This is a genomic window from Kitasatospora sp. NPDC034533 (assembly GCF_055575155.1).
The window spans coordinates 114593-213324 of the sequence record NZ_JBVITE010000007.1 but is presented as its reverse complement, the minus strand read 5'-3'; the positions used below and the strand labels follow the sequence as shown (position 1 = coordinate 213324).

Annotated in this window: 92 protein-coding genes and 2 riboswitches (1 of these 94 cut by a window edge); of the genes, 52 read left to right on the top strand and 40 right to left on the bottom strand. The window is 74.0% G+C overall.

The genetic code is table 11. The features are described from left to right. Positions 1–335: hypothetical protein (locus tag ACZ55U_RS08250; protein WP_465523691.1), on the top strand; the 335-nt coding region annotated here is incomplete at its 5' end. A gap of 61 nt (positions 336–396) precedes the next feature. Next, positions 397–1359: a DUF1152 domain-containing protein gene (locus tag ACZ55U_RS08245; RefSeq protein WP_465523689.1), complete on the top strand. Its 963-nt coding sequence runs from the start codon at positions 397–399 to the stop codon at positions 1357–1359. 101 nt (positions 1360–1460) lie between these two features. Here ACZ55U_RS08245 and ACZ55U_RS08240 read toward each other — a convergent pair whose 3' ends face one another. Together ACZ55U_RS08240 and ACZ55U_RS08235 are read right to left on the bottom strand one after the other, a co-directional pair. Then, positions 1461–2024, bottom strand: a complete 564-nt coding sequence (locus ACZ55U_RS08240) for an FHA domain-containing protein (RefSeq protein ID WP_465523687.1) — start codon at positions 2022–2024, stop codon at positions 1461–1463. 171 nt (positions 2025–2195) lie between these two features. Continuing rightward, entirely contained in the window at positions 2196–2744 is a 549-nt protein-coding gene (locus ACZ55U_RS08235; protein ID WP_465523685.1) for a DUF1697 domain-containing protein, read from the bottom strand. A 124-nt stretch (positions 2745–2868) separates the two neighbouring features. On the opposite strand from ACZ55U_RS08235, the gene ACZ55U_RS08230 reads away from it, so the two are divergent. Next, positions 2869–3339: a pyridoxamine 5'-phosphate oxidase family protein gene (locus ACZ55U_RS08230; RefSeq protein ID WP_465523683.1), complete on the top strand. Its 471-nt coding sequence runs from the start codon at positions 2869–2871 to the stop codon at positions 3337–3339. 34 nt (positions 3340–3373) lie between these two features. Here ACZ55U_RS08230 and ACZ55U_RS08225 read toward each other — a convergent pair whose 3' ends face one another. Next, a complete protein-coding gene (locus tag ACZ55U_RS08225) occupies positions 3374–3730 on the bottom strand; it encodes an arsenate reductase family protein (RefSeq protein WP_465523681.1) in 357 nt (118 codons plus the stop codon). Between the two features lie 164 nt (positions 3731–3894). Here ACZ55U_RS08225 and ACZ55U_RS08220 point away from each other — a divergent pair, with 164 nt between their 5' ends. From ACZ55U_RS08220 to ACZ55U_RS08155, 14 genes are all read left to right on the top strand, one after another. Further along, entirely contained in the window at positions 3895–5115 is a 1221-nt protein-coding gene (locus tag ACZ55U_RS08220) for a cytochrome P450 (protein ID WP_465523679.1), read from the top strand. 215 nt (positions 5116–5330) lie between these two features. Next, on the top strand, positions 5331–6431 hold the full coding sequence (locus ACZ55U_RS08215; RefSeq protein WP_465523677.1) for a PP2C family protein-serine/threonine phosphatase: 1101 nt from the start codon (positions 5331–5333) through the stop codon (positions 6429–6431). Between the two features lie 297 nt (positions 6432–6728). Then, positions 6729–7688 (top strand): UDP-glucuronic acid decarboxylase family protein, encoded by a 960-nt coding sequence (locus tag ACZ55U_RS08210; protein ID WP_465523675.1) that lies wholly within the window; start codon positions 6729–6731, stop codon positions 7686–7688. 137 nt (positions 7689–7825) lie between these two features. Beyond that, complete coding sequence (locus tag ACZ55U_RS08205; protein ID WP_465523673.1) at positions 7826–9535, top strand: carbamoyltransferase family protein; 1710 nt, start codon at positions 7826–7828, stop codon at positions 9533–9535. Continuing rightward, complete coding sequence (locus ACZ55U_RS08200; RefSeq protein ID WP_465523671.1) at positions 9532–10590, top strand: glycosyltransferase family 2 protein; 1059 nt, start codon at positions 9532–9534, stop codon at positions 10588–10590. Before ACZ55U_RS08205 ends, ACZ55U_RS08200 begins: the two co-directional genes overlap by 4 nt. Then, the gene (locus ACZ55U_RS08195; RefSeq protein WP_465523669.1) at positions 10587–11354 is read left to right on the top strand and encodes a D-glycero-alpha-D-manno-heptose-1,7-bisphosphate 7-phosphatase; all 768 of its coding nucleotides are present in this window, start codon (positions 10587–10589) and stop codon (positions 11352–11354) included. Before ACZ55U_RS08200 ends, ACZ55U_RS08195 begins: the two co-directional genes overlap by 4 nt. Continuing rightward, positions 11351–12427: a glycosyltransferase family 9 protein gene (locus ACZ55U_RS08190; protein ID WP_465523667.1), complete on the top strand. Its 1077-nt coding sequence runs from the start codon at positions 11351–11353 to the stop codon at positions 12425–12427. Before ACZ55U_RS08195 ends, ACZ55U_RS08190 begins: the two co-directional genes overlap by 4 nt. Continuing rightward, positions 12424–13386, top strand: coding sequence for a glycosyltransferase (locus ACZ55U_RS08185; RefSeq protein ID WP_465523665.1), 963 nt, complete (start codon positions 12424–12426; stop codon positions 13384–13386). The genes ACZ55U_RS08190 and ACZ55U_RS08185 overlap by 4 nt, the downstream gene beginning before the upstream one ends. Further along, a complete protein-coding gene (locus ACZ55U_RS08180; protein ID WP_465523663.1) occupies positions 13386–14654 on the top strand; it encodes a glycosyltransferase in 1269 nt (422 codons plus the stop codon). The genes ACZ55U_RS08185 and ACZ55U_RS08180 overlap by 1 nt, the downstream gene beginning before the upstream one ends. Then, positions 14654–15328 carry a D-sedoheptulose-7-phosphate isomerase gene (locus ACZ55U_RS08175; RefSeq protein WP_465523661.1) on the top strand — a complete coding sequence of 225 codons (675 nt, stop codon included), beginning with the start codon at positions 14654–14656 and terminating at the stop codon, positions 15326–15328. Before ACZ55U_RS08180 ends, ACZ55U_RS08175 begins: the two co-directional genes overlap by 1 nt. Continuing rightward, positions 15325–16719: a D-glycero-beta-D-manno-heptose 1-phosphate adenylyltransferase gene (rfaE2, locus tag ACZ55U_RS08170; RefSeq protein WP_465523659.1), complete on the top strand. Its 1395-nt coding sequence runs from the start codon at positions 15325–15327 to the stop codon at positions 16717–16719. Before ACZ55U_RS08175 ends, rfaE2 begins: the two co-directional genes overlap by 4 nt. Positions 16720–16763: 44 nt before the next feature. After that, a complete protein-coding gene (locus ACZ55U_RS08165) occupies positions 16764–17780 on the top strand; it encodes a glycosyltransferase family 9 protein (RefSeq protein WP_465523657.1) in 1017 nt (338 codons plus the stop codon). Next, positions 17771–18655 carry a glycosyltransferase family 2 protein gene (locus ACZ55U_RS08160; protein ID WP_465523655.1) on the top strand — a complete coding sequence of 295 codons (885 nt, stop codon included), beginning with the start codon at positions 17771–17773 and terminating at the stop codon, positions 18653–18655. The genes ACZ55U_RS08165 and ACZ55U_RS08160 overlap by 10 nt, the downstream gene beginning before the upstream one ends. Continuing rightward, positions 18652–19572 carry a glycosyltransferase family 2 protein gene (locus ACZ55U_RS08155; protein WP_465523653.1) on the top strand — a complete coding sequence of 307 codons (921 nt, stop codon included), beginning with the start codon at positions 18652–18654 and terminating at the stop codon, positions 19570–19572. The genes ACZ55U_RS08160 and ACZ55U_RS08155 overlap by 4 nt, the downstream gene beginning before the upstream one ends. Here ACZ55U_RS08155 and ACZ55U_RS08150 read toward each other — a convergent pair. Next, positions 19560–20777, bottom strand: coding sequence for an MFS transporter (locus ACZ55U_RS08150; RefSeq protein WP_465523709.1), 1218 nt, complete (start codon positions 20775–20777; stop codon positions 19560–19562). The genes ACZ55U_RS08155 and ACZ55U_RS08150 overlap by 13 nt on opposite strands. A gap of 622 nt (positions 20778–21399) precedes the next feature. After that, a complete protein-coding gene (glnA, locus tag ACZ55U_RS08145) occupies positions 21400–22812 on the bottom strand; it encodes a type I glutamate--ammonia ligase (RefSeq protein WP_465523651.1) in 1413 nt (470 codons plus the stop codon). A 275-nt stretch (positions 22813–23087) separates the two neighbouring features. Here glnA and ACZ55U_RS08140 point away from each other — a divergent pair, with 275 nt between their 5' ends. Next, entirely contained in the window at positions 23088–23555 is a 468-nt protein-coding gene (locus tag ACZ55U_RS08140; RefSeq protein ID WP_465523649.1) for an RDD family protein, read from the top strand. A gap of 96 nt (positions 23556–23651) precedes the next feature. On the opposite strand, the gene ACZ55U_RS08135 is transcribed toward ACZ55U_RS08140, so the two are convergent. The 7 genes from ACZ55U_RS08135 to ACZ55U_RS08105 all read right to left on the bottom strand — a co-directional run bounded on the left by ACZ55U_RS08135 (position 23652) and on the right by ACZ55U_RS08105 (position 31418). Further along, positions 23652–24350 carry a DUF4191 domain-containing protein gene (locus ACZ55U_RS08135; RefSeq protein ID WP_465523647.1) on the bottom strand — a complete coding sequence of 233 codons (699 nt, stop codon included), beginning with the start codon at positions 24348–24350 and terminating at the stop codon, positions 23652–23654. A gap of 132 nt (positions 24351–24482) precedes the next feature. Continuing rightward, a complete protein-coding gene (locus ACZ55U_RS08130) occupies positions 24483–24689 on the bottom strand; it encodes an SCO2195 family GlnR-regulated protein (protein ID WP_465523645.1) in 207 nt (68 codons plus the stop codon). A gap of 183 nt (positions 24690–24872) precedes the next feature. After that, on the bottom strand, positions 24873–25826 hold the full coding sequence (gene lipA / locus ACZ55U_RS08125; protein ID WP_465523643.1) for a lipoyl synthase: 954 nt from the start codon (positions 25824–25826) through the stop codon (positions 24873–24875). A 247-nt stretch (positions 25827–26073) separates the two neighbouring features. Next, positions 26074–26871, bottom strand: a complete 798-nt coding sequence (lipB, locus tag ACZ55U_RS08120; protein ID WP_465523641.1) for a lipoyl(octanoyl) transferase LipB — start codon at positions 26869–26871, stop codon at positions 26074–26076. Between the two features lie 227 nt (positions 26872–27098). After that, complete coding sequence (locus ACZ55U_RS08115; protein ID WP_465523639.1) at positions 27099–29036, bottom strand: helix-turn-helix domain-containing protein; 1938 nt, start codon at positions 29034–29036, stop codon at positions 27099–27101. A gap of 66 nt (positions 29037–29102) precedes the next feature. Continuing rightward, complete coding sequence (locus tag ACZ55U_RS08110; protein WP_465523637.1) at positions 29103–30494, bottom strand: MFS transporter; 1392 nt, start codon at positions 30492–30494, stop codon at positions 29103–29105. Positions 30495–30656: 162 nt separating this feature from the next. After that, the gene (locus tag ACZ55U_RS08105) at positions 30657–31418 is read right to left on the bottom strand and encodes a 3-hydroxybutyrate dehydrogenase (protein ID WP_465523635.1); all 762 of its coding nucleotides are present in this window, start codon (positions 31416–31418) and stop codon (positions 30657–30659) included. Positions 31419–31762: 344 nt separating this feature from the next. Here ACZ55U_RS08105 and ACZ55U_RS08100 point away from each other — a divergent pair, with 344 nt between their 5' ends. Further along, positions 31763–33616, top strand: a complete 1854-nt coding sequence (locus ACZ55U_RS08100) for a regulator (protein WP_465523633.1) — start codon at positions 31763–31765, stop codon at positions 33614–33616. 107 nt (positions 33617–33723) lie between these two features. Here ACZ55U_RS08100 and ACZ55U_RS08095 read toward each other — a convergent pair whose 3' ends face one another. Further along, a complete protein-coding gene (locus tag ACZ55U_RS08095) occupies positions 33724–35055 on the bottom strand; it encodes an NAD(P)/FAD-dependent oxidoreductase (protein ID WP_465523631.1) in 1332 nt (443 codons plus the stop codon). 502 nt (positions 35056–35557) lie between these two features. Further along, positions 35558–36463 (bottom strand): TIGR01777 family oxidoreductase, encoded by a 906-nt coding sequence (locus tag ACZ55U_RS08090; RefSeq protein WP_465523629.1) that lies wholly within the window; start codon positions 36461–36463, stop codon positions 35558–35560. A 65-nt stretch (positions 36464–36528) separates the two neighbouring features. On the opposite strand from ACZ55U_RS08090, the gene ACZ55U_RS08085 reads away from it, so the two are divergent. After that, complete coding sequence (locus ACZ55U_RS08085) at positions 36529–37035, top strand: GNAT family N-acetyltransferase (RefSeq protein WP_465523627.1); 507 nt, start codon at positions 36529–36531, stop codon at positions 37033–37035. 160 nt (positions 37036–37195) lie between these two features. Further along, positions 37196–38302 (top strand): DUF2510 domain-containing protein, encoded by a 1107-nt coding sequence (locus tag ACZ55U_RS08080; protein ID WP_465523625.1) that lies wholly within the window; start codon positions 37196–37198, stop codon positions 38300–38302. A 41-nt stretch (positions 38303–38343) separates the two neighbouring features. Here ACZ55U_RS08080 and ACZ55U_RS08075 read toward each other — a convergent pair whose 3' ends face one another. The 7 genes from ACZ55U_RS08075 to cobU all read right to left on the bottom strand — a co-directional run bounded on the left by ACZ55U_RS08075 (position 38344) and on the right by cobU (position 47071). Beyond that, positions 38344–38859, bottom strand: coding sequence for a DUF4240 domain-containing protein (locus tag ACZ55U_RS08075; RefSeq protein ID WP_465523707.1), 516 nt, complete (start codon positions 38857–38859; stop codon positions 38344–38346). Between the two features lie 164 nt (positions 38860–39023). Next, on the bottom strand, positions 39024–40829 hold the full coding sequence (sucB, locus tag ACZ55U_RS08070) for a 2-oxoglutarate dehydrogenase, E2 component, dihydrolipoamide succinyltransferase (RefSeq protein WP_465523623.1): 1806 nt from the start codon (positions 40827–40829) through the stop codon (positions 39024–39026). Positions 40830–40910: 81 nt separating this feature from the next. After that, positions 40911–42317 (bottom strand): dihydrolipoyl dehydrogenase, encoded by a 1407-nt coding sequence (lpdA, locus tag ACZ55U_RS08065; protein WP_465523621.1) that lies wholly within the window; start codon positions 42315–42317, stop codon positions 40911–40913. 395 nt (positions 42318–42712) lie between these two features. Further along, on the bottom strand, positions 42713–44215 hold the full coding sequence (locus tag ACZ55U_RS08060) for a leucyl aminopeptidase (RefSeq protein WP_465523619.1): 1503 nt from the start codon (positions 44213–44215) through the stop codon (positions 42713–42715). A 257-nt stretch (positions 44216–44472) separates the two neighbouring features. Continuing rightward, positions 44473–45264 carry an adenosylcobinamide-GDP ribazoletransferase gene (locus ACZ55U_RS08055; protein WP_465523617.1) on the bottom strand — a complete coding sequence of 264 codons (792 nt, stop codon included), beginning with the start codon at positions 45262–45264 and terminating at the stop codon, positions 44473–44475. 81 nt (positions 45265–45345) lie between these two features. Continuing rightward, on the bottom strand, positions 45346–46470 hold the full coding sequence (locus tag ACZ55U_RS08050) for a nicotinate-nucleotide--dimethylbenzimidazole phosphoribosyltransferase (RefSeq protein WP_465523615.1): 1125 nt from the start codon (positions 46468–46470) through the stop codon (positions 45346–45348). A 31-nt stretch (positions 46471–46501) separates the two neighbouring features. After that, positions 46502–47071 (bottom strand): bifunctional adenosylcobinamide kinase/adenosylcobinamide-phosphate guanylyltransferase, encoded by a 570-nt coding sequence (cobU, locus tag ACZ55U_RS08045; RefSeq protein WP_465523613.1) that lies wholly within the window; start codon positions 47069–47071, stop codon positions 46502–46504. A gap of 96 nt (positions 47072–47167) precedes the next feature. Between cobU and ACZ55U_RS08040 the strand changes: the two genes are divergently transcribed. After that, positions 47168–47368 carry a hypothetical protein gene (locus tag ACZ55U_RS08040; RefSeq protein ID WP_465523611.1) on the top strand — a complete coding sequence of 67 codons (201 nt, stop codon included), beginning with the start codon at positions 47168–47170 and terminating at the stop codon, positions 47366–47368. 76 nt (positions 47369–47444) lie between these two features. Here the strand turns inward: ACZ55U_RS08040 and ACZ55U_RS08035 are convergent, their stop codons facing one another. Further along, positions 47445–48167, bottom strand: coding sequence for a class I SAM-dependent methyltransferase (locus ACZ55U_RS08035; protein ID WP_465523705.1), 723 nt, complete (start codon positions 48165–48167; stop codon positions 47445–47447). Between the two features lie 197 nt (positions 48168–48364). After that, on the bottom strand, positions 48365–48964 hold the full coding sequence (locus ACZ55U_RS08030; protein WP_465523609.1) for a DUF3043 domain-containing protein: 600 nt from the start codon (positions 48962–48964) through the stop codon (positions 48365–48367). A 301-nt stretch (positions 48965–49265) separates the two neighbouring features. Here ACZ55U_RS08030 and ACZ55U_RS08025 point away from each other — a divergent pair, with 301 nt between their 5' ends. Further along, a complete protein-coding gene (locus ACZ55U_RS08025) occupies positions 49266–50072 on the top strand; it encodes a PspA/IM30 family protein (protein WP_380696256.1) in 807 nt (268 codons plus the stop codon). A gap of 37 nt (positions 50073–50109) precedes the next feature. Next, entirely contained in the window at positions 50110–50403 is a 294-nt protein-coding gene (gene pspAA / locus ACZ55U_RS08020; RefSeq protein WP_359826351.1) for a PspA-associated protein PspAA, read from the top strand. Between the two features lie 97 nt (positions 50404–50500). Here pspAA and nadA read toward each other — a convergent pair whose 3' ends face one another. Further along, positions 50501–51685 carry a quinolinate synthase NadA gene (gene nadA / locus ACZ55U_RS08015; RefSeq protein ID WP_465523607.1) on the bottom strand — a complete coding sequence of 395 codons (1185 nt, stop codon included), beginning with the start codon at positions 51683–51685 and terminating at the stop codon, positions 50501–50503. Between the two features lie 220 nt (positions 51686–51905). Here nadA and ACZ55U_RS08010 point away from each other — a divergent pair, with 220 nt between their 5' ends. From ACZ55U_RS08010 to ACZ55U_RS08000, 3 genes are all read left to right on the top strand, one after another. Then, positions 51906–52826, top strand: a complete 921-nt coding sequence (locus tag ACZ55U_RS08010; RefSeq protein WP_465523605.1) for an NADP-dependent oxidoreductase — start codon at positions 51906–51908, stop codon at positions 52824–52826. A gap of 153 nt (positions 52827–52979) precedes the next feature. Beyond that, positions 52980–53444, top strand: coding sequence for an Lrp/AsnC family transcriptional regulator (locus ACZ55U_RS08005; RefSeq protein WP_465523603.1), 465 nt, complete (start codon positions 52980–52982; stop codon positions 53442–53444). Between the two features lie 185 nt (positions 53445–53629). Beyond that, positions 53630–55003 (top strand): pyridoxal phosphate-dependent decarboxylase family protein, encoded by a 1374-nt coding sequence (locus tag ACZ55U_RS08000; RefSeq protein ID WP_465523601.1) that lies wholly within the window; start codon positions 53630–53632, stop codon positions 55001–55003. A 91-nt stretch (positions 55004–55094) separates the two neighbouring features. Here ACZ55U_RS08000 and ACZ55U_RS07995 read toward each other — a convergent pair whose 3' ends face one another. Then, positions 55095–55955, bottom strand: coding sequence for a GNAT family N-acetyltransferase (locus ACZ55U_RS07995; protein ID WP_465523599.1), 861 nt, complete (start codon positions 55953–55955; stop codon positions 55095–55097). 243 nt (positions 55956–56198) lie between these two features. On the opposite strand from ACZ55U_RS07995, the gene erpA reads away from it, so the two are divergent. Next, on the top strand, positions 56199–56552 hold the full coding sequence (gene erpA / locus ACZ55U_RS07990; RefSeq protein ID WP_316520866.1) for an iron-sulfur cluster insertion protein ErpA: 354 nt from the start codon (positions 56199–56201) through the stop codon (positions 56550–56552). Between the two features lie 68 nt (positions 56553–56620). Here the strand turns inward: erpA and ACZ55U_RS07985 are convergent, their stop codons facing one another. Together ACZ55U_RS07985 and ACZ55U_RS07980 are read right to left on the bottom strand one after the other, a co-directional pair. Continuing rightward, positions 56621–57271 (bottom strand): hypothetical protein, encoded by a 651-nt coding sequence (locus ACZ55U_RS07985; RefSeq protein ID WP_465523598.1) that lies wholly within the window; start codon positions 57269–57271, stop codon positions 56621–56623. Positions 57272–57374: 103 nt separating this feature from the next. Then, positions 57375–57581: a hypothetical protein gene (locus tag ACZ55U_RS07980; protein WP_465523596.1), complete on the bottom strand. Its 207-nt coding sequence runs from the start codon at positions 57579–57581 to the stop codon at positions 57375–57377. 275 nt (positions 57582–57856) lie between these two features. On the opposite strand from ACZ55U_RS07980, the gene ACZ55U_RS07975 reads away from it, so the two are divergent. Next, entirely contained in the window at positions 57857–58834 is a 978-nt protein-coding gene (locus ACZ55U_RS07975; RefSeq protein WP_465523594.1) for a carbohydrate kinase family protein, read from the top strand. 10 nt (positions 58835–58844) lie between these two features. On the opposite strand, the gene ACZ55U_RS07970 is transcribed toward ACZ55U_RS07975, so the two are convergent. After that, positions 58845–60239 (bottom strand): aminotransferase class V-fold PLP-dependent enzyme, encoded by a 1395-nt coding sequence (locus tag ACZ55U_RS07970; RefSeq protein ID WP_465523592.1) that lies wholly within the window; start codon positions 60237–60239, stop codon positions 58845–58847. Positions 60240–60608: 369 nt separating this feature from the next. On the opposite strand from ACZ55U_RS07970, the gene ctaC reads away from it, so the two are divergent. The 4 genes from ctaC (at position 60609) to ACZ55U_RS07950 (ending at position 65087) form a co-directional block, all read left to right on the top strand. After that, entirely contained in the window at positions 60609–61463 is an 855-nt protein-coding gene (gene ctaC, locus ACZ55U_RS07965) for an aa3-type cytochrome oxidase subunit II (RefSeq protein WP_465523590.1), read from the top strand. Then, complete coding sequence (gene ctaD / locus ACZ55U_RS07960; protein ID WP_465523588.1) at positions 61460–63235, top strand: aa3-type cytochrome oxidase subunit I; 1776 nt, start codon at positions 61460–61462, stop codon at positions 63233–63235. Before ctaC ends, ctaD begins: the two co-directional genes overlap by 4 nt. Beyond that, positions 63235–63651 (top strand): cytochrome c oxidase subunit 4, encoded by a 417-nt coding sequence (locus tag ACZ55U_RS07955; protein WP_465523586.1) that lies wholly within the window; start codon positions 63235–63237, stop codon positions 63649–63651. Before ctaD ends, ACZ55U_RS07955 begins: the two co-directional genes overlap by 1 nt. 173 nt (positions 63652–63824) lie before the next feature. Beyond that, the gene (locus ACZ55U_RS07950) at positions 63825–65087 is read left to right on the top strand and encodes a L,D-transpeptidase (protein WP_465523584.1); all 1263 of its coding nucleotides are present in this window, start codon (positions 63825–63827) and stop codon (positions 65085–65087) included. 8 nt (positions 65088–65095) lie between these two features. On the opposite strand, the gene ACZ55U_RS07945 is transcribed toward ACZ55U_RS07950, so the two are convergent. The 5 genes from ACZ55U_RS07945 to ctaE all read right to left on the bottom strand — a co-directional run bounded on the left by ACZ55U_RS07945 (position 65096) and on the right by ctaE (position 69919). Further along, entirely contained in the window at positions 65096–65467 is a 372-nt protein-coding gene (locus tag ACZ55U_RS07945) for a GntR family transcriptional regulator (protein WP_465523583.1), read from the bottom strand. Positions 65468–65585: 118 nt separating this feature from the next. Continuing rightward, the gene (gene qcrB / locus ACZ55U_RS07940) at positions 65586–67244 is read right to left on the bottom strand and encodes a cytochrome bc1 complex cytochrome b subunit (protein ID WP_465523581.1); all 1659 of its coding nucleotides are present in this window, start codon (positions 67242–67244) and stop codon (positions 65586–65588) included. Beyond that, positions 67241–68293, bottom strand: coding sequence for a cytochrome bc1 complex Rieske iron-sulfur subunit (gene qcrA / locus ACZ55U_RS07935; protein ID WP_465523579.1), 1053 nt, complete (start codon positions 68291–68293; stop codon positions 67241–67243). The genes qcrB and qcrA overlap by 4 nt, the downstream gene beginning before the upstream one ends. Before the next feature lie 8 nt (positions 68294–68301). Further along, complete coding sequence (qcrC, locus tag ACZ55U_RS07930) at positions 68302–69111, bottom strand: cytochrome bc1 complex diheme cytochrome c subunit (RefSeq protein ID WP_465523577.1); 810 nt, start codon at positions 69109–69111, stop codon at positions 68302–68304. Between the two features lie 187 nt (positions 69112–69298). Next, positions 69299–69919: an aa3-type cytochrome oxidase subunit III gene (gene ctaE, locus ACZ55U_RS07925; RefSeq protein WP_316520843.1), complete on the bottom strand. Its 621-nt coding sequence runs from the start codon at positions 69917–69919 to the stop codon at positions 69299–69301. A 398-nt stretch (positions 69920–70317) separates the two neighbouring features. Here ctaE and ACZ55U_RS07920 point away from each other — a divergent pair, with 398 nt between their 5' ends. From ACZ55U_RS07920 to ACZ55U_RS07910, 3 genes are all read left to right on the top strand, one after another. After that, positions 70318–70743 carry a response regulator gene (locus ACZ55U_RS07920; protein WP_465523575.1) on the top strand — a complete coding sequence of 142 codons (426 nt, stop codon included), beginning with the start codon at positions 70318–70320 and terminating at the stop codon, positions 70741–70743. A gap of 120 nt (positions 70744–70863) precedes the next feature. Beyond that, positions 70864–71940 (top strand): anthranilate phosphoribosyltransferase, encoded by a 1077-nt coding sequence (trpD, locus tag ACZ55U_RS07915; RefSeq protein ID WP_465523573.1) that lies wholly within the window; start codon positions 70864–70866, stop codon positions 71938–71940. A 110-nt stretch (positions 71941–72050) separates the two neighbouring features. After that, a riboswitch (SAM riboswitch) is annotated at positions 72051–72169 on the top strand. Between the two features lie 50 nt (positions 72170–72219). Beyond that, a complete protein-coding gene (locus ACZ55U_RS07910) occupies positions 72220–73635 on the top strand; it encodes an aminotransferase class V-fold PLP-dependent enzyme (protein ID WP_465523571.1) in 1416 nt (471 codons plus the stop codon). Positions 73636–73638: 3 nt separating this feature from the next. On the opposite strand, the gene ACZ55U_RS07905 is transcribed toward ACZ55U_RS07910, so the two are convergent. After that, the gene (locus ACZ55U_RS07905; RefSeq protein WP_380696208.1) at positions 73639–73920 is read right to left on the bottom strand and encodes an Lrp/AsnC ligand binding domain-containing protein; all 282 of its coding nucleotides are present in this window, start codon (positions 73918–73920) and stop codon (positions 73639–73641) included. 41 nt (positions 73921–73961) lie between these two features. Continuing rightward, positions 73962–74732: a rhomboid family intramembrane serine protease gene (locus ACZ55U_RS07900; protein WP_465523569.1), complete on the bottom strand. Its 771-nt coding sequence runs from the start codon at positions 74730–74732 to the stop codon at positions 73962–73964. A 201-nt stretch (positions 74733–74933) separates the two neighbouring features. Here ACZ55U_RS07900 and ACZ55U_RS07895 point away from each other — a divergent pair, with 201 nt between their 5' ends. The 6 genes from ACZ55U_RS07895 to ACZ55U_RS07870 all read left to right on the top strand — a co-directional run bounded on the left by ACZ55U_RS07895 (position 74934) and on the right by ACZ55U_RS07870 (position 82107). Then, positions 74934–75197 (top strand): hypothetical protein, encoded by a 264-nt coding sequence (locus ACZ55U_RS07895; RefSeq protein ID WP_465523567.1) that lies wholly within the window; start codon positions 74934–74936, stop codon positions 75195–75197. A 218-nt stretch (positions 75198–75415) separates the two neighbouring features. Beyond that, complete coding sequence (locus ACZ55U_RS07890; protein ID WP_465523703.1) at positions 75416–76762, top strand: NYN domain-containing protein; 1347 nt, start codon at positions 75416–75418, stop codon at positions 76760–76762. Positions 76763–76978: 216 nt separating this feature from the next. Further along, the gene (locus ACZ55U_RS07885; protein WP_465523565.1) at positions 76979–78016 is read left to right on the top strand and encodes a C40 family peptidase; all 1038 of its coding nucleotides are present in this window, start codon (positions 76979–76981) and stop codon (positions 78014–78016) included. Positions 78017–78354: 338 nt separating this feature from the next. Next, a riboswitch (cyclic di-AMP (ydaO/yuaA leader) is annotated at positions 78355–78508 on the top strand. A 10-nt stretch (positions 78509–78518) separates the two neighbouring features. Further along, positions 78519–79637, top strand: a complete 1119-nt coding sequence (locus ACZ55U_RS07880) for a C40 family peptidase (RefSeq protein ID WP_465523563.1) — start codon at positions 78519–78521, stop codon at positions 79635–79637. A gap of 230 nt (positions 79638–79867) precedes the next feature. After that, entirely contained in the window at positions 79868–80914 is a 1047-nt protein-coding gene (locus ACZ55U_RS07875) for a C40 family peptidase (RefSeq protein ID WP_465523561.1), read from the top strand. 125 nt (positions 80915–81039) lie between these two features. Further along, positions 81040–82107, top strand: coding sequence for a hypothetical protein (locus ACZ55U_RS07870; RefSeq protein WP_465523559.1), 1068 nt, complete (start codon positions 81040–81042; stop codon positions 82105–82107). A 40-nt stretch (positions 82108–82147) separates the two neighbouring features. On the opposite strand, the gene ACZ55U_RS07865 is transcribed toward ACZ55U_RS07870, so the two are convergent. Continuing rightward, positions 82148–83521 (bottom strand): glycosyltransferase 87 family protein, encoded by a 1374-nt coding sequence (locus ACZ55U_RS07865; protein ID WP_465523557.1) that lies wholly within the window; start codon positions 83519–83521, stop codon positions 82148–82150. 213 nt (positions 83522–83734) lie between these two features. Between ACZ55U_RS07865 and ACZ55U_RS07860 the strand changes: the two genes are divergently transcribed. Then, entirely contained in the window at positions 83735–84871 is a 1137-nt protein-coding gene (locus ACZ55U_RS07860) for a glycosyltransferase family 4 protein (protein WP_465523555.1), read from the top strand. 69 nt (positions 84872–84940) lie between these two features. On the opposite strand, the gene ACZ55U_RS07855 is transcribed toward ACZ55U_RS07860, so the two are convergent. Then, positions 84941–86734, bottom strand: coding sequence for an AMP-dependent synthetase/ligase (locus tag ACZ55U_RS07855; RefSeq protein WP_465523553.1), 1794 nt, complete (start codon positions 86732–86734; stop codon positions 84941–84943). 348 nt (positions 86735–87082) lie between these two features. Here ACZ55U_RS07855 and ACZ55U_RS07850 point away from each other — a divergent pair, with 348 nt between their 5' ends. The 5 genes from ACZ55U_RS07850 (at position 87083) to ACZ55U_RS07830 (ending at position 91437) form a co-directional block, all read left to right on the top strand. Beyond that, the gene (locus ACZ55U_RS07850; protein WP_465523551.1) at positions 87083–87544 is read left to right on the top strand and encodes an SRPBCC family protein; all 462 of its coding nucleotides are present in this window, start codon (positions 87083–87085) and stop codon (positions 87542–87544) included. 30 nt (positions 87545–87574) lie between these two features. Continuing rightward, a complete protein-coding gene (locus ACZ55U_RS07845; protein ID WP_465523549.1) occupies positions 87575–88747 on the top strand; it encodes an ArsA family ATPase in 1173 nt (390 codons plus the stop codon). A gap of 147 nt (positions 88748–88894) precedes the next feature. After that, positions 88895–89389 (top strand): DUF5304 family protein, encoded by a 495-nt coding sequence (locus ACZ55U_RS07840; protein ID WP_465523547.1) that lies wholly within the window; start codon positions 88895–88897, stop codon positions 89387–89389. 191 nt (positions 89390–89580) lie between these two features. Beyond that, the gene (locus ACZ55U_RS07835; protein ID WP_465523545.1) at positions 89581–90525 is read left to right on the top strand and encodes an ROK family glucokinase; all 945 of its coding nucleotides are present in this window, start codon (positions 89581–89583) and stop codon (positions 90523–90525) included. A gap of 129 nt (positions 90526–90654) precedes the next feature. Further along, positions 90655–91437, top strand: a complete 783-nt coding sequence (locus ACZ55U_RS07830) for an endonuclease/exonuclease/phosphatase family protein (protein ID WP_465523543.1) — start codon at positions 90655–90657, stop codon at positions 91435–91437. 97 nt (positions 91438–91534) lie between these two features. Here the strand turns inward: ACZ55U_RS07830 and ACZ55U_RS07825 are convergent, their stop codons facing one another. Then, positions 91535–92296, bottom strand: coding sequence for a hypothetical protein (locus ACZ55U_RS07825; protein WP_465523541.1), 762 nt, complete (start codon positions 92294–92296; stop codon positions 91535–91537). 10 nt (positions 92297–92306) lie between these two features. After that, complete coding sequence (locus ACZ55U_RS07820) at positions 92307–93098, bottom strand: alpha/beta hydrolase (protein ID WP_465523539.1); 792 nt, start codon at positions 93096–93098, stop codon at positions 92307–92309. 189 nt (positions 93099–93287) lie between these two features. On the opposite strand from ACZ55U_RS07820, the gene ACZ55U_RS07815 reads away from it, so the two are divergent. Genes ACZ55U_RS07815 through ACZ55U_RS07805 form a run of 3 tightly spaced genes read left to right on the top strand, consistent with a single transcriptional unit; the run spans position 93288 to position 96073 of the window. Then, positions 93288–94106: a lysophospholipid acyltransferase family protein gene (locus tag ACZ55U_RS07815; RefSeq protein WP_465523701.1), complete on the top strand. Its 819-nt coding sequence runs from the start codon at positions 93288–93290 to the stop codon at positions 94104–94106. Positions 94107–94157: 51 nt separating this feature from the next. Continuing rightward, complete coding sequence (macS, locus tag ACZ55U_RS07810; RefSeq protein WP_465523537.1) at positions 94158–95381, top strand: MacS family sensor histidine kinase; 1224 nt, start codon at positions 94158–94160, stop codon at positions 95379–95381. Next, positions 95378–96073: a response regulator gene (locus ACZ55U_RS07805; protein ID WP_465523535.1), complete on the top strand. Its 696-nt coding sequence runs from the start codon at positions 95378–95380 to the stop codon at positions 96071–96073. The genes macS and ACZ55U_RS07805 overlap by 4 nt, the downstream gene beginning before the upstream one ends. An 84-nt stretch (positions 96074–96157) precedes the next feature. Here the strand turns inward: ACZ55U_RS07805 and ACZ55U_RS07800 are convergent, their stop codons facing one another. Further along, positions 96158–98095 carry an anthranilate synthase family protein gene (locus ACZ55U_RS07800; RefSeq protein WP_465523533.1) on the bottom strand — a complete coding sequence of 646 codons (1938 nt, stop codon included), beginning with the start codon at positions 98093–98095 and terminating at the stop codon, positions 96158–96160. A 299-nt stretch (positions 98096–98394) separates the two neighbouring features. Between ACZ55U_RS07800 and ACZ55U_RS07795 the strand changes: the two genes are divergently transcribed. Beyond that, positions 98395–98732, top strand: partial view of a class II 3-deoxy-7-phosphoheptulonate synthase gene (locus tag ACZ55U_RS07795; protein WP_380696168.1) — the beginning only. The gene runs 1012 nt beyond the window's last position; 338 of the gene's 1350 nt are visible here — the first part of the coding sequence; it begins with the start codon at positions 98395–98397; its stop codon lies beyond the right edge, outside the window.

The following is a 98732-nucleotide window of genomic DNA, read 5'->3' as shown; positions in this document are numbered from 1 at the left end:
ACGCCGCCCTTTACCGGATAGCCCTGTGCCGGATGTCCAGCGACCGGCGCACCCGCGACTACGTCGCCCGCCAGAGCGAGGCAGGCCGCACCAAGGAGATCATCCGTCTCCTCAAACGCGCCATCGCCCGCGAGATCTTCCGCTGCCTCACCACGAACGTCGCGGTCCCCGAGACAGCCGACCTGCGACCCACCCGCCAGGCCAAGAACATCACGCTCACCGCCGCAGCCCAGCACTTCGGCGTCTGGCCCGCCACCATCTCCACCCTCGAACGCGGAATCCGACGAGACGACGACCTCGCCAACGCCTACCGAGACTGGCTCACCACCGCTTGACAACCCATAGGAGCATCAAACCCCCGGGCCCCCGGTGCCACCCGACTGCTACCGTCCGCCGGTGACTTCTCTGCTGCAACCACCGCTGATCGCCCGGCTGCTGGCAGCCGAGCGCATCCTGGTCGCCGGTGCCGGCGGCGGGTTCGACGTGTACGCCGGGCTGCCGATCGCCCTCGCCCTGCGGGCCGCGGGCAAGGAGGTGCACCTGGCCAACCTCTCCTTCACCCACCTCTACGGCCTGCCCGCCGAGGTCTGGGCGGAGTCCGGCGTGGCCCGGATCGGACCGGACACCGCCGCCCCCGAGGGCTACTTCCCGGAGCGCACCCTGGCCCGCTGGCTGCACCGGCACCGGATGCCCGACACCGTCTGGGCCTTCCCGACGGTCGGCGTGCGGCCGCTGCGCGCGGCCTACCGCGCGCTGGTCGCCCGCCTGGGCGTGGACGCGATCCTGCTGGTGGACGGCGGCACCGACATCCTGATGCGCGGCGACGAGGCCGGACTCGGCACGCCGGAGGAGGACATGGCGAGCCTGGCCGCGGTGGCCGGGCTGTCCGAGGTGCCCGAGCGGCTGGTGGCCTGCATCGGCTTCGGCGTCGACGCCTACCACGGCGTCAACCACTCGCTGGTGCTGGAGAACCTGGCCGCGATCGACCGGGCCGGCGGCTACCTCGGGGCCTTCTCCGTCCCGCGCGACAGCCGGGAGGGCGTGCTCTACCTGGACGCCGTCGAGCACGCCCGGGCCGCCTTCCCGGAGCACCCCAGCATCGTCAACGGCTCGGTGGCGGCGGCGCTGCGCGGCGAGTTCGGCGACGTCCGCTTCACCGACCGGACCAAGGGCGGGGAGCTCTTAGTCAATCCGCTGATGACGCTCTACTTCGGCGTCACGGTCGAGGCGCTGGCCGCCGAGAACCGGTACCTGGACCGGCTGGAGCGCACCGTGATGACGCGGCAGATCGCCACCGTCATCGCCGAGTTCCAGGACGAGCTGCCCCGGCAGCGGCCGCCCCGGCAGTTCCCGCACTGATCCGGCCCCGCGCCCGGGTCCGGGCCTGCGTCCGGGCCCAGGCTCGGGCCCGGGCTTCCCGGGAGCCGGGACGCTCCGGCCCGGGTCTTCCGGGGCCCGGGTCAGGGCGCGGCGAGCCGGAACTCCAGGTTCCCGAAGCGCACCTGGTCGCCCGGCCGGACCCGTACGCCGCCCGCTATCCGGCGCCCGTTCACATGGGTGCCGTTGGTCGAGCCGAGGTCGTACAGCACCCAGCCGTCCCCCTCGCGCCGCAGCGCGGCGTGCTTGCGCGAGACCGAGGCGTCGTGCAGCCGCAGCCCCGATCCGGGGAGCCGGCCGATCGTCAACTGCCCGGCCCCGGCCTGCGGCAGGCTCAGCCCGGGCAGCCGCTCGGTGCGCCAGGCGCGGTTCAGCCGGTCGCCGAAGGCGGAGGCCCGCCCGACCGCGCGCAGCACGAAGCGCTCGACCGGCCCGCCGGTCGGCAGCCCGGCCACCGCAGCGTCCAACTCGCCGCGGCTGGTGGCCTGGAGGACGATGTCCATCCGGCCGAGGAAGGTGTCGTGCGAGAGCCGCCCGCTGCCCGCGCCCTCCCGCAGCACGCCGAGCGCCCGCTCCCGCTCGGCGTCGGAGGGCCGGACCTCGCCGGTCGGCCGGACCGCGCCGGTGGGCAGCTCAGGGGACGTCATGGACGGATTGTCCGCGCGGCCGAGACCGGCTGGCCAGATCGCGCCGGGTACGGGCGCGGGGTTCGTGCGTCACGGCAGTGCAGACGCCCTGCCCGGCCGGACGGTTCCGGCGCCGCCCCGGCCGGCCTGGGTTCCCGGCGCGCTCACGGGCCGTGGCGTGCTCACGCGCCGTCAGGCCTTGCGGGCGGCGGCCAGGATCTTCTCCGTGGTGTGCAGGAACCGGGCGGTGACCGCCCCCCGGTAGGTCTTGCCGAACAGGTCCTTGGTGACCCACTTGCCGTCCTGGAGGTGGACCACGACGTACGCCGCCCCCGGATCGGCGCCGAGCACCTCGACGTCCCCCTTCGGCGAGCGGTGGGGCAGTGCGAGCCCGTCGGGCAGCGGCTCGGAGAGGAAGGCGACGACCAGCCGGACGTCCGGCGTCACCTCGACGCCCCGGAACGGCTCGGCGGCGAGCAGTTCGGCCACCTCGTCCACCGTCCGCAGCAGGACCGGCACCGGGTACCCGAGTGACCGCTCCAGGTGCTCCTCGATCCGCCCGGTCAGCGCCGCGCGGTCGGGCTCGTCGGTGGTGAAGAAGACGTTGCCGCTCTGGATGTAGGAGCGGACGTTCCCCAGGCCGAGTTCGGCGAAGAGCGCCCGCAGCCGTTCCATCTTCACCGTCCGGCCGGCGACGTTGATGGCCCGCAGGAAGGCGATGTACGTGGTCGTGGTGGTCACCCCGCCAGTCTGGCACCGGGCACCGACACCGGCCCGGCACCCGGCGGCCGCCCGGGGACACCCGGCGACCCCGCCCGGTCGCGGGCACCCGGCGGTTGTCGGTGCCGGGTGCCAGACTGGCGCCATGGCCACCTGGCAGGACTTCGAACACGAGGCCCCCGACCTGGCGCCCCTGGTCCGGGCCCGGTTCGAGGCGAACAAGCACCACGTCCTGGCGACGCTGCGCAAGGACGGATCGCCCCGGGTGAGCGGGACGGAGGTCGACTTCGTCGGCGCCGACCTGTGGCTCGGGTCGATGTACGGCGCGGTCAAGGCGCGTGACCTCCGGCGCGACGCCCGCTTCGCGCTGCACGCGCACCCGGGGGACGAGACCATGGCCGGCGGGGACTCCAAGGTCGCCGGCCGGGCCGTGGAGGTCACCGACGAGACCGAACTCGCCGCCTTCTCCGCCGATCTGCCCGAGCCGCCGCCCACCCCGTTCCACGCCTTCCGGCTGGAGCTGGACCAGGTGGTGCACACCGCCCTGGAGGGCGACCACCTGCTCGTGTACAACTGGCACCCGGGCCGGCCGGTGGAGCGGATCCGGCTCCACTGACCGGCCCGGGGAGCCGCCTGGCGGCAGAACCGCCCTACGGCAGGACGGACTTGAGCGCTTCCGGGGTCCGGGCCACGACGGCGTGCCCGTCGTCCGCGGTGATGATCGGGCGCTGGATCAGGATGGGGTGCTCGGCCATCGCCGCGATCCAGCGGTCCCGGTCGCCCGCCTCCCGGGGCCAGTCCTTCATCCCCAGGTCCTTCGCCACCTGCTCGCCGGTGCGGGTGATGTCCCACGGCTCCAGGTCCAGGCGCTCCAGCACCCGCTCCAGCTCGGCCGCGGTCGGCGGCTCCTCCAGGTAGCGCCGCACGGTGTACTCGACTCCGGCGCCGTCCAGCTCGCCGAGCGCGGTCCGGCACTTGCCGCACCGCGGGTTGATCCAGATCTCCATGCCGGTCACCCTACCGAGCCGCCCCTCGCCGCCCCGGGCGCCGCCGCCCCGGGCGCCGCCGCCCCGGGCGCCGCCGCGCCGCCGGCGCCGATCCGTACGGGAACTCCACCGCACCCGGCGGCGGTTCACCCACCAGGAACCGTGATCTCAGGAGGGGGCACCGGATGGACGGCGCGGCGATCATCGAGCAGCTGATGGGCAAGGAGGGCACGGCCGACCCGTACCCGCTGTACGCCGAGGCCCGCGCGCTGGGCCCGGTGGCCCCCGCCGGCCCGGGCATGTTCCTGGTGAGCGGCTACGCGGCGGTCAACAAGGTGCTGCGCACGCCCGCCTTCGGCGTCGCGACCGCCGAGCTGATGTCCGGCCTCGACCCGCTGTTCGCCGGGCACTCCTCGCTCACCCTGCTCGGCCGCTCGATCCTCCAGCGCAACGCCCCCGACCAGCCCCGGGTCCGCTCGCTGATCGCCTCGGTGTTCACCGCCCGCCGGGTCGCCGCGCTGCGCCCCGCGGTGGAGACGGCGGTCGACCGGCTGCTGGACGGCATGGCCGAGCAGGGCGCCGACGGCTCCGCGGTGGACTTCATGGACGCCCTCGCCTTCCGGCTGCCGGTCGGGGTGATCTGCGAGCTGCTCGGCGTCCCCGACGAGGACCGCTACCGCTTCCGTGGCCTCGCCTCCGACCTGACCGTCGCCCTGGAGTTCATCCAGGACCCGGACGAGCTGACCGCCGCCGACGGGGCCGCCGACGAACTGTCCGACTACTTCACCGAACTGGCCGCCGAACGCCTGGCCCGCCCGCAGGACGACCTGGTCAGCGACCTGGCCCGGATCGCCGCCGACGCGGACGACGAGCGGATCTCCGCCGAGGAACTGCTGGCCAACCTGGTGCTGCTGCTGGTCGCGGGCTTCGAGACCACCACCAACCTGCTCGGCAACGGCCTCGCCCTGCTGTTCCGCCACCCCGAGGCCGCGGCCGGGCTGCGCAGCGGCGCCGTCACCCCGGCCGGCTTCACCGACGAGGTGCTGCGCTTCGACTCCCCGGTCCAGCTCACCGGGCGGTTCGCGCTGGGGGAGGGCCTCGCCGTCGAGGGCCTGCCGATCCCGCCCGGCCACGGGCTGACCCTGCTGATCGGCGCGGCCAACCACGACCCGGCCCGGTACGAGCGCCCCGAGGTGTTCGACCCGACCCGCACCGACAGCCAGCCGCTCAGCTTCGGCGGCGGCCCCCACTTCTGCCTGGGCTCCCAGCTGGCCCGGCTGGAGGCCGAGGTCGCGATGCCCGCCCTGCTCGACCGCTTCCCCCGGCTCGCCCCCGGGGGCGTCCCCACCCGGCGCGACCGCCTGGTGCTGCGCGGTTTCGACACCCTTCCGGTGACCGTCCGCTGACCTGAGGCGACGTTCCGCTGACGAACGGTGCCCGGTCGGGCGCCGTCCCGCGGTTTCCGGGGCCGGAATTGGCTCCTCCGGCCCCGGTGGACCGGGACGTTCGGCCATTCGTGGTCGAGCGGCCCATGGGGGAGCATGGTGGGACCAAACCGGTCAATCCGGACCGATCGCCCGAACCGATCGCCCGGAACGGCCGCCCGCCAGGAGGTCCCACCGTGTCCACAGCGCCCCGCCCCCCGCGCCCGGCGGCGCTGGAGCCCAAGGCGCCGTGGTGGGTTCCCTGGCTGCCGGTGATCCTGCTCGTCCTGGACCTGGTCGCCGAAGCCGTCGTCCCGGACGCCGTCGCCGCCGGGTTCCTGCTGACCGCGCTGCCCGTGGTGACGGCGTTCAGCTACGGCCCGGCGGTGACCGCCGCCACCACGGCCGGCTCCCTGGTGCTCCAGCTCGTCCTGGCGCTGCGCGCCGACCACGTCAACGAGCAGCACCACGTCTGGGTCTACATCGCGACCCTGCTCTCCGGGATCATGGGCACCGCGCTGTCCTGGCAGCGCATCCGGCAGAGCCGCAACCTGCTCCAGGCCCGGACGATCGCCGAGACCCTCCAGCGCACCGTCCTGCGCCCGGTGCCCGAGCGGCCCGGCGGCCTGCGGGTGGCCGGCCTCTACCGCCCCGCCCAGGCCGACGTCCTGGTCGGCGGCGACCTCTACGAGGTGTGCGACACCCGCTTCGGCGTGCGGATGCTGCTCGGCGACGTCCGCGGCAAGGGGCTGGGCGCGGTCCGCACCGTCGCCGACGTCCTCGGCGCGTTCCGGGCGACGGCGCACGACACCCCCGGACTGGTCGACCTCGCCGACCAACTGGACCGCGCGGTGCTGCGCGACGCCGCCGAACGCGGCGACGACGAGCTGTTCGTCACCGCCATCCTGCTCCAGTACCGGCCGGGCTCGGACTGCGTGGAGATCGTCAACCGCGGCCACACCACCCCGCTGCTCCTCGGCGGCGGCGCCATCGCCCCGGTGTCCTGCGCCGACGAGCTCCCCCTCGGCCTCGGCCACCTCGGCCCCTCCGGCGAGCGCAGCAAGACCATCACCGTCGCCCTGCCCCCGGGCCACACCGTCCTGCTCTACACCGACGGCGTCAGCGAGGCCCGCGACACCACCGGCGCCTTCTACCCCCTCGCCCCCCGCCTCGCCACCCTCGGCACCACCGCCCCCGACCGCGTCGTCTCCTTCCTCGCCCAGGACGTCCACACCTACGCCGGCCTCCTCGCCGACGACCTCGCCCTCCTCGCCCTCACTCCGGACGTCCCGCGCTAGGGCCGTCGCTTCCCGGGGGCGACGGCCCCGGCCGTCCGGGCCGAGAACGGGGGCCGTGGTGGGGGCAAGGAACCCGAACGGGTGAGCCGGGAGGGCGCCGCGCCGCGGGCCCCGGTGGGGGAGCGCCCGGCCAGTGCCCGCCCCGCCGGCGCAGCGGCCGGGGCGCCGCGGCACCGCCCGCTCCTGGTCACGGCGGGTGAGGGGCGCCGTCACTCCGGTCGCGCCGCCGCCGTCGAGCGTGAAGGCTGGATCGCGGGCCCCGTTCGGGCGCCCCACACCGGACCCGAGGAGAGATCGATGAGGCCGTCGGCATCGCCCCCTCGCCACGCGGTGGTCACCGGTGGAGCCGGATTCGTCGGCTCCCACCTCTGTTCCGCGCTGCTCGCCGAGGGCTGCGCCGTCACCTGCGTGGACGACTTCTGCACCGGTTCACCGGCCAACCTGGCACACCTCGACCGCCACCCCGCCTTCACCTGCGTGGAGGCGGACGTCGGAGAGTCGCTGGAGATCGATCGGCCCACCGACCTGGTGTTCCACCTCGCCTCGCCCGCCTCCCCCGCGGACTACCTGCGTCTTCCGGTGCACACCCTGGAGGCCGGCAGCCTGGGCACCCGCAACGCCCTCGCGCTGGCGCAGCGCCACGGAGCGAGGTTCCTGCTCGCCTCCACGTCGGAGGTCTACGGCGACCCGTTGCAGCACCCGCAGAGCGAGGGCTACTGGGGCAACGTCAACCCGGTCGGGCCGCGCAGCGTCTACGACGAGGCGAAGCGATTCGCCGAGGCGCTGACCACCGCCGAGGCGGGCGCGCACCAGGCGAACACCGCGATCGTGCGGCTGTTCAACACCTACGGCCCCCGGATGCGCTCCCACGACGGGCGCGCGGTGCCCACGTTCATCCGCCAGGCGCTGGCGGGCGAGCCCCTGACGGTCACCGGTGACGGCACCCAGACCCGCTCGCTCACCTATGTCAGCGACACCGTGGCCGGGATCCTGGCGATGGCCCACTCGGACCTGGCGGGCCCGGTCAACATCGGCAACGACACCGAGTTCACCATGCTCGAACTGGCCCGGCTGGTCATCGAACTGACCGGCTCCTCGTCGGAGATCGAGTTCGTCGCACGGCCGACGGACGATCCGGCGGTGCGGCGGCCCGACCTCACCCTGGCGCGCGGAAAGCTCCGCTGGGAGCCGCGGATCGCCGCCCGGGAGGGCCTGCGACGGACCATCGCCTGGTTCCGCGAGCACCCCGACGCCTGACCCAGCGGCACCCCGACGCCTGACCCGACGGGACACCGACGCCTGACCCAACGGCATCCCGACGCCCGTCCCACCGCGGTCACCCCGCCGCGGCCCGGCCGGCGACGGCATGTTCTTGATCGAAAGGCCAGAACACCATGCGCGTCCTCGGTATCAACGCCCTGTTCCACGACCCCGCCGCCGCCCTGGTCATCGACGGGCGCACCGTCGCGGCCGCCGAGGAGGAGCGGTTCAGCCGCCGGAAGCACGGGAAGCGACCGCTGCCCTTCTCCGCCTGGGAGCTGCCCGAGCAGGCCGCCCGGTGGTGCCTGGAGCAGGCGGGTCTGCGCCCGCAGGACCTGGACCTGGTGGGCTACTCCTTCGATCCGGCGCTGAGCGAACCGGCCGAACGGCTCGGCCTCGACGACCCGTGGGACTGGCTGCGGATCCAGTACGCGCGGGAGGCGCCCGCGTTCCTCGCCGAAGCCCTGCCCGGCCTGGACCCGGCGAAGGTGCGCTTCGTCCCCCACCACCTGGCGCACGCGGCGTCCGCGGCCTTCGCGGTCGACGACGGCACCGGCCCGTCCTCCGTCCTGGTGCTGGACGGCCGCGGTGAAGCGGCCTCCCACCTGTCGGCCCGCCGGGTCGGCGGGCGGCTCGAACCGCTGACCGCCCAGCGGTTGCCGCACTCGCTCGGCCTGGTCTACGAGGAGTTGACGCAGCACCTGGGCTTCCTGCGCTCCTCGGACGAGTACAAGGTGATGGCGATGGCCTCCTACGGCGCGCCGACCCGACTCGCCGAGCTGCGCCGGTACGTCTTCCCGACCGGGGACGGCGGCTTCCACGCCACCGGGGTCCCCTGGTCCGAGCTGGCGCCCGCTCTGCTGCCCGGGCAGGAGTGGAGCAGGGAGCACGCCGACCTGGCGTGCTCCACCCAGCGGGTCCTGGAGGAGGTGCTGCTGGACCTGGTCCGTTGGCTGCACGGCCGGACCCACGACTCCCTGCTCTCGATGGCCGGCGGCGTCGCGCTGAACTGCGTGGCGAACTCCCGGATCGCCGCCGAGGGCCCGTTCGACCGGGTCTGGGTGCAGCCCGCCGCCGGGGACGCGGGCACCGCGCTGGGCGCGGCCCTCTTCCTGGCCGCCGGGCAGGGCGAGCCGGTGGCTCCGATGCCGGGGGCCGACCTCGGGCGGGGCTGGTCCGACTCGGAGATCGAGGAGTGGCTGCGCCGGGCCAAGGTGCCCTACCGGCGCTCCGCGGACATCGCGGCGGAGGTGGCGCGGACGTTGGCCGAGGACGGGATCGTCGCCTGGTTCCAGGGGCGTTCGGAGTTCGGCCCGCGTGCGCTCGGTCACCGCTCGCTGCTGGCGCACCCGGGCCGGGCGGCCAACCTGGAGCGGCTGAACGACGTCAAGGGGCGCGAGCAGTTCCGGCCCGTGGCACCGATGGTGCTCGCCGAGCGGGCGGCCAAGATCTTCGACGGGCCGCTCCCCAGCCCGTACATGCTCTTCGTCCACGAGGTGGCCACCGACTGGCGCGACCGCATCCCCGCCGTCGTGCACGTGGACGGTACGGCGCGGATCCAGACCGTCGACCCCGCCGACGACCCGCTGACCGCCCGGATGCTGGAGGAGTTCGAGCTGCTGACCGGGCTGCCCGTGGTGGTCAACACCAGCCTCAACACGGCGGGGCGCCCCATGGTCGACGACGTGCGCGACGCGCTGGAGTGCTTCGGCTCCTCACCGGTCGACCTGCTCGCGCTGGGCCCCTTCGCCGTGCGGCGCGGCTCGGTGTTCGCCGCCGACGACATCACCGCCGACACCGCCGACGACATCACCGATGACACCACCGGGGAGGCCGGCCGATGAGCGCGCTCCGCTACGCGGTGGTCGTCCCCACCCTCGGCCGACCGAGCCTGACGGCCTGTCTGGCCGCCCTGGCCGGCAGCGCCGGGCCACCGCCGGAACACGTCGTCCTGGTCGACGACCGGCCCCTGAGCGACTGCGCTCCGCTCCCGCTCGACGTACCCGCCGCCCTGGCCGACCGGATCAGCGTCGTCCCCGGCTGCGGCAACGGGCCGGCCGCGGCGCGGAACGCGGGCTGGCGGGCCGTCACCGAACCCTGGGTGGCGTTCCTGGACGACGACACCGTGCCCGGCCCCACCTGGGCGGCGGACCTGGAGCGCGACCTCGCGGCGGTGTCCCCGCGCACGGCCGGGGTGCAGGGCCGGATCGACGTGCCGCTGCCGCCCGGACGCAGGCCGACCGACTGGGAGCGGGCCACCGCCGGGCTCGCCACCGCTCGCTGGATCACCGCCGACATGGCCTACCGCCGCGCGGCACTGGCCGAGGTCGGCGGGTTCGACGAGCGGTTCCGGCGCGCCTTCCGGGAGGACGCCGACCTGGCGCTGCGGCTGCTGGACGCCGGCTGGCACCTGACCAGGGGAGAGCGGACCACCACCCACCCCGTGCGACCCGCCGACGCGTGGGTGTCGCTGCGTCAGCAGGCCGGCAACGCCGACGACGTCCTGATGAACCGGCTCCACGGGCGCGACTGGTGGAGCCGGGCCGGGGCACCGCGCGGGAGGCTGCCCGGCCATCTCGCCACGACCGCCGCCGCCGTGGGCGCGCTGGTCGCCGCGGGGGCCGGACGGTGGCGCGGGGCGGCGGCGCTGGCGGGCTGCTGGCTCCTGGGGACGGCCGAGTTCGCGGCCGCCAGGATCGGCCCGGGGCCGCGCACGCGTGCCGAGGTCAGGGCCATGCTGCTGACCAGCGCGCTGATTCCGCTCGCCGCCTCCCGCCACTGGGTCGGCGGGCAGCTGCGGTACCGCCGGGTCCCCGCCTGGACCGCCCTGGCGCCCCGGCGTTCCGGGCCCGCCGCCCGGACCACCGACGGCCCGATCGCGACGGAGCTCTCCGGATGAGCGCCCACCACGGTCGCGCCGACACGGCGGACGCCGGGACCAGGCCGGCTCCGTGGCTGTACGGGGCCGCGCCACCGCGTGGACCCGTCCCGTCCGGCCGGTGGCCCGCCGCGGTGCTCTTCGACCGGGACGGCACGCTCGTCGAGGACGTCCCCTACAACGGAGACCCCGCCCTGGTCCGCCCGGTGCCGGGGGCGGAACGGGCGCTGGCCGTCCTGCGGGACCTCGGGATCCCCGTGGGCGTGGTGACCAACCAGTCCGGCGTCGCCCGCGGCCTGCTGGACCGGGCGCGGGTGACGGCGGTGTGCGAACGCGTCGAGGAACTACTGGGCCCCTTCGACGTCTGGGCGGTCTGCCCCCACGGCCCGGACGACGGGTGCGGGTGCCGCAAGCCGGCGCCCGGGCTGGTGCTCGCCGCGTGCGACCTGCTGGGCGTGCCGCCCGAGCGGGCGGTGGTCGTCGGGGACATCGGCGCGGACGTCGAGGCGGCCCGGGCGGCCGGCGCGTGCGGCGTGCTGGTTCCCACCCCGGTGACCCTGGCCGACGAGGTCGCCGCGGCGCGGGACAGGGCGGGCGACCTGCTGGGCGCCGTCCGGCTGCTGACCGGCGGCCTCCGGCGCCCGGGCGAACGCTCCCTGGGCGAACGCCCCTTGGACGAACGGCGCCTCACCGGAAGCCCCTTGGGTGAACGCCCCCTCACCGAACGGCGCCTCACCGAGCACCCCTTGGGCGAACGCCCCCTCGGCGAACGGAGCGGCGGATGAGGAGCCTGGTCGTCCGTCTCGACAGCGCCGGAGACGTCCTGCTCGCCGGTCCGGCCGTCCGCGCGGTCGCCCACGGCTCGCGGGAGGTGGTGCTGCTCTGCGGTCCCCAGGGCGCGCCGGCGGGCCGGCTGCTGCCGGGCGTGGACCGCGTGCTGGTGTGGGCCGCGCCGTGGAGCGGCTTCGACCCGCCCCCGGTCCGCCCCGCCGAGATCCGGGCGCTGGTCGCGGACCTGGCCGTCGCCGGGTTCGACCGGGCCCTCGTGCTGACCTCCTTCCACCAGAGCCCCCTGCCGGCCGCCCTGCTGCTGCGGCTCGCGGGTGTGCCGTGGGTCGCCGCCGACTGCGAGGACTACCCCGGGTCGCTGCTGGATCTGCGCCACCGGCGGGCGCAGGGCCGGCACGAGGCGCAGGCCGCCCTGGACCTGGCCACGGCGGCGGGGTACGCGCTGCCGGAGGGGGACGACGGCCGGCTGGGGGTGCTGCCCCCGCCGGACCAGACCGCGCTGACCGGCCCCGGACCGTACGTCGTCGTCCATCCGGGCGCGGCCGTACCGACCCGCGCGGTGGGGGCGGAGCTGGCGGCGGAGACCGTCACGGCGCTCACCGCGGCCGGCCACCGGGTGGTGGTCACCGGAGGGCCCGACGAGAAGTCGCTCACCGCGGCGGCGGCCGGCCCCTACGGGCTGGACCTCGGCGGCCGGACCGATCTGCCCGCGCTGGCGGGCGTACTGGCCGGCGCGAGCGCCGTCGTGGTCGGCAACACCGGCCCGGCGCACCTCGCGGCCGCGGTGGGCACACCGGTCGCCAGCCTGTTCGCCCCCGTGGTGCCGGCCGACCGCTGGCGGCCCTTCGGCGTCCCCCACGTCCTGCTGGGACGGCAGGACGCCGCCTGCGCCGGCACCCGCGCCAGGGTCTGCCCGGTACCGGGCCACCCCTGCCTGGACTCGCTGACCGGGCGTGAGGTCGCCGAGGCCGTCCACGCCCTGCTCGACCGGCCACCGGGCGCCGCCGCGCAGGCCGGCGCCCCCGCCGCGCCGAGCGACCAGCCCGCCCCCGGGAAGGAGATCCCGTGAACATCCTGCTCTGGCACGTCCACGGATCGTGGACCACCGCGTTCGTCCAGGGACCGCACCGCTACCTGGTCCCGGTGACGCCCGACCGCGGCCCGGACGGACTGGGACGGGCCCGGACCTTCGACTGGCCGGCCTCCGTCGAGGAGGTCCCGCCGGAGCGACTGCGCTCCACCCCCGTGGACCTGGTGGTGCTCCAGCGCCCCCACGAGGCGGAACTGGCGGCCCGATGGCTGGGACGGCAGCCGGGGCGCGACGTGCCGGCGGTCTATCTCGAACACAACTGCCCGCACGGCCGAGTGCCGGACACCAGGCACCCGATGGCCGACCGGAGCGACCTGACGATCGTCCACGTGACGGACTTCAACCGGCTCTTCTGGGACTGCGGCCGGACCCGCACCGAGGTGATCGAACACGGCGTCGTGGACCCCGGTCACCGCTACACCGGCGAGGTGCCCGCCGCCGCGGTGGTGGTGAACGAGCCGCTGCGCCGCGGCCGGACCACCGGCACCGACCTCCTGCCGCTCTTCGCCGCGCAGGGACCGCTGGACGTGTTCGGGATGGGCACCGGCGACCTCGCCCGGCACCTCGGGCTGCCGGCCGGCCGCTGCCGCACCGCCGAGCTGCCCCAGTCGCGGCTGCACGAGGAGATGGCCAGGCGCCGCCTCTACCTCCACCCCGTCCGCTGGACCTCGCTGGGACTGTCGCTGCTGGAGGCCATGTACCTGGGCATGCCGGTCGTGGCACTGGCCACCACCGAGGTGACCCGGGCGGTGCCACCCGGCAGCGGGGTGGTGTCGACCAGGCCCGAAGTCCTCGCCGAAGCCTTCCGCCACTACCTCGCGGAGCCCGGGGCGGCGGCGGCCGACGGGGCCCGGGCGCGGCAGGCGGCGCTGGAACGCTACGGCCTGAAGCGGTTCCTGGACGACTGGGACCGCCTGATCGAGGAGGTCACCGGCTGATGCGCACCCTCACGATCTCCCTGGTGTCGGAGCACGCCAGCCCCCTGGCGACCCTGGGCGGCGTCGACGCGGGCGGCCAGAACGTCCACGTCGCGGCGCTGGCCCGGGCCCTGGCCGAGCGCGGCCACACCGTGACGGTCCACACCCGGCGCGACAGCGCCACGCTCCCCGAGCACGTCCCGCTCTGCCCCGGCGTCACCGTGCACCACGTCACCGCGGGCGCCCCCGAACCGCTGCCCAAGGACGCGCTGCTGCCCCACATGGGCGCGTTCGGCGACCAACTCGCCCGGTACTGGGCACGCCACCGGCCCGACGTGGTGCACTCGCACTTCTGGATGTCCGGGATGGCGGCGCTGCGCGGCGCCCGGCGCCACGGCGTCCCCGTGCTCCAGACGTACCACGCGCTGGGCACCGTGAAGCGGCGTTACCAAGCGGACGCCGACACCAGCCCGCCGACCCGGATAGCCATCGAGACGGCACTCGGCCGGTCGGTCGCGACGGTGATCGCCACCTGCCGCGACGAGGTGGCCGAACTCCGGGCGATGGGAGTGCCGGAGGACCGGATCGAGGTGGTGCCCTGCGGGGTGGACCCGCGGCGCTTCAGCCCCCACGGCCCCCGCGCTCCACGGACGGGCCGCCCCCGGCTGCTGGTGGTCGGCCGACTGGTGGCCCGCAAGGGCGTGCACCTCGCGGTGGACGCGCTGCCGCGGCTGCCGGGCGTCGAGCTGCTGGTCGCGGGCGGCCCGCCGGTGGACCGGCTGGACGAGGAGCCGGAGGCCAGGCGCCTGCGGGCACGCGCCGCGGAGCTCGGGGTCGCCGACCGGCTGGTGCTGCTCGGCGGGGTCAGCGGGTCGCGGATGCCCGCCCTGCTGCGCAGCGCCGACCTGGTGCTGTGCCCGGCCCGCTACGAGCCGTTCGGCATCGTGCCGCTGGAGGCGATGGCCTGCGGCGTGCCGGTGGTCGCCACCGCCGTAGGGGGCCACTTCGACACCGTGGTCCACCACCGCACCGGTCTGCTGATCCGCCCCGACTCGACCGACGCGCTCACCGCGGCCGTCGTCACGATGCTGGCGGACCCGGCCGCGCGCGCGGCCTACGGCGCGGCCGGCCGCCGGCGGGTCGAGCACCGCTTCGCCTGGACGAGCGTGGCCGAGAGCACCGAACAGGTGTACCGGGAGGTCCTGGCCCAGCCGGTCTCCGCCATCCGGCGCGGTCGGCGCGCCGACGCGGCGCGGACGCCCGCGCGTACGACGACGGGAGCTTCCTGATGGCCGGCGACTTCTACGACTCCACGCACGACCGCGACCAGGCCGTCGCCCACTGCCGCGCCTTGGAGTCCGCCGTGGCCCGGTTGCGCGGTGATCAGCTGCCGCTGGTCACCGGGTGGGGGGAGGCGCTGGCCGGCCTGTTGCCGGCCGGAGGGCGGCTGCTCGCCGCGGGCAACGGCGGAAGCGCGGCGCAGGCCCAGCACCTGACGGCCGAACTGGTCGGCCGCTACGCGACCGAGCGCCCCGCCTTCTCCGCCATCGCCCTGCACGCGGAGACCTCCAGCCTGACGGCCATCGGCAACGACTACGGGTTCGACGAGGTCTTCGCCCGGCAGGTGGCGGCGCACGGCCGCCCCGGCGACGTCCTGGTGCTGCTCTCCACCTCGGGCCGCAGCCCCAACCTGCTCAGGGCCGCCGAGCTGGCGCGGGCCGGCGGGCTCGGGGTGTGGGCGATGACCGGACCTGCGCCCAATCCGCTCGCCGAGCACGCGGACGAGACCCTGGCCGTGGCCGCGCCGCAGGCACCCACCGTCCAGGAGGTGCACCTGCTCGCCGTGCACGTGCTCTGCGAGGCCTTCGACGCCGCGCTCGCCCGCCGTGCGACGGACCGCGCCGGCGCCGCGCGCCCCGCCCCACAGGCGGAGCGCCGTCCCGGGCCGGTGAGGCGGCCGTGAGCCGGCCGCTCGTCGTGGTCGGCGACGCCCTGCTCGACCGGGACCTGGAGGGTGAGGCCACCCGGCTCGCGCCGGACGCCCCGGTGCCGGTGGTGGACGTGACGGGGGAGCTGACCCGCCCCGGCGGCGCCGCGCTGGCCGCCTGCCTGGCCGCGCGGGGCGGCCGCGAGGTGGTGCTGGTCACCGCACTCGGCCAGGGCGAGGCGGCGGCCGAACTGCGTCGGCGCCTGGCGGGCCGGGTGCGGCTGGCCGAACTCCCGCTCGACGGCGACCTCCCGGTGAAGACCAGGGTCCGCGCGGCCGGACGCCCGCTGCTCCGGTTCGACCGGGGCGGCGGTGTCCCCGGCGCCCCCGGGGAGGCCGCGAGAGTCGCGTTGGGCGCCGCCGGGGCGGTGCTGGTCGCCGACTACGGCCGGGGTACGGCGGACGCGCTGCGACCGCTCCTGACGGTGGCCGCCCGGCGCGTGCCGGTGGTCTGGGACCCGCACCCCCGCGGCGGGCCGCCGGTGCCCGCCGTACGGCTCGCCACCCCCAACGCGGCCGAGGCCCGCGCCCTGACCACCGCGCTGGACGAACGGGCTCCGACCGGCGACACCCTGGCGGACCACAGCAGGCGCGCCGCGATCCTGACCCGGCGCTGGCAGGCCGCCGCCGTGGCCGTCACGCTGGGCCCGCACGGTGCGCTGCTCAGCCGCGGCGCGGACAGCCCCATCCTGCTCCCCGCCCCGCACGAGGCGGCCGGGGACCCGTGCGGAGCCGGCGACTGCTTCGCCGCCGCGGCCCTCGCGGCGCTGGCGGACGGCGCCATCGCCGAAGAGGCGGTGCAGCGAGGGGTGGCGGCGGCCACGGACTTCGTGGCCGCCGGCGGCGCGGGCTCCGCCCGGCTCTGGCAGGACCAGGCCGCCCCGGCCGCGCGACCGCCGGCCGATCCCGCCCGGCTGGCCGAGGCGGTGCGCGCCCGGGGCGGCACGGTGGTGGCCACCGGCGGCTGCTTCGACCTGCTGCACGCCGGCCACGTCAGCCTGCTGGAGTCCGCCCGGCGGCTGGGCGACTGCCTGGTCGTCTGCCTGAACTCCGACCGCTCGGTGCGGCGCCTCAAGGGGCCGGGCCGGCCGATCAACCCCGTCGAGGACCGCGCGACCGTGCTCGCCGGGCTGGGCTGCGTCGACGCGGTCGCGGTCTTCGACGAGGACACCCCGCACGCCGTGCTGCGGCGGCTGCGCCCGCACCTGTGGATCAAGGGCGGTGACTACACCACCGAGTCGCTGCCCGAGGCGACGGTCCTGAGGGAATGGGACGGGCACGCCATGGTCCTGCCCTACCTGGACGGGCGGTCGACCACCTCGCTCGCCCGGCGCGCCGCCGCGACGGCGACCGGAGGCGCCCGATGAACGGGCGACCGGACCCGCCGATGAGCGGACGACCGGACCCGCCGATGAGCGCACGGCCGGACCCGCCCACCGTGCTGGTGCTGCGGGCGCTGGGCCTCGGCGACCTGCTCACCGGCGTTCCCGCGCTGCGGGCCCTGCGCCGGCACTGGCCGGAGCACCGGCTGGTGCTCGCCGCCCCGCGCTCCCTGGCCGCCGCCGCCGCGGCGACCGGCTGCGTCGACCGGCTGCTGGCCACGACGGCCGAGCGGCGCGCGGTGCCCGCCCACCTGCCGTGGCACGCCGCGCCCCCGGACGTCGCCGTCGACCTGCACGGCAACGGGCCACCCAGCCACCGGCTGCTGCGCACCCTCCGCCCCGGCCGTCTGCTCGGCTACGCCCGTGCCGGCACCCCGCCCCTGGCGGGCCCGGTCTGGCGGGCCCACGAGCACGAGCGCGACCGGTGGTGCCGTCTCCTGCGCTGGTACGGCATCGAAGCCGACCCCGACGACCTGCGGATCCACCCGCCCGAGCACCCCTCGCCCGCGCCGGGCGCGGTCCTCCTGCACCCGGGCGCCGACGCGGGGGCCCGCCGGTGGCCGGCCGAACGGTTCGCGGCCCTGGCCCGAGCGCTCCGCGTCCAGGGGCGACGCGTCGTGGTCACCGCGGGAGCCGGTGAGGGCCCGCTGGCCGAGCGGGTGGCCGGGGCCGCCGGGCTCCCGCCGGGCTCCGTCCTCGGCGGCACGGCGGACCTGCCGTTCCCGGAGCTGGCGGCGCTGGTGGCGCGGGCCGCCGCCGTGGTGTCCGGCGACACCGGGCTCGCCCACCTCGCCGTGGCCCTCGGCACGCCGTCGGTGACGCTGTTCGGCCCGGTCTCTCCCGCGCTCTGGGGGCCACCGGCCGACGACCGGCACGTGGCGCTGTGGCACGGCGATCCCGGGGCCGGACCGCGCCCCGGCGACGCGCACGGCACCGAGCCGGACGCCCGGCTGCTGCGGATCGGCGTGCCGGAGGTCGTCGAGGCGCTGCGCCCGCTGACCGCCCCGGACGCCCCCCGGCGGGAGGAGGCCGGTCGATGCCGCTGAACCGGCCCGCGTGCCCGGTCGGGGTCGTCGTCATCACCCGCAACCGGCGCGCCCACCTGCTGCGCACCCTGGAGCGGCTGGCCGCGCTGCCGGAACGGCCGGCGGTGGTCGTGCTCGACAACGGGTCCAGGGACGGCACGGTCGAGGCCGTCCGGCAGCACCACCCCCAGGTCATCCTGGGCGCGCTGCGCCGCAACCTCGGCGCCGTCGCCCGGAACCTGGGCGTGGCCGCGCTCGACACGCCGTACATCGCCTTCTGCGACGACGACTCCTGGTGGCACCCCGGGTCCCTGGCCACCGCCGCCGACCTGTTCGACCGGCACCCCCGGCTGGGGCTGCTCGCGGCGGCGACCGAGGTCGGCGCGAGCCGGCGCCGCGACCCGATCGACGCGCAGCTCGCCACATCGCCGCTCGGCACCGCCCCCGACCTGCCGGGGCCGTCCGTCCTCGGCTTCCTCGCCTGCGCGAGCGTGGTGCGGCGCAGCGCCTTCCTGGAGGTGGGCGGGTTCCACCGGCTGCTGCACTTCGCCGGCGAGGAGACGCTGCTGGCCCTGGACCTGGCCGCGGCCGGCTGGGGCGTCGCCCACTGCGAGCAGGTGGTGGCGCACCACGAGCCGGCCGGGGACCCCCGACCGGGCCGGGTCGCCCGGCTGCACCGCAACGAGCTGCTGACCTGCTGGCTGCGCCGGCCCTGGCGGCAGGTGGCCAGGCAGACCGGCGGGCTGATCCGCTCGGCCGGCAGCGACCGGCAGGCCGCCCGGGCCCTGCTCTCCGCCCTGCCCCGGCTGCCGGCGGCCGTGTCCCAGCGCCGACGGCTCCCGGCCTCGGTGGAGGCGGCGCTCGACTCCCTGGAACGGTCGGGGACGGGAGCATGAGGGACGGAGACGGCGGTGACGACCGGATCGGCGTCGCCGTGATCACCCACAACCGTCGCGCGGAGGTCCTCCACTCGCTCGGCAGGATGGCCGAACTGCCCGAGCGGCCGCGGATCGTCGTGGTGGACAACGGCTCGGCGGACGGCACGGCCGACGCCGTCCGGCGGCACTTCCCGCAGGTGCGACTGCTGTGCCCGGGCCGCAACCTCGGGGCCTGCGGGCGGAACCTGGCGGCGCGCGAGCTGGACTGCCGGTACCTCGCCTTCTGCGACGACGACACCTGGTGGGAGGCGGGCGACCTGAGCCGTGCGGCGGACCTGCTCGACGCCCATCCCTCGGTGGCCACGGTCACCGCCCGGATCCTCGTCGACGAGGCGGCGGGCCCGCCGGCCGAGGACCCCATCGTGGCCGAGCTGCGCGACTCACCCGTTCCGGGGCCGCCCGGACTGCCGGGGCCGGCGCTCGGCTCCTTCCTGGCCGGGGCGACCGTCGTCCGGCTGTCCGCCTTCCGGGCGGCCGGAGGCTTCTCCACCCGGCTCTGGCTCGGCGGCGAGGAGGAACTGCTCGCCGCCGACCTGGCCGCCGCCGGCTGGTGGCTGGTGTTCGCCGAGGAGCTGACCGTGCACCACCGGCCGTCCGTGATCCGCGACCCCACACTGCGCCGACGTCACGGCATCCGCAACACCCTGTGGTTCAGCTGGCTGCGGCGCCCGCTCGGCCGCGCGCTGCTGCGCACGGCGCGCCTGGCCCGCACCGTCCCCAGGGACTCCGTGTCGGCGCGGGCCTTCGCCGAAGCCGCCGCCGGCCTGCCCTGGGTGCTGCGCGAGCGGCGGCCGGTGCCCGCGCGGGTCGAACGCGGGCTGCGGCTGCTGGAACGGCCCCAGCGGGACTCGCGGGCCCGGCGCTACGTGGGCTGAACGACCAGCGCGGTGGGGCGGACGCCCCGCCCGCGGCGCAGCGCGGCGGCGCCGAGCGGCAGCGCGATCAGCAGACCGCCCACCAGGAGCGCGGTGCGGGCCCCCGACAGCTGGATGAACAGGCCGAAGGCGGGCGGGCCCGCCAGCGTCCAGACGGTGCTGAGGCTGCGCCAGGCGCCCAGGACCCGGCCGCGCAGGTGGGCGGGCGGGTCGGTCTGGAGGATGGTCAGCACCGCCGTGTCGCCCAGCGACTCCAGCAGGGCCATCGGCGCCACCAGGACGGCCAGCAGCAGCACGGTCGGTGAGCAGGCCGCCACCGCCTGGAGGACCGCCCCCGCCGCGACCAGCAGCGCCACCAGGCGGACGGAGGGACTGCGCAGCCGCCCCGCCAGCACCGCGCCCACCGTCCCGCCGACCGCCAGCACGGTGGACACGGTGCCGTACGCTCCGGCGCCCCCGTGCAGCGGGCCGGTCACCAGCGCGGCGAGCGTCAGCCCGTAGTTGCGGCCCAGTACGCAGCTCAGCGCACTGATGCCGGCCAGCGCCAGCAGTCGGCGGCGGGAGCAGAAGAAGCGGATGCCGTCCCAGGCGGTGAACTTCTCCGCCGGGGCGTGCGTCGCCGCCGCGCCGACCTGCTCCGGGCCCTGGTCCTGCTGCCCGGCGAGGGGGCGCAGGAACGGGATCACGGCGGTGACCAGCAGGAAGGAGAACCCGTTGGCGACGTAGGCACTGGCGGTGCCGAACTGGGAGACCGCCACGCCCGTCACCGCCACCCCGGCGAGGCGGCCGACGCTGGAGACCACGGAGCCCACGGCGATCGCCGACGGGACGTCCTCGCGGGGCACGAGATCGTTGCCGAGCAGCGCGCAGGCCGGGCCCTCGACGGTGGCGATCAGGCCGGTGAGCACGGCGATCAGCAGCAGGACGGGGACGGTGAGCAGGCCGAGGGCCACCAGCGCCGCCGTGGTGAAGGCCAGCACGGCGAGCGCGCCCTGGCCCGCGGCGGCGGTGACCTTGCGCGGCCACCGGTCCACCGCCGCGCCGCCGGCCAGGCCGAGGAAGAGTCCCGGGGCGGCCTGGAGGGCCACGGACAGGCCGGTGAGCGCGGCGGAGCCGGTGAGGTGCAGCACCAGCAGGTTCTGGACGGTCAGCTGCATCCAGGTGCCGATGTTGGAGACCAGGTTCACGCCGGACCACCACCGCATGTGCCGGTGGCGCAGCGAGCGCCAGACGGCGCGGTCGGCCTTCGCGGCCGGGGCCGGGTCACGGCGTCGGGTGGGGACGGCGGGGAACGGGAGGCGCCGGCGCTCGGGCGCGGCGAGGGGCGAGGCGTTGGGCACGGCGGTGGGGCGTTCTGGTTCGGCAGGCGGGGGGCGGGGCCGTCGTCGTCGCCCCCGGGTCGGCCACGGGCCGTACGGGGGCGGGGAACGAACGAGAGGGGGAGGGGAGTGGTACCCGTCCACCGACCGGGCGAAGATCGCCTCAGGGCCGGCTCTGGCCGGGCCGAACAATCCTCGCAGGCGGCTCGGCACCGGTCCCTGGCAAGCCGCCCGCCGTCGCCCCTACTCGACCCGAACCCGCCTGCGCCACCGGTGAGTTGGGCCGCCTGTTAGCTTCCTCACCCGCGCCGTCAACCACCCCCCGGCCCCCCTCCGCCCGCGCGCCACCGCAGCGCCACGCCGCACCCACCGCCCTCCTGCCGCGACCGGCGGCCCGGGAACGACGCCGAAGCGGGCAACCCCACCGGCGGACCACCGCCCTCCGTAAACGCCTCCGCAGGCCAGCGCCTCGCTGACCTGCGGAAACGAAGAGAGGTCGAAGGCTCTCCTACAGGTCGTAGTAGAGCTCGAACTCGTGCGGGTGGGGGCGCAGCGCGATCGGGGCGATCTCGTTGGTGCGCTTGAAGTCGATCCAGGTCTCGATCAGGTCCGGGGTGAAGACGTTGCCCGCGAGGAGGTACTCGTGGTCGGCTTCGAGGGCCTCCAGGACGGCCGGGAGGGAGGAGGGCACCTGGGGGACGTTGGCGTGCTCCTCGGGGGCGAGCTCGTAGAGGTCCTTGTCGACCGGCTCCAGGGGCTCGATCTTGTTGCGGATGCCGTCGAGGCCGGCCATCAGCATGGCGGAGAAGGCCAGGTAGGGGTTGGAGGACGGGTCCGGGGCGCGGAACTCGATGCGCTTGGCCTTGGCGTTGGAGCCGGTGATCGGGATGCGGATCGCGGCGGAGCGGTTGCGCTGGGAGTAGACCAGGTTGACCGGGGCCTCGAAGCCGGGGACCAGGCGGTGGTAGGAGTTCACCGAGGGGTTGGTGAAGGCCAGCAGCGAGGGCGCGTGGCGCAGCAGGCCGCCGATGTAGTAGCGGGCGGTGTCGGAGAGGCCGGCGTAGCCCTGCTCGTCGTAGAAGAGCGGGGAGCCCTCGGTCCACAGCGACTGGTGGACGTGCATGCCCGAGCCGTTGTCGCCGAAGATCGGCTTCGGCATGAAGGTGGCGGTCTTGCCGTTGCGCCAGGCGACGTTCTTGATGACGTACTTGAACAGCATCAGGTCGTCGGCGGCGTGCAGCAGGGTGTTGAACTTGTAGTTGATCTCGGCCTGGCCGGCGGTGCCGACCTCGTGGTGCTGGCGCTCGATCTGCAGTCCGGCCCGTTCGAGTTCCAGCGACATCTCGGCGCGCAGGTCGGCGAAGTGGTCCACCGGGGAGACGGGGAAGTAACCGCCCTTGTACTTGACCTTGTAGCCGCGCACGTCGCCCTCGGCGGCGCCGCTGTTCCAGGCACCGGCCTCCGAGTCGATGTGGTAGAAGGACGCGTTGGCGCTGGTCTCGAAGCGGACCGAGTCGAAGACGTAGAACTCGGCCTCGGGGCCGAAGTACGCGGTGTCGGCGATGCCGGAGGAGGCGAGGTACGCTTCGGCCTTCTTGGCCACGTTGCGCGGGTCGCGGCTGTACGCCTCGCCGGTGACCGGGTCCTGGATGAAGAAGTTGATGTTGAGGTGCTTCTCGGCCCGGAAGGGGTCGAGCCGGGCCGTGGCCAGGTCCGGGACCAGCGCCATGTCCGACTCGTGGATGGCCTGGAAGCCGCGGATCGACGAGCCGTCGAACATCAGGGTCTCGGACGGGTCGAAGGTCGCTGCGGGTACGGAGAAGTGCTGCAGGACGCCGGGCAGGTCACAGAAGCGGACATCGATGAACTTCACGTCGTTGTCCTGGATGAACTGCTTCACTTCGGCGGCGTTGTTGAACATCCATCCTCCTCGGCTCGCGAATTTGGCTCACCATAGGAATGGGTCGTTTCCGGTCGGTGACCCGCTCGTTTCCTCGATGTTAACCAGGGGCGCCAGGCGGGGTGGCAAAGGTGTACGGGGCGGTGCAAATCGCACTGCCGAGCTGGGCTCCTTCCCTTGAGTGATCTAGACCACGTGGAAACCTCCGGGACGCGGATTCACCCGGCCGGGGGTGATGCCCGGGCCGGAGGGGAGGCGGTGGCGGCGGAGGCCGTCAGCCCGGTTAGTGTGGATTCGTGGACACCAGAGAAGCGTTGGGATCGTGGATCGACGGCCCCAAGGCCGCCGCCGAGAAGATGGGTACCGACTTCGGCTACCGCGGCGAACGCCTCGGGCTGCCCGAGGAGGGCCCCGGCTCGATCGCCGGCCCCGGCCGGCGGATCGGAGCCCTGTTCGTGGACGGCTGGCTGGTCTCGCTGGTCTCGTACGGGCTGCTCGCCCACGGCGACCAGGGCGAGGCCAACCTGTGGACCAGCCCGCTGTTCTTCCTGGTCGCGGCCCTGCTGCTGTCCACCACCGGCACCACGGTCGGCAAGCGGCTGTTCGGCCTCCGGGTCGTCCGGCTGGACGGCGGCCGCGCGACCATCCCGCAGGTCCTGCTGCGCACCCTGCTGCTGTGCCTGGTGGTGCCGCCGCTGGTCTGGGACCGCGACACCCGCGGGCTGCACGACAAGGCGGTCGGCACCGTCGAGGTGCGGATCTGACCGGGCCGGGAACGGCACGGCACCCGACGACACCGAACGGCCCCGCCGCGGAGCTTCCGCGACGGGGCCGTTCTCGTGTCGAAGGGGGAGGGAGGGCTAGCGGGCCTGGCCGCCCTTGGGCATCCGGGCGCCCTTGGGCATCGGGCCCTTGGGGATCGGCGCCTTGGAGAGCAGGTCGCCCAGCGCGCGCAGGCGGTCGTTGGTCTCGGTGACCTGGGCCGCGGTGATGGCGCGGGGCAGGCGCATCAGGTGGATCTGGAGCTTCTTCAGCGGGATCTCGCCCTCGCCGTTGCCCACCACGATGTCGTGCACCGGCACGTCGCCGACCACGCGGGACATCTTCTTCTTCTCGGAGGCCAGCAGCTGGCGGACCCGGTTCGGGTTGCCCTCGCCGATCAGCGCGATGCCGGCCCGGCCCACGGCGCGGTAGACCGCGTCCTGGTTGCGGGTGACCGCGACCGGGGTGCTGTTGGAGCTCCAGCCGCGCCGGATGTTGTCCAGCACCGCCGCGACGGCGCCCGGCTGCCCCTCCATCTGCCCGAACGCGGCGCGCTCGGCCCGGCGCCCGAAGACGATCGCCATGGCCAGCACGGCCACGATGAAGCCCAGGATGCCGAGGTAGACGGGGTGCTCGATCGCGAAGCCGATGGCGAGGAACACGCCGAAGGTCAGCAGGCCGACGCCGGCGATGATCAGGCCGATCTTGGTGTCGACCTTCTTGGTCATGGTGTACGCCAGGCGGATCTGCTTCAGTCGCCCGGTGTTCTCGGATGTTTCCCTCGCCATAACGGTCATGGTACTTGGCGCGGGTGCGGGATATCCAAGCCCGGGTACCCGTTCGCCCCAACCGTGACGCGGGCGTCCGCACACCGTCGCGCACAGCGACGCCGGGACCGCCGGCCGTCGCCCGGAGCGACGCGGACCGCCTCACCGGCGGAGCGGCCGCGCCCCCGCCGTGCCCGTCCCGGCCCCGGCTCCCGCCACGGCGTCGTCGTGCCTGCGGTCCGCCGCGTACTCGCGGTTCTCGCAGACCGCCGCCCAGGCGTTGCGGCGCGCGTGCCGCTGCCCCGGGGCCGACAGGACGCTCTCGGCGAACCGCAGCGCCACCCCCACCGATCGGATCCGCATCCGCATGCCGAACAGCTCCTCTCCTGGCTGGAATGGCCGAGAAGAATCGAACGCCCATCAGGGTCCAGCGTCCCCACCCCGTGTTACCAGTCCGTGACCAGGCAGTCAAAGCGGGGTGAAAACCGGAAGGGCGGAGCCGTGGCTCCGCCCTTCGAATGGCTCAAACGGATCGAACCGGTCGGGAGACCGTCAGACCGAGGCCTGCTCGCGCCGCTCCAGCGCCTGCCGGTACAGCCGGCCGGCCCGGTACGAGGAGCGCACCAGCGGGCCGGACATGACGCCGGCGAAGCCCAGCTCCTCGGCCTCCTCCTGGAGCTCGACGAACTCCTGCGGCTTCACCCAGCGCTCGACCGGGTGGTGGCGCAGCGAGGGGCGCAGGTACTGGGTGATGGTGATCAGCTCGCAGCCTGCGCCGACCAGGTCGGCCAGCGCCTGGCTGACCTCCTCGCGGGTCTCGCCCATGCCCAGGATCAGGTTGGACTTGGTCACCAGCCCGGCCGCGCGGGCCTGGGTGATGACGTCCAGCGAGCGCTCGTAGCGGAACGCGGGGCGGATCCGCTTGAAGATCCGGGGCACCGTCTCGACGTTGTGGGCGAGCACCTCGGGGCGGGAGGAGAACACCTCGGCGAGCTGCTCGGGGACCGCGTTGAAGTCGGGGATGAGCAGCTCGACGCCGGTGCGGCCGCCCTCGCGGCCGGCGGTCATCGCGTGCACCTGGCGCACGGTCTCGGCGTACAGCCAGGCGCCGCCGTCCTCCAGGTCGTCGCGGGCGACGCCGGTGATGGTGGCGTAGTTGAGGTCCATGGTCACGATGGACTCGGCGACCCGGCGCGGCTCGTCGCGGTCGAACTCGGCGGGCTTGCCGGTGTCGATCTGGCAGAAGTCACAGCGGCGGGTGCACTGGTCACCGCCGATGAGGAAGGTCGCCTCGCGGTCCTCCCAGCACTCGAAGATGTTGGGGCAGCCGGCCTCCTGGCAGACCGTGTGCAGCCCCTCCTTCTTCACCAGCGACTGGAGGGCGTTGTACTCCGGGCCCATCTTCGCGCGGGTCTTGATCCACTCGGGCTTCCGCTCGATGGGGGTCTCGCTGTTGCGGACCTCCAGGCGGAGCAGCTTCCTGCCGTCGGGCGCGACAGCGGACACGTGCGACTCCTAGAACTAGACGGGGTACCCCCAGGGTACGCCTGTGGTTGTACGGCCTTCGCCGGGCCTGCCGCCCTGCAATCGCAGGGCAACATGGCTACCGGCCAGTAGATTCCCCGCGGCCGACGGGACTTTCCGGCGGGACCATCCGCAGGACCTCCCGCGCGGGACGCTCCGGACGGGACTTTCCGCGCGGGGAGCTTCCGACGGCCGCCGAAGGGCCGCCGTCGGTCGTTCGGCGGGGCGGTCAGCGGCTGAGCGCCGGCTCCGGCAGCTCGGCGAAGAGCTCCGCCAGGTGCCGTTCGACCAACGGCGCCGCCTCGGCGACGGACAGCTCGCGCCCCAGCTCGCCGGTGAGCGAGGCGACGCCCGCGTCCCGGATGCCGCAGGGCACGATCTTGTCGAACCAGGTCATGTCCGGGTCGCAGTTGAGCGCGAAGCCGTGCATGGTCACCCCCCGGGCGACCCGCACGCCGATCGCGGCGAGCTTGCGGTCGTCGCCGCGCTGGCCGGCGTTGGAGGGCGCGTACTCGGGGCCGGCCAGCCGCGGGTCGATGCCCAGCGGCAGGCCCATCCGCAGGGTCAGCTTGCCGATGTCCACCACCTGCGCCGGGTCCACCACGGCGTCCGGGAGGGACTGGCCCAGTACCCAGACCCCGCTGCGGCCCTCGACCCGGGTGGTCCCGACGCCGAACTCGTCGGCGGTGCGGATCAGCGCCTCCTCCAGCCGGCGGACGTAGGCGATGACGTCGATCGGGTCGGGCAGCTTGACGATCGGGTAGCCGACCAGCTGGCCGGGGCCGTGCCAGGTGATCTCCCCGCCCCGGTTGACCTCGACCACCGGGGTGCCGTCCAGCGGCAGGTCGGCGGGGTTGGTGCGCTTGCCCATGGTGTACACCGACTGGTGCTCCAGGAGCAGGACGGTGTCCGGGATCTCGTCCGCGACCCGCAGCGCGTGCAGCCGCTGCTGCTCCTCCCAGGCCTCCTGGTAGGGCACGGTCCGCTCGCCTATGCCCATGTGCACGAAACGCACGTTCTCGCTCATGCGCCCACCTCGCCGCGCTCGGCGGACGCTCCGCGAGACGCGCCGCCCCCGATCGTTCGCTCGCTAAGCTCGCTCACCGCTGCCGCTCCTTGCCAGGCGTTCGAGACCAACCTCGCCACTGTACGCCCAGCCCGGACCGCCCCCGCCCGGCCCGTGCCCGCCGGCCGTCCGACCCCGCCGGCCGTCCGACCCCGTCGGCCGTCCGACCGCGCCGGGGCCCGTGCTCCTCAGCCGCCCGGCCCCGCCTCGCCCCCGGCGAGCAGCTGGAGCCGCAGCGCGAGCTGGAGCTCCAGCGACCGCTCCGGGTGGTTCCAGTCCCGCCCGAGCAGGGCCTCGACCCGGTCCAGCCGCTGGACCACGGTGTTCACGTGGACGTGCAGCTCGTCCTTGGCCCGGGTCAGGCTGCCGCCGCAGTCGAAGTAGGCGCGCAGGGTGCGGACCAGCTCGGTGCCGCGCCGGGCGTCGTACGCCAGCAGCGGGCCGAGCGTCGCGCCGACGAAGCCGTCCACGTCGTGGCCGTCGCCGAGCAGCACGCCGAGGAAGCCGAGCGCGCGGGCCGAGGCGCCCTCCCCGGCGCGGCCGAGCACCCGCAGCGCCCGGACGCAGCGCAGGCCCTCGGCGTAGGAGGCGGCCAGCGCGGACGGTCCGGCGGCCGGCCGCCCGGCGCCGACGGTGACCGGGAACCCGGCCAGCCGGGCCAGCCGCTCGGCGGCCTGCCGGGCGGTCGCCTCCGGGCCGTCGGTGCCCTCGGCGCCGCCGGCGTCGACGGGCGTCAGCAGCACCACCGTGTCGGCGTGCTCGGCGCTGACGCCGCGGGAGCCGAACAGGTAGCGCCGGGCCGCGCCCGCCAGCCGTCCCCGGTCGTCGTCCTTCCCGTCGGCCGGCTCCGCGACCAGCACCAGGTGCGGCCGGGCGAGGTCGACGCCGAGCCGGCGGCCGCGCGCGGTGAGCCCGGCGGGGTCGCGCTCGGGCGCGGTCAGCAGGTCGGTGAGCAGCTCGCCGCGGACCCGGTTCTCGGTCTCGGCGACCGAGCGGCGCAGCAGCAGGAGCAGCGCGGTGACCACGCTGGCCCGCTCGAACAGCCGCCGGTCGGCGTCGTCGAGGTCGGGCCGGCCGCGCAGCACCATGGTGCCGAGCGCGTCGTGCCCGGCCAGCACCGCGCACACCCACTGCTCGCCGTGCCGTACGGACCGGCCCTCGGCGCGGGAGGCGGCGACCGCCTCGGCCAGTTCGGCGGCGGGTGCGGAGCGTCCGGCCAGCGGCTCGCCCTCGGCGTCCAGGACCGCTATCTCGCCGCCCAGCAGGACCGCGACGGCGGCGGCGACGTCCGGCACCTCGGCGCCGCGCAGCACCAGGTCGGTGAGCCGGTCGTGGGCCTGCTCGGCGCGCTGGACGGCGGCCGAGTGGGCCCGGACCAGTTCGTTGGCGGCGTTCAGCTCGGCGAGCGCGGCCCGGGTGTCGGCCAGCGACTTGGCGGTGTCCAGGGCGATCGCGGCGTGGGCGGCCAGCGAGCAGAGCAGGGCGACCTCGTCGGGGGAGAAGGCGCGGGGGGTGCGGTCGGCGGCGAACAGGACGCCGATGACCTGACCGCCGATCAGCAGCGGTACCCCGATGATCGCCACCAGGCCCTCGTCCAGCACGCCCGCGTCGATCGTGCCGGTGTGGTGGAACCGTTCGTCGGTGCGGTAGTCGGGGGTGGCGTACGGGCGGGCGGTCTGCGCGACCAGCCCGCCCAGGCCGTCGCCGAGGCTGAGCCGCAGCGTCTGGAACAGCGCGGAGACCGAGCCGTCGGTGACCCTCATGTAGGTGTCGCCCGCGGCCTCGTCCGGCAGGGTCAGGTACGCGATGTCGGTGCCGAGCAGCATCCGGGCCCGGCGGACGATCGCCTGGAGCACGCTGTCCAGGTCCCGGGAGGCCGCGAGGTCCCCGGCGGTGTCGAACAGCGCGGTCAACTCGGCTTCGCGGCGCCGGTGCTGACGCAGGGTGCGGTGGACCCGCAGGGCCTGCCAGGTGGCGTCGTCGATCTCGGCGAGGACGGCGGCCGGCGCGCCGCGGCGGCGGGCGTCGGCCAGCACGTCGGCGAAGTCCTCGGTGGCGGCGCCGGAGGCGAGCAGGTCGAGCAGCCGCCGCAGCGCGGGCGCGGCGCTTTCGTGAGGGTGGTTCATGGTGCGTGCTGCCAATCGGCGTCGGTTCCGTCGGTTCCGAGAAAGCGCGATCGTATCGGCTCGTCCTCAGGCGACGGCCGGCTTGCCGATCGCGGCGGCGTCCGGATCCCCGGCCTCGCTCCCGTCCCCGTCCTCGACGGCCGCGAGGTCCTGACCCCTGGTCTCCCGGCCGCAGAGCACCGCCAGCACGGTGATCGCCGCCGCGATGGCGACGTACACCGCGATGGGGGTGGCGCTGCCGTAGTCCTTGAGCAGCGCGGTGGCGATCAGCGGCGCGGGGGCGCCGGCCGCCACCGAGGAGAACTGGGCCCCGATCGAGGCGCCCGAGTAGCGCATCCGGGTCGCGAACAGCTCGGAGAAGAAGGCGGCCTGGGGCGCGTACATCGCGCTGTGGAAGACCAGGCCGACGGTCACGGCGGCGACCAGCGAGCCGAAGGACCTGGTGTCCACCAGCCCGAAGAAGACGAAGGCCCAGACACCCACCCCGACCGCGCCCACCAGGTACACCGGCCTGCGCCCGACCCGGTCGGACAGCGCGCCGAACAGCGGGATCAGCGCGAACTGGATCGCGGAGGCGATCAGGACGGCGTTCAGCGCGGTCTGCTTGGAGAAGTGCGCGTGGGTCACGGCGTAGGTGAGGACGAAGGTCGTCATCACGTAGTAGGAGATGTTCTCCGCCATCCGCGCGCCCATGGCCACCAGCACCTCCCGCCAGTGGTGGCGCACCACCTCGACCAGCGGCGGCCGTTCGGCGGCCCTCCGCTCCGCCTGCCGCTTCCGCTGCGCGGCCAGCGCCTGTTTGAACAGCGGCGACTCGTCCACCGCGAGCCGGATCCACAGGCCGACCCCGACCAGTACCGCCGACAGCAGGAACGGCACCCGCCAGCCCCAGGCCAGGAAGGCGGCGTCCGACTGCACCGCCGTCATCAGCGACAGCACCCCGGCCGCCAGCAGGTTCCCGGCCGGGGCCCCGCCCTGCGGCCAGGACGCCCAGAACCCGCGCCGCCGCTGGTCCCCGTGCTCCGACACCAGCAGTACGGCGCCGCCCCACTCACCGCCGAGCGCGAAGCCCTGCACCAGCCGCAGCACCGTCAGCAGCACCGGCGCCGCGACGCCGATCGAGTCGTAGGTCGGCAGCAGCCCGATCGCCGTGGTGGCCCCGCCCATCAGCAGCAGGCTCACCACCAGCAGCCGCTTGCGCCCGATCCGGTCCCCGAAGTGGCCGAACACCAGCGCTCCGAGCGGCCGCGCCGCGAAGCCGATCGCGTAGGTCAGGAAGGACAGCAGCGTCCCGGTCAGCGGATCGCTGTGCGGGAAGAACAGTTTCCCGAAGACCAGCGCGGCCGCCGTTCCGTACAAGAAGTAGTCGTACCATTCCACGGTTGTTCCGATGAGGCTCGCGGCCACGATGCGTGGCAGTGAGCCTCCGGTGGTTTTCGGAGCGTCTGTGCCGTTCATGGTCACCACTTCCGGGTGGGGGGACGGTGTCGCCACAAGGTAGGAAGCGCTCGACCCCGGGACTATGTGACTGGCTCATATAGCCCCGGGGTCGAATATGGCTGTCTGCCCTATGGGTGCCCGCTCCGTCCACGGAGGGTTCCCGGCCCGCCGCGCCGTCCGTCAGTGCGCCGTCCAGCCGCCGTCGACGGGGAGGCTGGAGCCGGTGATGTAGGAGGCGGCGGGGGAGCAGAGCCAGACGGCCAGCTGGGCGACCTCCTCGGGTTCGATGAGGCGCTTCACGGCGGTGCGGTCGAGCATGATCCGCTCCACCACCTCCTCCTCGGGGATGCCGTGGGCGAGCGCCTGGGCGGCGATCTGCTTCTCCACCAGCGGGGTCCGGACGTAGCCCGGGTTGACGCAGTTGCTGGTGACGCCGTGCGGCGCGCCCTCCAGGGCGACGGTCTTGCTCAGGCCCTCCAGGGCGTGCTTCGCGGTGACGTAGGCGGACTTGAAGGCGCTGGCGCGCAGGCCGTGGACGGAGGAGACGTTGACGACCCGGCCCCACCCCTGCTCGTACATGTGCGGCAGGGTGCGGCGCAGGATGCGGAACGGCGCCTCGACCATGACCCGCTGGATCAGCGCGAAGCGGTCCGGGGGGAACTCGTGCACGGGCGCGACGTGCTGGAGGCCGGCGTTGTTGACGACGATGTCGGCGTCGTCCGGGAGGGCGTCCACGGCCGCGGGGTCGCCGAGGTCGGCGACGACCGCGCGGCCGCCGATCCGCTCGGCGAGCTCCTCGGCCGGGCCGGCCGCGAGGTCCACGACGTAGACCCGGGCGCCGGCCCCGGCGAGGGCCTCGGCGCAGGCCCGGCCGATGCCGGAGGCGGCCCCGGTGACCATGGCCGTGCGGCCGGCGAGCGGGCGGGCAGTAGAGGTGTCCATGGCCGAGAACGGTAGGAATCCGGCGGCCCCGCTCCCATGTGACGGACCGCCACAGCATCCCTCTGAGCTGTGGTGTTCTCCGCCATGACGGTGGCGCGAGGACCGAACGGCGGATCGACCCTCGGAACAGCCGACGGTTCGGTCGCGGACGGCCAAACCCGAGGTGACCCGGCTTCCCCACAATGGGCGCGATTGCTTCACCCGTTCGGTGGATTGCTCGGTCAGATCCACCCATAGCGCCCGAATGCTCGCTACATTCACGCCGATTCCCGACAGGGGGCGCCGCCCCAGGCCGCCGAAGTGCTGGTGAGGCCCGGTGCGACGTCCGAGAGGTGTTGACAGACATGCCCCAACGGCCTGCAACCGACAGCCCGGCGTACGGACCGCTCGACCCGCTCGGCCAGCACCGAGGGCCGGTCGGCCGGACCCTTCCGGACGCCCCCGACGCCCTGACCGCCGACACGCTGACCGACGACGCCCCGGCCGCCGACGACCTGCGGCTGCCGGTGCAGGCCACACCCGACCGGCACGAGGCCCCCGTCGCACCCGCGCCGGCCCCGGCCCGCGGCGCCGGCCACTCCGGCCCGGCCCCGCAGAACGGCCAGCTCGCGGCGCTGATCGAGGAGGCCGGCTTCTCGCACGCCGGCCTCGCCCGCCGGGTCGACCAGCTCGGCCTGGAGCACGGCCTCGACCTGCGCTACGACAAGACCTCGGTCACCCGCTGGCTGCGCGGCCAGCAGCCCCGCGGGGCCACCCCGGCGCTGATCGCCGAGGTCTTCACCCGCCGGCTCGGCCGCCGCCTCACCGCCCAGGACCTCGGCCTGGACGCCTGCGCCCCGGTCTACGCCGGCCTGGAGTTCGCCGAGACGCCGCAGGAGGCGGTGGACATCGTGGCGAGCATGTGGCGCAAGGACAACGGGCCGCAGTCCGAGCTGCGCCGGATCGCCTTCACCCCGGCGGGCCTGGTCGTCCCCAGCCGGGACTGGCTGATCGGCCGCACCGACGAGCGGGTCGCCCGGGACGGCTCCACCCTGGCCCGGCCGGACACCGCCACCGGGCCGCCGTCCGGCAGCGCCACCTCCGCGGCCATCACCGGTGCCCCGGCGCCGGGAGCGCCCGGCGCGTCCGGCGCGGGCCCGGTGCGCGGCCCGGGCGCCCCCGTCGCCCGCAGCACGGCCGGCACCACCGGCACCGCCCCCACCATCGGCCGGGTGCCCGTCCAGAGCCGCCGGCCGCCGCTCGCGGTCGAGCCGCCGTACTCCGACCCGGCCCGGGAGTCCCGTCCCGCCCTGCGGGTCGGCCGCGGCGACATCGCCGCCATCCGCGCCGTCGGCGACCTCTTCCGGGCGCTCGACCACGCCTACGGCGGCGGCCACGCCCGCCAGGCGCTGGTGCGCTACCTGGAGAGCGAGGCCGAGCCGATGCTGCGCGGCCGCTACGGCGAGCAGATCGGCCGGGCCCTGTTCGGCGCGGTCGCCGACCTCACCAGGCTGGCCGGCTGGACGTCCTTCGACATCGCCGCGCACGGCCTGGCCCAGCGCTACTTCGTCCAGGCGCTGCGGCTCTCCCAGGCCGCCGGGGACCGCGCCCTCGGCGGCTACGTGCTGGTGACGATGAGTCAGCAGGCCGTCCACCTGGGCCACGGCCGGGAGGCGGTCCAGCTCGCCCGGGTCGCCCAGCAGGGCGTCGGCACCGCCGTGCCGCCGGTCGTCCAGTCGCTGATGCACGCCGCCGAGGCGCGCGGGCACGGTCTGCTGGGCGACGTCCGCTCCTGCACCACGGCCCTGGTGCGCGCCGAGCGCGCCCTGGCCGCGGCCCGGGCGGGCGACGAACTGCCCTCCTGGGCCCGGTACTTCGACGAGGCCCAGCTCTCCGACGAGTTCGCCCACTGCTACCGCGACCTCCAGCAGTGGCGGACGGCCGCGCAGCACGCCGAGAAGTCGCTGCGGCTGCGCTCGCCCGCCTACGCGCGCAGCCGGATCTTCTGCCGGCTGGTGCTGGCGACCGCCCGGCTCGGCATGGGGGACCTCGACGAGGCCTGCACCATGGCCACCGACGCGCTGCGGGCGGCCGGCGAGATGCGCTCGGCCCGCTCGCTGGAGTACGTCCGGGACTTCCACCGCCGGCTCACCCCGTACCGGGGCAGCCCGGTGGCCCGGGCCTTCGAGGAGTCGGCGCGGCAGGCGGGGGTGATCTGAGGGAACGGGTGCGTGGGGGCCGGCCCCCACGCACCCGGCTCAGCACGGCCGTCCGTCGGCTCCGGGTGCCTTCGGCCGGGCGTCTCGGGGCGCCCGGCAGCGGGCCGTCAGGCGGCTGCCTCGGCCTCCGGGGCGTGGGCCGGCACGCCGAGGTCGCGCAGCACCGCCCGGGCCGCCCGCCGCCCGGAGACCAGCGCGCCCTGGACGGTGCTGGTGTCCCGGTGGTCCCCGGCGACGTACAGCCCGGCCAGCAGCCGCACCGGGCGGCGGGGGTTGTGCGGCGGCGGCATCGCGGGCAGCGCGTCCGGGACGTGCCGCACGCCGAGGAACTGCCAGCCCGCCGTCGAGGTGCCGTACAGCTCGGCCAGCCGCGCCCGGACGGTCGGCTCCAGCCCGGCGGGGCCGCCCAGGTCGAAGGCGCGCCGGCCGAGCACGGTGGTGGCGATCAGCGACTGTCCGGCCGGGGCGTAGGACGGGTGCAGCTCGCTGAGCACCAGGGAGTGCGAGACCAGCGGCGGGTGGCCGTTCGGCCGGTCGCCGTCGAGCAGCAGGACGGCCTCGCCCAGCGGGGCGCGGTCGGCCGCGTGGAAGAACGTCGTGACGGGGTGGAAGTCCGGCAGCCGCAGCCCGGGCAGCAGCTCGGCGGCGGCGCGGGCGTCGGTGGCGACGACGACGGCCTGGGCGCCGATCCTGCCGTGCGCGAGGGTCTCCACGCCGTCCGCGGCGATCGCGGTGACCCGCACCCCCGCGCGGACGGTACCGGCGGGCAGGGCGGCGGCCAGCTGGGCCGGGACCGCCGCGATCCCGCCGGCGGGCAGACAGAGCCGCCCGCGCGCGTACGAGCGCAGCACCAGGTCGGCGACCCGGCTGCTGGTGCCGAGCGCCGGATCGGAGAGCAGGGCGCTGAGCAGCGGGCGCAGGAAGCCGTCGACGGCGCGCGGGGCGAGGCCGTGACCGCCCAGGGCACGGGCGGTGGTGGTCTCCGGGCGTGCCCGGAGCCGGCCGACCGGGGTGCCGGCGAGCCGGCCGAGCCAGCCCCCCAGGCGGGCCTTGTCCAGCGGGCTGCCGAGCGGAGCCCGGGTGGCGGCCTGCCGGGCGACGGCGAGGTGCGGGTCTCCGGCGCGGTACCGCCGGCCGGCGCTGTGCACCAGGACGCCGGGTGCGAGCGGACGCAGGTCGAGGCGTTCGAGGTCGAGCGTGCGGCGGAGTTCGGGGAAGGCGGTGTTCAGCAGGTGACTGCCGTCGTCGAGCCGGAATCCGTCCTGCTCGCGGGTGGCCATCCGGCCGCCGATCCGGTCGGTGCTCTCCAGGAGCTGGACGGTGAGGCCGTGGCCGGTGAGCACGCGGGCGGCGGCCAGGCCCGCGAGTCCGGCGCCGACCACGACGACGTCCGGGTCGGACGGCCGGCGGGCGCGGCGGGTGAAGTCGTACGTGGGCACTGGGGTGCTCCCTCCCTGGTCCCGGGGCTCCGGCCGACGCAGGCAGCGGGGTGCCGGGACACGGTCCGTGGAGGGTGATGCCCAGTCAGTGTGAGCATCAGACAAGCACATCGGGCCGGATCCGGGGGCCGGGCGGGGGGCGGGCGGCAGCGGGTGGGGCGTGGTCACGGACAGTGCGCCGTGACGGCCAGGTTCGGGCGTCGGCGGGCGCGTACGGTCACCGGGGGCGTGCGACGCGCCCGTCGCGTGCTCCCGTGCGCCCCCTCCCCGGGCCCCCTTCGACTCCGCCCGGCATATGCCCCTGGCCAGGGCGGATGCCGTAGTCGGAGTACGCACGGCCGTGCGCGCCCCGCCCGGACACCAGCCCGCCCAGCGCGCGCCGCCACCCGCGCGCCCGTACCGGCCGGCACGCGCTCACGGACCGCGACCCGCGCCCGCTCGCGAACCGGCCCCGTACCGCCCCGCACGCCCGCTCTTGCGCGGTGCCCGTCACATCCGCCCGTCACATCGCCGCGAGCACCGCCGAGTACACGTCCGGGTGGGTGAAGCGGAAGCCCGCGTCCAGCAGCCGCCGCGGCACCACCCGGTGACTGCCGACCACCTCGATCGCCAGCTCGCCGAGCACCGCCCTGAGCACCGCCTCCGGCACCGGGAACGGCGTCGGCCGCCGCAGCGCCCGCCCGAGCGCGGTGGTCAGCTCGGCGTTGGTCGCCGGGTTCGGCGCGGTGAGGTTGAAGGCGCCGGAGAGGTCGTCGTGGTCGATCAGGAACCGCAGCGCGGCCACCTCGTCGTGCAGCGAGATGAAGCTCCAGTACTGCCGCCCGTTGCCGAGCCGCCCGCCGAGCCCCAGCTTGAACAGCGGGAACAGCCGCGCCCCGGCCCCGCCGGAGGCGGACAGCACCATTCCGGTGCGCGGGTGGACGACCCGGATGCCGGCCCGCTCGGCGGGCCGGGCGGCGTCCTCCCACTCCCGGCAGACCTCGGCGAGGAAGTCGTCGCCGGCGGGGGAGTCCTCGTCGATCACCCGGTCACCGGTCTGCCCGTACCAGCCGACCGCGGAGGCGCTCACCAGCACCCGCGGCGGCTCCTTGAGCTCGGCCAGCGCGACGGCCAGCGTCTCGGTGCCGTACACCCGGCTCTCCCGGATCTCCCGCTTGTAGGAGTCCGTCCAGCGGTGGTCGCCGACCCCGGCGCCGGCCAGGTGCACCACGGCCTGGACGCCGGTCAGCCCGTCCCGCTCGACCTCGCCGAGCAGGGGGTTCCAGCCGATCGCCGTACTGCCGTCCGGCCGTGGGCCCGTCTTCGAACGGTGCCGGACGAGCCGGACCACCTCATGGCCGTCCGCCAGCAGGGAGCGGACGAGTGCCGAACCGATCAAACCCGTGGAGCCCGTGACAGCGATGCGCATGTCCCCATCCTCGCAGCTCCCACGCGCCTTCGACGGCCCGTCACGGTCCCGCGCGCCTCGTTAGCATGGCGCGCATGTCTGACGACGATCTGATCATCCGTACGGCCCGGAGCGAGGACGAGCGAGGGCTCGCCGTCCTGAACCACGCGGCCTGGTCCCCCCTGTCCGACGTCTCCCCCTGCCCGCCCGTCGAGGACCCGGTCTTCGACGAGCGGCACACCCCCGAGCAGTACCTGCTGGCCGTGCTGGACGGCCGGATCGTCGGCTACGTCCGCCAGGTCCCGGCCACCCCGCTCGCGAGCAACCGCCACGTGCGGCAGATCCAGGGGCTGGCCGTCGACGGCACGGTCCGAGGCCGGGGCATCGGCCGCCGCCTTGTCGAGGCGGCCTGTGCGGCGGCCCGGGCCGAGGGCGCCCGCAAGATGGGCCTGCGGGTGCTCGGCTGGAACGCCCCGGCCCGCCGCCTCTACGAGAGCTGCGGCTTCGTCGTCGAGGGCTCGCTGACCGAGGAGTTCCTGATCGACGGCCGGTACGTGGACGACATCTGGATGGCCCGCCGCCTGGCCGACTGACCGCCGGAGCCCGCCCGCCGATGGACCGCCGACCGCCCGAACGGACGTGCCCGCATCCCGAACGGGCCTGCGGCAGGGGGTGGTTGGCCGTTGCGGGTGGTGCGGAGTCGTGACAGTCCGAGCCTGTCTGGACCGCCGCCGCGCCGGGTACCGTACGGCCGTGAGCAACTCGACGCCTCCCGGGTGGTACCCGGTCCCGGGTGCGGACGGCACCCCCGGTCACGAGCGGTGGTGGGACGGCAGCGCCTGGACCGACGAGGTCAGGCCGCTCCCGGGCGGCGCCGGGGGCGGGCTCGCCGACGCCGCCACCCAGCCCTGGCAGCAGGTGCCCGACCAGCGGCCCGGCTACGGCTACCCCGGCGGCTCGCCCGCCCCGACGTACGGCTACCCCGCTCAGGGGCAGGGCGGCCACCAGGCCCAGGGCGGTCACCAGGGCCGGACCGACTACCCGGCCCAGGCCGGCTATCCGGCCCAGGGCAGCTATCCGGCCCAGGGCGGCTATCCACCGGAGAACCCGGGCTACGGCCCCGCCGGCTACTACCCGCCCCCGGCCAAGCCCCGGACCGGGATGATCGTCGGCATCGCGGTCGCCGTCCTGGCCGTGGGCGGCATCGCCGCCGGGATCGCCTTCAGCGGTGGCGGCGAGGACCGGCGGGCGGACCCGCTCCCGGGCCCCACCGTCACCGTGACCCAGAGCAGCAGCCCCACGCCCAGCCCCAGCCCGACGGTCCCCAGGCCGAGCCAGACGCCGCCCAAGCCCGCGCCGGTGGTCAAGACCACCGTCCCCGACCCGCAGCACGCGATCATCGTGCCGGTCTTCGAGGGCTGGGAGACGTCGACCGAGCTCCAGCACTCGGCGATCTTCCTCGGCACCGGCCGCTACCCCTGCCCGACCGGGGGCACCTGCGTCCGCGGCCAGTTCTCGATCGAGAAGGACACCATCGAGGGCACCTCCTCCAGGGCGGCGGCCGAGGCCGCGATGCCCGCCTACGCCGGGGGGATCTTCTCCGGGATCAGCTCCCACACCGACGCCGGCTCCGGCTACGTCAAGGTGGCCGGCGTGCTCGGCTACGCCACCCGCTGGCACGTCCGCACCTCGGACGGCACCCAGGGCTACGCCCTGCTCGCCGCCCTCCCGGCGAAGGGCGGCGGCTTCGTCGTCATGGAGGGCGGCGTGGACGACAGCCCGTCAGCGCCGGACTTCTCGGTGCTGGACCAGCTCCTCAACGGCATCGCGCAGGACAGCTCCTCGGGCAGCAGCACCTGACGCCGCCGGGACACGGCCGGCCGTGAGGGCGGCCGGGGGCCTCAGTCCCCGTACCGCTCCCAGAGCTTGGGGAATCGCTTCGCCATGGCGTCCGGGTCGTCGAAGTCCAGCGCCGGCCCGGCGGGCCTGCCGGCCTGCCGCCCGCCGACGTCGGGCAGCGGCAGCCCGGTCAGTTGCTCGTACGCCTCGTCGGCGGCGTAGCCGAGGTCCTCGGCCTCGCCGTCCTCCTCCTCGTCGAACTCGGGCAGCAGGTCCGCGAGGTCGTCCGGCTCGGCCAGAGCACCCTCGAAGACCTCCCGGCCCTGGCCGATCAGCCAGAAGCGGAAGTAGTCGAAGGTGTCGGCGGAGGCGCCGTCGAGCAGCAGGTAGGCCGCGCCCCACAGGTCGTTCCGGTAGGCCCGCCGGTACCGCGCCTGGAACAGCCGGGCGAAGTCGATCACGTCGTCCGGGGTCAGCTGGAGGAGCCGTTCCACCAGGAGGTCGGCCTGCTCGTCGGGGTCCCCGTCGGCCGCGTCGCGGGTTTCGTCGATGATCTGCCAGAAGTCCGTCTCGTCCATCACCGCTCAAGCATCCCCGTTCGGCCGCGTCCGCGCATGCCACGACTCGGCGCGGGTCGCTCACACTTCCCGGGCCCGCCCGGCCCGGGGAACGGCGGAACCCCGCGCCGTCCGGGGACGACGCGGGGTTCCGTACGCGGGGGCACCGCGGTGACCGGGTGGGGTCAGAGGCCGAGCTCGACCTCGAACTCGCCGGCCTCCAGGATCTCCTTGACCGAGACCAGGTAGCGGGCGGCGTCGGCGCCGTCCACCAGGCGGTGGTCGTAGGAGAGCGACAGGTAGACCATGTCGCGGATGCCGATGGCGGTGCCGCCGTCGGACTCGATGACCACCGGGCGCTTGACGGTGGCGCCGATGCCCAGGATGGCGACCTGGTTCGGCGGCACGATCACGGTGTCGAACAGCGCACCGCGAGAGCCGGTGTTGCTGATGGTGAAGGTGGCACCGGACAGCTCGTCCGGGGTGATCTTGTTGTTGCGGACCTTGCCGGCCAGCTCGGCGGTCTTCTTCGAGATGCCGGCGATGTTGAGGTCGCCCGCACCCTTGATGACCGGGGTCATCAGACCCTTCTCGGAGTCCACCGCGATACCGATGTTCTCGGTGTCGAAGTAGGTGACCGTGCCCTCGGCGTCGTTGATCCGGGCGTTGACGACCGCGTGGACCTTCAGCGCCTGGGCGGCGGCCTTGACGAAGAACGGCATCGGGGAGAGCTTGACGCCCTCGCGGGCCAGGAAGCCGTCCTTGGCCTTGTTGCGCAGCGACATGATCTTGGTGACGTCCACCTCGACCACGCTGGTCAGCTGGGCCTGCTCGTGCAGCGCCTTCATCATGTTGTCGCCGATGACCTTGCGCATGCGGGTCATCTTGACCGTCTGGCCGCGCAGGGCGGACGGCGCGGCGGCGGCCTTCGGCGCGGCGGCCGGGGCAGCGGCGGCGACCGGGGCCGGAGCGGCCTTGGCGGCCTCCGCGGCGGCGATGACGTCCTGCTTGCGGATGCGGCCGCCGACGCCGGTGCCGGTGACGGAGGACAGCGCGACGCCGTGCTCGGCGGCGAGCTTGCGCACCAGCGGGGTGACGTAGGCGTCACCGTTGTCGGCCACCGGGGCGGCCGGGGCCGGAGCGGCGACCGGGGCCGGGGCGGCCGGAGCCGGAACCGGGGCGGCGGGGGCCGGAGCGGCAGCAACCGGAGCGGCCGGAGCCGGAGCCGGGGCAGCGGGGGCCGGGGCGGCGGGGGCCGGGGCGGCGGCCGGGGCCGGAGCAGCGGCCGGGGCCGGGGCGGCAGCCGGAGCAGCGGCAGCCGGAGCCGGAGCAGCGGCGGCGGCACCGGCGGCACCGATCAGCGCGAGCTGGGCGCCGACCTCGGCGGTCTCGTCCTCGCCGACCAGGATCTTCACCAGGGTGCCGGCGACCGGCGACGGGATCTCGGTGTCGACCTTGTCGGTGGAGACCTCGAGCAGCGGCTCGTCGACCTCGACCGTGTCGCCCTCGGCCTTCAGCCAGCGGGTGACGGTGCCCTCGGTGACCGACTCGCCCAGCGCGGGCAGCAGGACCGGGGTGGCGTCGGCGGCCGGGGCGGCGGCCGGGGCCGGGGCGGCGGCCGGAGCGGCCGGGGCCTCGGCGACCGGAGCCGGAGCGGCAACCGGGGCGGCGGGGGCCGGAGCGGCGGCCGGGGCCGGAGCCGCGGCCGGAGCGGCCTCGGCGGCCGGGGCCGGAGCGGCGGCCGGGGCGCCCGAACCGTCGTCGATGACCGCCAGCTCGGCGCCCACCTCGACGGTCTCGTCCTCGGCGACCTTGATCGAGGAGAGGATGCCGGAAGCCGGGGCCGGGATCTCGGTGTCGACCTTGTCGGTCGACACCTCCAGCAGCGGCTCGTCGACCTCGACACGCTCACCCTCGGCCTTCAGCCAGCGGGTGACGGTGCCCTCGGAAACGCTCTCGCCCAGCGCGGGCAGTGTTACTGAGACCGCCATGGTTTCAGCGACTCCTATCAAGTCTTGCGTACGGGAGGTACTTGCGTACGGGAAGTACCGGGAAAGGGGGGTGGGGCGTGATCAGTCGTGCGCGTGCAGCGGCTTGCCGGCCAGCGCCAGGTGCGCCTCGCCCAGGGCCTCGGACTGGGTCGGGTGCGCGTGGATGAGCTGCGCGACCTCGGCCGGCAGGGCCTCCCAGTTGTAGATCAGCTGGGCTTCGCCGACCTGCTCGCCCATGCGGGCGCCGACCATGTGGACGCCGACCACGGCGCCGTCCTTGACCTGGACGAGCTTGATCTCGCCGGCGGTCTTCAGGATCTTGCTCTTGCCGTTGCCGGCCAGGTTGTACTTCAGGGTGACGACCTTGTCCTTGCCGTACAGCTCGACGGCCTTGGCCTCGGAGATGCCGACGGAGGCGACCTCCGGGTTGGAGTAGGTCACCCGCGGAACGCCGTCGTAGTCGATCGGCACCGGCTTGAGGCCGGCCAGGCGCTCGGCGACCAGGATGCCCTCGGCGAAGCCGACGTGGGCCAGCTGGAGGGTCGGGACGAGGTCGCCGACGGCGGAGATGGTGGGCACGTTGGTGCGCATGTACTCGTCGACCAGGACGTAGCCGCGGTCCATCGCGACGCCGTTCTCCTCGTAGCCGAGGCCGGCCGAGACCGGGCCGCGGCCGATGGCGACGAGCAGCAGGTCGGCGTCGATCTGCTTGCCGTTCTCGGTGGAGACGCGGACACCGGTCTCGGTGTACTCCACGCCCGAGAAGCGGGCCTTCAGCTCGAACTTGATGCCGCGCTTGCGGAAGGCGCGCTCCAGCAGCTTGGAGGAGTTCTCGTCCTCCAGCGGGACGAGGTGCGGCAGCGCCTCGACGATGGTGACCTCGACGCCGAAGGACTTCCAGACCGAGGCGAACTCGACGCCGATGACGCCGCCACCGAGGATGACGACGGACTTCGGGATGCGGTCGAGCTTGAGGGCGTGGTCCGAGGAGATCACGCGGTTGCCGTCGATCTCCAGGCCCGGGATCGAGCGCGGCACGGAACCGGTGGCCAGAACGATGTGACGGCCTTCGATGCGCTGGCCGTTGACGTCCACCGAGGTCTGCGAGGAGAGCTTGCCCGCGCCCTGGATGAAAGTGACCTTGCGGGAGGCCACCAGGCCCTGGAGGCCCTTGTACAGGCCGGCGATGACGTCGTCCTTGTACTTGTGGACGCCGTTGATGTCGATGCCCTGGAAGGTGGCCAGCACGCCGAACTCGGCGGCCTCCTTCGTCTCGTCCGCGATCTCCGCGGCGTGCAGGAGCGCCTTGGTCGGGATGCAGCCGCGGTGCAGGCAGGTGCCGCCGAGCTCACCCTTCTCGACCAGGGCAACGCTCAGGCCCAGCTGAGCGGCGCGGAGCGCCGCGGCGTAACCGCCGCTTCCGCCTCCGAGAATGACTACGTCGAAAACGGTGCTGGCGTCGTTCGCCACGTCACGTCCTCCATGCATGGGGTGGGTCGCCGGGCCGGTCGCGGTCCGGTGGGTCGGAAGCCTTTGTGAGGCGCCCAGTCGTGCCGGAAATACATCTTCGCACTTGTTCACGGTGGCTGATGTCCGGGTCGGGCCGAGGGGTGTCCCGCGGAGCGGTCACCGGGGCGGGAGTACCCCCGACAGAAGGGCATCATCCCAGCTCAGCGCGGTATTGACAGCCGCCGGACGGGCGTCCTCCGCGCCACCCGGCGCGGCTTCTTCCGCTCTGTGGAACAAAGTTTCGCCCGCAGCGAACAGCCGTCCGTCAGGTCGCCCCGGTCTACCGGCAGGTAACCCGGCCGCAACGCCGACGGGGCCCGGCGCACGCGCGCCGGGCCCCGTCGCAGCGGGTCCTCGATCGAGGGCCTGGCGGATCAGGCCTTGCCGTTCGCCCTCTGCTCGGCGAAGCGGACCAGGGTGCGCACCGCGCTCGCGGTGCCGCCCTTCGGGGTGTAGCCGTACGGCGCGCCCTCGTGGAACGCCGGACCGGCGATGTCCAGGTGCGCCCAGTCGGTGCCCTCGGCCACGAACTCCTTCAGGAACAGGCCGGCCACCAGGCCGCCGCCCATCCGCTCGCCCATGTTGGCCAGGTCGGCGATGGTCGACTCGGTGAAGCCCTTGCGCAGGTCGGCCGGCAGCGGCATCGGCCAGGACTGCTCGCCCGCCTCGCCGGCCAGCGCGTGCAGGTCCTCGCGCAGCTCGTCGTCGTTGGCCATCACGCCGAAGGTGCGGTGGCCCAGGGCCAGCACCATGGCGCCGGTCAGGGTCGCCACGTCGACGATGACGTCCGGGTTCTCCTCGCCGGCCCGCACGATCGCGTCGGCCAGCACCAGGCGGCCCTCGGCGTCCGTGTTCAGGACCTCGACGGTCTTGCCGCCGTACATCCGCAGCACGTCACCCGGGCGGGTGGCGGAGCCGGACGGCATGTTCTCGGCCAGCGCCAGCCACGCGGTCACGTTGACGGCCAGGCCCAGGCGCTTGGCGGCCACCACGGCGGCGAACACGGCGGCGGCGCCGGCCATGTCGCACTTCATGGTCTCGTTGTGGCCGGCCGGCTTCAGCGAGATGCCGCCCGAGTCGTAGGTGATGCCCTTGCCGACGAACGCCAGGGTGGCCTTGGCCTTCGGGTGGGTGTAGGCCACCTTGACCAGGCGCGGCGGGTTGACCGAGCCGCCGCCGACGCCCAGCAGGCCGCCGAAGCCGCCCTTGGTCAGCGCCTTCTCGTCCAGCACCTCGACCTTGAGGCCGTGCTCCTTGCCGGCGGCCTGGGCGATCGCGGCGAAGCTCTTCGGGGTCAGGTCGTTCGGCGCGGTGTTGACCAGGTCGCGGGCCCGGTTCATCTCCTCGCCGATCGCGGTGGCGCGCTCCACGGCGGCCTTGGCGTCCTTGTTGCCCTTGCGGGCGGTCAGCACGACCAGCTCGCCGACCGGCTCCTTGCCGTTGCCGTCGGCCTTGTAGGTGCCGAAGGAGTACGAGCCGAGCAGACCGCCCAGCGCCACGGCCTCGACGGCCTCCGCGGACTCGGCCGGCAGGGCCAGCGCGGCCTTCTTGGTGCCGGCCAGGGTGCGGGCGGCGACACCGGCGGCGCGGCGCAGCGCCTCCAGCTCGTAACCGTCCTCGGCGGCCTCGCCCAGACCGACCGCGAGCACGAGCGCGGCCTTCAGGCCGGCGGCGGAGGGGACCTTGATGGCCTCGCCCTCGGCGCCGGTCGCGCCCAGGGTGCTGAGGACCTCGGTCAGCTTGCCCTCGAACGCCTCGTTCACGGCCTCGGCGCCGGGGGCCGGCACGATGCCCTTCGGGCCCTTCGCGACACCGATCACCAGGGCGTCCGCACGCAGCGAGGCGGCGGAGGAGGTGCTCACAGACAATGCAGTCACGTAATGCGTCCTGTTCTTTCGCGGTCCACGGCCGGCCACGGCGAGGCTGCCGCACCGGCGCAGCCCGCCGTCCCAGGCCGTCCGTCGGCGGGCGTCCGGGGTCCGGGGCCCCTGGCGCGCGCGGCCGCTCCGGCGGACGCGCGCACCAGAGGCCCCGGCTCCTCGGCGCGCGCCGGGCGGGCAGGACCTGCGGCGGTGCAGGGCTGCGGTGCTTCACGCATGGTAGTCCGCATGTTGGGATCACGCGCCGCCCGGTGTCAGCCGAGCAAAGCCAGGGCGAACAGCGAGGCGGTCGCGGCGGTCTCGGCCATCGCGCCGAGCACGTCCCCGGTGATCCCGCCGAACCTGCGCACGCACCGTCGGAGCAGCAGCCGGGAACAGCCGACGCCGAGCACAACGGCCAGGGGGAGACGGAGGACTGACGATCCGTCGGACAGACCGCAAGCGGCCAGGACGAGCGCCGAGGCGCCCGTCGCGGCGGCAGCGGCGGCGGGCGGCACGGTGCTCGCCACCATCGCCCCGAGCCCGCCCGGCCGGGCGGCCGGCACCGACCTCAGGCAGCCCCAGGCGAGCGCGCACCGGGCGGCCGTCGCCGAGGCGAGCACCGCGAGTGCGCCGCGTAGCGGAGAGTGACCGAACTGCCCTGCCAGCGCGGCGATCTGGGCGAGCAGGACGAGGACCAGGGTCAGTACGCCGAACGGACCGATGTCGGACTGCTTCATGATGCGCAGCGCGTCCTCGGCCGGCTTCCCGCTGCCGAGCCCGTCGGCGACATCCGCCAGCCCGTCCAGGTGCAGCCCGCGGGTCAGCCCGGCGAGCAGCGCCACCGCGGCGACCGCGCCGAGCGCGCCGCCGGCCCGCCAGGCCACCAGCGCCCCGGCCGCGGCCGCCACCGCCCCCAGCGCCAGTCCGACCAGCGGAGCGGCCGTCATCGCCCGGGCCGCCGCGGCCCGGTCCCACCGCTCCACCCGGACCCGCAGGACGGACAGCGTCCCGAACCCGAACCGCAGGCCGTCGGCCCAGCCGGCCCGGCCGTCGGGGTCCGTCATGGGGGCGTTCCTCTCACAGCAAGAACGCCCCGGCGAAGGGGCGTACTTCGGACAGTCGGTGTCGCCGGGGGCCGCCCGGTCCTACAGCTTCCGCAGCAGGTCCGCCGCCGACGGCAGCTTCGGCTGCTCCCTGGGCACCCCGGGCGCCGCCGGCACGAACGGCTTCGGCGCCTCGTCCGCGAGCACGTCCCCCGCGGCCTGGAGCAGCGGCAGCGCCAGCAGCGCGCCGACGCCCTCGCCCATGGTGATGCCCTGCTCCTGCAACGGCGTCAGGGTCAGCCGGTCGTACGCCTTCGCCTGGGCGGGCTCGCCGCTGGACTGCCCGGCCCGCCACCACTCCGGCGCGCGGAAGGCGATCCGCTGCGCGACCAGCGCGCAGGCCGCCGAGACGACGCCGTCCAGCACCACCGGCAGCCGCCGTACGGCCGCCTGGAGCAGGAAGCCGGTGATCGCCGCGAAGTCGGCGCCGCCGGTGGCGCCGAGCAGCGCCAGCTGGTCGCCGAGCACCGGCCGGGCCCGCCGCAGCGAGTCCCGGATGGTGGCGCACTTGACCATCCACACCCGGTCGTCGATCCCGGAGCCGCGCCCGGTCACCGCCGCCGCGTCCGTCCCGCACAGCGCGCCGACCAGCACGCCGGCCACCGTGGTGGCGCCGACCCCGAGGTCGCCGAGCAGCACCAGGTCGGTGCCGGCGTCGGCCTCCTCGTCGGCGACGGCCATGCCGGCCCGGAACGCCCGGACGGTCTCCTGCGGGGTGAGCGCGTCCTCGACGTCGATCCGCCCGGAACCGCGCCGGATCCGGTGGGCGACCACCTCGTCCGGGAAGTCGAGCGGGTCGGCGTCCACCGCGACGTCGACGACCCGGACCCCGGCGCCGTAGCGCGCGGCGAGCCGGGACACCGGGGCGCTGCCGTCGAGCACGGCCCGCACCCGCTCCGCGGTGCCGCCCACGGCGGGCATCCGGGAGACCCCGAGTGCCGCCACGCCGTGGTCGGCGGCGAACAGCAGCACCTTGGGGGCGGAGATCGGCAGCACCGGGGAGCGCCCCTGCACCGAGGCCAGCCAGCTGCCCAGCTCCTCCAGCTTGCCGAGTCCGCCGCGCGGCCGCTCGGCAGCCTGCCAGCGTTCCTCGGCGGCCCGCCGGGCGCTTTCGTCGGGGCGCTCGACGAGCGAGGAGAACGTATCGAGATCCACGGTCGTGTCCATCGTCCGGAAGGCTACACGCCGAACGCGTTCGTCAAACGGCTGGCTTGACGGTCAGCACCTGGCCCGCCACCACCAGCAGGACCCGCTCGGAGGCGTCCGCCACGGCCATGTTGAGCCGGCCCAGGGTGTCGCGGAAGCGGCGGCCGGCGGCGGTGGCCGGCACGACGCCCATGCCGACCTCGTTGCTCACCGCGACGGCGGTCCGTCCGGTGGCGGCCCAGGCCCGCGCCAGCGCCTCGCAGCGGCGCCGCACCGCGGCCTCGCCGCCGTTCGCCCAGACCTCGTCGTCCCAGGCGCCGCACTCGTCCATCACAGCGGTCAGCCACAGGGCGAGGCAGTCGACCAGCACCGGCGCGGGATCGGCCGGGTCGGCCAGCACGGCCTCCAGGTCGCAGGTCTCGGCGGTGCGCCAGCTCGCCGGCCGGCGCTCCCGGTGCAGCGCGACCCGCTGGGCCCACTCGGCGTCGCCGTCCCGGGTGCCGCCGGTGGCCACGTACAGGACGTCCGGGTGGCCGGCCAGCAGCTGTTCGGCGCGGGTGGACTTGCCGGAGCGGGCGCCGCCGAGCAGCAGCGTGCGGGGGAGCGGGGGTGGGGTCGCCATGCCGCCCATCCTGCCGGACGAGGCATACGGAAGATCCGGCCGGGCAGGCTATGGTGCGCAGCAACACAGGCAGCGTGGTCAGTGGGAGGAGCCGGCATGGGCTGGACGTGGCGGTACGAGAAGGCGGACGGCAGCGCGGTGACGCCCGACGGCGGCCAGGAGGAGTTCGCCGGCCAGGGGGACGCCGAGACCTGGATCGGCGAGACCTGGAGGCAGCTCGCGGAGGACGGCGTGGAGACCGCGGTGCTGCTGGAGGACGACCGGGTCGTCTACGCGATGAGTCTGAGCGAGGCGTAGTCCCGACGGACCCGGCGGGGTGGGGCGGCCGGTGCGGCGGCTCCACCCCGCCCGCACGCCCGCTCCCGAGGCCCGGTTACTTGACCCCGATCACGTGCAGCAGCGCCGCGACCTGCCGGTACGGGTCGGTGCGGCCGGCCCGGTCCTCGGCCTCCAGGAGCTGGGCCAGCCGGCGCCCGTCCACCGGTGGGGCCGCGTCGGCCGGGACGTTGTCGGTGAAGACCCGCACCCCGTACCAGTGCCGCAGCGGCACCGCCACCTCGGAGAGGGTGACGGTCAGGTCGGCGAGCCGGTCGGCCCGCGCGGCCAGCCCGAGCCGGTTGTAGTACCGGTCGGTCTCGAAGGCGTCCAGGGCGGCCCGCCAGTCCCCGGCGGCCGCGGGCCGCAGGGCGAGCGCGTCACGGTTGCGGACCAGCAGCGAGAGCAGCCCACCGGGCGCCAGCAGCCGGGCCAGCGAGGCGATCATCGGATCGGGGTCGGGCAGGTACATCAGCACGCCGTGGCAGATCACCACGTCGAAGCTGCGCGGGCCGAACCAGCGCCCGCACTGGTGTCCGTCGCCGCTGAGCAGCTGCATCCGGCCGCGGACCTCCGGCGGCTCCTCGGCGAGCGCCGCCTGGGCGACGCCGAGCGCGGCCGGGTCCGAGTCGAGCCCGGTGACGTAGTGGCCGGCCCGGGCCAGCCGCAGTGCCTGGGTGCCCTGGCCGCAGCCGATGTCGAGGACGCGCTGCGCGCTGCGGCCGGCCAGCTGCTCGGCGAGCTGGCGGGCGACGAGCTCCTGGCGGACGAAGTCCCGCAGCCCGCCGACCCGGGCCGGCCAGGCGGCGGTGCCGCCCGCGTAGGAACCGCTGCGCGAGGGCAGCCGGCGCTCCTGGGCCAGCCGGTCGTGGCCGCCGGCCCCCTGTCCGGGGAACGAACCGCCCTGCCCGGGAAGTGCGTAGAGGCCGGGCCCCTCCCAGGAGGGCGGGGCCCAGCCGGAGTCGACCGATTCGGCGGTCAGGGCTTCTCCCCGCGCCGCACCTGCGGCTTGGGCAGTCGCAGCCGGCGCATCTGGAGGGTGCGCATGATGCCGTAGGCGACGGCGCCGCGGGTGTTCTCCCCGGCGAAGCGCTCGGCCAGCTGCTTGCGCAGGCCGAGGCCGAGGCGGACGAAGTCGAGGATCACGAACACGAAGAACAGCAGGAACAGCAGCGTGGAGAGCAGCTGGATGGCCTGCACCTTGACGATGCTCATCACCAGGATGACCACGGCGGCCGGCAGGAAGAACTCGGCGAGCGACCAGCGGGCGTCCACGTAGTCGCGGGCGAACTTGCGCACCGGGCCCTTGTCCCGGGCCGGCAGGTGGCGCTCGTCGCCGTTCATCAGCGCCTGGCGCTGCTTCTCGCGCTCGGCGCGCATCCGCTCGCGCCCCTGGCGGGCGGCCTCCTTGCGGTCCTTGGGGACCGTCACCCGGGTGCGCCGGTTGGCCTCGGCCTCACTGCGCTTGGGGGTGGGGCGGCCCTTCTTGGCCTGCGGGTCGCGGGCCTGGGGCGTCTCGTCCTGCTTCTCCAGCACGGTGGCGGAGGCGGCGGCATCATCTGAACGGCGTCGGAACACACCACCAGCCTACGGGGTGCGGCGCGGCTTCCAAGGGGGCCCCGGGACCCGAACACACATCGGTACCGCGCGGTCGCCGTCCGGAACGGGTTCTCCCGGCCCTTCCCGTAGGGGATCATTCGGATGGACGATGGGGGGTATGAGGGGCGGATCCACCCGGGGGAGGAGGAAACGCCACTGGTCGGTGTAGCAGTCTTGTTGCAGGCAGGTGCACTGCGGCGACGGGCTCGCTGCACATACACTCGTCGTGTCTGGTAACGAGATAGAGACCGCAGGCCGGAGAAGGGGGCACCCGAGGCCCATGAGCGACGGAATCATGAAGCGTATGGGGCTGATCTTCCGCTCCAAGGCGAACAAGGCCTTGGACCGGGCGGAGGATCCGCGTGAGACGCTTGACTACTCCTACCAGAAGCAGCTCGAACTGCTGCAGAAGGTACGGCGTGGCGTCGCGGACGTCGCGACCTCGCGCAAGCGGCTCGAACTCCAGCTGACCCAGCTCCAGCAGCAGTCGGCCAAGTACGAGGACCAGGGCCGCAAGGCGCTGTCGCTCGGCCGGGAGGACCTCGCCCGCGAGGCGCTGACCCGCAAGGCCAACATGCAGTCGCAGATCACCGACCTGGAGACGCAGTACCAGCAGCTCCAGGCCGAGGAGGAGAAGCTCACGCTCGCCTCCCAGCGGCTCCAGGCCAAGGTGGACGCCTTCCGCACCAAGAAGGAGACCATCAAGGCGACGTACACGGCCGCCCAGGCGCAGACCCGCATCGCCGAGTCCTTCTCCGGGATCTCGGAGGAGATGGGGGACGTCGGCCTGGCGATCCAGCGCGCCGAGGACAAGACCGCCCAGATGCAGGCCCGGGCCGGTGCCATCGACGAGCTGCTCGCCTCCGGCGCGCTCGACGACGCGAGCGGTCTCGGCCGCAAGGACGACATCGAGGCCGAGCTGGAGCGCGTCGCCGGCGGGTCCGACGTCGAGCTGGAGCTGGCCCGGATGAAGGCCGAGCTGTCCGGTCCGTCCTCCTCCGGCCCCGCCGCGATCGAGCAGGGCCAGCCGCAGCAGCAGCCCCAGCAGCAGCCGCAGGACACCCCGCGCATCAACTACAACAAGTGATCTGAGCTCGACCCCACGAACCAGGGAGACGCACGGCATGATCATGAGGGTCATGGGTGAGGGGCAGTACGAGGTGGGCGAGGACCACCTGAACCTGCTCAACGAGCTCGACGCCGAGCTCGTCACCGCAGTGGAGTCGGGCGACGAGACGCTCTTCCGTCAGGCCTACGGCAAGCTCATCGACGCGGTGAAGCAGTACGGCACTCCGCTGCCGCTGGATTCACTGGAGCCGTCCGAGCTGATCCTGCCGAGTGCCGACGCGACGATCGACGAGGTCCGCGAACTGCTGATGGCCGACGGCGAAGGCGTGATCCCGGGTTTCCCCGAGTAGCACCTGCGACTGCTGCCAGACGAAACTGCTGCCAGACGAACGGGCGGGCCCCCTCCGGTGGGAGGGGGCCCGCCCGTTCGTCGTCGCCGGCCGGGGATTACGGCAGGGCCAGCATCCGGTCCAGCGCGGCCTTGGCGTGCTTCTCGGTCTCCGGGTCGACGGTGATCACGTTCGGCACCCGGCCCTCGACCAGCGACTCCAGAGCCCAGACCAGGTGCGGCAGGTCGATCCGGTTCATGGTCGAGCAGAAGCAGACCGTGCGGTCCAGGAAGACGATCTCCTTGTCCGGGTGCGCCTTGGCCAGGCGGCGGACCAGGTTCAGCTCGGTGCCGATGGCCCACCTGGAGCCGGGCTCGGCGGCGTCCAGCGCCTTGATGATGTACTCGGTCGAGCCCACCATGTCGGCGGCGGCGACGACCTCGTGCTTGCACTCGGGGTGCACCAGGACGGTCACGCCGGGGATCCGCTCGCGGACGTCGTTCACCGAGTCCAGGCTGAACCGGCCGTGCACCGAGCAGTGGCCGCGCCACAGGATCATCTTGGCGTCGCGCAGCTGCTCGGCGGTCAGGCCGCCGTTGGGCTTGTGCGGGTTGTAGACCACGCAGTCGTCCAGCGAGAAGCCCATGTCCCGCACCGCGGTGTTGCGGCCGAGGTGCTGGTCGGGCAGGAAGAGCACCTTCTCCCCCTGCTCGAAGGCCCACTCCAGGGCGCGCTTGGCGTTGGAGGAGGTGCAGATCAGGCCGCCGTGCCTGCCGGTGAAGGCCTTGATGTCGGCGGAGGAGTTCATGTACGAGACCGGGACGGTCACCTCGGCTATGCCGGCGTCGGTCAGCGCGTCCCAGCACTCGGCAACCTGCTGGGCGGTGGCCATGTCGGCCATCGAGCAGCCGGCCGCGAGGTCCGGCAGGACGACCTGCTGGCGGTCGCTGGTGAGGATGTCCGCCGACTCGGCCATGAAGTGCACGCCGCAGAAGACGATGTACTCGGCCTCCGGGCGGGCCGCCGCGTCGCGCGCGAGCTTGAAGGAGTCGCCGGTGACGTCGGCGAACTCGATCACCTCGTCGCGCTGGTAGTGGTGGCCGAGGATGAAGACGCGGTCGCCGAGCGCGGCCTTGGCCGCCCGGGCGCGCTCGACGAGGTTCGGGTCGGAGGCCGGGGGGAGGTCACCGGGGCATTCGACACCGCGCTCGCTGTTCGGGTCGGCCTCGCGGCCGAGCAGCAGCAGAGCGAGCGGCGTCGGAGCGGGGTCGACGCCGTGGGTCTCGGTGATGGTGGTGGTCACGGGCGGGTGCCCTTCTGTGCGGCCGAGCTAGCGGTGGGGCCTTTTCGTCTAACTGACGCTATCTATGATAACCGGTTAGCGTCAGAGTGACGATGGCCATCCTGTCGATGTGACGAGAACCGCTCGCCGGAAAGGATCTCCCGGCGGGCCCGGATAGCCAATTCGAGGGTGTCGAGCGTTGTCGAATCGATATTTCGAAGCCTCGGGGTATGGCTGAGCCATGAAGGCAATTGCGATCAACCGCTACGGCGGCCCCGAGGTGGTCGAGTACACCGACCTGCCCGATCCCAAGGTCGGCCCCGACTCCGTCCTGGTGGAGGTCCGGGCGGCCGGGGTGAACCCGGTGGACTGGAAGGTCCGGGAGGGCGCCCTGGACGGCATCCTCGACGTGCACTTCCCCCTGGTCATGGGCTGGGACCTGGCCGGGGTGGTCCGCGCCGTCGGCGGCGGGGTCACCGAGTTCGGCCCGGGCGACGAGGTGTACGGCTACGTCCGCAAGGACGCCGTCGAGCACGGCACCTACGCCGAACTGGTCTCCGCCCCGGTCCGCACCCTGGCCCGCAAGCCGGCCGCGCTGGACTGGGCACAGGCCGGCGGCCTGCCGCTGGCCGGGCTCACCGCCCTCCAGGCGCTGAGGGCGCTGGGCGTCGCCGAGGGGGACACCGTCCTGGTGCACGCCGCCGCGGGCGGGGTCGGCCACCTGGCGGTGCAGTTGGCCCGGGCCGCCGGCGCCCGGGTGATCGGCACCGCGGCCGAGCGCAACCACGACTTCCTGCGCGGCCTCGGCGCCGAGCCGGTGGTGTACGGCGAGGGCCTGGCCGACCGCGTCCGCGCGCTCGCCCCCGACGGGGTGGACGCGGCCCTGGACCTCGTCGGCCGGGGCGCCGTCCAGGTCTCGACCGCGCTGGTGGCCGACCCGGGCCGGATCGCCTCGATCACCGACTTCGGGGTCAAGGCGATCGGCGGACGGTACGTCTGGGCCCGCCCGGACGCCGCGGACCTCGCCGAACTGGCCGCGCTCGCCGACGACGGCCGGCTGACCGTCACCGTCGCCTCCACCTTCCCGCTGGCCCAGGCCGCCTCCGCCCAGGCGCTCAGCGCCGAGGGCCGCACCCGGGGGAAGATCGTGCTGCTGGTGTAGCGGAGCGCGGGTCCGGCCCAGCCGTCGTCGGCAGCGGTGAAGCCACCGGGGTCATCCGCCAGAATGGTGACGAACCGTTTCGGCGGTGGCCGTCCGTCGCCCGCCGCCGGAGCGCCCCGCCGACCCCCGTACGACCCGTGGAGCCCCTCACCCATGAGCAGTAGCCGAGCACACGTGGTGGTCGGGGCCGACCTGGACGAGACCGACCGGCTCCTGCTCGCCCGGCTCGGCAGCGACGGCCGCGCCTCGTACGCCGAGATCGGCCTCCAGGTGAACCTCTCCGCCACCGCCGTGCGCCGGCGCATCGACCGGCTGCGGGCGCGCGGCGTGGTCCGGGGCTTCACCGTGGTGCTCGACCCGGCCGTGCTGGGCTGGCAGACCGAGGCCTTCGTCGAGGTCTACTGCCGCGAGCGCACCGCCCCCGAGGAGATCCTGGCCAGCCTGCGGCAGTTCCCCGAGGTGGTCGCCGCCTGGACGGTCACCGGCGACCCGGACGCCCTGGTGCACCTTCGGGCCGCCGACATGCGCCACCTGGAAGGCGTCATCGAGCGCATCCGGCGCGAACCCGGCGTCCAGCGCAGCCGCTCCTCGGTGGTCCTCTCCCAGCTCATCGGATGAGCCCTCCCGCCGCGCGCAGGAATCCTGCGCGCAGCGGCGCGAAGACGCTGGAAACCTGCCTGACCAGCCGCGTTCCGACGCGCGGGGAGGCACTCTCGCTGCCTACGCTGATCACGTCCGGTCGTCGCGGTGAAGCGTCCCGCGCACCGGACGGCCCCCGACACCACACGCCGAGAGGGACAGCCGTGTCCGCAGCACCCGACCGCATGCACCGGCCCGACAACGACCTGGTCGACCTGGTCTTCGACTACATGCGGGACCGGCTGCAGTACGACCCCGTCCCGCTCGACCACCCCGGCGACGGCGAGCACCTGCGCGCCCAGCTGGCCGGCCTGCTGAACCAGGACGGCAACGACCCGGCCGACGTGCTCAAGCTCTACGACCACGAGCTGTCCCGCGCGGTCATCTCCGCCGACAGCCCGCGCTACCTGTCCTTCATCCCGTGCGCCCCGACCAAGGCCGCGCTGCTGTTCGACATGGTCGTCTCCTGCGCCTCCCTCCAGGGCATCTCGTGGCTGGAGGCGGCCGGCGCGATCGCCGCCGAGAACCAGGTGCTGCGGCTGATCGCCGACCGCGCGGGCATGCCCCAGTCGGCCGGCGGGACCTTCGTCTCCGGCGGCTCGGCGGGCAACCTCTCCGCCCTCGTCGTCGCCCGCGACACCGCCCGCCGCCGCCTCGCCGGCGAGGGCCGTCCGCAGGCCCGGCTGCGCATCGCCGTCGCCGACCAGGTGCACTCGTCGGTCAAGAACACCTTCAACATCATCGGCGTGGAGGCCTTCAAGGTCCCGACCGTGAACCGCCGCTTCACCGGCGAGGCACTGCGCGCCGCCCTGGCCGCCGACCCGGACCCCGGGACCGTGATCGCCGTCGTCGGCACCGCCGGCACCACCAACGAGGGCATCGTCGACGACCTCAAGGGCCTGGCCGAGGTCGCCCGCGAGCGTGACCTGTGGTTCCACGTGGACGGCGCCTACGGCGGCGCGGGTCTGTTCGCCCCCTCGGTGCGCGAGCGCTACGACGGCATCGAGCACGCCGACTCCTTCGTGGTGGACCCCCACAAGTGGCTGTTCGCCCCCTTCGACTGCGCCGCGCTGCTCTACCGCAACCCGCAGCTCGCCCGCGCCGTGCACACCCAGGACGCCTCCTACCTGGACGTCCTGCACACCGAGGGCGACGAGTGGAACCCCACCGACTACGCCTACCACCTGACCCGGCGCGCCCGCGGCCTGCCGCTCTGGTTCTCGCTGGCCGTGCACGGCGTCCAGGCCTACACCGACGCGATCGAGGCCGGCCTCACCCTGGCCCGGGAGACCGCCGAGCTGATCCGCGGGTCCGAGCACCTGGAGCTGCTGTTCGAGCCGCAGCTGTCGGCGGTCTGCTTCAAGCGCAAGGGCTGGACCAACGACGACTACTACCGCTGGTCGCAGCAGCTGCTCGCGGACCAGATCGGCTTCGTCACCCCCACCGGCTGGGACGGCGAGACGGTCGCCCGCTTCGCCTTCCTGCACCCGGGCACCACCATGGAGATGGTCAGGGAGATCCTGGACACCATGGCCTGAGCCCGCTCCCCGTCACGGCCCCCACCGGCGCGTTCCGGCGGGGGGCCGTACGCGTGCTCACGCCGTGCGCCCGCCCACCCCGTGCGCGGGTTCACAGGAACGCCCCGCTCGGCAGGTACGGCGTGGGCGGACGCATCCCGCGCACCCCGACGAAACCGCCGGCCCGGGGCGTCAGCCCGACCTCCAGCCCGACGTCCAGCGCCCACTCCTGCTCCGCGGTCAGGTACTCCACCCGCGCCTCGACCCCGTCCGGCACCCGGGCCAGCGCCTCCCGCAGCAGCCGGACGGCGATCCGCCTGCTGGTGGCCGCGAGCAGCCGCACCACGCCGCCGTCCCGGTAGCAGTAGCCGCTGCCGGCCAGCGCGTCGGCGATCAGCAGCTCCTCGAAGTGGCCCAGCATCAGCTCGTGGTCCGGCCCGTGGGCGGACCCGCGCAGCCGCCGGTCCACCGAGTCCAGCAGGTGCAGGTGGGTGGCGTTGCCCCGGTGCACCGGGATGTCCCCCGGATCGAGCAGCCCGCCGCGGTCCACCCGCCCGGCCAGCCGCATCGCCGGGTGCAGGGTGAACCCGGCCAGCCGGTAGCGGCGGGCCGCCGCCGGGGAGTCCGCGGCGCAGACCATGCCGCGCAGACAGCCCCGGGAGTGCGCCGCCGCCCGTTCCAGCAGCAACCGCCCGACGCCCTTGCCCTGCGCGGACGGCCGGACCGCGAACAGCGAGGGCGCCCACAGGCCCTCCCGCCGGATCGACAGCACCGCCCCGACCGGCTCGCCGTCGATCGAGGCCAGCCAGCACCCGCCGGGATCGGTGCGCGCCAGGTGCCTGGTCCGGGCCAGCCGCAGCGGCGACCGCTCCGGAGCCGCCCCCGCCGGGGCGGCCTCGCCGAACGCGGCGGCGGCGAGCTCCTGGACGACCTCGGCGTCCGCGGCGGTGTCCCTGACCGGGCGAAGGATCATGAGGACCATCCTGGCGGCCGGTGGGCCGCAGCGGGGCCGGTTCACCCGGATCCGCCTCCCGGGCGGTGACCGGGCCCGCCGGGGTGTGCGAGCATGGGAACCGTAGGGGCACGGGTGCCGAACCCGGCCCACGGACAACCAGCCGCGACAAGCCGCAGAAATCCACCGCCGCCCGGGAAATGAAACCGGACGGCTGTTGGTTGGCACTGACGGCAGACCGTCGTCAAGACCGGGAGAAAGCAGATGACCGTCCAGGACGAGACCACCGTCGAGAGTGGCATCCTCCTCACCGATGCCGCCGCGGCCAAGGTCAAGGCCCTGCTGGAGCAGGAAGGCCGCGAGGACCTGGCGCTGCGCGTCGCCGTCCAGCCCGGTGGCTGCTCCGGCCTGCGTTACCAGCTGTTCTTCGACGAGCGCTCGCTCGACGGCGACGTGATCAAGGACTTCAACGGTGTCAAGGTCGTCACCGACCGGATGAGCGCCCCGTACCTGGGCGGCGCCACCGTCGACTTCGTCGACACCATCGAGAAGCAGGGCTTCACCATCGACAACCCGAACGCCACCGGCTCCTGCGCCTGCGGCGACTCGTTCAGCTAGGCCTGCTGCGGAAGGCGGCCCCGGGGATCACCCCGGGGCCGCCTTTCCGTTTCCTCCGCCTCGGCTTCCTACTGCTCGGCGCCGTCCGGGGTGACCGGGTCCGGCCCCATGTGCGGGTCGCCCTGGAGGGGCAGCTCCTGGCCGCTGGTCCGGTCGACCACGGTCCGCCCGGCCAGCGGCGAGCGCAGATCGGCCGAGACCGACTGCCGCTTGGCCAGCGCGTTGCACTTCTGCCCGGGCTCGACCGTGGGCGGGCCCGGCACGACCAGCACCTCCACCCGGCCCGGCTGCGACTCGTCCGCCTTCAGCGCGTACGTGGTGCAGACCCCGCCGAAGAAGTAGACGGTCAGCTTGGTGGTGCCGTCGATCCGGTAGGCGACCGGCGGACGGGTCGGCGAGGCCGAACCGTTCGGGTTCGGCTCGCCCACCGCGATCCCGTTGCCCGGGGGAGTGGACGGGGCCGGCTGCCCGGGTGCGGGCGAGGCCAGGGTGGGCGTGGCGCCGGCGGTCGGCGGCTGCGCGGCGCCCGTGGAGGCGTCCGCGGAGGCCTGCGGGGAGGCGCTCGCCGAGGCCGAGGCGGCGGGCGTGCCGCTCGTCGCCGCGTCCGAGGAGGGCTTGCCGCCTCCGCCGCAGCCCGCCACCGTCACCACCGCCGCCAGTGCCAGGGCCCCCAGGGCCACCACTCGCCGACCGCGCCGGGGCATCGTCTCCGGATCCATCTGCACATCCTCCCGAGGGTTCAGCGGTGCCGCCCGCTCGGCCGCGCCGCGCGGATGTGACGTGCCCCGGACGGATCCGGTTCCTTACCGATCCGTTCCGGTGTCAGAACCCGTACTCGGCCATCCCGGCGACCACCCGCCGCGCCCCGGAGGGCACCCGGAAGCCGGCCGGGGCGGGAAGGGCGGGCTCCGGACCGGCCGCGAGCTGCGGCCAGAACCGGCGCAGCCGCCGGGAGGAGTCCACCAGGGCGTCGAGGGACTCGCCGTCGTCCGTCCGCAGGACGGGCACGGGGGAGTGGTCGGTCGTCATCGGGCATCGCTCCGATCCAGAGCCGTGGCCACGCTGCCACGGTCGACGTCGAGACCGCGCGCGGCGGCCTCCTGAGGCCGACCCTAGGCAGCGCTCCGGGCCGCCACCAGGGCTACCGGGAGGTAGTACACATCCGGTGCCGGCGGGTGCCACCATGGCCGGGCGGGCGGCAACTTCCGGCACTCTTGCCTGGGCGCCCGCCGGGGCCCGGTACCGTGGGTGGGTTCACCCCCGCCTGCCCGTTGGCCCCGCAGCCACCCCTGAGGAGACCTCCCGTGCGTATCGCCGTCGCCGGCTCGATCGCCACCGACCACCTGATGACGTTCCCCGGCCGGTTCGCCGACCAGCTCGTCGCCGAACAGCTCCACACCGTGTCGCTGTCCTTCCTGGTCGACGCCCTGGACATCCGCCGTGGCGGCGTCGCGCCGAACATCGCCTTCGGCATGGGTGTGCTCGGCCTGCGCCCGGTCCTGGTCGGCGCCGCCGGCGCGGACTTCGCCGAGTACCGCAGCTGGCTGGAGCGCAACAACGTGGACTGCGACTCCGTCCACATCTCCGAGACCCGCCACACCGCGCGCTTCATGTGCACCACGGACGAGGACCACAACCAGATCGCCTCGTTCTACACCGGCGCCATGGCCGAGGCCCGCAACATCGAGCTGAAGCCGATCGCCGACCGCGTCGGCGGCCTGGACCTCGTCCTGATCGGCGCCGACGACCCGCAGGGCATGATCCGCCACACCCAGGAGTGCCGCACCCGCGGCTACGCCTTCGCCGCCGACCCCTCCCAGCAGCTGGCCCGCCTGGAGGGCGACGACATCCGCGAGATCGTCGACGGCGCCGCGTACCTGTTCACCAACGAGTACGAGGCCGCGCTGATCGAGAGCAAGACCGGCTGGGACGGCGACGAGCTGCTCGGCCGCGTCGGCACCCGGATCACCACCCTGGGCAGCAAGGGCGTCCGGATCGACCGCAAGGGCGAGGCCCCGATCCTGGTCGGCTGCGCCAAGGAGGAGGCCAAGGTCGACCCGACCGGTGTCGGCGACGCCTTCCGGGCGGGCTTCCTGGCCGGCCTGTCCTGGGACCTGGAGCTGGAGCGCTCCGCCCAGCTCGGCTGCATGCTCGCCACCCTGGTGATCGAGACCGTCGGCACCCAGGAGTACGAGCTGCGCCCGGCCGCCTTCCTGGCGCGCTTCGAGGAGGCCTACGGAGCCGAGGCGGCCGCCGACGTCGCCGCCCACCTGGTCAAGTAGTCCCCGCTCCTCAGGAGCGGCGCAGCACGAGGTAGGCCGAGCCCCGGTCGCCGCCGTACTCGGCGGCCGGGGCCTCGCCCGCGTACTCCTGCCCGCGCATCCCGCACCAGGCCGGGACGTCCAGCCGCGCCGCCTCGTCGTCGGACAGCACGGCGACCGTGCCGCCGAGCGGCACCTCGCCGATCCGCTTGGCCAGCTCGATCACCGGCAGCGGGCAGCGCTTGCCGAGGGCGTCGATGACCAGCAGCGGCTCCTCGGCCGCCGGCCCGGGTGCCGACAGGTCCAGCCCGAGCGGAGCCCGGACGCCGGCCACCACGTCCGGGAGCACCGCCAGGAAGCGGTCCACGTCCGCCTCGGCCGTCCCGTACGGCAGCGAGACCCGGACGTTCCCCTCGGTGAGCACCCCCATCGCCGCAAGCACGTGGCTGGGCGTCAGCGTGGACGAGGTGCAGGAGGAGCCGGAGGAGACCGCGAAGCCCGCCCGGTCCAGCTCCGTCAGCAGCACCTCGCCGTCCACGTACAGGCAGGAGAAGGTGACGATGTGCGGCAGCCGCCGCACCGGGTCGCCGACCACCTCGACCTCGGGCACCAGCCGCGGCACCCGGGCGCGGATCCGCTCCACCAGCGCGTGCAGCCGGGCGTTCTCCCGATCGGCCTCGGCCCGTACGGCGCGCAGCGAGGCGGCCGCGGCCACGATCGCCGGGACGTTGACGTAGCCGGGCACCCGGCCGCCCTCGCGCTCGTCGGCCGGCAGCGGCGAGGCGTACCGGACCCCCTTGCGCACCGCCAGCACCCCGACCCCGGGCGGGCCGCCCCACTTGTGGGCGCTGGCGGTCAGCAGCGACCAGCCCGCCGGGACGTCCACCCGTCCGGCGCTCTGCGCCGCGTCCACCAGCAGGGGGACACCGGCCTCGGCGCACAGCGCGGCGACCTCGCCGACCGGCTGCACCGTCCCCACCTCGTGGTTGGCGCTCTGCAGCGCGGCCAGCGCGGTGTCCGGGCGCAGCAGCGCGCCGAAGGCCGCCGGGTCGGCCCGGCCGGTCCGGTCCACCGGCGCCACCGCGACCTCGCCCCCGCCGGCTTCGTGGCGTTCGGCGACGTGCAGCACGCTGGAGTGCTCCACCGCGGAGTGGACGAAGTGGCCGCCGCGCCGCCGGTTGCCGGTCAGGGCGCCCAGGAGCCCGAGCTGGACGGCCTGGGTGCCGCTGGCGGTGAAGGCGATCTCGTCCGGCCGGGCGCCGAGCACCGCGGCCACCGTCTCGCGGGCGGCGTCCAGCAGCATCCGGGCCTGCCGGCCGGAGCGGTACAGCCGGGCCGGATCGGCCCAGCCCTCGTCCAGGGCGGCGGTCAGGGCCTGCCGCGCGACGGGGTGCAGGGGGGCCGTCGAGGCCGCGTCGAAGTACACGGTCACATTTAACGACACACCCGGTGTGCGTCCCGGTCCGGTCGCGCGACTCACCGGCCGTCAGTCGATCACCCCGAATGTCCGCTTCATCCACGTCCGACGGGCCGTCACGGGCGTCGTCCGAGGTCATCCCCCGATCGGGCGTACGGACCTCGAATGCCTACGATGACCTGCGGCGCAGCCCTTGCCGGGCCTGATCGGGCTAGCAGGCGGCGCGTTACCGGGGGCTGCCCGTCAGGAGCGCATAAGGCTGGAGTAGGGTTTGGCCCGCATAAGCATTCAAACCGTGCCCGTGGACGGGTCGCCGGGGAGGCTCACACTCCTCCCCGGGGCGACGCGAAGGCGGGCGAGACTTCGGGAAGGCGCTACGTGAGTCCCAACGGCTCCGACCGCTCGCCGCGGCGCACGATGCGGCGGAAGCTGCCTCAGGCGCTGGCACTGGGCCTCGTCATCGCGACCGCCACCGGCTGCTCGGCCAACGACCTCCCCAGGCTTGGCCTCCCGAGCCCCGTCACGAAGGAAGGACCCATGGTCCTCCAGATGTGGCAGGGCTCCTGGATCGCGGCGCTGGTGGTCGGCGTACTGATGTGGGGTCTGATCATCTGGAGCGTGATCTTCCACCGGCGCAAGCGCACCGGCGTGGAGGTTCCCCCGCAGACCCGGTACAACGTGCCCATCGAGGCGCTCTACACCGCGGTCCCCATCATCATCGTCTCGGTGCTCTTCTACTTCGTCGCCCGCGACGAGGCCAAGCTGACCGCCACCTCCGAGAAGCCGCAGCACTACGTCAACGTGGTGGGCTTCCAGTGGAGCTGGGCGTTCAACTACGAGAACACCGAGACCCCCGACCCGGCCAACAAGGACGCCGCGTACGAGGTCGGTACGCCCAAGGACGCTCCGACGCTCTGGCTGCCGGTCAACGAGACGGTGCAGTTCCGTCTCACCTCGCGTGACGTCATCCACGACTTCTGGCCCGTCAACTTCATGATGAAGATGGACGTCGTGCCGGGCGTGGTGAACAAGTTCGAGGTCACCCCGACCGTCAAGGGCGAGTACATGGGCAAGTGTGCCGAGCTCTGCGGCGTCGACCACTCGCGCATGCTGTTCAACGTCAAGGTCGTCGACCGCGCCGACTACGACAAGCACCTGGCCGAACTTCGTGCCAAGGGCCAGAACGGCGCGGTGCCCTCCGGCCTCATCGGCATGGGAAGTGAAGAGAAGTGACAATCCTCAACGAGCCCGCCGCGGCCGGCGGGAGCGCCGGTGCCGTCACGGTCGGGGCGCAGCGGACCCGGAAGCCGGGTTCGACCATCATCAAGTGGTTGACCACCACCGACCACAAGACGATCGGCACCCTGTACCTGGGGACGTCGTTCGCCTTCTTCCTGATCGGTGGCATCCTCGCCCTGGTCATGCGCGCCGAGCTGGCTCGTCCCGGGACCCAGATCCTGTCGAACGAGCAGTTCAACCAGGCGTTCACGATGCACGGCACGATCATGCTGCTGATGTTCGCGACGCCGCTGTTCGCGGGCTTCGCGAACTGGATCATGCCGCTCCAGATCGGCGCCCCGGACGTGGCCTTCCCGCGTCTGAACATGTTCGCGTACTGGCTGTACCTCTTCGGCTCGACCATCGCGGTGGCGGGCTTCGTGACCCCGAACGGCGCCGCCGACTTCGGCTGGTTCGCCTACGCCCCGCTGTCGGACGCCGTGCACTCGCCCGGCATCGGCGGCGACATGTGGATCATGGGTCTGGCCTTCTCCGGCTTCGGCACGATCCTCGGTGCGGTCAACTTCATCACCACGATCATCTGCATGCGCGCCCCCGGCATGACGATGTTCCGGATGTCGATCTTCGTCTGGAACGTCCTGCTGACCTCGGTGCTGGTCCTGCTGGCCTTCCCGGTGCTGGCCGCCGCGCTGTTCGCCCTGGAGGCGGACCGCAAGTTCGGTGCCCACGTCTTCGACCCGGCCAACGGCGGGGCGCTGCTCTGGCAGCACCTGTTCTGGTTCTTCGGCCACCCCGAGGTGTACATCATCGCGCTGCCGTTCTTCGGCATCGTGTCGGAGATCGTCCCGGTCTTCAGCCGCAAGCCCATGTTCGGCTACTCCGGCCTGATCGCGGCCACCATCGCGATCGCCGGTCTGTCCGTGACGGTGTGGGCGCACCACATGTACGTCACCGGCCAAGTGCTGTTGCCGTTCTTCTCCTTCATGACCTTCCTGATCGCGGTCCCGACCGGCGTGAAGTTCTTCAACTGGGTCGGCACCATGTGGAAGGGCTCGCTGTCCTTCGAGACGCCGATGCTCTGGACGGTCGGCTTCCTGGTCACCTTCCTCTTCGGTGGTCTGACCGGTGTCCTGCTGGCCTCCCCGCCGATCGACTTCCACGTCTCGGACTCGTACTTCGTCGTCGCCCACTTCCACTACGTGGTCTTCGGCACCGTCGTGTTCGCGATGTTCGCCGGCTTCCACTTCTGGTGGCCGAAGATGACCGGCAAGATGCTGGACGAGCGCCTCGGCAAGATCACCTTCTGGACGCTGTTCTTCGGCTTCCACACCACCTTCCTGGTGCAGCACTGGCTCGGCGCGGAGGGCATGCCCCGCCGTTACGCCGACTACCTGGCCTCGGACGGCTTCACCACGCTGAACACCGTCTCGACCGTCGGCTCCTTCGTGCTCGGCCTGTCGATCCTGCCGTTCCTCTACAACGTCTGGAAGACCGCCAAGTACGGCGAGAAGGTCACCGTGGACGACCCGTGGGGCTTCGGCCGCTCCCTGGAGTGGGCGACCTCCTGCCCGCCGCCGCGGCACAACTTCCTCACCCTCCCGCGGATCCGCTCCGAATCCCCGGCCTTCGACCTCCACCACCCGGAGATCGCCGCGCTGGACTACCTGGAGAACCACGGTGAGCCGGCCAAGCACCTCGCCGGTGTGACCCCGGCGAAGTACGACGCCCCGCAGCTGGGCAAGGGCAAGAAGGAGGGCGACGCCTGATGAAGGAACAGGGAAAGATCTTCCTCGGCCTGTCGGTCTTCGTCCTGGCCATGGCCATCACCTACGGCCTGTGGACCAACCACTCGGACCGCGGCATCGAGGCCGCCGGCACCACCGCGCTGTTCCTGGCCTTCGGCCTCTGCGCCTTCATCGGGTACTACCTCGCCTTCACCGCCCGCCGGGTGGACAGCGGCGCGGGTGACAACCCCGAGGCCGAGGTCGCGGACGACTCCGGCGAGCTGGGCTTCTTCGCCCCGCACAGCTGGCAGCCGCTCGCGCTGGCCTGTGGTGGCGCGCTCGCCTTCCTGGGCGTGATCTTCGGCTGGTGGCTGATGTTCTGGGCCGCCCCGATCATCCTGATCGGCATCTTCGGATGGGTCTTCGAGTTCTACCGGGGCGAGAACCAGAACCAGTAGGGTTCTCCGCTTCCGGCACCAGGGCCGGTCCCCCCGCACGGGGGGACCGGCCCTGCTGCGTCTCCCCGGGTGACGGCCTCACTCCGGTGGGTGAACAGGGAGTCCCTCGGATGTCGCTTCTCCCGGGCCGGTTCCTACGATCTGATCAATCGTGCGAACCTTCGGAGGCGGCCATGGCCGACAGGCGTGGAATCGCAGCTCTCGGCGGCATCTCGCTCGCCCTCGCGGTACTGGCCCCGCTGGCCGGTTGCACAGCGGGGGAGGACGACCGCACCACCGGGGGGCCGCACCGGATCGACGCGGCCCCGCTGGTCCACCTCTCGGCGGAGGGCAAGGTCGACCCCTCCCAGTCCGTCACCGTGACCGCCGTCCGGGGCAGTCGGCTCACCGACGTCACCGTGGTCGGCCCGGACGGCCGGGTGGTCGCCGGGAAGCTCGCCGACGACCAGCGCAGCTGGCAGACCACCGGCCGGCTGAAGGCCTCCACCGCGTACTCCGTCCGGATCTCCGCCGACGACGGCAAGGGCGGCCGCGGTGACACCACCGCGAAGTTCAGCACCGTCGAGGCCCAGCGCCTGCTCACCGCCAAGCTCGGCCCGGACTCCTCCGGCAGCGGCGTCTACGGCGTGGGCCAGCCGCTCACCGTGCAGCTCTCCGAGGGCATCAAGGACCCGCAGGCCCGTCAGGAGGTCGAACGGGTGCTGACGGTAGGCTCCCAGCCCACCGTCAAGGGCGCCTGGTACTGGGTGGACGACAAGAACCTGCACTTCCGCCCCGAGGAGTACTGGCCGGCCGGTACGACCGTCTCCCTGGCCTTCGACGGCACCGGCAGCCGGATCGCCGACGGCCTCTACGGCGGCGACCGCAGCTCGCTGAAGCTGCGGATCGGCGAACGGGTGGAGTCGGTGATCGACGCGGCCGCCCACGTCCTCACCCTGAAGCGCGACGGCGAGGTGCTGCGGACCATCCCGGTCACCACCGGCAAGCCGGGCTTCGACACCCGCAACGGCGTCAAGGTGGTGCTCGGCCAGGAGCGGTCGGTCCGGATGAACGGCGAGACCATCGGCATAGCGGCGGGCAGCTCCGAGGCCTACGACCTGAACGTGGAGTGGGCCACCCGGGTGACGTGGAGCGGCGAGTACGTCCACGCGGCGCCCTGGTCGGTCGGCTCGCAGGGCCTGGAGAACGTCAGCCACGGCTGCACCGGCATGAGCACCGAGAACGCGCAGTGGTTCTACCAGCACACCCGGGTGGGGGACCTGGTGACGGTGGTGAACAGCCTCGGCGGCGCGATGGAGCCCTTCGGCAACGGCTTCGGGGACTGGAACGTCGGCTGGGCGGACTGGCTCAAGCACAGCGCCTCCGGACAGCCCGTCAGCACCACCGCGCCGACCGCCCAGTCCCCGGCCTCGGGGATGATCCGCCCCGAGCTCTGACCGGCTCCCTAGCGCTCCGGATAGGCCAGCCGCAGGGCGTCGTCCACGGCGGCCAGGGCCTCCGCGGGGGAGAGGCCCAACCGGCTCGCCCGGGCCGCGTACTCGGCGGCGGCCTCGGCGGCCAGCCGGTGGGCGGCGTCCCCGGTGGCGGCGATCAGCGTGCCGCGCCGGCCGTGGGTCTCCACCACGCCGTCCGCCTCCAGTTCGCGGTAGGCGCGGGCGACGGTGCCTGCGGCCAGCCCCAGCTCCTCGGCCAGGGCGCGGACGGTGGGCAGCTTCAGTCCGGCCGGCAGCTCGCCGGAGCGGGCCCGCTCGGCGATCTGGGAGCGGATCTGCTCGTACGGGGGAGTGGCGGAGGCGGGGTCGACGGAGAGCTGCACGGTGGCTCCTGGTGGCGCGGGCGGCGGGTACGGGGCGGCGGGTACGGCAAAGCCCGAGGGCCGCCGACCAGACGAACTGGTCAGCGGCCCTCGGGGTGACGCGGTGGTGCCTACGGGATCAGTGGTGGCCGTGGCCGCTGGTGATCTCGTGGTGCTCCTCGGCGGTCGGCTTGGGGATCTGGCTGCCCTCGCCGTAGAAGCCGCGGGAGAGCTTGGCCCGGGTGCGGGTGAGGGCGCCGGCCTTGCGGGCCACGCCGTTCTCGTCCGTCTGGGCCGGCAGCTCGATCGGCTGGTTCTGCTCGTGCGCGGTGAGCTTGTGCAGGTCGCCCTGCGGCAGCTGGGCGTGCACCTCGACGAACTCGCCGTGCGGCAGGCGCTTGATGACGCCCGTCTCGCGGCCGTGCAGCACCTTCTCCTTGTCACGGCGCTGGAGGCCGAGGCACCAGCGCTTGGTGATGATGAAGACCGCGACCGGGACGACGAAGAAGCCGACGCGGACGAAGTAGGTGATCGCGTTGATCGACAGGTGCAGGTGGGTGGCGAACAGGTCGTTGCCACCACCGATCAGCAGCACCAGGTAGAGGCTGATCCAGGCGGCACCCAGGGCGGTGCGGACCGGGGCGTTGCGCGGGCGGTCCAGGATGTGGTGCTCGCGGTTGTCGCCGGTGACCCAGCTCTCGATGAACGGGTAGACCGCGATGGCGACCAGGACCAGCGGGAAGATCATCAGAGGGACGAAGACACCCAGGTTCAGGGTGTGGCCCCACAGGCCGATCTCCCAGCCCGGCATGACGCGGATCAGGCCCTCGGAGAAGCCCATGTACCAGTCGGGCTGGGCGTCGGTCGACACCTGGTCCGGACGGTAGGGGCCGACCGACCAGATCGGGTTGATCGTGGCGATCGCCGAGATGGCGGCGATGATGCCGAACACCAGGAAGAAGAAGCCACCGGCCTTGGCCATGTAGACCGGCATCAGCGGCATGCCGACGACGTTCTTCTCGGTCTTGCCCGGGCCCGCCCACTGGGTGTGCTTGTGGTAGAAGACCAGGATCAGGTGCGCGACCAGCAGGCCGAGCATGATGCCGGGGATCAGCAGCACGTGGATGGTGAAGAACCGCGGGATGATGTCGTGCCCGGGGAACTCGCCGCCGAACAGGAACATCTGGATGTAGGTGCCCACCAGCGGGACGGCGAGGATCGCGCCTTCCATGAAGCGGATACCGGTGCCCGACAGCAGGTCGTCCGGCAGCGAGTAGCCGAAGAAGCCGTCGAACATGCCCAGGACCAGCAGCAGGAAGCCGAAGACCCAGTTGATCTCACGGGGCTTGCGGAACGCGCCGGTGAAGAACACGCGCATCATGTGCACGAGCATCGCGGCCACGAAGACCAGGGCGGCCCAGTGGTGGATCTGGCGGATCAGCAGACCGCCGCGGATCTCGAAGCTGATGTCCACGGTGGAGGCGTACGCCTCGGACATCGGGAGGCCCTTGAGCGGCACGTACGAGCCGTCGTAGACGACCTCGGCCATCGAGGGCTTGAAGAACAGCGTCAGGTAGACACCGGTCAGGATGATGATGATGAAGGTGTAGAGGCAGATCTCGCCCAGCATGAAGGACCAGTGGTCCGGGAAGATCTTCCGCAGGTTGGCCTTGGCGAGGGAGTAGATCCCCAGCCGGCCGTCCGTCCAGTCAGCCGCGGCTTCCCACTTGTTGGCGGGCTTCTCACGCGTGCTGGAGGGCTTGGCGGCACCGGTCGTGGTGCTGCTCGCGCTACTCATCGAGCACGCTCCCAGTAGCTCGGGCCGACGGGCTCCGCGAAGTCGCCGGTGGCGACCAGGTTGCCCTTCTCGTCAGTGGTGATCTTCAGCTGCGGCAGCGGGTGGCCGGCCGGGCCGAAGATGACGCGGGCGCCGTCCGCCAGGTCGAAGGTCGACTGGTGGCAGGGGCAGAGCGCGTGGTGGGTCTGCTGCTCGTACAGGCTGATCGGGCAGCCGACGTGGGTGCAGATCTTGGAGTAGGCGAGGATGCCCTCGAAGCCCAGGTCCTTGGACTTCTCGTCCTTGATGTCCTCGGGCGCGATGCGGACCAGCATCAGGGCGTCCTTGGCGATCCGCTGCTGGAAGTCCTCGCTGTGCGTGGACAGGCCCTCCGGCATGGCGAAGGTCAGCGAGCCGACGGTGATGTCCTCGGGCTTCATCGGCTGCATGGTGTTCATGTTGATGAGCGGCAGCGGCTTGGCCTCGGTCGCCTCCTTCCAGCCGGTCTCCTTGAGCTTCTTCTCGGGAAGCGGGCCGAGGTCACGGAGCAGGACCACGCCGGAGAGCGGGACCAGCGCCATGGAGCCGATCAGGGTGTTGCGGATCATCTTGCGGCGGCCGAAGCCGGACTCGGCGGCGCCGGTCTTGAACTGCTCGATGACGTCCGCGCGGACCTCGTCGGAGGCCTCGATCGGGTGACGCTCGGACGGCATCTCGACGTCCGACATCAGGGTGCGGGCCCAGTGGACCGCGCCCGCGCCGATCATGAACAGCGCGACGCCCAGCGTCAGGCCGAGCGCGAAGTTCAGCGCGCTGACGTGGCCGAGCGGGAAGATGTAGACGATCTTGTCCGGGTCGATGGCCACGTACGAGGCGATGAAGCCGACGGTGGCGAGCATCGAGACCACGAACATCAGCGAGACCTGGCGCTCGGCGCGCTTGGCGGCCCGCTCGTCGATGTCGGTGCGACGGGGCTCGTGGGCCGGCAGGCCCGGGTCGGCGAACGGGCTGCCGTGGTCGGCCACCTCGCCGGCGGAGCCGTGGGGCTCCGGGAGCTTCTCTTCTGACATGTCGTGGCTCATGACTTCTTGGCCTTGGTGGTGTGGGCGGCGACCCAGATCGCGACCGCGATGAGCGTGCCGAGGCCGAAGATCCAGCCGAACAGACCCTCGGTCACGGGACCGAGGCTGCCCAGGGTGAGACCGCCGGGGTTGGGCTCATCGTTGGTGGTGTGGCGCACGAAGGCCACGATCTGCTTCTTCTGCTCCTCGGGCATGGTGGTGTCCGGGAACGACGGCATGTTCTGCGGGCCGGTCTGCATGGCCTCGTAGATGTGCTTGGCTTCCACGCCCTCGAGCGACGGGGCGTACTTGCCCTTGGTCAGGGCACCACCCTGGCCGGAGAAGTTGTGGCACTGGGCGCAGTTGGTGCGGAACAGCTCACCGCCCTTGGCGAGGTCCTCGGGGTTGGTCGAGGTGTACTGCTCCTCCCTCGGGGTCACCGGGCCGGGACCGAGGGAGGCGACGTAGGCGGCGAGCTGGTCGATCTCGCCCTGGGAGTAGATGTTCTTCTTGCGCGGGACCTGGGCGCCGGGCTGCTGGGCCGGCATGCGGCCGGTGCCGACCTGGAAGTCGACGGCGGCGGAGCCGACGCCGACCAGGCTCGGACCGTCGCTGCTGCCCTGGCCGTTCAGGCCGTGGCAGGAGGAGCAGCCCACGGCGAAGAGCTTCTTGCCCTCATCGATCGCGAGCGACTGCGCGGCGACGTCGGCCTGCGCCTTGTCGGCGGGCGCGAACGCGGCGTACAGCCCCCCGGTTGCCGCCAGGGCGAGAAGTAGGACGACCAGCGCCGCCAATGGGTGGCGCCGTCGTGCGGAGAGCTTTTTCACGGAATAACCCCGGTGTCAGGATCTGGTCGACTGGTGGGTGCACCCGGCGGCCGGTCTGGCCGGCACGAGGCTGCCCGTCTAGGGCTGCGCGCGCGGTCGGTCGGTGGGAGCGTCGGCACCGGCAGAAGCGGCCCGTCGCCGGTGAGGGCGGGGGCCGCAGCCGGTGGCCAGCGACCTGATCAGCTGGTTACTTGATCAGGTAGATGGTCGCGAACAGGCCGATCCACACGACGTCGACGAAGTGCCAGTAGTACGACACGACGATCGCGGCGGTGGCCTGCTCGTGCGTGAAGCGCTTGGCTGCGTACGTCCGTCCCAGGACCAGCAGGAAGGCGATCAGACCACCCGTCACGTGCAGACCGTGGAAGCCGGTGGTCAGGTAGAACACCGTGCCGTACGGGTCGGAGGACAGCGACAGGCCGTCCTTCTTGACCAGATCGGTGTACTCGAAGACCTGGCCGCCGATGAAGATCGCGCCCATGGCGAACGTGAGGATGAACCAAGCCCGGAGCTTCTTCACGTCACCGCGCTCGGCGGCGAACACGCCGAGCTGACAGGTCAGCGAGGAGAGCACCAGGATGGTGGTGTTGACCGAGGAGAAGGGCACGTTGAGGGCGTGGGCCTTCTCGGTCCAGAACTCCGGCCCCTTGACGGAGCGGAGCGTGAAGTACATCGCGAAGAGGGCCGCGAAGAACATCAACTCGGAACTGAGCCAGACGATCGTTCCGACGCTGACCATGTTCGGCCGGTTGACCGATCCGTGCGCGTGCCCGGTTTCTACTGCTGTTGCTGTCGCCACGACGGACATTATGTCGGTCCCTTATTCCGTCTTCACGTCGGGGGGTGTCCCTCGGAGTGTCCGGTGCGTGCGGTATGCCCGCTTGGCGGTCGACGGGGGGTCCGGACGGGGGCTGAGCAGCGGCGCGTCCCTTTTCTGATGGTTCCTCGGGGCAGCTTACGACCCCCTTGCCCGGCGCGTCGTTGCACGGCCGGAGCAGTCCCGGGAGGTACGGGGGAGGGGGCCCGGGTCGGCCGTACGGGTGGACCGGGCGGGGCCGGGTGACGGGCCGTCCTCCGGGCGGGTGAGCCCGGGGCGCCGGGGGCTCGGCGAGGAAGGTGCGCGAGGGGGACTCGGCGACGGGTGATCGGGAGTAGCATCCGGATCAGGCGAACGTGGTCCGGATCACACTTGAGGGAGCAGGGTCCATGGCGTACACGACCGATGAGACGCTCACCGTCCTCGTCTACAGCGACGACCGCAACACCCGCGAGCAGGTGCTGACGGCGCTCGGCCGTCGGCCCGCCGAGGATCTTCCGGAACTGTCCTACCTGGAGTGCGCGACCACCCCCGCGGTGCTCAAGGCGCTGGAGAAGGGGGGCGTGGACCTCTGCCTGCTGGACGGCGAGGCGGTGCCGGCCGGCGGGCTGGGCCTCGCGCGGCAGCTCAAGGACGAGATCTACGGCTGCCCGCCGGTGCTGGTGCTGATCGGCCGGCCGCAGGACTCCTGGCTCGCCGCCTGGAGCCGGGCCGACGCGGCGATCTCCCGCCCGGTGGACCCGGTGGCCCTGGCCGAGGCGGTGGCCACCCTGCTGCGGGCCCGGCTGGCCAAGCGCGCTCCGGCGGTCCGCTGAGCGCGGCCCCGGCCGCAGTCGGAAGAAGTAGGGGAGAGGCGACCGCTCCGCTCGATAGGCTGGCTCCATCCGTACGGACGTCCCCCCGGAGCGGGGGAACCGACAACAGTGGAGTCAGCCATGGTGAACGTGAACCCTGCGAACGGCGGTAGCGACCCCGCGCAGGTGGTCCGCTCCTGGCCGGATCTCCTGACGGCACTGTTGAAGGGGGAGGACCTCGACCGCTCGTCCACCGCCTGGGCGATGGACCGGATCATGAGCGGCGAGGCGTCCCCCGCCCAGGTGGCCGGGTTCATGGTCGCGCTGCGGGCCAAGGGCGAGTCGGTCGAGGAGATCACCGGCCTGGTCGACGCGATGTACGAGCACGCCGAGCCGCTGGACATCCCCGGCCCGGCGGTGGACATCGTCGGCACCGGCGGCGACCGGGCGAAGACCGTCAACATCTCCACCATGTCGGCGATCGTCGCGGCCGCCGCCGGGGCCAAGGTGATCAAGCACGGCAACCGATCCGCCTCCTCCGCCAGCGGCTCCTCGGACGTGCTGGAGAAGCTCGGGGTGGCGCTGGACCTGTCGCCCCGGCGGGTGGCCGAGGTGGCCGAGGAGGTCGGGCTCACCTTCTGCTTCGCGGCGAAGTTCCACCCCTCGATGCGGCACGCCGCCACGGCGCGGGTCGACCTCGGGGTGCCGACCGCCTTCAACATCCTCGGCCCGCTGACCAACCCGGCGAAGGTCACGGCGCACGCCGTCGGCTGCTTCGACACCCGGCTGGCCGGGCTGATCGCCGGCGTGCTGGCCCGGCGGGGCTCGACGGCGCTGGTCTTCCGCGGCGACGACGGGCTGGACGAGCTGACCATCACCACCACCTCGCAGGTGTGGCTGGTGCGCGACGGGGTGGTCACCGAGATCACCTTCGACCCGCGGGACGTCGGCATCGAGCTGGTCGGCATCGAGGCGCTGCGCGGGGCGGACGCCTCGTACAACGCCGAGGTCGCGCGGCGGCTGCTGGCGGGGGAGCACGGGCCGGTGCGGGACGCCGTCCTGCTGAACACGGCGGCGGCCCTGGTGGCGCTGGACCTGGGCGAGGCGCCGCTCGCCGAACAGCTGGCGGCGGGCATGGAGCGGGCCGCGAAGGCGATCGACTCCGGCGCGGCGCAGGACCTGCTGCGGCGCTGGTCGGAGGCCACCAGCCGGGCCTGAAGCGGAGGTCGGAAGCCCGTACCGGGGGCACCGGTGCGGGCTTCCACGCCGTGTCCGGATGCTGGACGGCCGTTTGACCGCCCGCTGGACGGGACCTAGAGTCTTCGCCAGGTCATGAGCGACAGCGCCAAGCCCCAGCTTGCTGTCCGGCAACCCTCCGTCCGTGGCGGGGTGCCCTGGGTGAGGACCGGGTCGTCACGGCAAACCGTCCGTGCGACAAGCGCGGACACCGGACGGCTTGCACTCCCGGGGTCCCTTACCCGTAGAAGGAGTGCATCCATGTCCGCTCACCCCTCTCCCGTCACCACCCTCCTCTCGTCGCGCTCCGCGCGGCAGCCCTCTGCCGAGCCCTGTGCCCCGCTCGCCGTCCTCGGCGCCGACGTCCAGGTCCCGCTCGCCAGCGGTGAGAAGGTCGGGTACGCCGCGCTCGACTACGCGGCCAGCTCGCCGGCGCTCCAGCGGGTGTGGGACGACGTCGCCGCCTACGCGCCGTACTACGGCAGCGTGCACCGCGGGGCCGGGTACCTCTCGCAGCTGTCCACCGACCTGTTCGAGCAGAGCCGCCGCACCGTCGGCGAGTTCCTCGACCTGCGCGAGGGCGACCAGGTGGTCTTCACCCGGGCCACCACCGACTCGCTCAACCTGCTGGCCGCCGCCGTTCCGGCCGGCACCCGGGTGTTCGCCTTCGAGACCGAGCACCACGCCTCGCTGCTGCCCTGGGCGCACGCCGGACTGGGCGTCACCTACCTGCGGGCGCCGCGCTCGCGGGCCGAGGCGGTGGCCGCGCTGGACGCCGCGCTCGCCGAGGCGCCCGAGGGCCCCAAGCTGCTGTGCGTCACCGGCGCCTCCAACGTGACCGGCGAGCTGTGGCCGGTCGCCGAGCTGACCGGGACCGCCCACCGGCACGGCGCCCGGGTGGTGCTGGACGCCGCCCAGCTGGCGCCCCACCACCGGGTCTCGGTGCGCGAGCTGGACGTCGACTGGATCGCCTTCTCCGGCCACAAGATCTACGCGCCGTTCGGCGCCGGGGTGCTGGCCGGCCGGGCCGACTGGCTGGACGCGGCCGAGCCGTACCTGGCGGGCGGCGGGGCGACCCGGACGGTGGCCCGGGAGGCCGACGGGTCGGTGGCCGTGCAGTGGCACACCGGTCCGGCGCGGCACGAGGCCGGCTCGCCGAACGTCATCGGCGCCTACGCGATCGCCTCGGCCTGCCGGGCGCTGACCGAGGCCGGCTTCGACGCGCTGGAGGCCCGCGAGCAGCAGCTGATCGCGCGGCTGACGGCCGGGCTGGCAGCGATCCCGCAGGTCAAGGTCCTCAACCTGTTCGGGGCCGACTCCGCCCGGGTGGGCGTGCTGTCCTTCGTCGTCCAGGGCTGGAACAGCTCGCACTTCTCGGCCGCGCTGTCCGCCGAGTACGGCATCGGGGTGCGCGACGGCCTGTTCTGCGCCCACCCGCTGGTGCGCACCCTGCTGGGGGACGAGGAGGTGGCTCCGTCCGAGTGCGGGGCGCCGGAGCCGTCGCTGCCGGGCGAGCGCAGCCTGAACGCGATCCGGGTGAGCTTCGGCGCCGGGACGCCGGACGAGCACGTCGACCGCTTCCTGACCGCCGTCCGGGAGCTGGTCACGGACGGCGCGGCCTGGAACTACCGCAACGAGGGCGGGCGCTGCGTCGCCGACACCCGGCGCGCGGGCTGACCGCTACTCGTCCAGGCCGAGGGCGAAGGCGGCTTCCAGGTCGTGCTGGGAGTAGGTGCGGAAGGCGATCTGGGTCTCGGTGTCGGCCACGCCCGGGACCTTGTTGAGCCGGCCCGGGATGACCTCGGCCAGGTCGTCGTGCCGGCGCACCCGCACCATCGCCACCAGGTTGTAGCCGCCGGTCACCGAGTAGACCTCGCTCACGCCCTCGATGGCGGCGATGGCCTCGGCGATCTCCGGGATGCGGTCGACACTGGTCTTGATCAGGACGATGGCGGTGATCACTTTTCGGGCTCCTTTGTGAGGTGCCGCCAGCGTATCGGGCGTCAGCCGGGTCGTCGCGGGGGGTGGCGGGCGGCGGCACAGGCGAAGAGGAACCCGGCGCAGAAGCCGATCACGTGGACCAGGTAGGCCACCCCCGGGCCCGCCGAGTGCACCGACCACCACTGAAGGGTGAACCAGAGGCCGAGCACCAGCCAGGCGGGGAAGCGCAGCGGCAGGAAGAACAGCAGCGGGACCAGGGTGGTCACCCGGGCCCGGGGGTGGAAGCGCAGGTAGGCGCCGAGGACGGCGGAGATCGCGCCGGAGGCCCCGATGAGCACCCGGGTGGCATCCGGCGAGTGCGCCTCGGCGAGGGCGAAGCCGTACGTGCTCAGGCAGCCGGCCGCCAGGTAGAACACGGCGTACCGGGCCCGGCCCAGCCGTCGTTCGACGGTGGGGCCGAAGACGTGGAGGAACAGCAGGTTCCCCAGCAGGTGCAGCCAGCCGGCGTGCAGGAAGAGGCCGGTGAGGACGGACAGGGCCGGGTGCTTGCCGGGGGTGGGGGCGGCCGGGCAGCCGGGGACCGGGTCCGGGGCCTCGGCCAGCTGTTCGGCGGTCAGCGGCCGGCCGGCCGGCAGCTCGGCGGGGACGGCGCCCCAGCGCTGCTCGTACCGCTGCTCCGCGCAGACCCGGGCCTGGCCGGAGCCGTACACCGGGTTGAGCCCGGCGGCCGGGCCGAGCAGGAAGACCAGGGTGTTGAGCGCGATCAGGGCGTAGCTGACCGCCGGGGCGGTCGACGCCCGGGCGGCGGTGTGGTCGGAGGCCGCGAGCGCCATGCGGCCAAGCATCCCTCCGGGCGCCGCAGGTGACACGACGGTTTACGGCAGGTGGACCAGTGCGGTTGTTCGGGCAACCGGTGGTCGCGGTGGTTGCCCCAGGCAATAGGCTTGGGGCGGGCATTCCCGCCTCCCGCCGCCGACGCCGGGGCTCCGTGGGGAGCGCCTAGCCCACCCAGGGACCACCCGAGAGGACCCCCGATGACCGTCCCCGCCCTGACCGCCGAGACGCGCTGGCGCTGCACCCTGTGCGGCAACCTCACCCGCTTCGACGTGACCCGCACCGCGCGGGTGACCGAGTTCCTGCACTTCGACCTGGCCGGCGAGGCCAAGGTCGAGGAGACCGAGGTGCTGAGCGAGACCATCGAGTCGGTGCGCTGCCGCTGGTGCAACGCGGTGGACCAGGTCGAGCTGGTGGCCCGTCCGGGTGCCGAGGGCGCGGAGGCCCCCGCCGAGCAGGGCTGACGCCCGTCGGTGCGGCGGGCGGGTGCGCGGCGCGCCCGTCCGGCGCACGGGACAATACAGAACAAGACGCACGGAGCGTGACGACAGGGGCGGCCGCCGCCGTACCCCGCTGGACCAGGATCGGAGCCGAGGACGTGGTGGACGCAGCGAAGGAGCCCGGCGAAGCCCAGGGGCTTCAGCCCGCTGCGGCCGAGGCCCCGGCCGAGGGGGCCGGGGCGGTGGAGGGCTCCACGGGCCCCGAGGCGGAGCGCGTCGTCGAGAAGCTCGACCGGCCGCTGCCGGAGGGGGTGCGCCGGCGGGTGGTCGGGCTGGCCTCGGACGCGCTCGGCGGGCTGCCGTCGGCCGAGCTTCCGCAGGGCCTGCGCCAGTACGTCAAGTTCACCCCGGCCCGGCGGGCCAAGTACGCGGCCACCGCGCTGGCGGCGGCGCTGGAGGCGGAGCCGGCCTTCCGGGTGCGGATAGCGGAGCGGCTGCGGCTGGGGCAGCCGGACCTGGTGAAGGCGCTGGAGGCGGGCACCGTCCCGAGCGCCGCCGATCCGATGGACGTCGCGGCCGCCGCCTACCTGGTGCGTTCGGCGGGCTGGAGCCGGCTGGTGACCGAGGCCGGCGAGGAGGCCGAGCGGGCCGGTGCCGAGGACGCGGCCGCGGAGGCGGCCCGGCTGGTGGAGAAGCTCCAGGCCGAGCTGGCCGAGCTGCGGGCCTCCGCGCGGGCGGACCTGGACCGGCAGCGGGCCGAGTTCGAGGGCGTCCGCAAGGAGGCCGAGTCGCTGCGCCGGAAGGTGCGGTCGCTGGAGAGCGACACCCGCCGGGCGCAGGCGGAGGCCCGCCGGGTGACCGGCGAGTTGGAGGCCGCGAGGGCGCAGGCCGCGGCGGAGCGCGGTGCGGCCGAGAGCGAGGCGCGCAGGCTCCGGCACCGGGTCTCCGAGTTGGAGAACGCGGCGGAGCAGGGCCGCCGGTCGGCCCGGGAGGGGCGCAGCGTCGAGGACATGCGGCTGCGGCTGCTGCTGGACACCGTGTTGCAGTCGGCCCAGGGGCTCCAGCGGGAGCTGGCGCTGCCGGTCTCCCAGATCCGTCCGGCGGACCTGGTGGAGGCGGTGGTGCCGGGGGCGGCCTCGCCGCACGACGTGGCCCGGCGCGGGCTGGCCGAGGACGATCCGGCGCTGCTGGACCAGCTGCTGGCGATCCCCCAGGTGCACCTGGTGGTGGACGGCTACAACGTGACCAAGACCGGCTATCCGACGCTTCCGCTGGAGCAGCAGCGGATCCGGCTGCTGGGCGGGCTGGCGATGCTGGCCCAGCGCACCCAGGCGGAGGTCACCTGCGTGTTCGACGGGCAGGACCTGGACGTCCCGGTGATCATGGCGCCGCCGCGCGGGGTCCGGGTACGGTTCAGCCGGACCGGGGAGACGGCCGACGAGCTGATCCGCCGTCTGGTGCGGGCCGAGCCGCAGGGGCGTCCGGTGGTGGTGGTGTCCACCGACCGGGAGGTCGCGGAGGGCGTGCGGAAGGCGGGCGCGCGCCCGGTGGCCTCGGTGCTGCTGCTGAACCGGCTGGCCCGGCCCTGAGGCCGGATCCGGGCGTGGGAACGCCTGGTCGGAAGGGGTCCGGGGGCCCGGTGGGGTTTCCGTGAAGTCAGTGTGGGTGACCGGAGTTCACGCCTTTGGGGGAGTGGCAGAACGGATTGAACTTCACTAGGGTCAGGTGTCAAACCTATTTTCCGGAATCTCATCCCATCAGGTGAGTCCGATCAGGTGAGTCCGATGGAAGAAGGAGCCGGTCACTTGGCCACCCACCGCCGTCCCAAGCAGCCGAGCCGCGCGCGGATCTCCGTGCTCACCGCTGCCGCTGCGACCGCGGTCGCCCTCTCCGCCCAGGTGGCGGCGCACGCCGCGCCGCAGCCGAACACGTCGGACGTCAAGGCGCAGATCGACCAGCTCCAGCAGGAGCAGGAGCAGGCGGCGGAGAAGTACAACGGCGCCAAGGAGCGGGCCGACCAGCTGCGCAAGCAGGCCGACCAGCTCCAGGACCAGGTGGCCCGCGGCCAGGAGGAGATGACCCAGCTCCAGGGCGGCCTCGCCGAGGTGGCGGGCGAGCAGTACCGCACCGGCGGCATCGACGCGTCCGTCCAGCTGATGCTCTCCTCCGACCCCTCCGGCTACCTGGAGAAGGCCTCCACCATCCAGCAGGCCAGCACCAGTCAGGCCGAGGCGCTCAAGAACCTGCTGGAGCAGCAGCGCCGGCTGGACCAGGAGAAGACCGAGGCGGCCGCGGTGCTCGCCTCGCTCGACACCACCACCAAGGACCTGAACCAGGCCAAGACGGACGTCAACGCCAAGCTGAAGGCCGCTCAGGACCTGCTGAACTCGCTCAGCGCGGCCGACCGTGCCGCGCTGCGGGCCCAGCAGGCGCAGGACGAGCGCGCCTCGCGCGGCAGCGAGCGGGTGGACCTGGGAAGCCTGCCGGCGGCCAGCGGCTACGCGGCCACCGCGGTGTCCAAGGCGATGAGCAAGCAGGGCTCGCCGTACGTGTGGGGCGCCACCGGCTCGACCACCTTCGACTGCTCGGGCCTGATGGTCTGGGCGTACGGGCAGGCCGGCGTCTCGCTGCCGCGCACCTCGCAGGAGCAGGGCCACTACGGCACCCGGGTGCCCTCGCTGGACCAGGCCCAGCCGGGTGACCTGGTGGTCTACGGCTCCGACATGCACCACGTCGGGATGTACATCGGCAACGGCATGGTGGTCCACGCGCCGCACACCGGTGACGTGGTGAAGGTGATGAAGGCGGACGCGATGCCCATCAACACCATCCGCCGGGTCTGACGGGCCGACATGCCCGAGGGGCTCCCGCGGCCCTTGTGACCAGCGCCACCCCCGCCCGGGGGTGGCGTTCGGGTTTTCCGCGCCTTTTGTGACCACATGCTGAGAACCGATCAGCCTTGCGTGCGTCAGTGGTCACCATCGGTCATTTTCACAAAAGAACTTGGGTAATCTTCTGTCTTTTTTCTGACAAGGATTTGAACGGATCACGGTTCAGTTACTAGGGTCGTGCTCCGAACCACCGCACTGTCGATCGCCCAGCCTGGGTGGCGGCGGTGGTTTCCGCCGAGTTCGCGAGGCAGCGGGGCAGGTCGAAGCGACTGCCCGACAGGGGAGCCCAGTGTTCGGGGGCGCTGCGGAGCGGAGCCGGGGAACCACGTTCCTCCGGGGTGAATCGGCGCCAGGTCGGCCGCCGGCGCGGCCGTGAGGCGTCGTAGGGCATGCTTCCGGCCCGAACCCGTCAGCTCACCCGGTAGGCGGACGTAGGAAGAAGGAGTCCGCCTTCGTGGCGTCCCATCGTCGTCCCAAGCCCGCCGGCCGCACCCGCGTCTCGATCATGACCGGCCTCGCCGCCGCAGCCGTCGCCCTCTCCGCGCAGTCCGGCGCCCACGCCGACCCGCAGCCGACCAAGGAACAGGTCAAGGAGCAGGTCGACCAGTACAACGAGCAGGCCGAGGTCGCGACCGAGAAGTACAACGCCTCGCTGGAGAAGCAGCAGGAGCTGGAGAAGCAGGTCTCCGGCCTCCAGGACCAGGTGGCCCGTCAGCAGGCCCAGGTGACCGAGCTCCAGGGCGGGCTCGCGGAGATCGCCGGCGAGCAGTACCGCAACGGCGGCATCTCGCCGACCGTCCAGCTGATGTTCTCCTCCAGCCCGGACACCTTCCTGAACCAGGCCGGTGCGCTGAACCAGGCCGGGGACAGCCAGAAGAACCAGCTGAAGCAGCTCCAGGAGCAGCAGCGCAAGCTGGACCAGGACCGCACCGAGGCCCAGGGCAAGCTCGCCGAGCTGGACTCCACCACCCAGCAGCTGAAGGCCTCCAAGGAGGAGGTCCAGAGCAAGCTGAAGGCCGCCCAGGACCTGTTCAACACGCTGTCCGAGCAGGAGCGCCAGGCGATCCAGCAGGCCGAGCAGAAGGCCGCGGCGGACGCCAAGGCCAAGGCCGACGCCGCCCAGGCCCAGCAGGGCGGTGCCGACCGCGCCTCGCGCGACAACGGCCGCAGCGACCTCTCGGCCCCCTCGACCACCGCTCCGGTGAAGGTGGCCGCGGGCAGCTCGCGCGGTGCCGCCGCGCTCTCGTACGCCGCCTCCAAGATCGGCAGCCCGTACGTCTGGGGCGCCACCGGCCCGAGCTCCTTCGACTGCTCCGGCCTGATGGTCTGGGCGTACAACCAGGCGGGCGTGTCGCTGCCGCGCACCTCGCAGGCGCAGGCCGGGGCCGGCACCCGGATCGGCACCGACCTCTCCCAGGCCCAGCCCGGCGACCTGCTGATCTTCTACAGCGACGCCCACCACGTCGGCATCTACGCCGGCAACGGCCAGGTGCTGCACGCCCCCAAGCCGGGTGCGTCGGTGCGCTACGAGGCGGTCTCCAACATGCCGCTGGCCTCCATCGTGCGGGTCTGATCCCCGCTCGGACGCTCTCAGGCCCGGTCTTCCCCGAGGGGAGGCCGGGCCTGCGGCTTTTGCGGGCGGGTCGATCTGATGTCCGATTAGTGAGCGAATATTCGGGTTGGGAGGGGTTTGGACTCGCTTGCCCGGACTCGCTAACGTCTGCCACCGGACTTCCGCTCGACGGCCGCCCGCAGTGGTGCGGCGGCGGGGGCCCGCGCCGCAGGATTGGAGTCGCCGCCGCCATGCCCGTGCACCGTCGTTCCCCACTGCTCGCCCGGGCGCTGGTGCTGACAGCGGCCGCCGCCACCGCGTTGGGCGTGGCCTCCGGCGGCAGCGCCCAGGCCGCCCCCGGCACCCCGGACCCGACCGACCGTCAGGACGTCAAGGCGCAGGTGGAGCAGCTGTACGACGAGGCCGAGCAGGCGTCCGAGAAGTACAACGCCGCCCAGGAGGCGCAGCGGCGGCTCCAGGGCGAGACCACCATCCTCCAGGGGGAGATCGCCCTCGCGCAGGACCAGCTCAACCAGCTGCGCGGCGACCTGGCGACGGTCGCCGGGGCCGAGTACCGCGGCGGCGGGATGACCCAGACCGCCCAGCTGATCCTCTCGCCCGACCCGGAGGGGTACCTCGCCCGCGCCCGCACCATGGGCCAGGCCGCCACCCGCCAGCAGGAGACCCTGCACGAGCTGCTCACCCGTCAGCGCCGGCTCGACCAGCGCCGCACCGAGGCGGCCGACAAGCTCGCCGAGCTGGACGAGACCCGCCGCTCGCTCGCGGACAGCAAGCAGCAGATCCAGCAGCGGCTGGCCGCGGCGCAGAAGCTGCTCAACGGACTGGGCGCCGGCGAGCGGGCCCGGCTGGCGGCGCAGGACGCCCGCGACGCCGAGCAGCGCGCCACCCGCGGCACCGACCGGCTGGACCTCGGCTCCGCGCCGCCCGCCTCCGAGCGCGGGGCCGCCGCGCTGGCCGCCGCGGTGCGGATGATCGGCTCGCCGTACGTCTACGGGGCCACCGGGCCGAACGCGTTCGACTGCTCCGGTCTGATGTACTACAGCTGGCGGCAGGCCGGAGTGACCCTGCCGCGCACCTCGCAGGCCCAGGCGTACGCCGGGCAGCGGATCAGCCTGTCCGAAGCGCGACCGGGAGACCTGGTGATCTTCTACCGGGACATGCACCACGTCGGCATGTACGCCGGCGGCGGTGTGATCGTGCACGCCCCCCGCCCGGGCGCCAAGGTCCGCTACGAGAGCGTCACCGCGATGCCGGTCTCCGGGGTGGTCCGGCTCTGAACGCCTCGCCGTCAGGCTCCCCGCGGATACCCGCCCCCCGCCGCGCGCTGTCCCGGCGCGGCGCGCTGCTGCTCGCCGCCGGCGGGCTGGCCCAGCTGTCGCTGCCGCCGGCCGCTCCGGCGGCGGTGCCCGCGGCCCGGTCGGCGGACCGGCGCGCCGGGGTGGCCGGGGCGCTGGCGCGGCGGGCGGGCTCGGCGCCGCCCTGGGCCGGGCTGCCGGTGGCCGGGGCGGAGTACCGCAACCTGGTGCTCGCCGGGTCCGGCGGTCCGGAGCGGGTGACCGCGGCCGCCGACCTGGTGGTGCGGATCGCCGGGTACGACGCGTACCCGGTGGTCTACCCCCGCCGGATCGAGCTGGCCCGGGCGGGGGAGGGCTGGCGGGTCGAGCGCGAGGAGAGCGCGAGCGGGCCGCCCGCGCCGTGGGACTTCGGGCCGCTCCGCTCGGCGCCGGGCGCGCACTGCCTGGTGGTCGGGCCCGCCGACGGCCCCGACCCGGCCGAGCTGGTCGCGGTGGGGGACCGGGCGGTGCCCGCCGTCACCGAGGTCTGGGGCGCGGCCTGGCCGCAGCGGCTGCTGCTGGAGCGGCCGGCCACCCAGGAGCAGTTCGCCCGCCTGCTGGAGGGCGACCCGGAGGACTGGGCGGGCATGGCGGCGGTCACGGTGGCCGCCCCGGGCGCGCCCCGGCACACCCCGGCGGACCGGGTGCTGGTCAACCCGGAGGCGTACGGGCGGCTCAGCGACTTCGGCCGCCAGGTGGTCGTCACCCACGAGGCCACCCACGTGGCGACCAGGGCCGACACCCGCTCCTGGACCCCGATGTGGCTCTCCGAGGGCGCGGCCGACTGGACCGCCTACCGCGACAGCGGCCGCGCCGCGCGGCAGGTCGCCCCCGAGCTGGCCCGGGACGTCGCCGCCGGGAAGCTGCCCACCGCGCTGCCCGCCGACCGGGACTTCGCGGCCGGCGCGGCCGGCATCGCCCAGGCCTACGAGCAGTCCTGGCTGGCCTGCGACCTGATCGCCCGCGACCACGGGCCCCAGCGGCTGGTCGCCTTCTACCGGGCCGTCGGCGCGGCCGACGGACAGGGCGAGGACCGGGAGGGCCGCACCGACCGGCTGATGCGCCGTGAGCTGGGCGTCGGCCTGGAGGAGTTCACCCGGCTCTGGCTGGAGCGGGTGGCGGCGCTCAAGGACTGACCGGCGGCGACCCACCGGCGCGCGCCCGACGGCCGCCGGATCAGCGGCGCTGCTGGGCCGGGGCGGCGCCCGGGTGGCCGATGCCGTCCAGCAGGTCCTGCTCGTAGGCGATGCCCGGACGCACCGGGTAGCCCGCGGCCGGCAGCGCGGCGGGCTCGCGGTCCAGCACCACGGTCGGCGGCAGCGGCGCCTCGCCGCGGGTGGAGCGCCACAGCCGGATGCCGGAGAGCACGGCCGCGGCCAGCAGCAGCAGGTTGCGCAGGGCCAGGGCGGCGACGCCCATCGGCTCGCTGGCCAGGACCTGGCTGAAGAGGGTCGGGAATTCGAGCAGGGTCAGCGGGCAGGCCAGCAGGATCAGCACCGCCACCGGCCGCTGGCTGGTGCCGCGCACGGTCAGGCAGACCGCCGCGACGCCGACCAGCCAGACCAGGTACTGCGGGCTGATCACCCGGCTGGTCACCACGAAGATCAGCAGGGCGCACAGCGCCGCGTCGTACATGGTGGACGCGTTGCGGCGCTTGGAGGTGAAGCGCCACAGCAGCAGCCAGGCGAAGCCCAGCACGGTGCCGGCCATCATCACCTTGCTGATCACGCTGACCCACGGCCCGAGCATCTCGGGGGAGCCGTAGTTCATGGTGACCTTGCCGTCCCAGCCGTCCGCGAGCCGGGCGAGGTGCAGCGGCAGCGCGCCGAGCGACTCGACCTCGATGCCGCGGTCCTTCTGGAAGGCCAGGAAGTCGAAGGCGCCGTTCATCCCGGCCGCCAGGAGGAATCCGACGGAGACGGCGGTGGCGCCGGCCAGCGTCCAGGAGCGGCGGGTGCGGCGGCCGGAGGGGGTGCCGATCAGGCCGAGCAGCGGCCAGACCTTGACGATGCCGCCCAGGCCCAGCAGCAGCCCGCCGACCGCCGGGCGGCGGATCAGCGCCAGCAGGCCGGCCACGGCGACCGCGGTGACGATGACGTCGAAGCGGTTGTAGATCATCGGGCCGAGCAGCGGGACGCCCACCACCCACATCCAGGCGCCGGTCAGCGCCCGGCCCCGGCGCAGGCCGGTGCGGACCAGCAGGGCGGCCGCGGCGGCGTCGGCGATCCCGCAGATCACCCAGAACGAGACCAGGTACGACCACGGCAGCAGGCCCGGCAGCAGGATCACCAGGGCGGCCCCCGGCGGGTACTGCCAGGTCACGTCGTCGAACGGGAAGGTGCCGGTCTGGAGCACGCCGTACCAGGCGTGGTAGATCATCCAGACGTCGGCCGTGACGTCGCCGCCGGGCCCCTTCAGCACGCCGGTCGTCAGCAGCACCAGCAGGGCCCGGGTGGCCACCCAGGTGGCGCCGAGTGCGGCCAGCGCCCCGAGCGGGCGGCCGAGGCGGCCGCGCGAAGAACCGGGCTCGGTGGCCGGGGCCAATTCCACTGCGCTCCCTCGTTCGTCTCGTACGTCCCACCGGAGGCGTCGTACCGACGGACGCCCGGGCCGTGCTGCTTCACGGCCTAGGTACTAGGACAGACCCGGGGGTCAAACGGTTGCCGTGCGCGGTTCCGTTCCCGGTGGGTCGTGGTGTTGACCTATCGTACGGATCACCCAGCGGTACACCGCGCACCCCCCGACCGAGCGAGCCGTGGCCTGATGCACAGAACCCTGATCGTCACCAATGACTTCCCGCCCCGCCCCGGTGGCATCCAGGCCTTCGTCCACAACATGGCCGTCCGTCAGCCCGCAGGCAGCGTCGTGGTGTACGCCTCGACCTGGCGGGACGGCGGCGAGGTGGCCCGCTTCGACGCCGAGCAGCCGTTCCCGGTGATCCGGGACCGGACGAAGGTGATGGTTCCCACACCGCGGGTCACCCGGCGGGCCGCCGAGATCCTGCGCGCGGAGAAGTGCGACTCGGTCTGGTTCGGCGCCGCCGCCCCGCTCGGGCTGATGGCGCCCGCGCTGCGCCGGGCCGGCGCCGGGCGGCTGCTCGGCATGACCCACGGGCACGAGGCGGCCTGGGCCCAGCTGCCGGTCTCCCGGCAGCTGCTGCGCCGGATCGGGGCGGGCACCGACGTGCTGACCTACCTGGGCGAGTACACCCGCTCCCGGATCGCCGCCGCGGTCGGGCCGCGGGCCGCGGCCCGGATGGTGCAGCTGCCGCCGGGCGTGGACGAGGCGACCTTCCACCCGGCCTCGGGGGGCGCCGAGGTGCGCCGCCGGCTGGGGCTGGCGGACCGGCCGGTGGTGGTCTGCGTCTCCCGGCTGGTGCCGCGCAAGGGCCAGGACACCCTGATCGAGGCGATGCCGCAGATCCTCGCCGACGTGCCGGACGCGGTACTGCTGATCGTCGGCGGTGGCCCGTACCGGGCGGACCTGGAGAAGCTCGTGGACGCCACCGGCGTCCGGGACGCGGTGCGGTTCACCGGCGCGGTGCCCTGGGAGGAGCTGCCCGCCCACTACGGGGCCGGGGACGTCTTCGCGATGCCCTGCCGCACCCGGCGCGGCGGGCTGGACGTGGAGGGCCTGGGCATCGTCTACCTGGAGGCCTCGGCGACCGGCCTGCCCGTGGTCGCCGGCGACTCCGGCGGGGCGCCGGACGCGGTGCTGGAGGGCGAGACCGGCTACGTGGTGCCCGGCGGCTCGGCCCCGGCGGCGGCCGAGCGGATCGTCCGGCTGCTGCGCGACGAGGAGCTGCGGCGGCGGATGGGGGAGGCCGGGCGGCGCTGGGTGGAGCGCTCCTGGCGCTGGGACCTGCTGGCCGGGCGGCTGGCCTCGCTGCTGGCGGGGTGACCGCCGGGTGACGCGTGCGGGCCCCGCCTCCCTCCCGGAGGGGCGGGGCCCGCACGGTCGTTCCCGGCCCTACTTCCGGTACAGGGCCTCGATGTCGGCCGCGAAGTCCTTCAGCACGACGTTGCGCTTGAGCTTGAGCGAGGGCGTCAGGTGGCCGCTCTCCTCGGAGAACTCGGTGTCCAGCAGCCGGAACTTCTTGACCGCCTCGGCGTGCGAGACGGCCGCGTTGCCATCGTCCACCGCGGCCTGGAGGGCGGCCAGCAGGTCCGGGTCGGCGGCGAGCTCCGCGACGGTGGCGTCGGCCGGCTTGCCGTTGAGCTCCTTCCACTTCGGGAAGAAGTCCGGGTCGACGGTGATCAGGCAGGCGACGAAGGGCTTGCGGTCGCCGACCACCATGACCTCGCCGACCAGGGCGTGGCCCCGGATGCGGTCCTCGATCACGGCCGGGGCGACGTTCTTGCCGCCGGCGGTGACGATGATCTCCTTCTTGCGGCCGGTGATGGTCAGGTAGCCCTCGGAGTCCAGCGAACCGAGGTCGCCGGTGGCGAACCAGCCGTCCTTGAAGGCGTCGGCGGTGGCCTCGGGGTTGTTCCAGTAGCCGGTGGAGACGTGCGGGCCCTTGAGGAGGACCTCGCCGTCCTCGGCGATCCGGACGGAGCAGCCGGGCACCGGCTGGCCGACCGTACCGATCTTCGGCTTGTCGCACGGGTTGAAGGCGGTGGCCGCGCAGGTCTCGGTCAGGCCGTAGCCCTCCAGGACGGTGAAGCCGATGCCGCGGTAGAAGTGGCCCAGGCGCTCGCCCAGCGGGGCGCCGCCGGAGATGGCGTGGGTGGCCCGGCCGCCGAGCGCGGCGCGCAGCTTGCTGTAGACCAGCTTGTCGAAGACCGCGTGCTTGAGCCGCAGCACCAGGCCCGCGCCGCCCGCGTCCAGCGCCCGGCTGTAGGCGATCGCGGTGTCGGCGGCCTTGTCGAAGATCCTGCCCTTGCCGTCGGCCTGGGCCTTGGCGCGGGCGGTGTTGTAGACCTTCTCGAAGACTCTGGGCACGCCCAGGATCAGGGACGGCTTGAAGGCGGCCAGCTCGGCGGTGACGTCCCTGATGTCGGAGACGTGGCCGAGCTTGATCGGGGCCATCGCCGGGGCGATCTCGGCGATCCGGCCGAGCACGTGGGCCAGCGGCAGGAAGAGCAGGACCGAGCTGTCGCCGGTGCGGAACAGCGGGGCCAGGCGCTCGACGACGTTGCCGCACTCGGCCAGGAAGTTGCCGTGCGTCAGCTGACAGCCCTTCGGGCGGCCGGTGGTGCCCGAGGTGTAGACGATGGTGGCGATCGAGTCGGGGCCGGCGATCCGGCGGCGCTCGTGGACGGTCGCGTCCGGGACGTCCCGGCCGGCCTCGGCGAGCGCGGCGAGCGCGCCGCCCTCGATCTGCCAGGTGTGCTCCAGCTCCGGCAGCCGGTCGCGGACCTCGTCGACGACCCGGAGGTGCTGGGCGGTCTCGGTGATCACGGCGACCGCGCCCGAGTCGCCGAGGATCCACTCGACCTGCTCGGCGGAGGAGGTCTCGTACACCGGCACGGTGATCGCGCCGGCCGTCCAGATCGCGAAGTCCAGCAGCGTCCACTCGTACCGGGTGCGGGACATGATGCCCACCCGGTCGCCGGGCTCGACGCCCGCGGCGATCAGGCCCTTCGCGGCGGCGTGCACCTCGGCCAGGAACTGGACCGAGGTCAGCTCCTGCCACCGTCCGTCCACCTTCCGGCTGAGCACGGCGACGTCCGGGCGCTCCTCGGCGTTCCGGTGCACCGGGTCGGCGAGGTTGCCGCCGCTCGGTACCTGGTAGAGGGCCGGAAGGCTGAAGTCGAGCAAGACTGCTCCTCGTTCGCGACGCTGCGGGACGGCAGGACGTTACTGCCCGGTAGGCAGCTTGGACCAGGGGGGTCGGCTCCGGTGTTCGAAGTGTCACACCCGGCCGGGTCCGACCAGGCCGTGACCAGGTCGTTCGAATGGCACCCTACGGCAGCGCCGGGCGACCGGCCGGTAACATGCCCCGCCGCCCGTGGGCCGCCGCCCCGCGGCCGTCGTCCGGCACCCGCCGCCCCGCCGCCGCCCGTCGCCGATCACCGCCGCCGGGCGCGATAGCCTGCTCCGGGCGGACCGGGCCGAGTGCGCCCCGGCCGGACCGGCAGGCAGAGGGACGAGGCGGAGGGCCATTCCATGGCGGAGCACACCAGGTCGAGCATCACCATCGACGCGACCCCGGCCACGGTCATGGCCGTGATCGCCGACTTCGCCGCTTACCCGGCGTGGACCGGAGAGGTCAAGGAGATCGAGGTCCTGGAGACCGGCGAGGACGGCCGCGCCGCCCAGGTCCGGCTGCTGCTGGACGCCGGCGCCATCCGCGACGAGCACGTCCTCGCCTACACCTGGGACGGCGACCGCGAGGTCGGCTGGACCCTCGTCCGCAGCCAGATGCTCCGCTCGCTGGACGGCTCCTACACCCTCGCCCCGCTGGCCGGCGGCCGCACCGAGGTGACGTACCAGCTCGCCGTGGACGTCAAGATCCCGATGCTCGGCATGATCAAGCGCAAGGCCGAGAAGGTCATCATCGACCGCGCCCTGGCCGGTCTGAAGAAGCGCGTCGAGGACACCGACGGCAAGAAGCCCTCCCAGGGCTGACGGGCCGACCGCACGAGGGGGCCGCACGGCATGACGGCGACACGCACCATCCTGGTCAGCGGCGACGCGGGCGCGCCCACGGTGGCCGCCGCCACCGCCCTGCACGCCGCCCGGCGCGGCCACCGCACCTGGCTGCTGGCGGCCGACGACCCGCACCGCGCCCTGGACTCCGCCCTCGGGACCAGGCTGGAGCCCGAACCGCTGGCCCACGCCCCCGGCCTGACCGTCTCCCGGATCGACGAGCAGGCCGCCTTCCGCTACGCCGTCGGCGCGCTCACCGGCCGGCTCAAGCCCGCCCTCGACCTGCTCGGCGCCGAACAGCTCGACCCGGAGGAACTCACCGCCCTGCCCGGCATCGCGCGGCTCGCCCTGCTGCGCGCCCTGCCCGCCGCCGACCAGGACGTCCTGGTGGTGCTCGCCCCGCCGCCGGCCGAACTGATCGCCACCCTCGCCCTGCCCGAGCAGCTCGCCCGCTACCTGGACCGGCTCGTCCCCGAGCAGCGGCAGGCCGCCCGGGCGCTGCGCCCGCTGCTGGCCGGACTGGCGGGCGTCCCGATGCCCGCCGACTGGCTGTACGAGGGGCGCACCAGGGCCGCCGCGGCGCTCGCCGAGTCCCGCGCCGCGATCACCGACCCCGGCACCAGCGTCCGGCTGGTCGTCCCGGCCGACGGCCACCCGTACGGCGAGCTGCGCCGGATCCGGGCCGGACTCGCGCTGCACGGGCACCGGCCGGACGCCGTGGTGGTGCACGGCGCGCTGCCCGAGGCCGCCGCCGCCTCGCCCGACCCCTGGCTGGCCGCGCTGGCCCGCCGCCGCCAGGAGGAGCTGACCGGGCTCGCCGCCGAGACCGACGCCCCGGTGCTGGTCGGCGACCTGACCGACGTCACCCTGGAGGCCCTCGCCGAGCGCCTCTACGGGGACGGGGACGGGCCCGAGCGGCTCGCTCCCGCGCCCTGGCCGGTCGAGGACCGGCTCGCCGAGGACGGTCTGCTGGTCTGGCACCTCGACCTGCCCGGCGCCGACCGCGCGGAACTGGACCTGGTCCGCCGGGGCGACGACCTGGTGGTCGGGCTCGGTGCCCACCGCCGGGTGCTCACCCTGCCCTCCGCGCTGCGCCGTTGCACGGTGGCCGGGGCCGGGCTGGCCGACGGGGTGCTCTCGGTGCGGTTCGCGCCGGATCCGGCGCTCTGGCCGCGGGGCTGACGGGGGCTCGACGGCGGTTCGGCGGCGGTTCGGCGGCGGTTCGGCGGAGTTCCGACGGGGGCCGGGCCTTCCCGGGCCGTTCGGCCGGTCGGGTAGCGTCGGGCCGGAGGGCCGCGGGGTGCGGCCACGGCCGAGGAGGCGCCCGCGATGACCAGCACCGACGACCGCACCGAGCCCGCCGACGAGCGCACCGAGCCCGCCGACGAGCGCACCGGGACCGGCGGGGACCGTAGCGGGCCCGCCGGTGACCGCACCGAACCGGGGGCCGGCGGCACCGGGCCGGGCGGCGGGCAGTCCCACCCCTTCGGGCCGGAGCTGGGCCCGCTGGTGGACGAGGTCCGCCGGTTCGCCGGCGCGCTCGGCGAGAAGGCCCAGGAGGCCGGCGCCACCACCCTGATCAGCCTCTCCGGGATGGCCGACCGGCTGCGCACCCGGCAGCCGGAGGTCTACTCCCACCTGGCCGCCGTCGGCGCCGGGCTCGCCACCGCGGGCAGCGAGCTGCTGGCCGCCTACCGCGCCGCCGTGGCCGGGCACGAGAACCGCTGGACCGCCGGGCAGGGCGCGCCGGCCGAGAAGATCGACCTCGACGGCGACCCCGGCCGCGGCGTTGACGAGGCCGACGGGCCGTCCGCCAAGCAGTGAAACCGTGACTTCCGGAGGGTGATCGTCCCGCTCTCGTACGTCACGAAGAAGGGGATTAGATACGACTTTTGAAGCATCGCGGCCAGATGGGTTCGGAATTGCCTTCGGATAATGTATGCGACGCTGTGTACGGGGGCCGGGTTGGGCGGTAGCGTTCCGCCCAGCGGAACGAGTGAATAGCTGAGGGACACATGGCTCTGACCATCGGCGTCGATGTCGGCGGGACCAAGATCGCGGCAGGTGTGGTCGACGAGGCGGGCGCGATCCTGTCCCGCACCAGGGTGCCCACCCCGGCCGACCCCCAGTGGGCGGTCGACGCCATCGCGCAGGCCGTGCGCGAGCTCAAGGAGGAGCACCCCGACGTCGCCGCGGTGGGCGTCGGCGCCCCCGGCTTCGTCGACAGCAACCGTTCCACGGTGATCTTCGCGCCCAACATCGACTGGGAGAACGAGCCGCTGCGCGGTCGGATCGAGGAGCTCACCGGCCTGTCCACGGTCGTCGAGAACGACGCCAACTGCGCCGCCTGGGCCGAGTTCAGGTTCGGCGCGGCCGCCGACCACCGGGACATGGTGCTGATCACCGTCGGCACCGGCATCGGCGGCGGCATCGTCCTGGACAGCCGGCTGCACCGCGGCCGCTTCGGCGTGGCCGGCGAGATCGGCCACCTCAACATGGTCCCCGACGGCCTGGCCTGCGGCTGCGGCGGCAAGGGCTGCTGGGAGCAGTACGGCTCCGGGCGCGCGCTGCGCCGCTACGGCCGGGAGAAGGCCGCCGCCGACCCGCTGCGCGGCCGCCGGATGCTGGAGCTCAACGACGGCGTGGCCGAGACCATCCGCGGCATCCACATCACCCAGGCCGCCGAGGAGGGCGACCCGCTCGCCCTGGAGTGCTACGCCGAACTGGCCGACTGGCTGGGCCGCGGCATGGCCGACCTCGCCGCGCTGTTCGACCCGGGCGTCTTCGTCCTCGGCGGCGGCGTCTCCGACTCCGGGCGGCTGCTGCTCGACCCGGTCGCCAAGGCCTTCGATCACTACCTGACCGGCGGGGTGCACCGCCCGCGCGCCGACGTCGTCCTGGCCTCGATGGGCTCCGCCGCCGGCATCGTCGGCGCCGCGGACCTCGCGCGCACCGACTGACCGTCCTCCCCAGCCCGCCGGCGGCGGTGCGACCGGGCCCCGACCGATCCCGGACGCGCCGCCGCCGTCGCACGTCCCGGCCCCGCCGCGTACCGTCGGAGCGATCCGGTGACCGCCCAGGGGAGGACCATGACCGCCGAGACCGCCGCCGCCGGCACCGCCGCCGAGACCGCCGCCGTCGAACCGCTGCCGCCGCCCGGCCCGGGCCGGCTGCGCCTGCTCAGCTACAACATCCGCTCGCTGCGCGACGACCGGCGGGCGCTGGCCCGGGTGATCCGGGCCTGCGACCCGGACGTGGTCTGCGTCCAGGAGTCGCCGCGCTACTGGCGGCCCGAGGGGCAGGCCGCCTGGCTGGCGCGGCACACCGGGACGCGGGTGCTGGCCGGCGGCGGCCGCACCGCCGCCGGACCGCTGCTGCTCGGCCGGCCCGGCGCCGTGGAGACGCTCGGGGTGTACGACCGGCTGCTGCCCAAGACCCGCGGCCTGCACGCCCGGGGCTTCGCCACCGCGCTGCTGCGGCTGCCCGGCACGGCGCCGTTCACCGTCACCAGCTGCCACCTCAGCCTGGACCAGGAGGAGCGGTACGGGCAGTTCGAGCTGCTGCTCGACCAGCTCGGGATCGCCGAACTCGGCGTCGTGGCAGGGGACTTCAACGAACATCCGGACGGTCCCGGCTGGCGGCTGCTGGCCTCCCGGCTCCAGGACGGGCACCCGACCGCGCCCTGGGGCGGCGAGTTCACCTCCGTCCCGGAGCGTCCCTACCAGCGGATCGACGCCGTCTTCGCCACCCCCGGGATCACCGTCCTCGGCTGCGGGGTGCCGCACGGGCTGCCCGGTGTCACCGAGGCCGACCTGCGGGCCGCGACCGACCACCTGCCGGTGCTCGCCGTCCTCGAACTGCCGGCCGCCTAGGCCGCCTAGGCCGCGTTCGGCTTCGGCGGCTTCGGCGGGATCGGCGGGATCCCCGGGCCGGGCCGGACCGGGCCCGGCGGAGGGGCGGACCCGGGGGTCAGACCACCGCGCCGTGGTCCGGATCCTCCGGCTCGTCCTCGTCGCGGTCCTTCATCCGCGCGACCAGCGTGACGAAGCCGCCGAGGAAGGCGGTGATGCCGACCCAGGCGGGCCAGCCGGAGATCTCCCGCCAGACCACCGCGTCGACCAGCAGCAGGGCGGGGCCGCCGAGCACCGCCAGCCAGGCGAACTTGGCGGTCACGTCGGCGGTCGGCAGCGGCGGGGGCTCCGGCGGGACGTAGTGGCCCTCGTCGGTCTCCTCGGCCAGCTCGAAGTCGCGCGGGCCCGCGCCGCCCGCCGGCATCACCGGCCGGCCGGAGCGGGGGCGGGGCTGCGGGGCGAGACCGGACAGGTCGTCCAGGTCGCCGCGGCCGTCGGCACCGTCCTTGGAGCGGCCCTTGAGCTCGTTCTGCGCCCGGAGGTTTTCCACCTCCGGCCAGTTGGGGTTGTTGAGGTCGACCGGGTCGTCGAACTGGGCCACCAGGGCGGCGAAGATCTCGTCCTGCTCGGCCTGGCTGCGCTCGGGCGCCCGGCGGGTGCGGCGCTCGGCGGAGGGCTCCGGGGCGGCGTCCGCGGCCCCGGCGGCGTCCTGGACGGGCGGGGGCGTCACGGCGCCGCCCGCAACCGTACGGTCCGTCGGCGAGCCGCCCGGGGCGGCGGCGTTCGTCCCGCCGCTGCCCTCGGCCGCGCCGTCCTCGCGGGGAGTGCCGTCCTCGCGGGGGGTTTCGTCCCCGCCGCCCGCCGTGCTGCTCTCGTGCACTTCCGGCCCTTCAGCCATGGTGATCGTCGGATTCGACCCGGGTGACGCCCACCGCGGGTGCGGTCAGCCGTCGGATGAAGTCCTGGGTGGCCGCGAATATTTCCGCCGCGTCGTGGTCCAGCGTCGCGACGTGGAAGCTGCGCTGGCACAGCCGCTCCGCCACGTCGGTCGAGGATATCCGGGCCACCACCAGTTCCGAGTTGGCCGGGGAGACCACGTGGTCCTGGGGGCTGCGGAAGAGGAGCACCGGCTGGGTCACCTCCGGCAGCAGCCGCTGGACTTCCCGCCACAGCAGGCTCAGCGACCAGGCGGCGTGCAGCGGGGTGCGGTCGTAGCCGACCTCGGCCGACCCGGCCCGGGCGATGTCGCCGGCGACCCCGGCCACGCTGGGGACCAGGTGGCGCAGCACCGGCAGCAGCACACTCACGGGGGTGTCCGAACGCACCGACGGGTTGACCAGCACCAGCCCGGAGACCGTCGGCCCGTGCAGCGCGGCGAGCCGCAGCGCCAGCGCGCCGCCCATCGACAGCCCGCAGACGAAGACCTGCTCGCACTCCCCGGCGAGCGCCAGCAGCTCCTGCTCGGCCGCCGCGTACCAGTCCTGCCAGCGGGTGAGCTGCATGTCCTGCCAGCGGGTGCCGTGCCCGGGCAGCAGCGGCACCGAGACGGTGAACCCGGCCGCCGCCAGCTCCTCGGCCCACGGGCGCACCGACTGCGGCGACCCGGTGAAGCCGTGGCAGAGCAGCACCCCCACCGGTCCGCCGCGGTGGTGGTACGGCTCGGCACCGGGCAGCAACGGCATGGCGGGCTCCTTCGCGGACGGGTGGCGCTGGGGGAGGGGACGCTGGCGGGGGCGTTGCGGATTCGCATCGTCCCACGCTCCGCGCCGGGTCGTACACCCCTCACGGCGGGCCCGGGCGCAGCGGACGGCCGCGGGGCATTAGGATCGACCGGTCCGCATAACAGGAGGCCCGGGTTGTTCTACCGACTGATGAAGATGATCGTCGCGCCATTGCTTCGGATCTTCTTCCGGCCCTGGATCGAGGGTGAGGAGAACATCCCCACCGAGGGTGCGGCGATCATCGCGAGCAACCACCTGTCCTTCTCGGACTCGTTCTTCTTCCCCGCGCTGATCAAGCGTCGGGTCACCTTCATCGCGAAGGCCGAGTACTTCAACACCCCTGGCCTCAAGGGCCGGCTGACGGCGGCGTTCTTCAAGGGCGTCGGCCAGCTGCCGGTGGACCGCTCGGGCGTGCGCGGGGCCGGCGAGGCCGCGATCCGCAGCGCCATCGCGGTGCTGGAGGGTGGCGAGCTGTTCGGCGTCTACCCCGAGGGCACCCGGTCGCCCGACGGCAAGCTGTACCGCGGCAAGGTCGGCGGTCTGGCCCGCGTCGCGCTGGCCACCGGCGCCCCGGTGATCCCGGTCGCCATGATCGACACCGAGAAGGTGCAGCCGCCCGGCCAGGTGATCCCCAACTTCGGCATCCGCCCCGGCATCCGGATCGGCCGCCCGCTGGACTTCTCCCGCTACCAGGGCATGGAGAACGACCGCTTCATCCTCCGTTCGGTGACGGACGAGGTGATGTACGAGATCATGCGGCTCTCCGGCCAGGAGTACGTGGACATCTACGCGACGGCCGCCAAGCGGCAGATCGCCGAGGACAAGAAGAAGGCCGACGCCGAGCGCCGGGCCGCGGCCAAGGCCGAGAAGGCGGAGGCCGCCGAGGCGGAGAAGGCCGAGAAGGCGGCGGAGAAGGCCGCCGAGGCCGAGAAGTCCGCCGAGCCGGGCACGTCGGAGAAGCCGGAGTAGACGTCAGGGCCGCCCGGCGGCCCGGACGGGGCCCAGGGGAGGGGCGGGCGGATGACGGAGGACGGCGGCAGAGCCGGCGCGGTCGGCGGCACCGTGGCGGCCGGCGGCATGTCCGTCGAGCTGCCGCTGTGGAAGGCGATCTCCTACTTCCGGGTGCTGGCCCTGTGCTACGCCCTGCTGCGCTACTTCAACTCCTACCTGCACTTCCTGCACCCGGTGGCCGGCTGGATCTTCATGGGTGCGCTGACCCTCTGGACCCTCGCCAGCACCCGGGCCTTCGCCAACCCGCAGCGCTGCACCTGGTACGTCCTGGGCACCGACCTCACCCTCGCCGTCACCGGCATCGTGATGAGCGGCCTGACCGACTCGCCGGCCCGGATCAGCCACGGAGCGCCCACCCTGCCGACCATCTGGGCCGCCGGCACGGTGCTCGGCTACGCCGGGAAGGGCGGCTGGCGCCCGGCGGCGGCCTCGGGCTCGGTGATCGGCGTCGCCAACATCCTCGGCCACGGCGGCCCGACCGGCGACAACCTCCACAACATCGTGCTGCTGCTGATGGCCGGCTGCGCGATCGGCTACGTGATCGAGCTGGCCCGGGGCAGCGAGGCCACCCTCACCCGGGCGCTCCAGGTCGAGGCCGCCACCCGGGAACGCGAGCGGCTCTCTCGGGACATCCACGACGGCGTGCTCCAGGTGCTCGCACTCGTCCAGCGACGCGGCGCGGAGCCGGGCGGCGGGACGGGCGGTGCGGACCTCGCCGAGCTGGGCCGGCTGGCGGGTGAACAGGAACGGGCGCTGCGGGCCCTGATGACGGGTGGTCCGCTGCCCACGCAGCGCACGCCGGGGCCGGACGCCGCCGGGCCGGCGGACCCGGACGCCCCGCGCGACCTCACCGCGCTGCTGCGCCCGTACGCGGACGAGCGGATCACGCTCTCCGCCCCCGGCACCCCCGTGCTGCTGCCCGGCCGGGCGGCGGGCGAGCTGGCGGCGGCGGTCGGCGCCGCCGTCGACAACGTGCGCAAGCACGCGGGGGAGCGGGCCCGGGCCTGGATCCTGGTCGAGGACGAGCCGGAGGCCGTCACGGTCAGCATCCGCGACGACGGCCCGGGCTTCGCCCCCGGCCGGCTCGGCGAGGCGGAGCGGGCCGGCCGGCTCGGCGTCTCCCAGTCCATCCGCGGCCGGCTGCTGGACCTCGGCGGCACGGCCGAGCTGTACTCGGCGCCCGGGGAGGGCGTCGAGGTCGAACTGCGCGCCCCCAGGAAGGCCACGCGATGACCGACCAGACGATGACCGATCAGCCGACCACCGCCCGGCCGGTGCGGGTGATGGTGGTGGACGACCACCCGATGTGGCGGGACGCCGTCTCGCGGGACCTCGCCGAGGCGGGGCTGGACGTGGTGGCCACGGCGGGCGACGGCGAGGAGGCCGTCCGCCGGGCCCGCGCCTGCACCCCCCAGGTGGTCGTGCTGGACCTCAACCTGCCCGGTCTGCCCGGCGCCGAGGTGTGCCGCCAGGTGGTCGCGCACGACCCGGCGGTCCGGGTGCTGGTGCTGTCGGCCAGCGGCGAGCACCAGGACGTGCTGGAGGCGGTGAAGTCCGGTGCGACCGGCTACCTGCTGAAGTCGGCCGGCCGGGAGGAACTGCTGGACGCGGTGCGCCGTACGGCCGTCGGCGACGCGGTGTTCACCCCCGGCCTGGCCGGTCTGGTGCTCGGCGAGTTCCGCCGGCTGGCCGCGGAGCCGGCCCCCGCGTCGGAGCCGGCCGCGCCGCGGCTGACCGCCCGGGAGACCGAGGTGCTGCGGCTGGTGGCCAAGGGGCTGTCCTACCGGCAGATCGCCGACCGGCTGGTGCTCTCGCACCGGACGGTGCAGAACCACGTGCAGAACACCCTCGGGAAGCTCCAGCTGCACAACCGGGTGGAGCTGGTCCGGTACGCGATCGAGCAGGGCCTGGACGACGAGGTCTGACGGGCGGCCACGGACGACCGCGGCCGGCCCCGAGGTGGAAGGCGTCCGCCCGGGGCCGGCCGGCGCGGCGCGGCTCAGCCCGGCTCAGCGCAGCGCGGCCGTCGCCCCGCGCAGCAGGCCCGCCACGATGTCCACCCCGTCCCGGGTGAGCACCGACTCCGGGTGGAACTGGAGGCCGGCGAAGCCGGGCCCGCGCACCGCGTGCACGTCGCCGGTGACGGCGTCCCGGGAGACCTCGACGCCCTCGGTGGCGAGCCGGGCGGCGTCGCCCTCCGAGCAGCGCGCGGTGAAGGTGTTGTAGAAGCCGACCGTCCGCCGGCTGCCGAACAGGTCGATGCGCTCCTGCGCCCCCTGGTACGGGACGGCCTTGCGGCCGAGCGGGAGCCCGAGTTCGGCGGCCAGCAGCTGGTGGCTGAGGCAGACCGCGAGCAGCGGCGCGGTGCGGGCGCCGGAGCGGGCGGCGGCCAGCGCGTCCGCGACGATCGGCCGCAGCAGCGCCATCTTGGGGTCGTCGGCGAGCGCCGGGTCGCCCGGGCCGGGGCCGAGCACCAGGGCGCCCCGGTGCGCGGCGACCCGCGCGCGCAGCCCCGGCTCGTCGTAGCGGGCCACCGTCACCCGGTGACCGAGCGAGCCGAGCAGGTGGGAGAGCATCGAGGTGAAGGTGTCCTCACCGTCCACCACCAGGGTCGGCTCGGTCTCGGTGACCTCGGACCGCTGCTGCATCCGCAGCCAGAACGGCGCGAGGTCGGCCCGGCGGGCGTCCAGGGCGGCCTGGACCCGGTGGTCCTCGGCGAGCCGGGGCCCGACCGGAGGGGCCGGCCGGGCGGGCGCGGGCCGGGCACCGATCGCGGTGAGCACCCCGGCGGCCTTGGCGTGGGTCTCGGCGACCTCGGACTCGGGGACGGAGTGGCGCACCAGGGTGGCGCCGACCCGGACGACCAGCCGGCCGGTGGCCGGGTCGATGTCGGCGGTGCGGATGCAGATCGGCGAGTCCAGCAGCTGCCCGCCGCTGGCGGAGCGGCCGATCAGGGCGAGCGCGCCGGAGTAGTAGCCGCGGCCCGCGGGCTCGTACCGCTTGATCACCCGGGTGGCGTTCTCGACCGGACTGCCCGTCACGGTCGCGGCGAACATCGTCTCGCGGAGCACGTCCCGGACGTCCAGCGAGGTGCGTCCGCGCAGCTCGTACTCGGTGTGGGCGAGGTGGGCCATCTCCTTGAGCCGGGGCCCGAGCACCTGGCCGCCGAGGTCGCCGACGGTGCACATCATCTTCAGCTCCTCGTCCACGACCATGGTGAGCTCCTCCAGCTCCTTGGGGTCGTGCAGGAACCGGAGCAGCGAGTCGAGGTCGGAGCCGCCCGCCGGATAGCGGTAGGTGCCGGAGATCGGGTTCATCACGACGGTGCCTCCGCTCTGCCGGACGTGCACCTCGGGGGAGGCGCCGACCAGGACCCGCTCACCGGTGTGCACCAGGAAGGTCCAGTACGCGCCGCGCTCCTGCTCCAGCAGCCGCCGGAACAGCGTCAGCGCCAGGTCGGGGGAGAAGCCCTCCAGCGTCGCGTGGAAGTCGCGCCGGATCACGAAGTTGGCGCCCTCGCCGTTGCCGATCTCGTCCCGGATCACCCGGCGGACGATCGCCGCGTACTCCTCGTCGTCCACGTCGAACCCGCCCCCGGTGAGTGGGACCGGCAACTCCGGTAGGGCGGACATGAATTCGGCCAACGAAAGGGTGTGCTGCTCGGCCACCGAGAGGGCCTGCAACGGGGTTCCGTCGTCGTGGGCCTCGAAGCCGCGCTCGCGGATCTGGCGGTACGGGACGAGCGCGAGCAGGTCGTGCACCGGGCCGCCGCCGGCCGGTGCGCCGCTGCGGACGGGCAGGTCGGCGAGGCGCTCGTAGCCGTCGACGGTGCCCAGCAGCACCTCGACGGTGTCCGGGCTGAGCCGCGGGGTGCGGCGGTGCAGCAGGGCGAAGGCGGGGGCGCCGGGGGCGGTGAGACGGGCGAGCAGATCGACGGCGGTGGTCACGGGAACGGTGTCCTTCCGGGTGGACTGGTGGGGGGTGCGAGGTCCGCTCCCGGAGGGCCGTCTGCTCAGACGCCGACGGCCGCCCCGAGGGGCGGCCGTCGTGTTCGTCTAGGAACGCGTCAACTGTGGGCCACCCTGGGGGGAGGCCCACCACCAGGAGTGGGTGTGGGGCGCGTGCATGGATCGAGCGTAGCGGATGCGGTGCGGCGGGTGAGGGCGGTCACGCTTTTGTCCGAGATGCGTCTCACCCCTCGGGCAATGGTCACGTGTCACTCCAGTCACCCCGTAGCCTTGGCGATGTGACCGCTACGACTGAGACATCGAGGGCTGCCCACTCCTGGCAGTCCCTGCCCGCGGCGCAGCAGCCTGAATGGCCGGACCAAGAGGCTCTGCGCAAGACCCTTGCCGAGCTCGCGTCCTATCCCCCGCTCGTCTTCGCCGGCGAGTGCGACCAGCTGCGCGCCCGGCTCGGTGCCGTGGCACGCGGGGAGGCCTTCCTCCTCCAGGGCGGTGACTGTGCCGAGGCGTTCGACGGTGTCTCGGCGGAGCACATCCGCAACAAGCTGAAGACGCTGCTCCAGATGGCCGCCGTGCTGACGTACGCGGCCTCGGTGCCGGTGGTGAAGGTCGGCCGCAT

Coding starts and splice junctions, on each gene's coding strand:
- ACZ55U_RS08240 (WP_465523687.1), bottom strand. CDS start 2,024: ATGACGTCCCCTGAGCTGCCCACCGGCGCGGTCCGGCCGACCGGCGAG.
- ACZ55U_RS08230 (WP_465523683.1), top strand. CDS start 2,869: ATGGCCACCTGGCAGGACTTCGAACACGAGGCCCCCGACCTGGCGCCC.
- ACZ55U_RS08225 (WP_465523681.1), bottom strand. CDS start 3,730: ATGGAGATCTGGATCAACCCGCGGTGCGGCAAGTGCCGGACCGCGCTC.
- ACZ55U_RS08220 (WP_465523679.1), top strand. CDS start 3,895: ATGGACGGCGCGGCGATCATCGAGCAGCTGATGGGCAAGGAGGGCACG.
- ACZ55U_RS08210 (WP_465523675.1), top strand. CDS start 6,729: ATGAGGCCGTCGGCATCGCCCCCTCGCCACGCGGTGGTCACCGGTGGA.
- ACZ55U_RS08205 (WP_465523673.1), top strand. CDS start 7,826: ATGCGCGTCCTCGGTATCAACGCCCTGTTCCACGACCCCGCCGCCGCC.
- ACZ55U_RS08200 (WP_465523671.1), top strand. CDS start 9,532: ATGAGCGCGCTCCGCTACGCGGTGGTCGTCCCCACCCTCGGCCGACCG.
- ACZ55U_RS08195 (WP_465523669.1), top strand. CDS start 10,587: ATGAGCGCCCACCACGGTCGCGCCGACACGGCGGACGCCGGGACCAGG.
- ACZ55U_RS08190 (WP_465523667.1), top strand. CDS start 11,351: ATGAGGAGCCTGGTCGTCCGTCTCGACAGCGCCGGAGACGTCCTGCTC.
- ACZ55U_RS08180 (WP_465523663.1), top strand. CDS start 13,386: ATGCGCACCCTCACGATCTCCCTGGTGTCGGAGCACGCCAGCCCCCTG.
- ACZ55U_RS08175 (WP_465523661.1), top strand. CDS start 14,654: ATGGCCGGCGACTTCTACGACTCCACGCACGACCGCGACCAGGCCGTC.
- ACZ55U_RS08165 (WP_465523657.1), top strand. CDS start 16,764: ATGAGCGCACGGCCGGACCCGCCCACCGTGCTGGTGCTGCGGGCGCTG.
- ACZ55U_RS08160 (WP_465523655.1), top strand. CDS start 17,771: ATGCCGCTGAACCGGCCCGCGTGCCCGGTCGGGGTCGTCGTCATCACC.
- ACZ55U_RS08155 (WP_465523653.1), top strand. CDS start 18,652: ATGAGGGACGGAGACGGCGGTGACGACCGGATCGGCGTCGCCGTGATC.
- ACZ55U_RS08150 (WP_465523709.1), bottom strand. CDS start 20,777: ATGCGGTGGTGGTCCGGCGTGAACCTGGTCTCCAACATCGGCACCTGG.
- glnA (WP_465523651.1), bottom strand. CDS start 22,812: ATGTTCAACAACGCCGCCGAAGTGAAGCAGTTCATCCAGGACAACGAC.
- ACZ55U_RS08135 (WP_465523647.1), bottom strand. CDS start 24,350: ATGACCGTTATGGCGAGGGAAACATCCGAGAACACCGGGCGACTGAAG.
- ACZ55U_RS08130 (WP_465523645.1), bottom strand. CDS start 24,689: ATGCGGATGCGGATCCGATCGGTGGGGGTGGCGCTGCGGTTCGCCGAG.
- lipB (WP_465523641.1), bottom strand. CDS start 26,871: ATGAGCGAGAACGTGCGTTTCGTGCACATGGGCATAGGCGAGCGGACC.
- ACZ55U_RS08115 (WP_465523639.1), bottom strand. CDS start 29,036: ATGAACCACCCTCACGAAAGCGCCGCGCCCGCGCTGCGGCGGCTGCTC.
- ACZ55U_RS08110 (WP_465523637.1), bottom strand. CDS start 30,494: ATGAACGGCACAGACGCTCCGAAAACCACCGGAGGCTCACTGCCACGC.
- ACZ55U_RS08105 (WP_465523635.1), bottom strand. CDS start 31,418: ATGGACACCTCTACTGCCCGCCCGCTCGCCGGCCGCACGGCCATGGTC.
- ACZ55U_RS08100 (WP_465523633.1), top strand. CDS start 31,763: ATGCCCCAACGGCCTGCAACCGACAGCCCGGCGTACGGACCGCTCGAC.
- ACZ55U_RS08090 (WP_465523629.1), bottom strand. CDS start 36,463: ATGCGCATCGCTGTCACGGGCTCCACGGGTTTGATCGGTTCGGCACTC.
- ACZ55U_RS08085 (WP_465523627.1), top strand. CDS start 36,529: ATGGCGCGCATGTCTGACGACGATCTGATCATCCGTACGGCCCGGAGC.
- ACZ55U_RS08075 (WP_465523707.1), bottom strand. CDS start 38,859: ATGGACGAGACGGACTTCTGGCAGATCATCGACGAAACCCGCGACGCG.
- sucB (WP_465523623.1), bottom strand. CDS start 40,829: ATGGCGGTCTCAGTAACACTGCCCGCGCTGGGCGAGAGCGTTTCCGAG.
- lpdA (WP_465523621.1), bottom strand. CDS start 42,317: ATGCATGGAGGACGTGACGTGGCGAACGACGCCAGCACCGTTTTCGAC.
- ACZ55U_RS08055 (WP_465523617.1), bottom strand. CDS start 45,264: ATGACGGACCCCGACGGCCGGGCCGGCTGGGCCGACGGCCTGCGGTTC.
- ACZ55U_RS08050 (WP_465523615.1), bottom strand. CDS start 46,470: ATGGACACGACCGTGGATCTCGATACGTTCTCCTCGCTCGTCGAGCGC.
- cobU (WP_465523613.1), bottom strand. CDS start 47,071: ATGGCGACCCCACCCCCGCTCCCCCGCACGCTGCTGCTCGGCGGCGCC.
- ACZ55U_RS08040 (WP_465523611.1), top strand. CDS start 47,168: ATGGGCTGGACGTGGCGGTACGAGAAGGCGGACGGCAGCGCGGTGACG.
- ACZ55U_RS08025 (WP_380696256.1), top strand. CDS start 49,266: ATGAGCGACGGAATCATGAAGCGTATGGGGCTGATCTTCCGCTCCAAG.
- pspAA (WP_359826351.1), top strand. CDS start 50,110: ATGATCATGAGGGTCATGGGTGAGGGGCAGTACGAGGTGGGCGAGGAC.
- ACZ55U_RS08010 (WP_465523605.1), top strand. CDS start 51,906: ATGAAGGCAATTGCGATCAACCGCTACGGCGGCCCCGAGGTGGTCGAG.
- ACZ55U_RS08005 (WP_465523603.1), top strand. CDS start 52,980: ATGAGCAGTAGCCGAGCACACGTGGTGGTCGGGGCCGACCTGGACGAG.
- ACZ55U_RS07995 (WP_465523599.1), bottom strand. CDS start 55,955: ATGATCCTTCGCCCGGTCAGGGACACCGCCGCGGACGCCGAGGTCGTC.
- erpA (WP_316520866.1), top strand. CDS start 56,199: ATGACCGTCCAGGACGAGACCACCGTCGAGAGTGGCATCCTCCTCACC.
- ACZ55U_RS07985 (WP_465523598.1), bottom strand. CDS start 57,271: ATGGATCCGGAGACGATGCCCCGGCGCGGTCGGCGAGTGGTGGCCCTG.
- ACZ55U_RS07980 (WP_465523596.1), bottom strand. CDS start 57,581: ATGACGACCGACCACTCCCCCGTGCCCGTCCTGCGGACGGACGACGGC.
- ACZ55U_RS07955 (WP_465523586.1), top strand. CDS start 63,235: ATGAAGGAACAGGGAAAGATCTTCCTCGGCCTGTCGGTCTTCGTCCTG.
- ACZ55U_RS07950 (WP_465523584.1), top strand. CDS start 63,825: ATGGCCGACAGGCGTGGAATCGCAGCTCTCGGCGGCATCTCGCTCGCC.
- qcrB (WP_465523581.1), bottom strand. CDS start 67,244: ATGAGTAGCGCGAGCAGCACCACGACCGGTGCCGCCAAGCCCTCCAGC.
- qcrA (WP_465523579.1), bottom strand. CDS start 68,293: ATGTCAGAAGAGAAGCTCCCGGAGCCCCACGGCTCCGCCGGCGAGGTG.
- ctaE (WP_316520843.1), bottom strand. CDS start 69,919: ATGTCCGTCGTGGCGACAGCAACAGCAGTAGAAACCGGGCACGCGCAC.
- ACZ55U_RS07920 (WP_465523575.1), top strand. CDS start 70,318: ATGGCGTACACGACCGATGAGACGCTCACCGTCCTCGTCTACAGCGAC.
- trpD (WP_465523573.1), top strand. CDS start 70,864: ATGGTGAACGTGAACCCTGCGAACGGCGGTAGCGACCCCGCGCAGGTG.
- ACZ55U_RS07910 (WP_465523571.1), top strand. CDS start 72,220: ATGTCCGCTCACCCCTCTCCCGTCACCACCCTCCTCTCGTCGCGCTCC.
- ACZ55U_RS07900 (WP_465523569.1), bottom strand. CDS start 74,732: ATGGCGCTCGCGGCCTCCGACCACACCGCCGCCCGGGCGTCGACCGCC.
- ACZ55U_RS07895 (WP_465523567.1), top strand. CDS start 74,934: ATGACCGTCCCCGCCCTGACCGCCGAGACGCGCTGGCGCTGCACCCTG.
- ACZ55U_RS07875 (WP_465523561.1), top strand. CDS start 79,868: ATGCCCGTGCACCGTCGTTCCCCACTGCTCGCCCGGGCGCTGGTGCTG.
- ACZ55U_RS07860 (WP_465523555.1), top strand. CDS start 83,735: ATGCACAGAACCCTGATCGTCACCAATGACTTCCCGCCCCGCCCCGGT.
- ACZ55U_RS07850 (WP_465523551.1), top strand. CDS start 87,083: ATGGCGGAGCACACCAGGTCGAGCATCACCATCGACGCGACCCCGGCC.
- ACZ55U_RS07845 (WP_465523549.1), top strand. CDS start 87,575: ATGACGGCGACACGCACCATCCTGGTCAGCGGCGACGCGGGCGCGCCC.
- ACZ55U_RS07840 (WP_465523547.1), top strand. CDS start 88,895: ATGACCAGCACCGACGACCGCACCGAGCCCGCCGACGAGCGCACCGAG.
- ACZ55U_RS07835 (WP_465523545.1), top strand. CDS start 89,581: ATGGCTCTGACCATCGGCGTCGATGTCGGCGGGACCAAGATCGCGGCA.
- ACZ55U_RS07830 (WP_465523543.1), top strand. CDS start 90,655: ATGACCGCCGAGACCGCCGCCGCCGGCACCGCCGCCGAGACCGCCGCC.
- ACZ55U_RS07820 (WP_465523539.1), bottom strand. CDS start 93,098: ATGCCGTTGCTGCCCGGTGCCGAGCCGTACCACCACCGCGGCGGACCG.
- ACZ55U_RS07815 (WP_465523701.1), top strand. CDS start 93,288: ATGAAGATGATCGTCGCGCCATTGCTTCGGATCTTCTTCCGGCCCTGG.
- macS (WP_465523537.1), top strand. CDS start 94,158: ATGACGGAGGACGGCGGCAGAGCCGGCGCGGTCGGCGGCACCGTGGCG.
- ACZ55U_RS07805 (WP_465523535.1), top strand. CDS start 95,378: ATGACCGACCAGACGATGACCGATCAGCCGACCACCGCCCGGCCGGTG.